This is a genomic window from Achromobacter sp. RTa (assembly GCF_000757485.1).
GTDB lineage: Bacteria > Pseudomonadota > Gammaproteobacteria > Burkholderiales > Burkholderiaceae_B > Achromobacter.
The window spans coordinates 1-111,344 of record NZ_JPYO01000043.1; the positions used below are offsets into that span (position 1 = coordinate 1).

Here is a 111,344-nt window from a genome sequence, read left to right on the forward strand (position 1 = left end):
CGCGGCGCCAGCGCGGCGAGGCCAGGCGCGGCGGCCAGCGACGCCAGCGCGCCCGCCGTTCCGCCCAGCCGGCCCGCCGCGCTGCGCATCAGGCGGCCGGCCGCCAGGGCGGGGCGCAGCAGGGATGGGGTGGTCAGGACGCGCGCCAGCGCCGAGCGCAGCAGGCGTTGAGTCAGCGGGCGCGCCCGGCTCTCTTCGATGTGCTCGCGCGCGCCGTCGATGATGTCGCGATAGGACACGCCGGCCGCGCAGGTGGTTTCGCACGACAGGCATGAGAGGCAGCGGTCGAGATGGCGCACCGCCGCGGGGCTGGGCGCGGCCGTGCCGGCCAGCATCTCGCGGGCCAGCGCGATGCGGCCGCGAGGCGAGTCGAGTTCTTCGCCGTCCAGCACGTAGGTGGGGCAGACCGCCGTACAGAACCCGAAATGCACGCAGCTGTCGGCGGCGGCGCGGGCTTCTTCATGGCGATGGATGGTGATGGTCTTGGACATGGTGCGACAGGAGCTTGCCGGCCAGGGCCGGGATGGAGCTCATTCTGTCGCTTGGGGCGGGCTGGGGCTGTGCCCAGCGCGCCAGCGGACGCCGCCCAGCGCGTCAGGCGCGGGCCTGGCCCTGCCTGAGCAGATTCACGGGCAGGTCGCCGTAGCGTTCGGAGAACCGCCGGGTGAAATGGGAGAGATTGTTGAAGCCGCAGGCGAACGCGGCCTCGCTGACCGTGCGCGCCTTGCCGCCCGCGAGCAGTTCATGCGCGAGCGCCAGGCGGGCCTGCACCACGTAGGCCTCGAACGACAGCTGGGCGTGCCGGGCGAAGAGGCGGTGCAGGGTGCGGACCGATATGCGGCAGGCGGCGGCCACCGACGCGGGCGACAGGCCCGGGTCGGCGATCGCCGTGTCGATGTGGCGCTTCACGCCGACGAAGCTCAGCTCCGTCGATGCCGGGGCGGCCGCGTCCGCCATGGACGAGCAATGCAGCGCGACGATTTCGATCACGGTGTCCAGCAGCGTGTCGACGGTGCGGTCCTGCAGCTTCACCGCGGAATCGGTCAGCAGGCGCATGGTCTCGGCCAGGACAGGCGCGAACGGCATATCGGCCGGCAGGCTGGCAGGCGCCCTCAGCCGGCGCAATCCCGGGGCGCGCGCGCTCAAGGCGTGGCGCGGCAGCAGCACCAGCCGGCGCGCGGTCGTTTCGGGAAACGTGATGTCGAACGCCGAGCCGGTGTCGAGCAGGCCGAATTCTCCCGGCCGCAGGCACAGTTGTTCGTCGCCCTGGGACATCAGCGCGCTGCCCTGCAATTGCAGGCTGAGCATGAGGTGGTCGCCGTTGACGCGGCTGACGTGCCGCTGGGAGCGGCGGATCATATGGGGGGAGCTTGCGAAATTCACCAGGCGGGCTCCCGCCCGGGTCTGGCTGGACATCGTGCCGGCGAAGGCGGCGCCCGGTTCGGCTTGGAATTCGGAATCCAGCACGCCTGCGCAGACCGCGTCGTGCCAGAACGCCAGGGCGTGCTGGCCGTGATCGAGGGTGCTCCAGTTGTGCCATTCAGGTGCCATCTCGGCTCCGGGGACGTCGCGGGTGTCGCTGCCAGCGGCATCGGCTGGCACGTTGGGTCGTGCCCAATGTAGCCACGGGATGCAGAATGGGCCATCCGTGCATTCCCCAGTAACGCAGCACGATGTTCAACGATTGGAGCGTGGCATGAAACGGTATCTCTCTTTGTGGGCGGGCGTGCTGCTCGCCGTGTCGGCCTGTCATGCCGTGGCGCAGGAATACCCGGCGCGGCCTGTGCGCATGATCGTGGGCTTCGCGCCTGGCGGAGGCAACGATATCCTGGCCCGCCTGATGGCCGAGCAATTCCAGCGCCGCCTGGGCCAGCCCTTCATCGTCGAGAACCGGCCGGGCGCCAGCGGCGCCATCGCGATCGGCGCGGTCAAGCGGGCCGAACCGGACGGCTACACCTTGCTGGTCGGGCCGAGCAGCGGCATGACTGTCAACCCCGCCATCTACCGCAACCTGGACTACGATCCCGTGGCCGACTTCGCCCCAATTTCCCTGGTCGGCGACATCCCCATGATCCTGGCCGTCAAGGCGGACAGCCCGGCGCGCTCGGTGCCGGATCTGGTCGGGCAGGGGAAGAAGAGCGGCAAGCCTCTGTTCGCCGGCGCGGGCGCCAATTCGTTCCAGCTGGCCACCGCGGTGTTCGCCGGCCGGGTAGGCCTGGAGACGGAGGTCGTCAATTACAAGGGCAACTCGGCCGTCGTCGCCGCCCTCTTGGCCAACGAGATCGACTTCGCCTTGATCGATACCGCGGCCGTCCTGCCGCAGATCCGCAGCGGCCGGCTGCACGCGCTTGCCGTCACGGGCGCCAAGCGCTTTGGGCTGCTGCCCGACGTGCCCACCGTTGCGGAATCCGGCGCGCCCGGCTTCGCGATGTCGTTCTGGTCGTCTCTGTACGCGCCGGCGGGAACGCCGCCCGCCGTCATCGAGAAGCTGCAATCGACCGTGGCCGCCGCCGTCCGCGAGCCCGCGGTGGCCGAACGCCTGCTTGAACTGGGCATCGAGCCGGTCGGCAGCGCATCGCAGGCGCTGGCCGAAACCATGGCCAAGGAAATCCCGATGTACACGCAGGCCGCCAAGGCGGCGAACCTGTCCCTGGCGCAGTAGGTCCGGGTTCCGCCAGGCCGCCCGTGGCAGCCCGGCGGGCCTGCGGCGTCAAACCATCAATTCGATCAGGAAGGGTGCGTCGGTCCGGAAGCTGCGGGCCATGAGATCGGCGCATTGCTCCATGGTGGTGGCGCGGGCCGCCTCGACGCCCATGCCGTCGGCGATCGACACCCATTTCAGGTCCGGATTGCCCAGGTCCAGCATGCTCATGGCGGTCGGGCCGGGCGTCGCCCCGACTCCCTTGTACTCGCCGATCAGGATGTTGTACCTGCGGTTGTTCAGGATGATGGTGGTCACGGGCAGCCTTTCGCGCCCCTGCGTCCACAACGATTGCAGCGTATACATGGCCGAGCCGTCGGCCTGCAGATTGATGACCCTGCGCTTGCCTCCCGCGCCCAGTGCCGCGCCCGTCGCCACCGGCATGCCGTCCCCGATGGCGCCGCCGGCCAGGTGCAGCCAGTCGTGCCGGGGCGCGGCGTGCGTATGGGGATAGAAACCGCGGCCGTAGGAGATGCTTTCGTCCGAGACGATGCTGTGTTCAGGCATCAGCGCGGCCACGGTCCGGGCCAGGCCTTCGGGCGTGGGGGCGCCGCTGGCCGCCTCGGGACGCGGGCCGGGATCGGGCATCGCGGCCTGCGGCGCGCCCAGGCTTTCCGCCAGCGCGCGCAGCGCGGCTTCCGGGTCCTGGTCGGGGCGCGCCAGCACGTGCAGCTGGGCATGCTCGGGGTATTGCGTGGACGGCTTGCCGGGGTAGGCGAAGAAGCCGACCGGCCCCTTGGCGCAAACCAGGATGATGTGCTCATAGCGGGCCAGGGCCGCGATTGCCTGGTCGGTGCCGTAGGGAACGCGCTCCAACTGCAGGGTGCCCCGGCCGCGCGCGACATGCGCGGTGACGTAGTCGGCGCGGATGTCGGCGCCGCAGGCCTGCGCCACCCGCCAGGCGAGGGCCTGCGATTCGCCCAATACGCCGCGTCCGGCCAGAAGGATCAGGACGTTCTTGCCGCTGCGCAGGACGCGGGCCGCGTTTTCCACTGCGTGGGGATCCAGGGGCGCGGGCCCGATCGCGGGCAGCGCGTCCGCGACGGCGCCGCCGTCGTTCCAGGACGCGTCCGACGGCAGGATCAAGGTGGCGACCTGGCCGGGAAAGGCGCTGGCCGCCTGTACCGCAGCGGCCGCATCGCCGCCTACGTCCTGCGCCCGGGTGCTGGTGCGCACCCAGCTCGATACCGTGCGCGCCATGGCGTCGGTGTCCGCCGTGAGCGGCGCGTCGTAGGGACGGTGGTAGGTGGCCTGGTCTCCGACGATGTTGACGATGCCGCTGCGGGCGCGGCGCGCATTGTGCAGGTTCGCCATGCCGTTGGCCAGCCCGGGCCCGCAATGCAGCAGCGTCGCCGCCGGCTTGCCCGCGATACGGAAATAGCCATCGGCCATGCCGGTGACGATGTTCTCCTGCAGCCCCAGCACGCAGCGCATGCCGGGAACCTCGTCCAGCGCTGCGACGAAGTGCATTTCGCTGGTGCCGGGATTGGCGAAGCAGGTGTCGACCCCTGACTTCAAAAGAGAATTGACGAGGCTTTTGGCGCCGTTCATGGCGGGAACTCCTCCTGAAGGAAAAAATAAATCGTCCTGGCTTGTCGAAGGCAATGGTACCGGCATCCTGCGCCGCGATGGGAATGCGCCTGGACGCGTGCTTGGTAAAAACCCGGGTTACTCCGCTTTTTATGTCGTACTACGATCTATTAAAAAATGGCCTGGACAGAAAAGGAGCGGGGATGGAACTGTTAGACCACCTCATGTTGGGGTTTTCCGTGGCGTTTACCCCGGAAAACCTGTTGTATGCGTTGTTGGGCTGCGTGCTTGGCACGCTCGTGGGCGTGCTGCCCGGACTGGGGCCGGTGCCCACGATCGCCATGTTGCTGCCGATCACCTATGTGCTGCCGCCCGTGGCGGGCCTGATCATGCTGGCGGGCATCTACTACGGCACGCAGTACGGCGGATCCACCACCGCCATTCTGGTCAACCTGCCGGGGGAAACGTCCGCCGTGGTCACGGTGCTGGACGGCCACCAGATGGCGCGCAACGGGCGCGGGGGCGCGGCGTTGTCGTTGGCCGCCATCGGTTCCTTCTTCGCCGGCTCGGTGGCCACGATGCTCATCGCCGCGTTCGCGCCGCCGCTGGCCGAGGTGGCGTTCAAGTTCGGTCCGGCGGAGTACTTTTCGCTGATGACGCTGGGGCTGGTCGGGGCGGTCGTCCTGGCGTCGGGCTCGCTGGTCAAGGCGATCTGCATGATCCTGCTCGGGCTATTGCTGGGCCTGGTCGGCACGGACGTCAATTCCGGCGTCGCCCGCTACGATTTCGGCATCCCGGAATTGCAGGACGGCATCAACTTCGCCATCGTCGCCATGGGCGTCTTCGGCTTTGCCGAGATCATGAGCAACCTGGAACTGAAGGACAAGCGCGTCGAGATCACGGACAAGGTGGGTTCGCTGTATCCGAACAAGACCGAGATGCGCGAGGCGGCGCCGGCCATCGTGCGCGGCACGGCCGTCGGATCGATGCTGGGCATTCTGCCCGGCGGGGGTTCGGTGCTGTCGGCCTTTGCTTCCTATACGCTCGAGAAGAAGCTATCGAGGCAACCCGAGCGCTTCGGCAAGGGCCATCCGGCCGGGCTGGCGGGGCCCGAGTCCGCCAACAACGCGGGCGCCCAGGCTTCCTTCATTCCTTTGCTGACGCTCGGCATCCCGGGCAATGCGGTGATGGCGCTGATGGTGGGCGCGATGACCATCCACAACATCCAGCCCGGCCCGCAAGTCATGACGAGCCATCCGGAGCTGTTCTGGGGCCTGATCGCTTCGATGTGGATCGGCAACCTCATGCTCGTCATCCTCAACCTGCCGCTCGTCGGGCTGTGGGTCAAGCTGCTGAAGGTTCCCTATCGCATCCTGTTTCCGGCGATCCTGGTGTTCTGCACCATCGGCGTGTACTCGCTGAACTACAACACCTTCGATCTCTACATGACCGCCTTCTTCGGCGTCGTCGGCTACATCTGGAGCAAGCTGCGCTGCGAGGGGGCGCCGCTGCTGCTCGGCCTGGTCCTCGGGCCCATGATGGAGGAGAACTTCCGCCGGGCGCTCCTGCTGTCGCGGGGGGACTTCACGACTTTCGTGGAGCGGCCGCTGTCGGCTTCGCTGCTGGGCGCGGCGGTGGTGCTGGTCGTCCTGGTTGCGCTGCCGAACATCCGCAAGAAGCGCGAAGAGGCCTTCGTCGAAGAGGATTGAGCCGGTTCGGCGGGCGGCTTACGGCGCGTCGTGGAAAGATAGCTCCAAGCCGATGCGCGTGCCGCCGAGCACGCGGCTGATGGCATGCTTCAGGTTGACGCGGTAATCGGCGCCGCTGGCTCCCCGGACGGGGCGGTGCGCGGTGGCGATGAGGGCGGCGTCGCCCAGGCGCAGCGGCAGCACGATGGGCCGCGATTGCATGCGGGGACGCTGTTCGGTCATGACGAACTCGCCGCCCGTGAAGTCGAGGCCGGGCTCCGCCAGCAGGGCGACGAGTTGCAGCGCAAACACGTGCGCGCCTTCGTTGCGCTGGTGCAGCGCTACGTAATCGTCCCCGCGCAGTTGGCTCAGGTGCGTGAGCGCATGCGTCTGGCCCGCCTGCCGGCCGCGCCGCAGAAACGGCTCTAGCTCGCCAGGGTAGCGATAACCGGAGCCCAGCCGTTCGCTCCAGCGGTTGGAGATGGGGGCGAGGCGTCGGTAGAGATCGGCGCGCCATGCCGCCAGGGGCGCGGGCAAATCGGCGGGGAAGTAGTGCAGATCGCCCTGGCCCAGCCCGCCACGCGCCAGCGAGGCGCGCTCGAGCGCGGCGGCATGCCGGCCCAGCGCGCGCGCCTGTTCCGGCATCAGCCATTGCGGCAGCAGCGCGTATCCTTCCGCATCGAGCTGCGCGGCGATGCCGGCCCAGTCCAGGCCGTCGATGACGGCATCCATGTCCATCGGGATCCGGTCTGCGTGCCGGGGGGCGGGTTCCTGAAACAGTTCGGCCTGCATGGCTTCAGCGCGCGTCATGGAAGATCACTCCCAGCGTATGCCGCTGCCCGCCCAGCAACCGGCTGACTCCATGCCGCATGGCGGCCTTGCGCATGCCGGCGCGGTTGCTCGGCGCCGGCCGCTGGTTCACCGTAAACACCAGGGCGTCGCCCTGGCGCAGCGGCACTACCTGCGCGACCTGTCCGCCGGACGACGTTTCCGTCATGACGAATTCGCCGCCGGTGAAGTCCCGCCCGGGTTCGGACAGAAGTATCGCGGTCTGCAGCGGGAACACGTGTTCGCCGTAAAGATCCTGGTGCAGGCAGTTGTAATCGCCTTCGCGGTATTCGAGGATGAGCGGCGTGGGCCGGAGCTGGCCGGCGCGGTGGCAGCGCGCGAGGAATTCGTCCAGCGAGTCCGGATACTGCGCGTCCGTGCCCAGCAGGCGGTTCCAGCGGTTGGCCACAGGGGCAAGCCGCGCGTACAGCGCGTGCCGCAAGGAGTCGATCAGCGGAGGCAGGGGATAGGAAAAATACTTGTATTCGCCGCGGCCGAATCCGTGGCGGGCCATGACGATCCGGGAGCGGTAGCAGTCTTCGCGCGGATAGAGGGCCGCCAGCTCCCGGCATTGCGCGGGGCTGAGCAGTCCCGGCAGCACGGCGTTGCCGTGGCGGTCCAGCGATCGGTTGATGGCTTCCCAGTCCAGCGCCTCGATGAGGCCGGGAACTGGCGAACGACCGGTATCCATGGTCTAGCACCGGATAGTTGAGGCACGGCTCCAGTGTAGATCGGGGGCGGGCGGCCGGGACTCCGTTTCTTGCTTCGTGCTTCTCGCTATGCGCGGCGCTTTCGAGAGGCGCCGCGCATGGCCCGGGTGATGCGGCCCGCGCCGGTCCGAGCCGCGCTCAGAAGCCCACGGCCTGGCCGTCCCGCCGCGAATCCGACGCCGCGACATACCCGCCCTGGGGCAGGCGGCAGATCAGCTGCGCCGAGCCGAATTCCAGGCTGTCGGCAGGCGCGACGGCGACGTTGTGGCCGCGCGCGCGCAGCGCATCGACCACGTCCGCGGGCAAGTGCGATTCCACGTTCACCACGGGGCCTTTTTCCACGCGGAAGCGCGGCGCGTCGCTCATGGCCTGGGGGTTCTGGCCGAACGCCGCCAGGCGCGTGACCATCTGCAGGTGCCCCTGCGCCTGCATCGACCCTCCCATGACGCCGAACGACATCACGGGCTGGCCGCCGCGCGTGACGAAGGCGGGAATGATGGTGTGCATCGGCTTCTTGCGCGGCGCGACCTGGTTGGCATGGCCCGGCGTGAGCACAAAGTTCAGGCCGCGGTTGTGCAGGCTGATGCCGGTGTCGGGCACGACGACGCCGGAGCCGAAGCCGTGGTAGTTCGACTGGATGAAGGACACCATGGTGCCGTTGGCGTCGGAGGCGGTCAGGTACACCGTGCCGCCGGTGGCCGGCGTGCCCGCAACCGGCACGCTGGCGCGGTCCATGGAGATCAGGCGCGCGCGTTCGGCCAGGTAGGCGCGGTCCAGCAGCGCGTTCGCGCTGGTGCGCATGTGGCGCGGATCGGCGACGTGCTGGTGCAGGTCCGCGAAGGCCAGCTTCATCGCTTCGATGCTGACGTGGTAGTAGTCCGCGCTGTCGCGGCCCATTGCCTCCAGGTCGAACTGCTCCAGCATGCCCAGGGCCATCAGCGCCGAAATGCCCTGGCCGTTGGGCGGGATTTCGTGCAGCTCGTAGCCGCGGAACGACTGGGAAATGGGGGCGACCCATTCGGGGCGGTGTTCCGCCAGGTCCGTGGCGCTGAGCGCGCCGCCGGTCTGGCTGGCGAAGTCGGCGATCTTGCGGGCGAGTTCGCCGCGGTAAAAGCTCTCGCCGCCGCTTTCGGCGATCTCGCGCAGCGTCTTGCCCTGTGCCGGAAAGCGCCACCATTCGCCGGCTTGGGGCGCGCGGCCCTGCGGCAGGAAGGCGGCGGCAAAGCCCGGTTCCTGCGCCAGCTTGGGCGCTTGCGTGGCCCATTGGCGGGCGATGGTGGGCGAGACTGCGAAGCCTTCTTCGGCATAGGCGATGGCCGGTTCGAACAGCTTGGCGAAGGGCAGCTTGCCAAAGCGCTCGGACAATTCCTTCCAGCCCGCCACCTGGCCCGGCACGGTGACCGTACCCCAGCCAGTGCCAGGCATCGCCTCGCGGCCGGCGAAGTATTCAGGCGTCCACGCCGCGGGCGCGCAGCCGCTGGAATTCAAGCCGTGCAGGCGGCCGTCGTGCCAGACCAGGGCGAACATGTCGCCGCCGATGCCATTCATGACGGGCTCGAGCACCGTCAGCGCGATCGCGGTCGCGATGGCGCTATCGACGGCGTTGCCGCCGGCCAGCAGCATGCGCAGGCCGGCCTGCGCCGCCAGCGGCTGGCTGGTCGCGACCGCGTTGGCGGCCAGGACGGGCATTTTCTTGGAGGCGTAAGGGAAAGACCAATCGAAGGGGGAAGACATGGGTGCTGGAGCTCGTCGTGGAAATTACTGCGGGGTGATGCCGGCCTGGTCGATCAACTGCTTGGTACGGGGGATTTCGGCTTTGATAAAGGCCGCGAATTCCTCGCGGGTGCCGCCTCGGGGCTCGGCGCCGGTTTCCGCCAGCTTACCGCGCAGCGTGGGGTCGGCAAGCACTTTGTTGACGGCGCGGTTGAGTTTGTCGAGCACGGGGGCAGGCGTGCCTTCGGGGGCCACCAGACCGTACCATGGCGCGATGTCGTACCCGGCATAGCCCTGTTCGGCGATGGTGGGGATGTCCGGCGCCAACGCCGAGCGCTTGGAGTTGGACATGCCCAGCGCCAGCAGCGCGCCGCTCTTGGCCTGGGGCAGCCCCGTCATGATGGTGTCGAAATACATCGAGACCTGGCCGCTCAGCAGCGCGGGGATGGCCTCGCCCGCGCCCTTGTAGGGCACGTGCAGGATGTCGATCCCGGCCACCGATTTGAGCATTTCGCCGGCCATGTGCGAGGTCGTGCCGGTGCCGAACGAGGCATAGGTCAGCTTGCCGGGGTTGGCGCGGGCGTAGGCGACCATTTCCGGAAGCGTCTTGAAGGGCTGGGACGGATTGGCCAGCAGGATGTTGGGCGTGTAGGCAACCATCGAGACCAGCTCGAAGGCATCGGGGTCGTAGGCCAGGCGCTTCTGCAGAAACCGGTTGGTCACGATGGCGGCCGGCCCGCCCATCAACAGGGTGTAGCCATCCGGCGCGGAGCGCGCGACCGAGGCGCTGCCGATCGCGGCCGCGGCGCCGGGACGCGCCTCGACGACAAAGGGCTGACCCAATTCCGTCGACAGCGCCGCGCCCAGCTGGCGCGAGATCAGGTCGGTTGCGGAGCCGGCCTGGAAGGGCACGACGATGCGCACGGGATGCTGCGGCCAGTCGGTGGCCTGGGCGCCGGCCTGGGCCGCGAAGGCCAAGGCGGCGGCGCCTGCGAGCGCCTGGATGAAACGGAACTTCATGGATTCCCCTTGATCGCGTTATGGAAAGCGTGGGGACGATTAGACGCAAAGCACGGTCCGGCGACCATTAGTGTTTGCATCCATGGATCATTGGATCCAATTTGTGTTATTTTTGCGTTTATCTATCATGGCGGCTTTCCGAGCCGTGGGACGACAATGCTGCAATTCCAGAAGACAGCGATCAGCGCCGAAGACGAGGCATACCTGCACCTGCAGCAGGAGATCCGGCTTGGGCGCTACGCGCCGGGCCAGCGCCTGGTGCCCGAGGCCGTGGCCGCGGAAATCGGCACCAGCCGCATGCCGGTGCGTGGCGCGTTGCGGCGTCTCGCGTCGGAAGGGCTGGTTGAAATCCGCGCCAACCGCGGCGCGGTGGTGCGCGGCCTGAATCAGCAGGAAATGCTGGAAGTGTTCGAAATGCGCTCCGTGCTCGAAGGGCTGGCCATGCGCAATGCGGTGCTGCACATGAACGCCGAGCACATCCGCCGCCTGTCGAATTCGCTGGAGCTCCTGGAGCAAGGTCCGGGCGAAGACCTGGACTGGACCACCGCCCACCGCGAATTCCACGAGTACCTGTGCAGCTTCTGCCAGCAGCCCCGTCTTCTGCGCCAGATATCCGAGCTGCATTCCGTCGTCGAGCCCTATATGCGCCTGTGGGCGGCCCAGCCCGGGCGAGTCATGCGCGTGCGCGAATCGCACCAGGAGCTGATCGACGCTTTGCGCACGCGCGATCCGGCGCGCTGCGAGGCCGCGATGCGGCAACACGTGCTGAACACCGTGCCAGCCCTGCAGGCATTTCTGGAACAGGCGTCCTAGGACACGGCCAGCCTTGCTTTAGACTGGGGGCCATCGCATCCAGCCGAGCCCCGCCATGACCGAATCCGCCGCCACCCTGATCCGCCGCCTGGGCCTGCTGCCGCATCCCGAAGGCGGCCATTACCGCGAAACCTATCGCGCCGCCGACATGGTTACGCGCGCCGACGGCGCGCGCCGCGCGGCCAGCACCGCTATCTATTACCTGCTGTGCGACGGGGCGTGGTCCACCTGGCATCGCATCCGCGCCGACGAGCTCTGGCATTTCCATGCGGGCTCGCCGCTGCATGTCCATGTGCTGGCGCCGGATGGCGGCTATCGGTGCCTGCGGCTGGGCAACGCGCTGGAGGATCCCGGCGCCGAGTTCCAGGCGGTCGTGCCGGCCGGCAGCTGGTTCGCGGCCGAGCTGGCCGAGCCGGGCGGCCATGCGCTTGCCGGCTGCACCGTGGCGCCGGGATTTGAGTTCAGCGAGTTCGAGCTGGCCGGCGCCGGCGAGCTGTCGCGCCTGTATCCGGCTCAGGCCGACCTGATCGCCCGCCTGACGCGCTGATCAGCCCGCGCCTTTCGCGCCCGGCGCAGGAGCCTGGGGCTTCTTCCTGCGGGGAAGCTTGGCTTCGCTGGCAAGGACGCCGGCGACGATGAGGCCCGCGCCCACCAGCGCCAGCGCCGGCAGGCGGTCGCCCGCCAGGCGGCCCACGATGCCGCCCCACACCGGTTCGCCCGCATAGATGACTGTGGCCCGGGTAGGCGACACGGATTTCTGCGCCCAGTTCATGGTCAGCTGGATGATGGCGCTGGCCAGCCCCAGGCCGATGGCCGCGCCCGCCCACAGCCACGAGAATGCGGGCGCCGTTTCGCCCATGGCCGGCATCAGGGCGAACGAGACCAGGCCTGCCGTGAGCAATTGCACCGCGGTCACGCGGCGGCTGTCCACCGACTTGGCGAACAGGCCGATCAGGATGATTTCGGCGGCGATGGCTGCGGCGCCCGCCAGCGTTGCGGCTTCGCCGGCGTTGAAGCTCAGCGCGCCCGCCTGAGGGCCGGCCAGCAGGATCAGGCCGGTGAAGGCCAGCGCCACGCCCACCCAGCTCATCAGGCCGGGCGGCTTTTTCAGCACGGCCCATTGCAATAGCGGCACGATGGGCACATAGAGAGCCGTTATGAAGGCCGACTGGCTGCTCGTGATGGTCTGCAGGCCGTAGGTTTGCAGGAAGTAGCCCAGGAACAGGGCGGAACCGATGGCGATGCCGGCGCCGATTTCGCGGCGGGTGATCGCCGCCATGCGCCTGCGGAACAGCAGCAAGGACATTCCGCCCGCGATCGTGAAGCGCACGCCCACGAAGAACAGGGGGCCGCTGTGCTGCATGGCGATGTGGATGATGAGGAAGGTGCTGCCCCACAGCATGGTGACCAGCACCAGGGCGATTTCCTGGCGGGACAGGGCGAACATCGAAGTCTTGGGTGTCACGGCTTGTTTCGAGTGCTACGAGTGTGGGCAATATACTGCGCCGCGCCAGCCTGGGTGGCCGTTCACCGAACAGGTTTTGGCGGCTTCCCTCTTTTCCGCATATAGCGGGGAGTAATATGACGCGTCCGGCGGTCGATGGCCGCCGGAAAAAAAAGCCGATTCGCGCCTTGTCCTTCCCGCTTGCCGTCAGCTGCGCCCTTGCGCGCGCTTCCGGCCTCGTTCACGAAGCCGGGCGCGCAAGCGGCCACAAAGAAGACATCGAGGAGAAGCACACGTGGACAAGCAAGAGTCGGGCGGCTGGTATTTCGGCTGGAATATCGTAGGCGCCGCTGCGGTACTCACCCTGTTGACCGTCGGCCTGCGCATGAGCATCGGGCCGTTCTTCCTGCCCATGGCGGAAAGCATGGGCTTCACGCGCAGCACACTGTCCGGCATCGTGGCGGTCGGCATGCTTTGCTATGGCCTGGGCATGCCGGTGGCGGGATACCTGGTCAGCACGCAGGGCACGCGCTTCGTGCTGCTTGCGGGGACGGCCATCGTCGTCGCATCGTCCATTTGGGCCGTATTCGCCAGCGGGCCCATCGAGTTCCTGCTGTCCTTCGGCGTGGCCCTGTCGATCGGCCTGGCATTCACCAGCCCGGTGGCGCTGACGCCGGTGATCAGCCGTTGGTTCACGCGCCAGCGCGGCATGGCGCTGTTCTTCCTGTCCACCGGGTCCATGGCCGGCATCGCGCTGATGACGCCCGCGCTGACCTTCTCCATCTCCGCGGTGGGGTGGAAGGAAACGCTGGTGGGGTTCTCGGTGCTGTTTGCCCTGCTGACGGTGCCGATGGCGCTTTTCATCATGCGCGACGAGGCCCCTGAGCACACGGACCTGCTGCCTCACCAGATCGTGGGCAAGACGCGAGGCGCCAAGCCCGCCTCCAGGCAAGCCGCGCCCAATGTCCGCGCTGCCCTGCGTTCGCTGCCGTTCTGGCAGGTGGCGCTGGGGCTGTTCGCCTGTGGGTTCAGCATGAACCTGCTGGGCACGCATGGGGTGCCCATGCTGATGGACCACGGCTTCGACGCCACCACCAGTTCGCTGGGCATCGGCCTGATCGGCCTGGTGGCGATCTTCAGCACGCTGGTTCTGGGCCGGCTGTCCGACCAGGTCGAGCGCCGCAATATTCTCGCCACCATTTACCTGGTGCGGGGGCTGGGGTTCTTCGCGCTGGTCATGGTGGGCGCGCATTGGGAGCTCTACGCGGCGGCCACCATCGGCGGCGTCGTGTGGGCCGGCAGCATCGCCCTGTCGTCCGCGATCCTGGCCGACGTCTATGGCATCCGTCTGGTGGGGGTGCTGTACGGCCTGGCCTACCTGGGGCACCAGGTGGGCGGCATGATCAGTTCATGGCTGGGCGGATGGGCCTTCGAAGCCTTCGGCACGCATTGGGTCGCCTTCGGTTCGGCCGGGGTGCTGCTGCTGGCGGCGGCGCTGATTTCCCTGCGCCTGCCCGGGCGAGGCCTGCCGCGCGGGCAGGTGGCCGCCGCCGGCGGAAACTGAAACCGGCTAGCGGTCTTTCAGCAGCGACACCAGTTCGGGCACGTAGCGTTCTCCGCCGCCCTGCGTCACGGCCTGGTCGAAGGTGTGCTGCACGGCGGCGCCGATTTCCCTTACCGCGCCCGTTTCCGCGGCCATGGTGTTGTAGTAGGACAGGTCTTTCTGCGCGTTCGACATGAAGAAGCGCAGCGAGGATGGGTCCTGCTCCAGCAGATAGGGCTTGATGCGCTCCAGCGCCACGCCGCCGCCGCCGCCCTTGGCCAGCACGTCCGCGAACACGGCGGGATCGATATCCGAGCGCAGCGCGCAGGCCGCGGCTTCCGATAGCAGCGCGACCACCCCCAGCGACACGTAGTTGTGCAATAGCTTCATTCGGTGGCCGGCGCCGACGGGGCCGGCGTGCGTGATGTTCTCTGCGAAGCAGGCCAGCAGCGGCTTGCATTCTTCGAATAGCGCGGCATCTCCGCCCACCAGCAGGTTGAGCCGGCCTTCGGCGGCCTCTTTCGGGGTGCGCGTCATCGGCGCGTCCAGGAAGCGGCCCCCGGCTTCGGTAACCGCCTGCGCCACTTTTGCGGTGGAGGAGGGGATGGCGGTGGAGCAATCGATGATGACCGTGCCGGGACGGATGCCTTCCAGCACGCCGCCCGGCGACAGCAGCACGGCTTCGACCTGCGGGCTGCCGGTGACGCACAGGATGATTACGTCGGACTGCGCGGCCAGCGTGGCGCCATCGGCGACGCTGGCCGCACCGGCAGCCTTGAGCGCGTCCAGAGGCTGGTTGCCGGGGTGCTCAAGCACCGTCAGCGCGTGACCGTGCTTGACCAGATTGCTTGCAATGCCATGGCCCATGAGGCCGATTCCAACCATGCCGACTTTCGCCATCTTCCAATGCTCCTGCCATGTAATAAGGGGGCTTGTTATCGCGTAAATCTTACTCTGACTTGCGGCGCTTCGAATATGCCGAAAGAAGCCTTCGAATCTTTCGGATGGTAAGGGGTGGGAGCCATTCCTAAAATCGTTCCACTGCCGCAGGCCTTGCCAGGCCCGGATCGAAATACAACGGAGACAGCCGCCCGCAGGGCGGACACATCAGCATGCCCAACACCGCAACAGAGCCGGCGGCCAGCGCCGAGCGCCACTATTTCGAGCAGCTCGCGCAGGGCCGCTTCGTCATTCCGCAATGCCAGGCCTGCGCCAGGCACCATTTTTACCCCAGGGTGGTCTGCCCGCATTGCGGCTCCGACGCCCTGCGCTGGGTCGAGCCCAGCGGCCGGGGAGAGGTCTATTCCACGACCGTCGTGCGCAGCAAGGGCGGCGACTACACCGTATGCCTCGTGGATCTCGACGAAGGCCCGCGCCTGATGAGCCGAATCGTGGATATGCCCGTGGACGACGTGGCCATCGGCCTGCGGGTCCGCGCCCGGATCGACGAAGTGGATGGCGCGCCGCTGCTGGTATTCGTGGAACAGACGGGGGAACGCGCATGAGCCGGAGCTATCGAGGCGCGATCGCCGTCCTGGGAACCGGCATGGCCGGGCTGGGCGATTGCCAGGGCCGCTCGGAACAGGAAATCATCGCGCAGGCCTCTCACCGCGCCGTGGCCGCCAGCGGCCTGAAGATGCAGGATATCGACGGCATCATCACGTCCAGCCTCACCTCGCCCTGGTGGGTGATGCGCATGGCGGAGTACCTGGGGATCCGTCCGCGTTTCTCCGACAGCACGATGTTCGGGGGCTCGTCGTTCATCGCCGATCTGAAGATCGCGGCGATGGCCATCGAGGCCGGCCAGTGCGAGCACGTGCTGGTCTGCTACGGCGCCAACCCGCGCAGCGCGCCCAGCAGCACGCAGATCAACCAGATGCGGGCCGCGCTGGACCCGCAACCCTACGAGCATCCCTACAAGCCGTTCAATCCGGTGTCCAGCTATGCGCTGGCCGCGGCGCGCCACATGCACCAGTACGGCACCACGCGGCGCCAGCTGGCCGAAGTCGCCGTGGCGGCGCGCAAGTGGGCGCAGCTGAATCCGGACGCCTTCCTGCGCTCGCCGCTGACGATCGACGAGGTGCTGGGCGCGAAGATGATCTCCGATCCGCTCACCGTGCGCGATTGCTGCCTGGTGACCGACGGCGCGGGCGCCTTCGTGGTCACGCGGGCCGACCGCGCCCGCGACCTCCATCCGCGTCCGATCTACGTGCTGGGCACGGGCCATGCGCACTGGCACCGCCAGATATCGTGCATGCCAGACATCACCGTTACGCCAGCCGTGGACTCCGGCCGCGCCGCATTCGCCGAGGCCGGCCTGACGCCCGCCGACATCGACCTGGTCGAGCTCTACGACGCATTCACGATCAACCCCATCCTTTTCCTGGAAGACCTGGGCTTCTGCGCCAAGGGCGAGGGCGGCGCGTTCATCGGCGGCGGGCGCATCGAGCCGGGCGGCGACCTGCCGATGAACACCAATGGCGGCGGGCTGTCGTTCACCCATCCCGGCATGTACAGCATTTTCCTCGTGATCGAGGCCGTGGCGCAGCTGCGCCGCGAGGCGGGCGACCGGCAGGTGGGCAAGGCCGACGTTGCGCTGGTGCACGGCAACGGCGGCGTGCTGTCCAGCCAGGCCACCGCCATTCTTTCCCATTCCCTGTGACGTACGCCATGATGAACAAGATTATCGATACCGCCGCGCAGGCGGTGGGAGACATCCCTGACGGCGCCACCGTCCTGGTCAGCGGCTTCGGGCTGTCCGGACAGCCCGTCGAATTGCTGGATGCGCTGGTGGAGCACGGCGCCCGCGACCTGACCGTGGTGTGCAATAACAGCGGCGCCCGCGACAGCGGCCTGGCCCGCCTGATCCGGCTGGGGCGCGTGCGCAAGCTGATCGCCTCGTATCCGCGCGGCGCGGAGTCCCAGGCCTTCGAGTCGGCCTACGCCGATGGGCTGATCGACTACGAATGCGTGCCGCAAGGCACGCTGGCCGAACGCCTGCGCGCGGCGGGCTCGGGGCTGGGCGGTTTCTTCACGCCCACCGGCTACGGCACGCTGCTTGCCGAAGGCAAGGAGACGCGCCTCATCCGCGGCGTGGGCCACGTGTTCGAAGAGCCGCTGCATGCCGACTACGCGCTCGTGAAGGCCTATTGCGCGGATCCCATGGGCAACCTGGTCTACCGCAAGGCGGGCCGCAACTTCGGCCCCCTGATGTGCATGGCCGCGGCCACCGCCGTCGTCCAGGTCCATGCGCTGACGGAAGTGGGCGGCCTGGATCCCGAACATATCGTCACGCCCGGCATCTTCGTGCGGCGCGTGCTGCGCATTCCCGACGCCCAACTGACCGGAGCCCTGCAATGATCCAACGATATACCCGCGAAGACATCGCGCGGCGCGCAGCCGCCGACATCCCTCCCGGTTCCTACGTCAACCTGGGCATCGGCCTGCCGGTCAAGGCGCTGGATTACTGGACGCCGGAGCACGGCGTGGTCGTCCACAGCGAGAACGGCATCCTGGGCATGCGGGCGCGCTCGGATGCCGATCCGGTCGATCCCGACCTGACCAATGCGGCCAAGCAGAACGTCGCCATGGCCGCGGGCGGGAGCTTTTTCAACCATGCGGACTCCTTCGCGATGATGCGAGGCGGCCACCTGGACTATTGCATCCTGGGCGCCTACCAGGTGTCGGAAACCGGCGACCTGGCCAATTGGTCGCTCGGCCAGCCCGGCGTGGCCGCGGCGGTGGGCGGAGCCATGGACCTCGCCGTGGGCGCCAAGCGGGTCCACGTGCTGATGGAGCACCTGACCCGCGACGGCCGGCCGCGGCTGCGCAGGCTATGCGACCTGCCGCTGACGGGCGCGGCCTGCGTCGACCGCGTCTATACCGACTACGCCACGCTCGACGTCACACCCGAGGGCTTCCTGGTGCGCGACATGGCCCCCGGCCTGACTCGCGAGGCCCTGCAGGCGGCGACCGATGCGCCGCTGCGTTTCGCGGAGGACCTGATCGATGCCGCATGACGCCCCCCTCGAAGCCTTCCGCGATGAGGTCCGCGCATTCTTGCGGGAACATCTTCCGGCCGACCTGCGGCGCAAGGTGCTGGATCACCAGCGCCTGGACAAGCAGGATTTCCTGCGCTGGCACCGCATCCTGCACGAGCGCGGCTGGGTGGCGCCCAACTGGCCCGCGGAGCATGGCGGGGCCGGCTGGAGCATCGAGCAGCGCAACGTGTTCGACGAGGAGTGCGCCCTGGAGGGCGCGCCCGAAACCGTGCCCTTCGGCCTGCGCATGGTCGCGCCCGTCATCATGGCCTACGGCTCCGACTGGCAGAAAAGCCATTTCCTGCCGCGCATCCTCAGCGGGCAGGACTGGTGGTGCCAGGGGTATTCCGAACCGGGCGCCGGCTCCGACCTCGCTTCGCTGACCACCCGCGCGCGGCGCGAGGGGGATGCGTTCGTGGTGAACGGCCAGAAAACCTGGACCACCTACGCCCAGTACGCCGACATGATGTTCTGCCTGGCGCGGACCAACCCCGAGGCCAAGGCGCAGGAAGGCATTTCCTTTTTCCTCATCGACATGCGCAGCCCGGGCGTGTCCCTGCGGCCGATCCGCACGCTGGACGGCGGCGAAGAGATCAACGAGGTTTTCCTCGACGAGGTGGTGGTGCCCGCGTCGCACCTGGTCGGCGAGATCGACCGCGGCTGGACCTACGCCAAGTACCTGCTGTCGCATGAACGCTTCGGGGCGGCGCGGGTGGGGCGGGCCAAACGCGAGCTGGGCCACTTGCAGCGCCTGGCGGCCCAGCGCCTGGCCGACGGGCGGCCGCTGGCGGAAGACCCCGTGTTCGCGCAGCGGCTGGCGCAGCTGGAGATCGACACGCTGGCCTTGGAGCACACCAACCTGCGCTTGATCGCGCGCGACCAGCGCGGCGCGGGACATGGCGCGGAAGCCTCGATCCTGAAGTACCTCGGATCCACGCTGGCTCAACGCATCAGCGAGGCGCTGGTCGATACGGCGGGCACGCACGCGCTCGCCTATCGCCCGGAAGCGCTTGAGCGCGATTACGTGCAAGGCGGCCCAACGCCCGAGGACGAACTGGAAGCCATGCCCGGCTTCTATCTCAATCTGCGCAAGATTTCGATCTACGGCGGAACGGACGAGGTCCAGAAGAACATCATTGCCAAGCTCGCGCTGGAAGCGGCCGACGACTATGACGACGACCAGCGCGCGCTCGACGACGCGGTGGGTCGATACCTGCAAGGAGAGTACCCGCCGCCGGCTTCCCGGGCCGTGCAGCCGGCCGACGCGGACCCCGATGCCTCGCCGCATTGGCGCGCCTTCGCCGGGATGGGGCTGCTGGGGCTGGGGCTGCCGGCTTCCGCTGGCGGCATGGGCGGCGGGCTAGGCGAACTGTGCGTGCTGATGCAGCGGTTCGGCCGCCATCTGGTGACCGAACCCTATGACGCCAGCGCGCTGCTCTGCGGCCAGTTGCTATTGGGCCTGCCCGACAGTGAGCAGGCCCAGGCCCTGCTGGCCGGCATCGCCCAGGGGGCGGCGCCGCTGCTCGCCCACGCCGAACCGGATTCGGATTGGCCGCGGGCGGAACTGCGCGCCACGGCAGAGCGCGAAGGCGACGGCTGGCGGCTGAACGGCGTCAAGCGGCGAGTGCCCTATGGCGCTGGCGCTCGCCAGTTGCTGGTCACTGCCCGCGACGCCGAAGGGCCGGCGGTGTTCCTGGTGGAGGCCGGCGCTGCCGGGCTGGAGCGCAAAGGAAACCCCGGCCTGGACGGCCGTCCGTATGCGGACATCGTGCTGAAGGATTGCCGTGCCGGCGCGGCCGCCCGCTTGGGGCCCGCAGGCGCCGCCCTGGAGCAGGCGGCCGACGCAACGCGCATCGCGCTGTGCGCGGAGGCGCTGGGGGCCATGCAGGCGCTGCTCGACGCCACCCGCGAGCACGTCGCCGCGCGGCGCCAGTTCGGCCAGCCGCTGGGCCGCTTCCAGGCCGTGCAGCACCGGCTGGTCGACATGCTGCTGGCGCTGGAGCAGGCGCGCTCGCTGACCTGGCTGGCGGCCGGCGCGAACCCTTCCGACGCGCGCGGGCGCGCCCGCCTGGCCTCGGCCGCCAAGGCCAGCTGCGGCGCGGCCGCCCGCTACATCAGCCAGCAGAGCATCCAGTTGCACGGCGGCATGGGCATGACCGACGAGCTTCCGGTGGGCCACTACGTCAAGCGCCTGCTGGCCATCGAACACACGCTGGGCGATACCCGCCATCATCTCAACCGCTATCAACGGCTGGCGGCGGCCTGAGCCGCGCAGCCGAAAGGGTTCACCATGAACTTGACCGTCACTTCGCCATCGCGCGACCTGTCCAACACCGTCCGCTACGCCCTGCAGGGGCGCGTGGCCGTGATCTTCCTCGATAACCCACCCGTCAACGGCCTGGGCGACACCGTGCGCCGCGGCATCCATGAAGGGCTGTCCCAGGCGCAAGCCGACGACGGGGTGGACGCCGTGGTCATCATCGGCGCCGGCAAGGCCTTTTGCGGGGGCGCGGACATCCGCCAGTTCAACACGCCAGCCGCAACCGCCAAGCCCATGCTGCGCGACGTGATCGCGGCCATCGAAACGTCCGGCAAGCCGGTGGTGGCAGCCATCCATGGTTTCGCGCTGGGCGGCGGGCTGGAGCTTGCCCTGGGATGCCACTACCGCATCGCGCAAGCCGGCGCCAGGCTTGGGCTGCCGGAAGTGAATCTAGGCCTGGTGCCCGGCGGCGGCGGCACGCAGCGCCTGCCGCGGCTGATCGGCGCGATGGCGGCGGTCGAGATGATCCAGTCCGGCAAACCGCTGGACGCGGCGTCCGCCTTGGCCGCCGGGCTGGTGGACGCGGTCGCCGAAGGCGATCTGCTGGAGTTTGCGCTGTCCTACGCCCGCGAACGCGCCAAGCTGGGCACACATCCAGTCGCCTCGCGCCGCGCCCTGAATGGGGACGGAGTGGATTTCGCCGCGGTGCGCGCCCGCCTCAATCCCAAGGCCCGCAATGCGATCGCCCAGCGCGCGGCAATCGATTGCGTCGAGGCCGCGACCCGCCTGCCGATCGAGCCAGGGCTGGACGAAGAGCGGCGCCTGTTCGACGCGCTGGTCGAGGGCGATGCCTCCAAGGCGCTGCGCCATCTGTTCTTCGCCGAAAAGGAAGCGCCGCGCGTTCCGGGCGGCGGCCGCGCGGGCGAGATCGGACGCGTGGGCATCCTGGGCGCGGGCACCATGGGCGGCGGGATCGCCATGGCGTTTTCCAATGCGGGCTACGCCGTAACGCTGTACGAGCGCGATCAGGCTGCGCTGGACCGGGGCATGGCGCTGATCCGCAAGAACTACGACATCACCGCCGCGAAGGGCAAGCTCGACGCCGCCGGGGTCGAGGCCCGGATGGCGCGCATCGCGCCCAGCCTCGACGTGCAGGACCTGGCGCAGGCCGACCTCGTCATCGAGGCCGTGTTCGAGGACATGGCCGTCAAGCAGGCCGTGTTCCGCCAACTGGATGCCGTGTGCAAAGCCGGCGCGATCCTGGCCACGAATACCTCGCGCCTGAACATCGATGAAATCGCGGCCTGCACGGCGCGGCCGGAGGCCGTGATCGGGCTGCATTTCTTCAGCCCGGCCAACGTCATGAAGCTGCTGGAAGTGGTGCGCGGCGCGCGCACCAGCGCGGACGTTATCGCCACTTGCATGGCCGTCGCGCAGAAGATCGGCAAGATCCCGGTGCTGGTGGGGGTATGCGAAGGCTTCGTCGGCAACCGCATGCTGACCGGCTATTGGCGCGAGGCGGGGTTCCTGCTGGAAGAGGGCGCCAGCCCGCAGCAGATCGACGGCGCCCTGACGCGCTTCGGGATGGCCATGGGGCCGTTGGCGATGGCGGACCTGGCGGGCATGGACATCAATTGGGCTACGCGCAAGCGGCTGGCGCCCACGCGGCCCGCGCACCTGCGCTATTCCAAGGTCGCGGACCGCATCTGCGAACTGGGACGTTTCGGCCAGAAGACCCAGGCCGGCTATTACCGGTACGAGCCGGGCAGCCGCCAGCCGCTGCCGGATCCCGTCGTCGACGGCATCATCGAAGACTGCGCGCGCGAGGCCGGGATCGTGCGCAGGCCGGTAAGCGACGAGGAGATCGTCGAGCGCTGCATGCTGGCGCTGGTCAACGAAGGCGCGCTGATCATCGAGGAAGGCATCGCGCAGCGCGCCTCCGACGTGGACGTGGTCTATGTCCATGGCTACGGCTTTCCGGGCGCGCGCGGCGGCCCGATGTTCCATGCGCAGACCCAGGGACTGGCGGCGACGCTGGAGAAAATCCGCGCCCTGCGGCACGAGCACGGCGAGCATTGGAAGCCGGCGCCGCTGCTCGAGCGGCTGGTGGAGCAGGGCGCCACGGCATTCTGACGCGTCCGCGCCATGGCCAAGGCCGCGCCCGGCGACATGCCGGCCGCGGCCTTCTTTGCGATACTGTAATTTCCCTAAACCTTGGCCCCAGCCATGACAGACTCCATTCCTTCCGGTTTTGCGCCCTGGCGCCCGAGCAGTCCCTTCATGACGCACCTGGCCGAGCTCGGCGCGCTCTACAAGCGCGATGCCGACTGCGTGCTCGCCCTGCGCGTGGGGCAGGTCCATACCAATATGCATGCCATCGCCCACGGCGGGCTGCTGGCCACCCTGGCCGACAGCGCGCTGGGCCATACCATCGCGCAGCAGGCGCAGGTGTCCGTCGTGACGGTGCAGATGTCGGTGGAATACCTGAATCCGGTGAAGCCGGGCGACTGGCTCGAGGCGCACGTACGGATCGACAAGCAGGGCAGGCGCCTGATCTACGCCACCTGCCTGCTGCAAGTGGAAGACCGCGTCATGCTCAAGGCCAACGCGGTCTTCGCCGTGCGGGCGGCGCTCACGCCGGCCTCGGACGGCTAGGAGCCCGCGGGGCTCACTCCACCTTGACGCCGGTGGTCTGGACCACGTTGCGCCACTTGGCCGTTTCTCCCGCCACGAAGTCAGCCACCTGCTTCGGCGTCATGGGGCCCAGCGGCTCGCTGTTCTGCCCGGCCAGCCGCTGCACCATTTCGGGCGAGTTCATGATCTCGTTCGTGGCGGCGTTCAGCTTGGCCACGATGGCGGGATCCGTGCCCGCCGGCGCGTAGAAGCCCAGCCAGGTGTAGACGTCCAGGCCCGGCGCTCCCGATTCGGCGAACGTGGGCAGGTCGGGAAACAGCTTGCTGCGTTCGGCGCTTGCGACCCCGATGGGGCGGAGCTGGCCCGATTTGATGAAGGGCGCCACGCTCATCGCATCCTGCACGGCAACCTTGAGTTCGCCGGACACGACCGCGTTGGTGGCCGGCGACGCGCCCTTGTACGGCACATGCTCCATCGGCACGCCCGTGATTTTCTTCAGCCATTCGCCGCCCAGGTGAGTGGAGCCGCCGAAGCCCGCCGAGCCGTAGGGCACGCCGGGCTGCGACTTGCCCCAGCTGAGGAATTCGGGAATGGTCTGGACGGGAAGGCCCGAATTGACCACCAGCAGGTTGGGCGCGCGCGCCAGAATGGAGATGGGCTCGAAGTCCTTGACCGGGTCGTAGCGCACCTTGGCATTGACCGCCGGGCCGATCACGTGGCCGGTGGCGCTGACGAGCAGCGTATAGCCGTCGTTCTTCTGCCGGGCCACCAGTTCGGTGCCGACCTGCCCGGCTGCGCCGGGCTTGTTCTCGACCACGAAAGTCTGGTTGAAGCGCTTGCCCAGTTCGGCCGACAGCAGGCGCGAAACGATGTCGGTCATGCCGCCGGGCGCGAAGGCCACGACGACGGTGACGGGGTGGTCGGGATATTCGGCGTGGGCGGCGCCCGTGGCCAGGCTGCTCGCAAGCAGCGCGCCGAGCGCGCCGCGCCGCAGGATATTGCGGGTCATGGTTGTCTCCAGGAGTCTTATCGTGAGGGCGGCGCGGTTTCCACAGTGCGCCTCCGCGTGGCCAGTATGGCGGCGGCCCGCGCATTACTCCATCCGAAATATTCGAACCCAACGTTCGCGTCTGTCTAAAACACCAGGGCCGCCCGAAGGGCGGGCCCGCCGCTTGAAAGCGGGCGAACGCAGCGTTCGAAACATTCGACTCCTCGCCGCGCAACGCGGCCTGCATAATTTTCCGGATCGTCTGAATCACGGAGTCGCTATGCTTCACAATGCCTTGCGCGGAGTAAAGGTCGTAGACCTGTCGCGCATCCTCGCGGGCCCCTGGTGCACGCAGAACCTGTCGGACCTTGGCGCCCAGGTCGTCAAGGTGGAACATCCCGGGCGCGGCGACGATACGCGCGGCTGGGGGCCGCCCGATTTGCGCTCGGCGGACGGCAGCGCATCCATGTCGGCCTATTTCATGGCCTGCAATCGCGGCAAGCAATCCGTCGCCATCGACTTTTCCACGGAAGAGGGCGCGGCCCGCGTGCGGGAACTGGTCGCCGGTGCCGACGTGCTGGTCGAAAACTACAAGGCCGGCGGCCTGCGCAAGTACGGGCTGGACTACGCCTCGCTTTCGCGTATCAATCCGCGTCTCGTCTACCTGTCGATCACCGGCTACGGCCAGTCCGGCCCGATGGCCGGCAAGCCGGGATACGACTACGTGTTCCAGGGCATGGGCGGCCTGATGAGCTACACCGGGCAGCCCGACGGCACGCCCGGCGCGGGGCCGCTGCGCACCGGCGTCGCGGTGGTGGACCTGATGACCGGCATGTACGCCACGTCCGCCGTGCTGGCGGCCCTGCGGCAGCGCGACCTGACCGGGCAGGGCATGCCGCTGGATATCTGCCTGCTGGACGTGGCGGTGGCGCTGAACGCCAACCAGGGCGCCAATTACCTGGTGTCGGGCGAGGTCCCGAAACGCAGCGGCAACGCGCATCCCAACTGCGCGCCGTACGAGGTTTTCGCCTGCGCCGACGGCCACCTGATCCTGGCCATCGGCAACGACGGCCAGTTCGCGCGTTTCAGCGGCGTGGCGGGCCACCCAGAATGGGCGGCGGATGCGCGCTATGCCACCAACAGTGCGCGCCTGGAGCACATGGACAGCCTGCGGCCGCTGATTGCCGGAACCCTGGCGGGCGCCCCGCGCAAGCGCTGGACGGACGCTTTCGACGCGGCGGGTGTGCCCTGGGGGCCGATACACACGCTGGACGAGGTCTTCACGCATCCGCAAGTTTTGCATCGCGGGCTGCTGCAGACGGCCACGCATCCCACGCTGGGAGAGCTGCGCCTGGTGCGCAATCCCTTGCTGGCTGGCACGCCGCCCGAAGCGCTGGGCTCGGCGCCTCCGCTGCTTGGCGAGCACACGGAAACGGTGCTGGCGAATCCCGCAACCCTGTAATCCACCCAAGGAGACAACAATGAAAATCCTGAGATTCCACCTGGCGGCGGCATGCGCCTGCCTGGCCCTGCCGGCGATAGCCGCCGCCGAGTACCCCGACCGGCCCATCCGGCTGGTCGTTCCCTATGCCGTCGGCGGCACGACGGACATCATCGCCCGCGTGGTCGGCAACAAGCTCGGCGAGCGTCTCGGCCAGTCCGTCGTCATCGAAAACCGGCCCGGCGCAGGCGGCAGCATCGGCTCGGCCTATGCCGCCAAGCAGCCAGCCGACGGCTATACGCTGGTAATGGCCGTGGAAAGCTCGCACGCGGTCAATCCGAACGTCTACGCCAGGAGCGCCTACGATCCCGTAAAGGATTTCGCGCCCATCAGCAACCTGGCCGACGTGCCCAACGTGCTGGTGGTGAACCCTGCGCTGCCTGCGCAGGACCTGGCCGGGTTCCTGCAGCTGCTGAAAGCCAACCCGGACAAGTACGCCTTCGGCTCGTCCGGCAACGGCGGCCTGAGCCACATGAACGGCGAACTGTTCCTGAAGACCACCGGCACCCGCATGCTGCACGTTCCCTACAAAGGATTGGGGCCGGCGCTGAACGATCTGGTGGCGGGGCAGGTGCAGGTCGTGTTCGACAACATCCCTTCTTCCAATCCCCTGATCCAGGGCCAGCGCATACGCCCGCTCGCCGTGGCCGCGAAGCAGCGGCTCAAAGTGTTGCCCGACGTTCCGACCTACGCCGAGGCCGGCCTGCCGGCGATGAACAATCCGTCGTGGTTCGGCCTGGCCGCGCCGGCCGGAACGCCGGCGCCCGTGCTGGACAAGCTGAATGCCGCCGTGCGCGAAGCGTTGGCGGATCCCGCCACCGCGGCGGCCATCGAGAAGCAGGGCGCCGTGCCCAGCCCGATGTCGCGCGACGAGTTCGGCGCGCTGATCGCGCAGTCCTACGGCCACTGGAAGACCGTGGTCGAGGAAATCAAGTTCGAGAAAATGCAGTAACAAGGAGCCCTCATGAGCACCAAGACCTTTATCGTTCCCCATGCCCACGCCGACATCGACGCGTCCGGCATCGCCACCCTGACCATGCAGGACGCAGGTGTGCTGAATATCCTGAGCACGCCCGTCATCGACGGCCTCCGGGAGGCGCTGGCCAGGTTGAGTGAAGACGAGTCGGTGCGCGTGCTGGTGTTGCGCGGCGCCAGCGACCGCGCGTTCGTGGCCGGAGCCGACATCGCGGAAATGGCCGCGCTGGACGAGCCCAAGGCGCAACGCTTCATTTCTAACCTGCGCGACCTCTGCAATGCGGTCCGTCATTTTCCGGTGCCCGTCATCGCGCGCATTCCGGGCTGGTGCCTGGGGGGAGGGCTGGAGTTCGCCCTGGCCTGCGACCTGCGCGTCAGCGCCGACGATGCGCAATTCGGCATGCCGGAGGTGAAGGTGGGTATTCCGTCGGTGATTCACGCCGCTCTCATGCCCCAGTTGATCGGCGCTGCCAACAGCGCCTGGATGCTACTCACCGGCGAACTGATCGGCGCCCGCCGCGCCCAGGACTGGGGGCTGGTGAACGCGGCGGTGCCGCGGGCCGAACTGGACGGGGCCATTCGCAAGCTGGCCGAGGGTTTCGCCGCGCTCGGTCCGGCCGCGCTGCGTCAGCAGAAGAAGCTGTTGCGCCGCTGGGAGACGATGTCGGTGGACGAGGCGATCGAGGACAGCGTGGCGGAATTCGGGGCCGCATTCAATACCGGCGAGCCCCAGAAATTCATGAACGAGTTCCTGGAGAGCAAGCGCCGCGCAAAAGCTTGAGCGATTTCCCTTGGGGCGCCTGCCCCGGGGGCGTTCCCCTAGGGGGGGCGGGGCAGGAAGGCGCGGCGGATCCGGCCGAACCGCCGTTGGAACTTTCCTCGCCTTGCCGTTACTCAGACCATGAGCTTGGCGGGCCGGTCCGCGCCCGTCGCCCCTTCGACTTATCGATTCACGGGAACGCCATGGTCACGCAAGTGCAGGGAACATCGGGCCAATTCCAGACGAATTTGCTCGCCGGCATCGGAAATCAGTTCCAGAATTTCGCCTCGGCGATCGGGCAGGGGCTGAGCCGCGTCCTGGCCCGGGTGCAGGGCGACCCGGTGCCTCAGTTCGGCCAACGCTATGCCCCGGTCAATGGAAACAACTTCCAGGGCAACGTCGCCGGATACCGGGTCATGGGCGACAAGGCGAAGGGCGTCGAACCGGGTTTCATCGCCAAGCGCGACTGGACGCCCGGCGATTCCGCCAAGCTGCAGGATCCGCAACACAAATTCCATCTCCATGCGCTGCGGCTGGCGGCAGGCTGGCTGGCCGCGCAGCCTCCGCAGGGCGGGCCAAGCGATCAGGCGCTGGACGCGATGATGCAGCGGGTGCTGGCGTCCATCGCCGGGTCCGGATCGCCTCATGCCGAGCTGGCCGACGAGCTGCTGCAGGCAGCCAAGGAAGAGGGCGCGCCCAGCGTGCTGGAGGGCTTGCGGGCAAATGCCGGCCTGGAAGACGACTTCAAGAGCGCATTGGTTTCAACCCTGATGCAGGAGGCCTTCTCCGGCAGCGCGCAGACGGTCGACCAGACGCGAGCCGGGCAGGCCAACGAAACCCTGGACCGGTTGCGCCAGGGCATCATGGAGACCCAGCCGAAATTCAACAAAAACCACTACATCAAGCTGGATTACTACGAATCCGATAAGTCCGGCGACCGCTACCACATCCCCAGCGACAAGGCGAAGAACGCGCTGCATCGCTGGTACACCGGCGCCACGGCAAAGGACCGCAACGAAGGGGCCGTGCGCGAGGCGCTGGCCAACGACCTGATGCGCGGGCTGGGCATCCAGAGTCAGAAGCTCAAGATCGTGGAAGGGGAGTACGCCGACGGCACTCCCAAGCTCATGCTGGACGGCACCCACGTGGACAGCGTGGATGGAAACTCGTTCAGCGACTTCGACGGCAAGCCCCTGCGCGGCGAGCGCTATCTGAAGGATGGCATGCTGGTGCGCAACACCCAGGCGCAGGGCGATGCCCAGGGCGTGTACAGCGGGCCGCCGGAGCTGGATTCCAGCATGAACGAACTGGGCCGCAACAAGATCCTGCTGTTGCTGATGGCGGATCGCGACGCGCTGGGCTCCAAGGGCGGCAACAAGGGCTACGTGGGCAATACCTTCGTGGGCATCGACCCCGGCCACGCGCTTGAAGGAGGCTTGTTGAGCCGGCGCGGCGACATCAATTCGGATTTCTCGTTCAAGCAGCCCGGCGTGTTCGCGTCCCAGGGCTACAAGAATTTCTCCATGTTCGACCAAAGCCCGCTTTCCGAGAAGATGGAGGGCGTGCGGCAGATCGCCAGGTTGAAGGAATCCGGCGCCGACGGCCGGCTGTTCGACCTGTATGCGCAGCAATTCGGCAACGGGCGGCCCGACGCCGCCAATTTCGGCCAGCACATCCAGGACATCAAGGCGCAATATGAAGGACGGCGCGACGACATTCTGCAGATTTTCCAGGAGCGGCTCGCCGTGGACGATTTCGATTTCGGCGTGCCGCGCAACGATATTACCCACGTGAACCTGCGCGACATATCCCTCAACATGCTTGACGGACTGGAGAAGCTGACCTCCCCGACCATCGCGAAGACCGGCAGCGGCATTCGGCTGCAACACCCGCAGATCAGCGACCCCGACAAACGCAAGGAGTGGCACATCAGCCAGGACCCCGCCAACAACAAACTGTTGTTCACCTGCTCCGGCTCGAAGAGCGATGTGGCCAAGATGAACAAGGCGCTTCAAAGCTATCTGGGCGGCCACGCCGCGCAGTTCGGGGCGGCTCTCGATATCTCCCCGAACGGCAACGAGGTCACGCTGCGCGTTCCCGCCAATATGGTGGCGCAGCTTGGCGCGTTGTTCAGCCCCACGGCCATCCTCAGTTACAAGCATTGAGCCCTTCCGCCCAGGCTCCTTCTGCTTTCAAAGGAAATCCGCAATGTCCATTTCTCTGCCCGCCAAACTGACCACCGTGGCCCAGGCCCTGGGCCGGGACGGCACGCTTTTCGATGAACAGGGCGCGGGCGCGCTGCTCGTCGATGGCACGACCCTGCTCTTGCAGTATTTCGTCGAAGGCGACACACAGGTATTGGTGTTGGCCGCCGACCTGGGCGCAGTCGCGCCGGAGGCGCGCGCTCGCATCTACCCCATGATGCTGGCGGGGAACACCTCCTGGAGTTCGGTCGCGGGAGGCGCGCTGGCCCTGGACGATACCCGGCATCACGCGATGCTGATGCTGCGCCTGGACCTGGCCGAGCTGGGCAGCGAGGCCCTGGAGGGAAGGATCCACGCCTTCGGCGACGCCGCGGTCAACTGGCGCGCCCGGCTGGAGCTGCCGCGCGATGACGGCGCGGCGCCGCCCGCCGCGCAGCCGGAACAGGCTGCTTTCACGCCGGCCAATTTCGCCTGATCTTCCCTCCCGACCCTTACGCCGAACGCGCCGCCCTATGAACATCGACACTTTCCTCGCGCTGGTCAACGCCTACTGCTCGCGGGCCGGCCTGCCTCCCGCCTCCCTCGAAAACGAACACTGTGTGCTTCTGCCGCAGCCTGGGCAAGCGGTGATACTGGCCTGGGACGCCGCGGAAGAAGAGGTGCTGGTGCTGGCTCCCGTAGGGTCGGAACCGGTGGAGCTGGACGGGGAATCCGCCGTCCAGCTGCTGGGCGACGCCTATCTCGGCCAGAACCTGGCGGGCGCCGCCGCCGGCATCGATCCGCAGACGGGCGGCCTGGTCCTGTGGCGGCGCCTGCCCGCCTATGGCCTCACGGCCGACCGGCTGGAGCGCGGCATCCAGCGCACCGTCGTCGCGGCGCAGGCCTGCCTGGGCAATTGAGGTTCAGGCGCGGGCGGGGGATCAATCCTGTTCGCGCGTGGCCGCCACGATAGGGTCGTCGAGCAGGTATTCGGCAACCTGTTCGACGAAGGGCGAGGGCGGGACGCCGGCCTGGGTGACGAGCGTCAGCTCGCGCAGCGCCCAGGGCTCGCGCAGGGCCACCGCCGCGATCCGCTCTTCGCGCAGCGCGCTGGCCGCCACGCTGCGCGGCACCAGCGATACGCCCACGCCGGCTTCCACCATGGACAGCACCGCGTCGAAGGTGTGCACGTGGATGCGCACCTTGGGCACCTTGCCCGCCAGCTTCGCCATGTCGTGCAGGAAAATATAGTTGCTGCTGGAGCGGCTCATGCACACGAAATCCAGGTCCAGCACCGCCGGGAACCGCACCGGCGAGCTCTCCACCACGGGGTGGTTCAAGGGCGCCGCGATGATCAGTTCATCGACGGCATAGCGCGTTGCGTTGACGCCGGCGGACTTGGCGCGGCCGGCGAAGATGCCGATGTCGGCCTCCTGGCCGGCGATGGCCGCTTCGATGGTATTGCTGGAACGCTCTTCGAGCAGGATGTTGACGTTGGGGTTGGCCGACAGGAAGCGGCTCAGGCTGGGCACGATGAAGCCGTTGAGCGAACTGCTGTTGGCGAACAGCTTGACGCTGCCCTTCAGGCCGCTGGCGAAGCCGCTGACCTCGCCGTGCATGCGCTCGACTCCGGCCAATAGCGAGCGCACGTGCTTGAGCACGAACGTGCCTTCAGGCGTCAGTTCCATGCCGCGCGCTTCCCGCTTGAACAGCGGCACGCCCATGGCGAACTCCAGGTTCTTCAGGCGATAGCTGGCCGACGAGGCGGTCAGGTGCACCGCGTTGGCGCCGCCGGACAGGCTCTTCGCCTCGGCGATCGCGAGAAACAGGCGGAGATCGGTAAGTTCATAGCGCATCGCGCAAGATTACCGTAGTTGGGCGGCGGGCGTCACAGGTAGGGCGTCGCCAGCCAGATCACCTTGTTGCGCAGGCGCTTGACGAAAGGCGCCCGCTGCAGCCCTTCCAGCGTTTCGCGCTTGGCCTGGCCGATCAGCTCGTCCACCCGCGCGGCGATCCAGCGCGCCACGCCCGGGTCGTAGATCTCCGTGTCCAGTTCGAAGTTCAAGCGCAGGCTGCGGGGGTCCAGGTTGGACGACCCTACATACGCCCAGGCGTCGTCCACGGTCATCAGCTTGGAGTGGTCGAATGCGCCGCGCGAACGCCAGACCCGGCAGCCGGTGCGCACCACCTGGTCCAGTTGCGCCGTCATCGCGTAGTCGACCAGCCGAAGGTTGTTCTTGCCCGGGATGACGATATCCACCACCACCCCACGGCGCGCCGCGGTGGCCAGCGCCCCGATCAAAGTCTGGTCCGGCAGGAAATAGGGAGACTGGATGCGGACATGGCGCTGCGCCACCGCCAGCGCGCCCAGCAATATATTGTGCGAACTGCCCAGCGCGCGGTCGGGGCCGGACGGCACGCAGCGCATAGGCACGCGGCCGGTGAGCGGCATGGCGCTGGGGTCGAACCAGGGCTTGGCCGGCAAGGATTCGTGCGTGGTGAAATTCCAGTCGTGCGCGAACACGGACATCAGCTGCGTAACGATGGGCCCTTCCACGCGGAAGTGCGTGTCGCGATTGGTCGCGGGCCCGGCCAGGGCGCTCACGAAGGCGGCGCGCACGTTCATGCCGCCCGTGAAGCCGACCCGCCCGTCGATGACCAGCACCTTGCGGTGGCTGCGCAGATTGGCGTAGGGCATGCGCAGCACGCCCAGCGGATTGGTCATGAAGCGCGCCACCGGCACGCCGCCCCGCGACAGCATGCGCACGATGGGAGGGCGGGAGTACTTGGAACCGATGGCGTCGATCAGCACACGCACTTCCACGCCGCGCGCCCGCGCCTCGATCAGGGCCTGCGCCATTTCGCGGCCGATCGGATCGTTGTCGAAGATATAGCTCTGCATCGCCACGGCGTGGCGCGCCTCGCGGATCGCCTGCAGCATGGCCGGATAGGCTTCGTCGCCGCCGGCCAGGGGCTGCACCGCATTGCCGCCCAGCAGGCGGAACCGGCTGACCCGGTCGCCCAGCACCTTCAGCGAGGCGAATTGCGGGCCGGAAATCGGCGCCACGTCCACCGGCGCGGTCTCGACCTGCTCGGCGTCCACCACCATCGCCTCGTCGCGCTGCTGCGACAGCCGCGTCTTGCGGATCCGGTTGATGCCGGCCACGAAATACACCAGCGCCCCGAACAACGGCGAAAACAGCGCCACCCCCACCCAGCCGATGGCTGCCCGCACGTCCTGTTTGGTCATCGCGGCATGCACCGCGGCGCCGGTCCCCGCCACGATGCTGATGGCAAATACCAGATGGGGCCAGTAATCGATCAAAATAGCGTGTATGCGGTCCATGGCGATGGCGTGGGAAACAGCCTCCAGACGGAATCAATGCGCAAGGATATCAAGGCGGCGGAGCCTGGCAAGTAGGCCGGCTGCGCCCGCTTTCACACCGTCTTGAAAAACGTGCTAGAATTCGGCCTCTTCGTTGATGAGCTTCTCTTTTCAGAGAGCCAGCGCGAAGAAAGCAGTACCAGTGGTGGCTGTAGCTCAGTTGGTAGAGTCCCGGATTGTGATTCCGGTTGTCGTGGGTTCGAGTCCCATCAGCCACCCCACAGAATTTGAGTGAAATCAAGCATGAAATCAGGCACTTACGCGAAAGCGAAGTGCCTTTTTTCTTTTCGGCCTGGGCTACTGAATGGCTGCCCATGGAGGAATCATGCACATCACCTATAGGCCCGCGATCCCGCAGGACGCCGATGCCTGCATCACGCTGCGCGCCATGACCCGCGAAAATGCGGTGTCCGAAGCCGAGCTGGCCGAGGCGGGAATTACCGCCGAAACATGGGCGGCGGGAATTGCCGAGGGCCTGTACCCCGGTTTTGTCGCGTTGGACGGCGCCAAGCTCGCCGGATATTGCTTCGGCCACCGGGATACCGGTGAAATCGTCGTGCTGGCGCTGCTGCCCGAGTACGAGGGGCAGGGCGTGGGCAAGACGGTCCTGGACATGGCGGCCAGCTTTTTGAAGGCGCTTGGCCACACCCGCTTGTTCCTGGGCTGCGCAACCGATCCGGCCGTGCGCTCGTATGGCTTTTATCGCCATCTGGGCTGGCGTTCGACCGGCGCGCTTAATGACGCGGGCGACGAGGTGCTGGAATACCGTTACTAGCAGACGCGCCCGGTCCTGGCTTCAAGCGAACCTTTTAACGATATCGGCCAGGCGGTCGCAGGATCTCGCGAGTTCCCGGGTGGGCGACGTGGCCACCCCCAGCAAGAGTCCGGATCGGCGTCCCTGCGGCGATGCGTACCAGACCGAAAGCGGGGTGGGGAACATGCCGAACGCCAGCGCCTCGCGCGCAATGGCGAGGTCCGGCGCGCTATCGGGCAATCGCAGCAGGACGGCCAGGCCCGTCGCGATCATGTGGTTGGCGTCGAAATGCCGGCGCAGCTGCGCCAGCAGGTCTTCCATCCTGGCGGCATAGGCGCGTTTCGTGCGGCGGAGGTGCCGCAGATAGTGGCCTTCCTGCATGAACCTGGCGATTGCAAGCTGCACGGCGGGCCCCGGGGGCGGAGCAAGACAGGCCGCGGCCTCGGCGAACGTGGCCATGAGGCCGGCGGGCACGACGATGAATCCCAGGCGCAGCGCGGGCGTGATCGTTTTGCTGAACGATCCGATGTGGATGACGCGGCCCGCGCGGTCGAGCGATGCCAGCGCCGGAGCGGCGCGTCCGGTCAGCTGCAGTTCGCTGAGGTAGTCGTCCTCGATGATCCAGGCCCCGCTCGCCGCGGCCCAATCGAGCAGCTTCAGGCGTCGCTCCAGCGTCAGGGTCGGCCCCAGCGGCGCCTGCTGGCCGGGCGTCACGACCGCGAGCTTGGCGTCGGGAGCCCGGCGCAGCCCTTGGTCGATATCGATGCCGCCGGCATCGACGGGAATGGGCGCCACGGACATCCGTGCGAGCTCGAGGCCCTTGCGCGCGAAGGGAAAGCCCGGATCTTCGATCCAGGCTTTCTTTCCTTCGACGCCGAGGACGCGAAGCGCCAGCCCCAGTCCGGCGCCATACCCGCCGGTGACGATGATTTGCGATGGCGAGCAGTCGATGCCGCGGGCGACGGCGAGGTAGCCCGCGATCTCCTGCCGCAGCCCCGGTTCGCCGCGTGGATCCGGATAGATGGGCGCGGCGCCGATTTCCGCGCGGATGGCATGGGATCGGATGCGGGCCAGCAGCGTCTTGGGAAGGGTCTCGGCGGCCGGTACGCCCATTTGGAAGAAGGCGGGGCCTTGGGTCATTTCCTGGTAGGTTTCCAGGAAGGACCCGGGATCCGCCCGCTGCTCTTTCCTTGCCCTGGCCCGTGGGCGCTGGGCCACGAGCGTTCCGGTCGCGCGGGACGCCACGATCAGCTGCGCGGCGTCGAGCCGTTCGTAGGCGGTCCGGACTGTCCCGCGGGCAACGCCGAGCTGGGCGGCCAGGTCCTGCCAGGAGGGCAGGCGCGCGCTTGGCTCGAGGGCGCCGCTTTCGATCGCGGCGGCGATTCTTTGTCGGATTTGCTCGGCAAGCGGGGTCTTGGCCGAACGGTCGATACTGAGGTCCATGGGCGGCGGTTTCGTTCGTGGTACACGATTATTTTATATTTTTGGTTCTTTTTATTGGCCTTGTCAGGGAATAAATTGGAAGGACTTTCCCTATGCAAGGAGCAAGTCCCATGAAGATCAAATCCCTGGCCACGGCTGCATGGGCCTGCCTCGCGGTTGTGACCGCGTCCCCCGTTCTGGCCCACGGCGAAGCGGCGGAAACCGTCAGCAAGGTTTTCGACCAGCCCATCACCAATATCCCCGGCAAATCCATGGTCACAGTGGAAGTCGACTATGCGCCCGGCGCCGCGTCGGTGCCGCATTCCCACGCGAAATCCGCATTCATCTACGCCTACGTGCTCTCCGGCGCGATCGAGTCGAAGGTGAATGATGGCGAGACGCGCACCTACCGCGCCGGCGAAAGCTGGTTCGAACCGCCCAATGCCGTCCATTCCGTCAGCCGCAACGCAAGCAAGACCGAGCCGGCGAAGTTGCTCGCGGTCTTTGTGGTCGACACTGGCGACAAGGTCCTGACCACCCCGATCAAATAACCCTGGAGGATGAATACCATGAGCAAGCGAATCGACTACAACCAGGTTGCGCCGAACGGCGCCAAGGCCCTGGGCGGCGTCTATGGCTACGTCACGCAGAGCGGCCTGCCTGCCGATCTGGTGGCGCTGGTCTATCTGCGCATCTCGCAGATCAACAACTGCGCCTATTGCCTGGACATGCACACGCGCGATCTTGTGAAGCTGGGCGTGCCCATCGAGAAGCTCGCCCTGGTCCAGGCATGGCCGGAAGGCGGCGGCCTGTTCAGTGAGGCCGAGCGCGCCGCTCTGGCCTGGGCCGAAACGGTGACGTTGGTGGACCGGACCGGGGTGCCCGATGCCGCTTATGAAGCCGCGCGGAAGGTGTTCGCCGAGAAGGAGCTGGTCGACCTCACCATCGCGATCAGCCTGATGAATGCCTACAACCGGATGGCGATCAGTTTCCGGAATACGCCCCAGGCGGTTTTGAACAGCCCCGCAGGCTTGCTATAAAGACGGCTGCAGCTTTTTTGTAGGGGTAGGGCAATGTCGATTCAATTCTTCGGCCGCTATGGCGCGGTACTGTGTCTGGCCGCGCTGGTTTCCGCGTGTTCGTCGACCGGTTCCGGCAAGCCCGAACGGCAGGCATCCAGTCCCTCCCGGGTCAGCGCCGAGTGCAAGCCGAGCCGCAGCAAATGCCTCTACGAAGGAGCCTATGAGTCGGGAGAGCGGGACTACGCCGAAGAAGAAGCGAAGCGCCTGAACCTGGCCGAGGTCGAGCGGTTGCGCCGCAGCATGGGCCGCTAGGCGTCTCGCGCAATCATCAAAAAGCCCGCTGCTTGCGTCAGCGGGCTTTTGCTTTCATGCTTCGTCGCTGCTTTTCTTCCTGCGCCGGTCTATTGCCCGGACTATTTCCCCTGATTCGAGCCGGTACACGCCGTCCCCCTCCCTGATCACAGTGCCGCCGGTGGAAAGGCGGCAGGTCAACACAGTGCATGCATCAACATTCGGATCCGTCGTGGGTTGCTGAACGAGATGTCTCTCGATTCGGTACTGGACTCCCGCTGCGGAGACCGCGATCACATCCTCCAATCGTCTACACGATATTGACATGATGAACCTCCCGTACTCGCGCCACGTTGAAACCTGTGGCACCGGGGTCATCGTCACAACTGGGTTTGGCTCTGTCAATGCCGCAATCCCGCACTTTCAGCGGGCTTGCGGGCGGCCTCCCAGGGAGGCTCGTGCATACGCATGAGGCGATGCATGCGTCTGATCTACGGCGTTTTTCGCCGTGATTCGGGGCTTGATAATCCGTGGGGCCTATTCAAGCTTCACATTGGCCGCCTGAATGACCGAGCGCCATTTCTTGTGGTCGGCCGCGATGGTCTGCGAAAACTGCGCGGGCGTGGTCGGCATGGCGGTGGCGCCTTGCGCGGCCAGGGCTTCCTGCACGTCCTTCAGCGCCAGGATGTTGTTCAATTCCTTGTTCAGGGTCTGGATGATGGGCTTGGGCGTTTTCGCGGGAGCGAGCAGGCCGTACCAGACGCGCACGTCGAAGTCCGGATATCCCAGTTCCGCGATGGTGGGCACGTCGGGCATGGCGGGGCTGCGCTTGAGCGACGTTACCGCCAGAGGAACGGCGCTGCCCGCCTTGATCTGCGGAGCGGCGGAAGGAATGGATGTGAAGATCACCGGCACCTGGCCGCCCAGCAGGTCGGCCATCGCCGGGCCAGAACCCTTGTAGGGCACGTGGACGAGCTTGATGCCGGCCTGCAGTTGCAGCAATTCGGCGGCGAGGTGGGTGATGGTGCCGGCTCCCGGCGAACCATAGTTGATCGTGCCGGGCGCCTTCTTGGCGGCCTCGATCAGATCCTTCAAGGACTTATAGGGTCCGTTCTTGCCCGCGACCACGACCAGGGGAGCCTCGCCGACGATGCCGATGGGCTCGAAGTCCTTGATGGGATCGTAGGACAGCTTGCTGTACAGGGACGGAGCCACCGCCAGGTTGTCGACCTGGCCCATGACGATCTCGTAGCCGTCTGGCTTGGCGCGCGCCGCGGTGCCGATGCCTATGGTGCCGCCGGCGCCCGGACGGTTCTCCGCGACGACGTTCCACTTGACCGAATCCGACAGTTTGGCGGCCACGGTGCGCGACAGGAAGTCGGTGCCGCCGCCGGGGGTGAACGGCACGATGACGCGTATGGGCTGGTTGGGATAGGGATCGGCTGCCGCGGCGGGGGCGCAGGCGGCGAGCGCGCAGGCCGAGAACATCAAGGCACGTAGCATCATGGTTGTCGTCTCCATTACTTTGTGGGGCGCGTCCGGTCTTGTTGCCGGACGTTGTTGACTGCGGGCTGATTCCTGGCGTGCGCTGCCGTTCATGGGCCGCGCCGGGCCTGTCTAGGGGGAGTTTTTCGCAAGCAACTCCTGTATCCGGGGTTCGGGCAGGCCCAGTTCGCGGAGCACCGCTACGGTGTCTCCGCCCAGGGACGGCGCGGGGGTGCGCGCCCGGCAAGGCGATTCGGCGAACTTGATCGGGAACCCGAGCATGCGCACCTGCTGCCCGTCCGGATGCGGGACGTCGATCGCCATTTCCTGGTCGGCCACCTGCGGATCGTCGAACACTTCGCGCAGATTCAACACCTGCCCGCAGGGCACGCCGTACTGGTTGAGGCGCTCTATCCAATAGCGGCTGCTTTCCTGCCGGGTGCGGGCCTCGATGACGGCCTTGATCGATTCGCGGTTCAGCATGCGGTCGGCATTGGCCTGGAAATCGGGATGCGAGCGCAGCGACTGCAGTTCCAGCGCATCCAGGAATTTCTCGTACATGGCGTCGTTGGACGGCGCGATCGCGACCTGGCCGTCCGCCGTTTCGAACAGCCCGTAGGGCGCGACGATCCCGTGGTCGTTGCCGGTGCGCGGCGGCAGCTCGCCGCTGGCGAAGTAGTTGGCCGCCTGGAAACTGAGCAGGCCTATCATGCTGGACATCAGGCTGACGCTGATCGAATCCCCGCGGCCCGTGCGCTCGCGCCGCAGCAGCGCCGCCAGCACGCCCAGCGCGCCGTTCATGCCCGCGACCAGGTCGCTGATGGGCGGGCCCGCGCGCATGGGCGGATCGTTCTCGCCGCCGTTCAGGCTCATGAACCCGCTCATCGCCTGGGCGATGAAATCGAAGGCGGGCCGGTCGCGATACGGGCCGGACGTGCCGAATCCGTTGATGCTGCAATGGATGATGTCGGGGCGCAGCGCCTTCAGGGCTTCATCGCCGAAACCCATTTTCTCCATGATGCCGGGGCGGTAATTCTCGATCACGACGTCGCAGCTCGGTATCAGCTGGCGCAGGATGTCCTTGCCTTCCTCGCTGTAGAGGTCCAGCGCAACCGATTTCTTGTTGCGGTTGTAGTTCGCGAAGTACCAGCTCAGGCCATTCCTGATCACGCCCTGGCGGCGCACGGGATCACCTTCGCCGGGCGTCTCTATCTTGATGACTTCGGCCCCCATGTCGGCAAGGATGGAGGTGCAATAAGGCCCCGAAATGATGCGGGTCAGGTCCAGGATGCGGATTCCGGAAAGTGGCATGTCGTAGGTCTGTGTAGTTATCGGATAGGGTCTGGCTCGCGCCCGTCCTAGCCGCCCAGGCCGGGCAGCCACAGGGTGAGGGGCGGGAAGGCGCAGATCAGCGCGAGCACGATCAGCGACCAGATGAAGAAGGGAATGATTTCGCGCACGATGGGGCCGATCGGCGTGCGGCCCACGGCGGAGGTGACGAACAGCAAGATCCCGACCGGCGGCGTCAGCATGCCCGTCATCAGGTTCAGGATCAGGATCATCGCGTATTGGATGGGGTCCAGGCCCAACTGGGCGCCGATCGGCAGCAGCGCGGGCAGCGTGATGATCATGGCCGGAAGCGGCTCCAGTATCTTTCCGACCAGGATGAGGAATACGTTCACCGTGAGCAGCACGACCCAGTGCTCGTCGGAGATGCTCAGTATGCCCTTGGCGATCGTGGCCGCGATGCGCGATTCGCTGATCAGCCAGCTGAACGGGCCCGCGGCGGCCAGCAGGAACAGGACTACGGCCATGGTGCGTCCGGCGGCATAGAAGGCCGAGCCCAGTTCGCCCAGTTTCAGCTCCCGGTACACGGCCAGCCCGACGAGCAGCGCGTACACCGCCACGAAGGCAGCGGCCTCGGTGTCGGTCAGTAGGCCGAAGCGTATGCCGACGATGATCAGGACCGGCATCATCAGCGCCCAGATGGACGCGCGCGTCACTTTCGCGCGCTCGGGCCAGCTTGCCCTCGGACGCGATTTGTAGCCGTGGCGGCGCGCCTGCCAGGCGCAGATGGCCATGTAGCCGGCCAGCAGCATGAAGCCCGGAATGATGCCCGCCAGGAACAGGCGGATGATCGAAAGGTTGGCCAGCACCGCATAGACGATCATGGGGATCGACGGGGGCAGGATGGGGCCCAGCATGGCGCCGCAGGCGATGACCGCCTCGGGGTAGCCGCGGCGATAGCTCTCGTTTTTCATGGAGGGGATCATCGCGGTGCCGATGGCGCTCGCGTCCGCCACGGCGGAGCCGCTGATGCCCGCCATGACGAGGTTGGTGGTCAGGGACACTTGCGACAGGCTGCCGCGCATGTGGCCGACCATGGCCATGGACCAGTTGATGAGCCGCAGCGTGACGCCGCCCCCGGTTCATCAATTCGCCGGCCAGGATGAACAGCGGAATCGCGACCAGCGCCGTCTCGTCTATGCCTCCCAGCATCGAGAGCGGCGCCTGCACGATGTCGACCCCGCCGCCGCCCTTGAACAGCATGCCTATCATGGCCGCGGTGATCATGGCGAAGCCGATGTCCAGCCCCACCAGGATAAGCACGATGAACAGAACCACCGAGAATAGGATCATGGATGCGTCCCCGGCATATCGTCTTCACCTTCGCCGCTCGCGAAGGCATCGCGCGGAACCGGCGCGTTCGGGATCAGCAGGCGCAAGGCCAGGAACAGCATGAAGAACGCCATGCCCGCCGTCAGCGCGGCATAACTGACGGCATAGGTGAAGGGCGTGCCCACGATGTCCTGGAAGTTTCCCACCTCGACCACGTCCAGGCCCTTGTAGAAGAGGGTCGCGGCCAGCGCCAGCAGCATGGCGTCGAACAGCCGGTCGCGCACGCGCCGCGCGCGCTCGGAAAGATGGCTGTCGATGATGTCTATCACCACGTTGCGGCGTTCGCGCAGCGCCATGGCCGCGCCCAGGAAGGCGCACCACAGCATGCCGATGCGGGCGATCTGGTCCCAGGCGTCGAACTGCGTCTTCAGCACATAGCGGTCCAGCACCTGCGCGAAGCAGAAGACGAGGACCATGGCCAGCGTGAGCGCGACGGCCAATCGGCCGATCCAGCAGACGGCGCGGTCCGCGCGCAGGACCGCGGCGCGCCAGGCGGAACCCTCGGACGCCGTGCCGCGGGTCCGGGCCGGTGCGGGCATGGGGGCGTTCATGGCCTACTCTTGCATCTTCTGGATGCGTTCCACCATGCCCGCGGGCCAGTCCTTGCCCTCGTACTGCTGGTAGACGGTGGAGAGGGCGGCCTTGAACGCAGCCTTGTCCGGCTGCGTGTAGGTCACGCCGGCATCCTTCAGGAGCTTGACCGCGTTGTCGTCGAGTTCCTTGTCCAGCTTGGTGGCGACCTTGCCCCCGGCCTTGGCCGCGTCGATCAGCGCCTGCCTCTGTTTGTCGTCCAGGCCCTGCCAGACGCGTTCAGAGATGAACCAGCCGGTCAGTTCGTATGCGTGGTCGGTGGCGGCCCAGAATTTGGCTTCCTCGTGGAAGCGCAGCGGAATCGACAGATCGAAGCCATTGTCCTGCCCGTCGATCATCCCGCGGCCCAGCGCCGTATAGATTTCGGTCATACCCAGGGGAACGACCTGCGCGCCCAGCTTTTCGAAGGTGCTTTTCAGGATGGGGATGGAGGGGACGCGCAACTTCAGGCCCTTGACGTCCTCGGGCTTGTTGATCGCGCGCGATACGGTCTGCAGCGCCCGAGGCGAGCGGATGCCGAATGCCGCAAACACGCGCACGCCGGATTTCTTGGCGACGTCGTCGAAGATCCTGGCGAATTCTTCGCTATTGATGACGCGTTCGGCCTGCTCGCCGCTCTTGAAGAGATAGGGCGCATACAGGATGTTCAGCGGCTGGGCGCCGCGCAGCAGCACCACGGATCCCAGCCCGAAGTACCCCATGTCCAGCGTGCCCAGCTGCATGGACGACAGGATCTTGCTGATGTCGCCGAGCTGCCCGTCCGTGTAGACGTGGACTTGCAGGTCGTTGTTGGTCTGCTTGGCGGCTTCGTCGGCAAAGGCGCGCATGGCGTGGTCCCATGGGCTGTTGGAGGCCGCGATGGTTGCGATTTTCATCTCGCGGGCCTGAGCGTCCCGCGCCGGCAGGAACGTGCCGGCCAGGGAGGCCGACAGCGCCAGCATGACGGCCGCGCCACGGACCAGAAACGGCGATAGCTTCTTGTGCATGATGTCTCCCCCGGAGTTTTTATGGTGTCCGGTCATGTGGATCCGCCGTACCTGGAAGGACGGCGGGGTTCGCGGCCGAGGCGGGCTGCGGGTTACCAGTTCCAGTGCACGGGTTTGAGGCCCGCCACGGGTGAATCGAATACCGCCAGGCTGGACCCGTTGATGCAGCCCATGAAGGCGGTCTTGCGGTCGGGGCCGCCGAACGCGATGCTGGTGATGTTCTGCAGCTTCTTGCTGTGGTTGTCGTAGAGCAGCGGCCGGCTGAGCCGGTTGGCCATATACTCGGTTTCCAGCTTCTCGATATGGGCGGCATCGCTGTCTTCGAGCACGATCTGCTGTTCCCCCTTGGGGCTGACGCGTATTACCCGGTTGGACACGACGCTGATCACCCAGATGTGGCCCGTTTCGTCTACCGCCATGCCGTCGGGATAGGTGCCCTTGCCGAATTCCGTGATCACCGACCGCTCGCTCAGATCGCCGTTGGGCGCCACGCGAAAGCGCAGCAATCGCCGGCCGAAGGTTTCGTTCACGTACAGATAGGTGCCGGTGGGATCCATGCGGCACTCGTTCGTCCAGTGCACGTCCTGCGCGACCACGCGGGTCCCGTTGCGGTCATGCACGGCGATGAAGCCGTCGGCGATGTCGCGGCGGAATTGGTGATCGCCCTTGCGCACCGTGCTTACGCAGATCCACAGCCGCTCATGGTCGTCCAGCCAGACGAAGTTGACGCTGGGCAGACCGACGCCGTCGATCTCCATGATGTGGGGAGCGGCCGCGCCATCGCGTCGCAGGCGCCAGATTCCGCCGTTATCGGCCAGGTTCGCGATAGCGAACGAACCGTCGCGCAGCAGCGCGAAGCCGTTGGGGATCAGCCCGGCCTGGGCGCCGATCAGGCGGGCGCTGCCGCCGGGCTGGATGTGGCGGATGCCGCCGGCCTTGTCGGACACGTACAGATCGCCGGCCGCCGTGCCGAGCACGCATTCCGGCCGGTTCAGGTTGACGCCGGTTTCGCGCACAGCGCTCAGGGGGAGCTGGGCGATCACGGGGTTCGATTCCTTGTCCATGCGGAACTCCTCAGCCGATCGCGCCCGCGGCGCCGCCATAATCATGCAGATTCAGCCGGGGGCCGGCCTTCATGAGCTGGCCGGGCAGGTTCCGGCCGATCACGTTCTCCAGCCGCTGCGCCACCTTGATCAGCGCGCGCAGGTCGATGCCGCTGTCCACGCCCATTTCGTCGAGCAGGTAGACGAGATCCTCGGTGCAGATGTTGCCGGTGGCGCCAGGCGCGAAGGGGCAACCGCCCAGGCCCGCCAGCGACGACTCATAGGAGGTGACGCCCGCGCGCAGGCCCTCGACGACGTTCACCAGGCCGATGCCGCGCGTATTGTGGAAGTGCAGCGAGATCTTCGTGTCGGGATGGTCCGCGCGCAGCGCCTCGACCGTGCGGCGCACCAGCCCGGGCGTGGCCATGCCGGTGGTGTCGCCCAGCGTGACCGCGTCGAATCCCAGGCGCACGAAGTGGCCGAAGATGGTGCGGATCCGCTCCAGGTCCACGTCGCCCTCGAACGGGCAGCCGAAAGCGACGGCGATGGCGCCCTTGCGCCTCATCGGGTGGCCTTTCAACAGTTCAGCGATCTCTTCGATGTCGCGCAGCGACTGTTCGACGGGGCGATTCAGGTTCTTGGTGTTGTGGCTTTCCGTGGCGGACAGGAAAACGACGATCTCGTCCGCCTTCGAGCGCAACGCGTTTTCCACGCCCTTGCGGTTGGGCGCCAGGGCCCCGAGCACCACGCCGGGACGCTTGCGCACCCGCTCCAGCACTTCCTGGGCGTCGCGCAGCTGCGGGACCGCGCGCGGCGAAACGAAGGAGGTTGCTTCGAAGTGCCTGACGCCCGCGTCGATCAATGCGTTCAGGATGTCGACTTTGGTGTCGGTGGGCACGAATTCGGACTCGATCTGCAGTCCGTCGCGCATGCCGACTTCGACGATTTCAACCCGGTCTGGAAGGCTCACGGCGCTTGTCTCCTGTTGCCCGGTTGCCGCATCCGCAAGGGCTTGCGGAGCGAGGTCCGGGACGGCGTTGTCGGTCACTATCTTCAGTGATCGATCCAGGCGGGACAATTCGTGAATGTTCGGCGGGGTATCGCGAAATGCGATGCCTCAAGCGGCGGGCAGCGGCGCCGGGGAAAACCGGAATCTCATTGCTGCGTCGCGGCTTCGGCGATCAGATGGTCCAGCAGCAGGCGGGCGGCGCCGGACAGCGATTCATTGCTGCGCACGCACAATTTCAATTGCCGCCTGGCCCAGGGGTCGGTCAGCGGAATGATGCGGAGTTCGTCGCAGGCATACACGGAAAGGGCCTTCGCGGGAACGATGCCGATCCCGAGATCGGCGCGCACCATGGATACCAGCGCATCGTAGGACGTGACCTGGAAGCGCAGCCGCAGCGAGCGGTTCATGGACGCGGCTTCGCGCGTGAACAGGTAGTTCGCCGCGCTGCCGCGATGCATGCCGACGTGGTCGTAGTCCAGGGTATCGGCGAACGCGACCTCGTCGCGCTGCGACAGCGGATGCCCGGCGGGCGCGACCAAGGCCATGACGTCGCGGTGATAGGGAAAGATGTCCAGGCCGTTCTCGTCGTCGGACTGCGTGTAGACGCCGATGTCGGCTGCATTGTCCGCCACCGCGCGGGTGACGCCGGAGCTGACTGATTCCTCCAGGTCGATCTGCACGTGAGGGTGCCGTTCCAGGAAGCGGCGCAGTTCCATCGGCAGGAATTGCGCGATCGAAGACAGGTTGGCCGCCACGCGCACCCGCCCGCGCAAGCCTGCCGAGTAGTCGCGGATTTCATCGGCGAGGTCCTGCGTCTGGTGCAGCAGCGTGCGGGCGCGCCGGGCCAGCGCGCGAGCGGCGCTGGTGGGTTCCACGCCGCGCGCGTGGCGCTGGAACAGGGGCACGTCCAGCACGCGCTCGAGTTCGGACAGGCGCTTGGACAGGGCGGAGGGCGCGATATGCTCGCGGGTCGCGGCCGCCGTGATGCTGCCTTCTTCCAGCACCGCCAGGAAGACTTGCAGGGTGTAGAGATCAAGACGAAGGTTCATGCCGGCTTCCGGGACATATCTGCCCGCGAGGATAGCGGGTGTCCAGCAAGGCATGGCTAGGGGATTACACGTAGGGCCAGCGGCCCCTGGACGCAAGCTTCAGGCCTCGTTGTCCGTTTCCCAGGCCGGGTTCCAGACGGCTTCCCAGACGTGGCCGTCCGGATCCTGGAAGTAGCCGGCGTAGCCGCCCCAGAAGGTGTCCTGGGCGGGCTTCAGGATGCGGGCGCCGGCGGATTCCGCCCGGGCCATGACGCGGTCCACTTCCTCGCGAGAGCCGACATTGTGGCCCAGCGTGAGATTGGTCGGCGACGCCGCGCCCTGGGGCAGGCCGGTGTCGTGCGCGATGCTGGCGCGCGGCCACAAGGCCAGCCGCAGGCCGGGCTGCATATCGATGAACACCACCGAGCCATGCTCGAACTCCTGACCGATGATGCCCGGCGTGGACAGGCCCAGGCCGTCGCGGTAAAAGCGCAGCGCTTTGTCCAGGTCGTCGACGCCGAGAGTGATGACACTGATGCGGGGATGCATGGCGCTCTCCCAGGAGGGCAAAAAATCCAGTGTATATGGAGAGTGCCGCTGGCGCGGGACTCAGCCGATTTCCGCTCACTCCCGCGCCGCGTCCGAAAGCGTGGCCATGATTGATGTTTTCCCTGGGCTTGCCGTCAGTGTTCGCCGATGGTCTGCAACAGCGCCGAATCGAACATGGCCGCCGGCGAGATGATGGGCTCGTCCCAGGGGACGTCCGCGCCGTAGCGCTCCTGCATCTTGGCGCGCACGGCGGGCGAGCTCAGGTCGAACTGCTTGAGCGGAGCGAGCGCGCCGATTTCGATCCCCAGCGTGCGCTGGTAGATCTTCCAGACCAGTTCGGAGCAGTAGATTTTCTCGTCCGACCATGCAAACACCAGGTCGTACGGTTTGCCCACGAACCCGGCGCCAGCGGCGGCAAGCCGCTCGCGCGCGGACGGCGCGAGCCGGCTGGCGTCGCGCAGGCGCTTGACCACATAGTGCCCGCGTTCGCCTTGGGCCGCCCATTGGTCCAGCGGCGTGTAGCCGACCCGGGCAGCGGCCTCCAGCACGTAGGGGCGTCCCTCGCGCATGACGATCATGCCCATGTGGCTATAGGGTGAACGCGTGGCTTGCTGGATGGCAAGGCTTTGCGCCGAACGGGATTGCTGGAATATGAGATCGCCTGTCTGGACGGCGGGCGCCGCAGCGGCGGCGAGGGATAGCGCGGACAACGCTGCCGCCGCGGCGGCGCGGGCCCGCGCATGCAACGTCATGAGCGGGCTCGGCCGGCTGCCGGCGCCTCTTTCTTGCCGCGCGGTTTGGGCGCGGTTTTCTTGTCTTGCGCGGGAGCGTCGAACTCCTGCTTGTTGCGTTCGCCCCGCGGGGTGTTTTCCGGATGGGGTTTGGGAAAAGCCCAGGGCTTGGTTTTCTGATCCATTGCATGTACTCCTTGCACAGGCGGAACAGTAGCATTAGCCGGGGTCATGGGTAAGTGAGGGTTGACGTCAATATTCATCACATCGTGATATTGGAAGGAAAAACGAGATCGCTTCGACCCGGAGCGGCTCGCGATTGTTCCCGGCAAGCAGGCGTCTCATCGATGTTGGCATCGCGGGGCGCGGCCCGGACCGGCGCGCGCGCCGATGAGTCCGCGGCCGATCGCGCGCCTCATCGGATACGTTCCATGGCCCGCTTCAAGTGGCCCCATGAAATCAATTATCGCTGGCCCTGGCAATGGGGCCACGGTGGCGGTATGTTGTGGTTTTCCGCTACCGCGCATCCCGCCATGTACCTGCCGTCCGCCTTTCGCGAAGATTCCCTGGAAGTCCAGCACGATTTCATCCGCGCGCACCCTCTGGGCGTGCTCACGACCGCCGGAGAGGGCGGGCTGATGGCGAATCACATCCCCTGTCTGCTCTATCCCGAGGGGCCTTGCGGCGTGCTGCGCCTGCACGTGGCGCGCGCCAATCCGCAACTGGCCGAACTGGCGTCGGGACGGGAATGCCTGGTCGTGTTCCATGGGCCGCAGGCCTATGTTTCCCCATCGTGGTATCCGACCAAGGCCGAGACGCACAAGGTGGTGCCGACCTGGAACTTCGTTGCGGTGCATGCCTGGGGCGCGCCCGTGATCCAGGACGATCCGGCCTGGCTGCGCGCGCAGCTCGACGCGCTGACCGACAGCCAGGAGAAGGGCCGCGCGCAACCCTGGCGCGTGGATGAGGCGCCGGCGGATTTCATCGCGGCGCAGATGCGCGCGATCATCGGCGTGGAGATCCGGCTTGCGCGCATCGAGGGCAAGTGGAAGGTCAGCCAGAATCGCCCGGTCGCCGATCGGCGCGGTGTGGCGGAAGGGCTGGCGAACGAGCGCGGCGATGCCGTCATGGCCGGGCTGGTCGCGCGGCGCGGCGGGCTGGAGTGAGACGCCCGAGCGCGAAGCTCGCGATCGCGGCGGCCTGCAGGCCGGCGGCGGCGGCCAGGAACCAGAACAGCGGATGCCCCGCTTGTTCCGACAGCACGCGCAATACGCCGAACAAGGCGGGAGCAAACGCATAGGCGCCTTGCGACATGGCGACGATCAGCGGCACGACACGCTGCGCATCTTCGCGCGCGAAATCGGCCTGGGCGATCAGGGGCGGCAGCGAGGTCGCGTTGCCGATGCCCGAACCGAACAGCAGGATGCCCAGCCACACAGCCCAGGCATGCTCGGCGGCCAGCATCAGGACCAGCGAACCGCAGATCTGGACGGCATACGCCAGGCAGGCCACGGCGCGCCGGTCGGCGCCGGCTGGCATCAGCCAACCCACTAGCGAGCGCCCCGCGATGGCGCTGGCCGTCGCCAGCCCCATCGCAAGCCCGGCGGTCTGCGCGCCCAGCAGTGGCGCCAGCAACGATAGCAAGTGCGCGATCAATCCGATCTGCGCGAACAGGCCCAGCGCCATGCCCGCGGCCAGGCTCAGGAAGGCCCGGTCTCGCCACAGGTCGGGCACGGGCGGCGGCGAGGGCGCCGCGGCGGGCGCCTGGCCTTGCGATGCGGCGCCGTCGGGTTCCTGTCCCAGCTGTTGAGGCGTAACGGCGAACACCTTGAGCGACAGCGCCGCGATCACCGCCACCATCGTCATTCCCACCCACAGGGCGGCTTGCGCGAAACCCGCCGCGCCGATCAGATAGACCCACAAGGGCGAGAACACGATGCCGCCGACGCTGGCGCCGTTGTAGGCCATGCCCAGCGCGGCGGGCCGGCGTCGGACGAACCATGGCGAGATCAGCGCGTTGACCGCGGCGGCGCCCAGCGTCACCCACCCCATGCCGCTGAAAAGCGCCGAGGCGTAAAGCTGCCAGGGCTCGGCGGCCCTGGCCCAGCCGCTAGCGCCCAGCGCCAGCAGCACGGCGCCGCCGAGCGTCACGGCGGGCACGCCAAAGCGGCGGTACAGGCGGGGCAGGTTGGCGACCACGAGCGTGCCGCACAGGAAGTGCAGGGTGACGGCGCCCGACACAAGCGCGACGCCCCAGCCGGTGCGCTGCGCCACGGCATGCAGGAAAACCGGGGGGCCGTAGAAGCCGACCCCCCAACCGAAGACCGCCAGGACGAAAGTGGCGTACAGGACCGTCCAGCCGAAGAATGCCTTGGATTTGCGCATGGATGTCCGGCGGGGCCGGCTGTCTTGTTTGGATGACTCGCAGTATGCTTGAGCTTGTACTCGATACTTTGGCCTCCAGCGAATCATGGAATCCACTTTCGCCGACATCAATCTATCCGCCGTGGCGAGCGCCATCGCCGATCCGGCGCGCGCGCGCATGCTGTGCGTGCTGCTCGACGGCCGCGCCCGCACTGCGACGGAACTGGCCGCGGTGGCCGACATCGGCGCCTCCACGGCCAGCGGCCATTTCCAGCGCCTGCGCGAGCAGGGGCTGGTGGAAATGGCCGTGCAGGGAAAGCACCGCTATTACCGGCTCGCCAGCGGCGAGGTCGGGCATGCGCTGGAGGCCCTGCTGGTGGTGGCGGGCGCCGAGCGCACCCCGTTCAAGCCCAGTACGCCTTCCGCGCTGCGCGAGGCGCGCACCTGCTATGACCACATGGCGGGCACGCTGGCCGTGCGCATTCACGACGCCATGGTGGCTCGGCGCTGGCTGGAGGCCGACGGACGCGACTACCTGCTGACGCCTCTCGGAGAGGCGGCGCTGGCGCAGGTTGGCGTGGACGTCGCGCAGGCAAGGCAGCGCCGCCGGCGTTTCGCCTGCGCGTGCCTGGATTGGAGCGAGCGGCGTTCGCACCTGGGCGGCGCGCTGGGCGCGGCTTTGCTGGATGCGCTGCTGCGGCGGGGCTGGATCACCAAGGACCTGGATTCGCGCGCGCTCGGCGTCACGAAAAAGGGCGAGCGGCAGTTTCCCGCGTTCTTCGGCAAGGAGGAAGAACCGTCCGCCGGGTTTGAGGGGAATGAATCCGTCCGAAAGTGTGGATACGCAACAGCGCTAGGGTAATCCCCGTGAATTGGCGCGCCAAAGCGCGGCGGGCGTCCGGTGCATTCGCGCGCAGGCCGCGTCAGGCTTGGTCATGCGCCGGGTGCGTGTTTTGCGCCCCCCGCGGCCGAGAAACGGGGACACAACTCCTGCGATGCAACAATGTTTCTAGCTTCTGCCTGCGTTACAAAACATATCTGAACTGTCATGTATAGCCGGAGTATGCTGGATCGTAGACAGAGGGCATCCGAAGTGCATCAGAACAACTTGATCTACAAGGGATACCGGCTTACTGCCAAAGTGTCCCGGGGCGCCGGCGCCGAGGTTGAAGCGCCATCCAGCGGCCCCGTATTCATTGCGTCGATTATGGTGGTCCAGGCGGGCGCCGTTCTTGAAGGCGGCGACGAGTACCCCGTTCCGTGCTTTGCCGATGGCGGTTTCGTGTTCAGTCCGCGCGAAGCGGTGCATGCGGCCATCCTGCATGGGCGGGAGATCGTCGACGGCCTGACCAACGTGCCGTCCTGACGCGGCCGTCAGCCGGAAAAGACTGCGCTCCAGTCGCGGGTCTTGGCCAGCGTCTGCACGCTGGCGGATTGTTCGAGTATGGTCACGGCCTTCTTGAACTCGTCGGCCGAGGCGCCGTCTTCCAGAATGACCATGCGCGAGTTGCGCGCGTCGGCCATCTTCACGTCCGACATCTTGCCGTGAGTCTGGTAGACCTGCGTCCAATCCATCTTCTTGCCAGCCTTCAGGGCGATCGGCTCGATATAGGTCAGCGCCGTGCTGCCGGATGCGCGCACCGCGAAAGCGAAATCCGCGGCGTGGCCGCTGCTGCCCTTGGCGCGGGCGCCCTTGACCACGCGGTTCGCGCCGACGCCCTCGGCCAGGGCGCGGCCCACCTGCGCGCGGAAGCGCAGCTGGCTGAACCTCGGCATCCACTTGGCGCACTGGAACGACAGCGCCATCGCCAGCTTTACCGCGTCCCACAAGGCCTCTTGCAGCTGCTCGTTGGGGCCGGACGCAACGATCGCGCCGCTGCGGTCGAAGTGCGCCAGGCTCACGCCGGGCGTCTCGTTCAGCAGATCGATGCGCTTGGCCGGCAGCTCGATGCCGTAGCTGGACGCGTGCATCGCGGTTTCACAGGCATCGGTCAGGTAGAACGACGAGTCGTCGGGATGCGCGATGAAGAACGCCGCATGCTGTCCGTCCAGGCCCAACGTCATGGGCGATATGGCGCGGATGGCGTGCTCGCCCGCCGGCAGGACGGTCCAGCCGGAGGCTTCCAGGAAATTGCTCATAGGATCAGTTCGATTTGGCGGCCTTTGAGGGGATGCGCGAAACCGCCGGTCAGCGTCAGGTTCGCCCGCGGCAGGAAGTACTGCATCAGCGCGCCGATGGTGTGCAGGGTGGGCACCACAGGCTCGGCATAGCCTTCGCCGTCGTCCACCCAGATATGTTCATGGCTGCGGTCCGCAAGCGGCTTGCGGAATTGCGGCCGGCCTTCGCCCACCAGGCTGGTGTGGAAGGAATCGTCGGTGTCCACGCCGTACACGCGGTGCGGGCCCACGAAGAGGCTGGCGCAAAAGGCCTCGGCCAGGAAAATGGTGGCCTGGCCATGCACCGCGGTGCGGGCGCCGCGGTAGGTCGCGCGGAAGATCACGTCGTCGCGGACTTCCCCCTTGATCCGGCATGGGCTCGCGAACTCCATCCATTGGAAGTCGGCGGCGGCGGGCTTCGGAATCCAGGCGATCGGTCTTGCGGTTTCCTTGGGCTCGCCAAGGATCTCTTGCACCTCATCAACGGTGATTAACGGTTCGAACTTCTTGGCCATGGAACTGATCTAGGGTCTGGAAAATGCGCGCCGGCGAATTGCGCCTGGCGCATGCCGCGCCGCTCGGCCGAGGCGCGGGTAAACGCGCGCGCAACACGGCGAGGGGGCGTAATCTTACAAGATGGAGACGCCGCCCTGCCGCGAGCTGTATGGATATACAGGCACGGCGGAGCGGCCTCGGCCTACAGGGAACTGGCCGAGAAGGTGTCGCATTGCTTGATGCTGCCGCTTTCCAGGCCGCGCTTGAACCAGCGCACCCGCTGCGCCGACGAGCCATGCGTGAACGCGTCGGGAACCACATAGCCCTGGCTCTGCTTCTGCAGGCGGTCGTCGCCGATCGCGGTGGCCGCGCCCAGCGCTTCTTCGACGTCGCCGCCTTCGAGGATGTTGCGCGCCGCATCGGCGCGTTGCGCCCACAGGCCCGCGAAGCAGTCCGCCTGCAGCTCCATGCGCACCGACAGCGCGTTGGCCTGCGAAGGATTGCGCCGCCGCAGATTGTCCACCTGGTCCGAGATGCCGAGCAGATGCTGGACGTGGTGGCCGACCTCATGCGCGATCACGTAGGCCTGGGCGAAATCGCCCGGCGCCTTGAAGCGGTTCTGCAATTCATCGAAGAAGGCCAGGTCGATGTAGACCTTGCTGTCTCCGGGGCAGTAGAACGGCCCCATTGCCGACTGCCCCGTGCCGCAGGCCGTGGGCGTGGCGCCGCGGAACAGCACCAGCTTGGGCGGCACGTACTGGCGGTTCAGGTCCTTCTGGAATATGGCGGCCCAGGTGTCTTCGGTTTCGCCTAGCACCTTCGAGACGAAGATGGCCTGGGGATCGTTGGCGGGCGGACGCGAGGCCGGCGCCTCCTGTTGCACCGGCGGGCCTTCGGCCATCTGCAGGACCACGCTGGGGTCCACGCCGAAGTACATGGCGACCAGGGCCAGTACTATCGTTCCGATGCCGATCGTGCCCCGTCCGCCGATACGCGGACCGCTGGCTCGGCGGTCTTCCACATTGTCGCTTTGGCGCGAGTTATCAAGGCGCATTCTGTTTCTCCGGGCGGGTCGGCGTTCCCGCCATTTTGCATCGCCGCCGTTCACTGGGCGGCCTTCAAGAGTGTTAGGATAAACCCATGGCTCTGTATTTCTCCATTCACCCCGCGAATCCGCAACCCCGCCTGCTGAAGCAGGCCGCCCAATGGCTCACCGACGGTGGCCTCGTGGCCGTTCCCACGGACTCCAGCTATGCGGTCGTTGCCCGCCTGGACGACAAGAACGCCGCGGACGGATTGCGCCGGCTGAGGGGCCTGGACGAACGCCACCATCTCACGCTGCTGTGCCGCGACCTGGCCGAAATCGGCCATTTCGCCAGGGTGGACAATCGCCAATACCGCCTGCTGAAGGCCGCGACGCCCGGGCCCTGGACGTTCATCCTGGAAGCCACCAAGGAAGTGCCGCGGCGCGTGTCGCATCCGTCGCGCAAGACCATCGGCATCCGCGTGCCCGACCATCCGGTCATGCTGGGCCTGCTGGAACAGGTGGGGGCGCCCTTGCTGTCCACCACGCTCATCCCCAAGGACGAGTCCGAAGCGCTGAACGACGCGGAAGATATCCGCGAACGCTACGAACACTCCCTGGCGGCCATCATCGACGCGGGCGCCTGCCCGCAATCGCCGACCACCGTGATCGACCTCACCGCCGAAGAGCCGGTGGTCGTGCGCGTCGGGCGCGGCGACCCGGCGACGCTGGGCCTTGCCTGAGCGCGCCAGCCGCAACGCCAGGCGAGTGGGCCCGCGCCGGTCCGCGGCTCATCTACAATCCGGTTCGCCATGAATGACATCATCCAAACCATTGCGGTCTACGCGATACCGGTTATTTTCGCCATCACCCTGCACGAGGCCGCGCACGGCTTCGTCGCGCGCATGTTCGGCGACCCGACGGCCCACCAGGCCGGCCGCATCAGCCTGAACCCGGCAAGGCACATCGATCCGGTCGGCACGCTGCTGGTACCGGTCGCGATCCTGCTGGCGTCCAAGCTGCTGGGCAGCCCAGGCCTGCTGTTCGGCTGGGCCAAGCCGGTGCCGGTGGACTTCGGCCGCCTGCGCAGGCCCAAGCAGGACATGCTCTGGGTGGCGCTGGCCGGCCCCGCCGCCAACCTGCTCATGGCGATCCTGTGGGCGTTTTCCCTGCGGCTGCTGCTCGAATCCGGCCTGCAGGAATCGTTCTGGTTCGAAATGGCCGTTGCGGGCGTGAACGTCAACCTGGTCCTGATGGCCCTGAACCTGCTGCCCATTCTTCCGCTGGACGGGGGACGCATCCTGTTCAGCCTGCTGCCCAATCGCCTGGCCTGGCAGTACTCGAAAATCGAGCCATATGGCCTGGTGATCGTCGTCGTGCTGCTGGTGACGGATGTGCTCTGGCTTTTGATGCGGCCGGTGCTCGGGTTGGGAACGACAATCGTTCAGTGGTTCTTATAAGATTCTGGCCAATATCCGTTAAACTCAGCAGTTTCACTGATTCTGGCCTTGAGGCATCCTGCCACGGGGCCTTGGAGCCCTACATTTATGGCATCCCCTGCAACCGCCGCAGGCGTTAATTTCCAGGGCAGCATGGTGGCCCTGGTCACCCCAATGCAGCCCGACGGCAGCCTCGATTACGCTGCCTACCGGTCGTTGATCGACTGGCACGTCCAGGAAGGAACCGACGCGCTGGTGGTGGTGGGCACCACCGGGGAATCGCCCACGGTCTCCATGGAAGAACATGCGGAACTGATCCGTGTCGCCGTCGAGCACGCCGCGGGCCGCATCCCGGTCATCGCGGGCGTGGGCGCCAACTCCACCGACGAAGCCATCCACCTGACGCGCCATGCCAAGGCCGTCGGCGCGCACGCCGGCCTGTCGGTCGTTCCGTACTACAACAAGCCTTCCCAGGAAGGCCTGTACCGCCATTTCCGCGCCGTCGCGGAGGCGGTCGACCTGCCCACCATCCTGTACAACGTGCCGGGCCGCACCGTTGCCGACATGAGCAACGACACGATCCTGCGCCTGGCGCAGGTGCCGGGCATCATCGGCATCAAGGACGCCACCGGCGACATCGCGCGCGGCGGCCTGCTGCTGCGCGAAGCGCCTGCCACCTTCCAGGTATTCAGCGGCGACGACCCCACGGCCGCCGCCCTGATCCTGCTGGGCGCGCGCGGCAATATTTCCGTGACGGCCAATGTGGCCCCGAAACTCATGCGTGACCTCTGTGCCGCCGCCCTGGCCGGCAATGTGCCCAAGGTGCGTGAACTTAATGCACGCCTGGCGCGTCTGAACAAGGCTTTGTTCGTTGAGGCCAATCCCATTCCCGTCAAGTGGGCGTTGGCCGAGATGGGCCACGGCGCACTGGGCTACCGGCTGCCGCTGGTGGAACTGGGGGCGCAGCACCATGCGACGGTGCGCGACGCGCTTCAGGATGCGGGCCTGCTCTAATTATCGTGAGGATACGTATGAACAAACGTCATGCCGGTCTGTCGGCATTGATGTCTCTGGTGTTGTTGGCCGGCTGCAGCGAGGTCAACCAACTCCTGGGCAATGAAGAGTCCGTCAATTACAAGAGCGCCGTCACGCAGCGCGGAGAGCCCCTGAGCATTCCGCCCGACCTGACCCAGGCCAACAGCGATCCGCGTTATCGCGCTCCCGCTTCGGGATCGACGACGTACTCGCAGTTCCAGCAGCAGGGCGAGGCGCAAGCCACCGCGCCCAAGAACAGCAATGTTCTGCCCGCCCGCACCGACATGCGCGTCGAGCGCGACGGCGATCTGCGCTGGCTCGTCGTGGACCGTCCGCCCGAGGACGTATTCCCGCGCCTTGTCGATTTCTGGACCGAAACCGGCTTCACCGTGGCCAGCAACAATCCGAGCGCCGGTCTGATCGAGACCGACTGGGCGGAAAACCGCGCCAAGATTCCGGAAAGCTGGCTGCGCCAGGCCCTGGGCATGATCCTGGAATCGGCCTGGGATAGCGGCGAACGCGAGAAATTCCGCACGCGCGTCGAACGCGTCAACGGCCACACCGAAATCTATGTCAGCCATCGCCAGATGCTCGAAAAGCGTGTCGGCGCCGATGGCGGCCAGGTTCAATGGCAGAACGGCAAGGAAGATCCGGGCCTGAACGCCGCCATGCTGGCCCGCATGATGGTCTACCTGGGTTCCGACGTGGACAACGCCCGCAAGCTGGTGCAGCAGGCCGAAGCCGCGCCGCAGAAGCCCACGGTGCAGCAGGATGTCCGCGCGCAGGGCACGTCGCTGGTCGTCAGCGAATCGTTCGACCGCGCATGGCGCCGCGTCGGCGTGGCGCTGGATGGCGGCGGTTTCGCCGTCGATGACCGCGACCGTTCCGCCGGCGACTATTTCGTCCGCTACGTCGATACCGACACGGGCGAGAAGATCGAGCAGCCGGGCTTCTTCAGCCGCATGTTCTCGGGCGACAAGAAGGCCGAGGCGCCGCAGTACCGCATCCACCTGGCCGCCAGCGGCGACCAGACCCTGGTGACGGTCCTGGATGCCAATGGCACCCGCGACAACAGCGCCACCGCCCAGCGCCTGCTGAGCGTGTTGAAGGACAAGATGTAAGACCGGACCGCCTGGCGCCGTGGCGCCGGCTGGTTGAAGAGGCCCCGCGAGGGGCCTCTTTTTTAGCGCAAGGAAAGCGTCGAGGCGACCGGTCCGGCGAATGCAAGAAGGCCCCGGCAGGTGGACTGCCGGGGCCTTCTTGTTTCCTGTCTGAGCGGGGGTTCGCTCAGAGTGGATCAGGATGCGGGTTGGCTCGACCCGCCCGGCGCGGGGGCCGGAGCCGGAGCCGGCGAAGTGGCCGGAGGCGTGGTGGGGGCAGGCGTGCTGGCGCCCGGAGCGGGGTTGGTCGCGGGCGCCGAAGCATCTTCCTTCTTGTTGCAGGCGCTGAGCGCGACGGCCAGCACCGAGGCAATAATCAAGGTTTTGCTCATCATTTTTAGACTCCTGTAGATGACGACTCTTGAAACCCCGTTAGGGGAAACCAGAATCCAGGCTACAGGATCACGCACGCCTATCCCGTGTGAAAGTTAAAAAGGTGGCTTCCCAACGGCAACAAACCTTTCAGCTTCGTGTTATGTCTTTCTTGATGTGACCGGTCGAATAGACCTGATTTCGTTCTGTGCAAGACAGATACGCGCCCGTTTCCAGATACTACGCCGCCCGGTAGTGGATCCAGCCCGAATCCAGCCAATCCGCCAGGCAGGAGCGCGCCTCGTCCGACAGGCGCGAGCAGGACGGATCGGAGCAGTCCAGGCTGCGCGCGTCGGCCAGTTTGCGCAGGGCCGGGTCGGCCGGCGTCATTGCCGTTTCGCCGTTGATGAACAGCTGCTTGCCCCGGTACAGCATGCGGCTGCGCCGATCCAGCACAAGCTTGCCCGCGGCGGGCCAGTCTTCTTCCAGATCGACGTCCATGCCTTCGGGCGCGTCGAACACGCTGAGGTTGCTGGGCTCGGTCAGCCAGCAGCCCAGGAAGCGCGAGGCCAGCGCGTCGTCGAACCGCAGCTTTTCCACGGTCTCCAGGGTGGCGGCGACCAGTCCGTCCGGCAGCGCGGCGGGTGTGTCGACGGCGGACTGGCCGGGATCGCGGTAGACCGAAGACAGCTTGGGGCCCGGCAAGGCCGGTTCGCCATAGGGGCCGCCTAGCAGGCCCACACGCGCCATGACCTGGTCTGCGGCGGCCTCGAGCAGGCCGCGGGCCAGCGTCGCTTGCGTGGGGGCGCGAAAGCCGATCGAGATGGTCATGCAGCCATCGCCCGCCGCGACGCCGTCATGGGCGGCCTGGGGCGGCAGGTAGAGCATGTCGCCGGGAACCAGCACGGCGGTTTCCTCGGGCTCGAAGCGGCTCAGTATCTTGAGCGGCAGGCCGGGTTCCAGCGACAGGTCCTTCTGGCGGCCGTAGCGCCATTCCCGCTCGCCCGCCGCTTGCAGCAGGAACACGTCGTAGCTGTCGAAATGAGGGCCCACGCCGCCGCCATGGCTGGCGATGCTGATCATCACGTCATCCAGCCGGGCATCGGGGATGAAGCGGAACAGCTGCATCAGCTCAGCCGCGGCATCGCTGTGGAGATCCACGCTTTGCACCAGCAGGGTCCAGTCGCCCTCGTCGTCCTTGGGCAGGCGCGCAAAGGGGCCGCTTTCCATCTGCCATTCGCCGTTCTCGCGCCAGATGAGGCGCGACTCCACGTCGTCGCGGCGCGCGAGCTTCTTGATGGCGGCGATGGTGACGGGCGGCTTGAAGGCCGGGATGGCCTGGCGGATCAGGAGCGGCTTGCGCTGCCAATAGCGGCGCATGAAGTCGTTGGGACTCTGGTTGCCCAGCAGCGGCAAGGGGTGGTCGAGATTCATTGGAGGTGCTTCTTCAAGCGGTAAAGGGCGTCCAGCGCTTCGCGCGGGGTCAGGCTGTCGGGGTCGATGGAGGCAAGCTCCTCGCGCAGGGTGTCCAGGGCTTCGAGCGCGTCCGAACGTTCCGCCGCGGCCTCCGCCTGGGCGTCGGCCTCGGCCGCGGCCGAGAACAGGCCAAGTTGGGGCGTGGGGGCGCCCTGGGCCTCAAGGCGTTCCAGTTCGCGCGAGGCCTGGCGGATCACCGCGGGGGGGACGCCGGCGCGCTGCGCAACCTGGATCCCGTAGCTGCGGCTGGCGGGGCCTTCGCGCACTTCGTGCAGGAACACGATGCCGCCCGCGGATTCCGCGGCGGCCAGGTGCACGTTCGCCGAGGCCGGCTGTTCGGCCGGCAGGCGGGTCAGTTCGAAATAGTGCGTGGCGAACAGCGTCAGCGCGCGGTTGTGCGCCAGCAGGCGGCAGGCGATGGCCCAGGCCAGCGCCAGGCCGTCGTAGGTGGAGGTGCCGCGGCCGATCTCGTCCATCAGCACCAGGCTGTTGGGCGTGCTGGCGGACAGGATCGCGGCGGCCTCGGTCATTTCCATCATGAACGTCGAACGGCCGCCGGCCAGGTCGTCGGCCGCGCCGATGCGGGTGAAAATGCGGTCGATCCTGCCGATGCGGGCGCGCGCTGCGGGCACGAAGCTGCCGATGCGAGCCAGCAGCACGATGAGCGCCACCTGCCGCATGTAGGTCGATTTACCGCCCATGTTGGGGCCGGTGATCAGCAGCATGCGGCGGGCCGGCTCCAGCCGGCAGCCGTTGGGCGTGAAGCGCTCGATCGCATGCTCCACCACGGGATGGCGGCCGGCCTCGATGTCGATGTCGGCCTGTTCGGACAGCTCGGGCGCGACCCAGTCGTGGCGGCGCGCATGTTCGGCCAGGGCGGCCAGCGCGTCCAGCTCGGCGAGCGCGGCGGCGCAGTCCGATAGCGGGCGCACGTGCTCGGCCAGCACGTCCAGCAACTGTTCGAACAGCCATTTTTCGCGGGCGAGCGAGCGGTCCTGCGCAGACAGCACCTTGTCTTCCCAGGTCTTGAGTTCGGGCGTGATGTAGCGCTCGGCGTTCTTCAGCGTCTGGCGGCGGCGGTAGTCTTCCGGCACCTTCGCCGTCTGCCCCTTCGTGACTTCGATATAGAAGCCATGCACGCGGTTGAATTCCACGCGCAGGTTGCTGATGCCGGTGCGCTCGCGTTCACGGGCTTCGAGCTGCACCAGGAAGTCGCCGCCGTCGACGGCGAGCGCGCGCAATTCGTCCAGCTCCGCATCGAATCCCGCGGCCAGCACGCCGCCGTCGCGGATGGCGACCGCGGGCTCGGCCGCGATGGCCCGTTGCAGCAGGGCGGACAGCGCGGGATCGACCGACAGGTGGGAAGCCAGTTCGCCCAGCCGGGGCGAATCCGACATCGGATCGAGCTGATCGCGCAGCGCGGGCAAGGCCTGGAGCGCATCGCGCAGGCTGGCGAGTTCGCGCGGGCGCACTGAACGCAGCGCCAGGCGCGTGGCGATGCGTTCGATGTCGGGGAACGCGTTCAGCGCGCTGCGCAGGGATTCCAGCAGGCCCGCCGCGCCGAAGCCGGCTGCGCCGAAGGTCTGCTCCACGTCCATACGCCCGGCGAGCAGCGCAGAGATGGCTTGCTGGCGGGCCTGCGCCTGTTCATTCTCGCGCAGCGGATGATGCAGCCAGCGGCGCAGCAGCCGGCTGCCCATGGGCGTGCGGCAGCCGTCCAGCAGCGAGAAAAGCGTGGGCGAGTCCTCGCCGGACAAGGTCTGCGTCAGTTCCAGGTTGCGGCGGGTGACCGGGTCCAGCAGCACATACTGGCCGGGCCGTTCCGCCGACAGGCTCTGCACGTGGGCCAGGGCCTGCGACTGCGTGCGGGCCGCGTAGCGCAGCAAGGCGCCCGCGGCGCAGACGCCCGCCGGCATGTCTTCGACGTCGAAGCCCGCCAACGTGTCGGTCTTGAAATGGGTCAGTAGGTGGGCGCGGGCGCTGTCGGCCTCGAAGTGCCAGTCGGGCACGCGTGTGCGGGCGCTTTCGAACGGAAAGTCGAATTCCGCGCTGTCCGCGCAGATGACCTCGGCCGGCGCGACGCGGTGCAGTTCCGATTCCAGCTGGGCTGGCGCGCATTCGGTCACGCGGAACTCGCCGCTGGCGAGGTTCAGCCATGCCAGCCCTGCGCGCGGCGCCCGGGCGGGACCGGTGATGAATGCGGCGGCGAGCGCGCGGTCGGCCTTGGCCGGCAGCAGCGCGTCGTCCGTCAGGGTGCCCGGCGTCACGATGCGCACGATGCGGCGTTCGACGGGGCCCTTGGAGGCGGCCGGATCGCCGATCTGCTCGCAGATCGCGACGGACTCGCCCATCGCGACCAGGCGGGCGAGGTATTGCTCCATGGCGTGCACGGGCAGGCCGGCCATCGGGATGGGCGTGCCGTTGGAGGAACCGCGCTTGGTGAGCGTCAGGCTGAGCAGGCGCGCGCCGCGCTCCGCGTCTTCGTAGAACATTTCGTAGAAGTCGCCCATGCGGTAGAACAGCAGCAAGGGACCCGCCTCCGCCTTCAGGCGGAGGTATTGCTGCATCATGGGGGTGTGGCCCGCAAGGGCGTCGGCGGCGGAGTGTGGCGTTGCTGAATTCATGCCCGTGATTGTATCGGGCGGGCGAGGGGCTGCGGGCGGCGTCGCCGGGCGCAGCCGGTTTTTTTCGGGGCCGGGGCGAAGTCTGGAACCGCCCGCGGCGCGATGCGCCTGGAAGGCTTGCGGCCGCTTGATGCCGGCGGCACAATCGCAGCGCGCGGCCCTGTTCTTGCCGCCGGAGCCGTATAGAAATGCAGGACTTACCCGTACCCGCGGAGCTGGACGCCAGCGTGCGCGTCACCATCGCCGGCGGAGCCCACCAGGCGGAGTTCGCGCCGGATGGCGGCGGCAGGCTGACGCGCCTGTCCACGGGCGGGCACGATTGGATCGTGCCGCTGGCCGACACGGAATGGCCGGCCGCGAAATGGCCGCGCGCGGGTTCCTATCCGCTCGCGCCGTACGCCAACCGGATCCGCGATGGGGTATTCACCTTCGACGGCGCCCGGCACGTTCTGCAATCCCTGCCTGGCCGCCCGCATGCGATCCACGGCGCGGCCTTGTACCAGGCCTGGCGGGTGCGCAACCACACCGAAGACAGCATCGACCTTGTGCTGGAGCAGCCGGCCGGCGTGCTGGGCTGGCCGTGGCCGTTCGAGTGCGTGCAGCGCTACCGGCTGGATGCCCGTGGCCTGAGCGTTGCGCTGGCCATCACCAACCGCGGCGACACGCCAATGCCTTTCGGGTTGGGGCTGCACCCGTATTTCACGGCGCAGCGGGTCACGCTGCATGCGCGGCGCCTGTGGCCCGCGGATGCGGACGGCATGCCATCGGGCAGCCAGACGGGCCACGTGCGCGAGCTGTGCCGCTCGGCCGAGGGCTGCGATACCTATCTATCGCAATGGGAGGGGCGCGCGACCCTGCATTGGCCGGATGGGCACGAACTGGTGCTGCATGCCGATCCGGCCTTCGCGCACCTGGTGGTGTACACGGCCCCGGGCTCGGATTTTCTCTGCGTCGAGCCGGTGACCAATGTGGCGGATGCGTTCAACCTGGCGGCTGGCGGCGACAAGCGCACCGGCATGCGGGTGCTCGAACCTGGCGCGCGTTTCAGCGCGACCGCCTTGATGGGCCTGGCCGCGCCGCGAACATGAGCGGCGGCGCCGGCGCCCATGCAGCGCTTTGAAAGCGCCGCCGCCTGCGGCGATAATCCGGGCAATCCAAGTCTAGGGAGTCCTCAAGTGAAAAAGCTCAGCACCGAACAATTGCAGGCCGCGGCCGAGACGCTGCGCCGGGTGCAGGCAAGGCTGGCGCGCGCCGGCAACCTGCCGCTTGAGCCCACCATCTACGCCTGCGCGAAGGGATTTCGCCGCAACGTGCCCGACTACGTGTGGTCTTGGCTGTCCGGCCTGCTGGCGCCGCACAAGAGCCTGTCTGCCTGGATGGATGCGCACCAGCCGGGCTGGCGAGAAGGCAAGACGCCGGCGGCCGCGGTCTACGCGCGCAGCGAGAACGGCTGGTTCGAATGGCTGATCGCCGAATTGGAAACCGAGATCAACGACCCGCATGCCCGCGCCCGGCGGGAAGGGCAGCGCTAGGCAGGAAGCGGCGCCCGCTCAGGCGCGTTCGGCGCGCGAGCGGCGCAGCAGGTGGAACAGCAGTTCCAGCGTGGCGGCGGTGAGCAGGGCGGCCAGCACCGAACCCAGCACCATCGAGTCCCACATGCGGGGAGGCCCGACGCGGAACTGGATGGTGTCGAAGACCAGGCCGGCCGTGATGCCGGCGACGACGGCCGCCTTCCAGCCTTGCAGCGGGGCAAGCCTGAGCATCAGCAAGGTGAAGGCCACCATTGCCCAAAGTATGGGCTCAAGCATCTGGCCAAAAAGGTGATCAAGCAGAGGAAACTCCCTGTGGCATTGCGCGCAGACGAGTTTTTACTGCTTTCTTCCGGCAATTGCGAGACGCCCCGCTCACCCGCGGGCGGGGCATGGCCCATGCCGGGGCTAGAACCCCTCCAGTACCACCTTGCCCCGTGCCTTGCCGCTTTCGATGAAGGCGTGGGCGCGGCGCAGGTTCTCCGCGTTGATACGGCCATAATGCTCGCCCAGCGTGGTGCGCAACGTTCCCGCGTCGATCAGCCGGGCCGCCTGGTTGAGCAACTCGTGCTGGGCGATCATGTCTGGCGTATCGTGCAGAGGGCGCGCGAACATGAATTCCCAGTGCAGCGACGCCGATTTGGACTTGAGCAGGCGCACGTCGATGGCGGCGGGGTCGTCGATCAGCGCGACCTTGCCTTGCGGCGCGATCGCTTCGGCGATCTGCGGGAAGTGCGCGTCGGTGTGGGTCAGCGCGGCGATGTCGCTGACATGATCGAAGCCGATGCGCTTGAGCTCGCCGGCCAATGGCTTGGCGTGGTCGATGACGTGATGCGCGCCCAGTTCGCGCACCCAGGCTTGCGTCTCCGGACGGGACGCGGTGCCGATCACCGTCAAGCCCGTCAGTTGGCGGGCCAGTTGCACAAGAATGGAACCCACGCCGCCGGCCGCGCCGATGACGAGCAGGCTGCGTTGGCTGGGGGCGCGGTTGTCCAGCACCCGCAGCCGGTCGAAGAGCAATTCCCAGGCGGTGATGGTGGTCAGAGGCAGCGCGGCGGCCTGGGCGAAGTCCAGGCTGGCGGGCATCCTGCCCACGATGCGTTCGTCGACGGCATGCAGTTCGCTGTTGGCGCCCGGGCGATTCAGCGCGCCCGCGTACCAGACCCGGTCGCCGGGCTTGAACAGGCTGGTCTTGGCGCCCACGGCGCGCACGACGCCGGCGGCGTCCCAGCCGATGATCTCCGGCTGGCCGTCCTTGGGCTTGCGGTTGGCGCGGATCTTCACGTCCACGGGATTGACGGAGATGGCGCGGACTTCGACCAGCAGGTCGCGCTCGCCCGGCACGGGGTCGGCGGCGGTTATGTCCTGCAGGGCCTCGGGGTGTTCGGCGGGCAGGTTCTTGAAATAGGCGATGGCTTTCATGGATGGTGCTCGGATCGGGATCAGATGATGGAGCGGACGACACCGCCGTCCACGCGCAACGCGGCGCCGTTGGTGGCGGAGGCCTGCGTCGAACTGGCGTAGACGACCATGTTGGCCACTTCCTCCACAGTGGCCAGGCGGCGCAGCAGCGAAGTGGGGCGGTGCTGGGCGATGAAGTCGCGTTCCATGTCGTCCTGCGTGACTCCCTGTTCCTTCGCCATTTCGGCAAAGAAATCCGCAACGCCCTCGGAGCGCGTGGGCCCGGGCAGCACGGCGTTGACCGTGACGCCCGTGCCGGCGGTCAGTTCCGCCAGCCCGCGCGACACGCCCAGCATTGCCGTCTTGCTGACACCGTAATGGATCATTTCGGCGGGAATCTGCACAGCCGATTCACTGGAAATGAACACGATGCGGCCCCAGCCTGCGGCCAGCATGCGCGGCAGGTAATAGCGCGACAGACGCACGCCGCTCATGAGATTCACGTCCAGCATGTACTGCCAGTCGTCGTCGGTGATTTCCGTGAAGGACTTGGGCGCGAAGTAGCCGGCGTTGTTGATCAGGATGTCCACGTCGGGATGCGCGGCCGAGATCGAGGCCGCGCCGTCGGCGGTGGCGAGGTCGGCCTGGACGGTGCCCAGCTGGGCCGAGGGTAGCCGCTTGGCGATGGTCTCCGCGGCCTGCGCGAGCTTGTCGCCGTTGCGGCCGTGCAGGACGACCTGCGCGCCGGCCTGGGCCAGGCCAAAGGCGATCGCCAGTCCGATGCCGCCGGACGATCCGGTGACCAAGGCTTTCTTGCCGTTGAGTTCGATGTTCATGGATAGACTCCTTGTATGTCGGGAACAAGAGCATGATTACCCAGTCCGTGGCGATGAAAAACCGGCTAGCATCGCAGTCAGTTTCAAACATTCGTTGAAAATGAGGGCGGCCATGGTGCGCTTCGAGGACCTCAGGATCTTTCTGGCCGCGGCGGACCAGGGAAGTTTTTCAGCCGCTGCGCGCGAACTGGACCTGACGCCGGCGGCAGCCAGCGCGGCGCTCAAGCGACTGGAGCTGGCCCTGGAAGCCCGCTTGTTCGTGCGGTCGACCCGCAGCCTGAGGCTGACGGGCGATGGCGAGCGCTACCTCGAGTACGCCCGCACGGCCATTTCGACGCTGGAAGCGGGCAAGAACGCCGTGGCGCGCAGCAAGACGGATATCTCGGGCACCCTGTCCGTGTCGATTCCGTCGGACCTGGGCAGGCACGTGCTGCTGCCCTGGCTCGATGAGTTCCAGCAACAGCATCCGCGCGTCAGTTTCCAGGTGCGCATCAGCGACCGCCTCGCCGATCTGTACCGCCAGCCGGTCGACCTGGCGGTGCGCTACGGCACGCCGACGGACTCGGGGCTGGTTGCCCTGCCGCTGGCCGAACGGAACCGCCGCGTGGTCTGCGCCTCGCCGGCGTACTTCGCACGGCATGGCATGCCGCAGGCGCCCGCCGACCTGCGCCGCCACAACTGCCTGTCGTTCGTGCTGGGCGAAACGCTGCACGACCGCTGGACTTTTCTGCGAGCCGACGGCTCCACGCTGACGGTGCCGGTCAAGGGCGACCGCGTGGGCGACGACGGCGAGATCGTCCGGCGCTGGGCGCTGGCCGGCCACGGCGTGGCCTACAAGTCGCGCTATGACGTGCTGTCCGACCTGCGGGCAGGGCGGCTCGTCGAGGCCCTGGGCGATTACGACAGCGAACCGTCGCCGCTGTACCTGCTTTGCGTGCACCGCATGCTGTTGTCGCCGGCGGTCCGGCGCCTGCGCGAATTCCTGCAGGAGCGCTTCAGGCAGTTCGAGGCGGGCTAGGACCGGCCGGGTATGGGCTCAGTGGTGCGCATGGCTGGCCCGGTTGGCCGCGCGCGTGCGGGCCGCTTTTTTGGCGGCGGCGGAACGGCCGGCCGCGCCCTTGGTGGCGGCGCCCTTCTTGGCCGCGGCCGAGCGGGCCGCCGCGCTGCGCTTGGCTGCGGACGAGCTGGCGTGGCGCGACAGCGCGGAGCGCGACGCGGGCTTGGCGCTTTCGCGCTTCAGCGCAGTGGTGGTGGAGCGGGCGCGAGTGGTGGACTTCGCATGTCCATCGCCAGCCGCGCGGCTGTCCTGCGCGGCCTTGCGCTTGGTGGCCGCGCTTGCCTTCTTGGGAGCGGGCAGCGCGACGCCGGCGCGGCGGGCCTTGGACAGGCCTATCGCAATGGCCTGCTTGGTGGACCGCACGCCGTGCTTGCCTTCGCGCACGTGTTCGATTTCCTCTCGCACGAACTCTCCGGCCTGCGTGGACGCGGATTTTCCTTTACGTTTATCGCGCGCCGCTCTTTCCAGGGTTTTTCGTTCAGGCATGACGACACCTCCTTGCTTGCGTTGCGGAAACCAGTGCCGCTCGCGCCGAGCCCGGCGCGACGGAACTCGTAACACCACTCTAGCGCCGTGAGCGTATGCTGTGTGTTCGAATGGATTGCCGGTCGTAAGCGCCGGAACATCGCCGCCAGGCCGCCGATTCACGACTCACCCCCCTTTGCGGAGACGAGCTATGTCGAATCATGTCTACAAGCAAATCGACTTGGTGGGCTCATCCACCAAATCCACCGATGACGCCATCTCGCAAGCCATCGAGCGAGCATCCGAAACGCTGCGCAACCTGGATTGGTTCGAGGTCACGGAAGTGCGTGGCCATATCAAGGACGGCAAGGTGGCGTACTGGCAGGTCGGCTTGAAAATCGGCATGCGCCTGGAGGGAAACAGCTGATTGCGCTGCTTCTTTCTTGAGCACGGCTTCCAAGTGATTGTCGGATAAGGGCTTTTTCAGCTTGTTATCGGACTGTTCATAGGTTTGTCCACACTCGATGGGGACAAGCGGGGTCCGGTGTCGGCTCCCATCAGGCAGCGCCGCGCGCCGTGGGTCCGGCGGGCGGCGCTGCGCGTTTCTTGCCCGCCGCCTTCAAGCCCTTGGTCCATAAGGATTTTTGCGGACTTCCCGCAGGCTGTCCTCAGGCTTATCCACATTTCCCGGGGACAACCGGCATGCCGTCTCGCGGTATTTGAGCCTTTCTTGACCACCCCTTGCAGGCCCTTGATACGCAAGGGGAATCCCGACCTGCCCTCATACTGTCCTCATGCTTTTCCACAGAACGCGGGGACAAATCCACACAGGCGCCGAAGGCGCGGCAAGCCGCCAGGGATTGAGTGGATAAGTTAGCTAAAAATCATCCAAAAGCAGGATTGCGCATTTTTTGAGCGGTTCATGCAAGTGCTTGGCTGGGCAGGGAATTTTGCTTCTGCCCCAAGGCTGTCCTCAGCGTTCTCCACAGTTGAAGGGGATAAGTGTGGGCCCCCACGCTGCGCCCGCTTCGCGGGCTTGCTGCCCCCCGCGGGGGCTGGCCCGCCTTGGGGCGGCCCGGCGGCGGGCCGGCTATTTTTTTGGAGCGTATGGGTTTCTGGGGTTCCACGCTGCGCCCGCTTCGCGGGCTTGCTGCCCCCCGCGGGGGCTGGCCCGTCTTGGGGCGGCCCGGCGGCGGGCCGGCTATTTTTTGGAGGTTGCCCTGAGCCAATGGCGTGCCGCGAGTGTGCACGCCGCAGGTCGGTGCCCGCCCGCCGCGGTAAAAAAAGCCCCCCGAACGTATCGGGGGGCTGGATCGCCTGGAGGTAGGGCAGGCGATCTCTGCCGGCCGGAGCGGGGCTCCTGGACGGCAGCGGCGGCGATCAGGTGTTGAACTTCTTGATCCAATCCACGTAGCGGTCGACCCAGCCTTGCAGGAACTTGCGCGTGCCTTCGTTGGTGATGTTGTACTGGTCGTCGATGAGGCCTTCGGTGAACTGCAGGAACACTTCCGGCGTGGTCAGGACGTTGGCCCCTTCCGCGGCCAGGATGTTGCGCAGATGCTGCTGCATCATCGCGGTGCCCGCGGCGCTGGGCGAGGTGCCGACGATGCCGGCCGTCTTGCCCGTCCAGGAGTTCTGGCCCCACGGGCGCGAGCCCCAGTCGATGGCGTTCTTGAGCGCGGCAGGCAGGGAGCGGTTGTGCTCGGGCGACACGAACAGGATGCCCTGGGCGTCCGCGATCTGCTGCTTGAGCTTGGCGGCAGGAGCAGGCAGGTTGTTTTCGTTGTCCTGGTTGTACAGCGGCACGTCGCCCAGGCTGACATACTCGAACTTGAATTCCGCGGGCACCAGTTTTTCCAGTGCGCGGGCCAGCCGCAGATTGAATGAGGCGGCGCGCAGGCTTCCGACGAAAACAGCGATCTTGTAGGTGCTCATGAGGCGCATGCTCCAAGCGGGAATGGGAACGCCCAGTGTAGACCTGTCCGCACGCGGGCTCAATGCGGATCGCGCATATGGTTATTCAGCCAAATGACGAGCAGATGTCCGCGCCGTGCGGGTCCATCCGTTGCACCGCGGCGGTGCCTGGCGCAGGCGGCCTTCACCATGTTGGGGCGCAATGCCGCGCCGCCGGCGCCGCGCCGCGCCGGGCGGCGCGGCTGGCACGCCGCTTGCTTTCCGGGTAGGGCATAACACGCTGCACGCTGCCCAGGAGTACGCCATGTCCAGTTCTTCCGTTTCCGCCCCGGTCACCATGTTGGTCACTCGGCATATCGCGCCCGAGCGCTATGGCGATTTCCTGTCGTGGATGCGCCAGGGAGAGATTCTTGCCGCCGGATTTCCCGGCTTTCTCGGGTCGGGCGTGCTGCAGCCGCCGGAAGGCGGGGATCAATACCAGATCGTGCTGCGCTTCGCCGACGAGCCCAGCCTGGGGCGCTGGGAGAACTCGCTGCCGCGCCGCATGTGGCTGGAGCGCGGCGCCGCGCTTGTGCGCGCCAGCCATGCCCGCCGCGCCAGCGGCACCGATGGTTGGTTCGCGCCCGCCTCCAGCGCGCCTCCGCGTTGGAAGCAGGCGATCGCCATCTGGCTGGCCTATTTCCCGGTGCTGCTCGTATTCTCCATCCTTGCGAGCGAACACCTGAGCGTCCTGCCCGTGTTCTGGCGCGTCCTCGTCACCAGCCTGGCCCTGACGCCGGTCATGGTGTTTGTCTGCATTCCCACCGTTTCGCGCGTCTTGCGGCGCTGGCTGCACGCGGCGGCCTGAACGGGCGCGGGCACCGGGGGAAAGCGGAAGCCAGGCTGGCCCAGCTTCTGCGTCAGGACGCGGGTGACGCTGCAGATGAGGGTGTGGACGACGCCCGAGGGCGCGCACCAGCAGTCGGCGCGTCCTTATCGGACCTTGGGGTAAACCGGTCTGAACATTCAAAAAAATGTCAGGTATCTGACTTAATTCTGAACACCAAACGAAAATTGTTTACACTCTCATCCTCAAAATTCAAGGATGAGCGGGCCGCCGCGGGGGCGGGCCCCGTTCCTGTTACGGGAGAAAGTCGATGCGCAAGTTGCTATTGGGAGCGGCGCTGGCCGCCGCGGTGTTCGGAGGGACGGCCCAGGCCGCCGTCGAACCCAAGGCCGTGGTCGCCACGTATTCGGATCTGGCGCTGGCCGGCTACGAAGATTCGCTGGCTTCCGCCAAGGCGCTGCGCAACGCCATCGACGCGCTGATCGCCAAGCCCAGCGCCGACACGCTGAAGGCCGCGCGCGAGGCCTGGCTGGCCGCTCGCGTGCCGTACCAGCAGACGGAAGCCTATCGCTTCGGCAACCCCATCGTCGACGATTGGGAAGGCCGCGTGAACGCATGGCCGCTGGACGAGGGCCTGATCGACTACGTGGACGCCTCCTACGGCACCGAGAACGACGAAAACGCCTATTACGCGGTCAACGTCATCGCCAACTCCAAGATTTCGGTCGGCGGCAAGACGGTCGATGTCAGCAAGATCACCCCGCAGCTGCTGTCCGAAGTGCTGCACGAGGCCGACGGCAACGAGGCCAACGTGGCCACGGGCTACCACGCCATCGAATTCCTGCTGTGGGGCCAGGACCTGAACGGCACCGGCGCCGCGCCGGCCGACCGCAAGGGCTCGCCGCAAGAGCGCCACTCGGGCAACCGCCCGCACACGGACTTCGACCCCAAGCAGTGCACGGGCGGCCATTGCGAGCGCCGCGTGGAATTCCTGAAGGCCGTGACCGACCTTCTGGTGGCGGACCTGGAAGAAATGGTCGGCAACTGGAAAAAGGAAGGCGCTGCGCGCAAGGCCGTCGAGGAAGATCCCAAGGCGGGCCTGATCGCGATGCTGACGGGGCTGGGCAGCCTGTCGTACGGCGAGCTGGCCGGCGAGCGCATGAAGCTGGGCCTGATGCTGCACGACCCCGAGGAAGAGCACGACTGCTTCTCCGACAACACGCACAACTCGCACTACTACGACCAGATCGGCATCCGCAACGTCTACCTGGGCTCCTACACCCGCATCGACGGCAAGACGGTCTCGGGCGCCAGCCTGTCTGAACTGGTCAAGGCCAAGGACGCCAAGCTCGACGCCGAAGTGCGCGCCAAGCTGGACGCCACGGTCGCCGCCATGCAGGCCATGAAGACGCGCGCCGAAACGGTGGAAACCTACGACCAGATGATTGCGGACGGCAACAAGGAAGGCAATGCGGTGGTGCAGGCCGCCATCGACCGCCTGGTCGACCAGACGCGCAGCCTGGAGCGCGTGATCGCGCTGCTGGAACTGGGCAAGGTCGCCATCGAAGGTTCCGACAGCCTGGACAAACCCGACGCCGTATTCAAGTGAAATTTGCATTAGCCGCCGTATTGGCGGCGTCGGCGCATGCCGTCGCCGCCGCAGCACCCGCCGCGCCCGCCGGGCGCGACGATCTGACGCCCGAAGACCAGAAGCGCGTGACCGCGATCACCGCGCCCACGCGCGATTTTTCGAAGGTGGAAACCTTCGAGACCATGCAGGCCGGGGCGGCCACCACCAACAAGCTCATCAACGCCGACATCTTTTCCCAGCCTTCGGCGAACATGAGCTTCGAGGGGCGCCAGGAGTTCCAGGTGGGCAACGGCCTGTTCCGCAAGGACTGGGTGTCGGCGCCCGCGTCCACGCAGGCATCCGACGGCCTGGGGCCGCTCTTCAACGCGCGTTCCTGCCAGGCCTGTCATACCAAGGACGGGCGCGGCACCGTGCCCGGATTCGATCCGCTTGAGCGCACGGATGCCGTGGCGCTGCTGCTGCGCCTGGCGGTGCCGCAGGGGCCCGACCGCGGTCATCCCAAGCTGGCAGCAGGCGAGATCGCATCGCTGCCGGAGCCCGTCTACGGCGTGCAGCTGCAGAACTTCGCGGTGGCGGGCCTGCCCGCCGAAGGCCGCATGGAGATCGAGTACGAACCGGTCTCCGTGGCGCTCAACGGCGGAGAGACGGCGACCTTGATGAAGCCGACCTACCGCATCGAGAACCTGGGCTATGGCCCCATGCGCGCCGACACGCAGATATCGCCGCGCCTGGCGCCGCCCATGATCGGCCTGGGCCTGCTCGAATCCATCCACGAGGCCGATATCCTGGCCAACGTGGGCGCTGACAAGCGGGACGGCATCGTCGGCAAGGCCAATTGGGTAACCGACGCGCGCACGGGCGCCCGCGTGCTGGGCCGCTTCAACCTGAAGGCCGGGCAGCCGACGGTGGAGCAGCAGAGCGCCGCCGCCTTCTCGAACGATATGGGCCTGTCGACCCCGCTGTTTCCCAAGCACTCCGGCGACTGCACGGCCGCGCAGCAGCCATGCCTGGACATGCCGCACGGCGCGCAGCCGCGCTTCGGCGCGGAAGAGGTGCCGGGCAAGCTCATGGACTTCGTCACCGTCTATTCCACCAACCTTGCCGTGCCGCAACGCCGCGATGCGGGCGATGCGCGCGTGCTGGCGGGCAAGAAGCTGTTCTACGAGGCCAACTGCGTCGCCTGCCACGTGCCGAAGTACGTCACCAGCCGCAACGCCAAGCAGCCCGAGCACCGCTTCCAGCTGATCTGGCCCTACACCGACATGCTGGTGCACGACATGGGCGAAGACCTCGCGGACGGCGTGTCCGACGGCGAGGCCAACGGCCGCGAGTGGCGCACCCCGCCGCTGTGGGGCATCGGCCTGACCAAAACCGTGAATCCCAATGCCACCTGGCTGCATGACGGGCGCGCCCGCAGCCTGTTGGAAGCGATACTGTGGCATGGCGGCACCGCCAAGCCCGCGCGCGACCGCGTGGTGGCGATGACCCCCGAAGAACGCGCCGATCTGATCCGTTTCCTGGAGTCGCTGTGATGGCCGGACTTGCCAAGCATGTATTGAAGCTGGCCGTGGCGGCCGCGCTGGCCGGGGCGGCGCCCTGGGCCGCGGGCGCCGGGCTGCCCGCCGACCTCGGCGAGCGGCTGGCAAGCGGCTATGCGCGCCCCGCGGTCGCGAAGATGGTGGACGCCGCCAAGGCGCTCGACGGCGCGCTGGACGGCTGGTGCGCCCAGCCCGGCGCGGCAGGCGCCGCCCGGGTCGGCGAGGCCTTCGAGAAGCTGGCGCTGGCCTGGTCCGGCGTTGAAATCCTCCGATTCGGGCCGCTGGTCCAGGCCAACCGCTACGAGCGCCTGGCCTTCTGGCCGGACACCCGCGGCGTGATGCCCAGGCAGGTGCAGGCGCTGATCGCCGCCAAGGACGAGGCGTTGCTCGCGCCGGGCGCCTTGTCGGGGCGCAGTGTCGCGGTGCAGGGGCTGCCCGCGCTGGAGTACGTGCTTTATGGCGAGCCGGGGCTGCTCGAGCAGAGCGGCGCGCCGGGCTTCGCCTATGCCTGCGGCTACGCCCGCGCGGTCGCCGCCAACGTCACCGCGATCTCCCGCGACGTGGCCCAGGCCTGGAGCGCCGAAGGCGACTTCGGCCGCCAGTTCGCGCATCCGCAGGCTGGCAACGACCTCTACCGCGATCCGCAGGAAGTGGCGTCCGAGGCCATGAAGGCTTTGTCCACCGGCCTGCAGTTCGCGCGCGACGTGAAGATCGTGCCGGTGCTGGGCGAGACCGCGGCGGCGGCGCGCCCCAAGCGCGCGGCATTCTGGCGCAGCAAGCTGTCCACGCGCCTGCTGGCGGCCAATGTGGATGGCTTGAACGCCTTTTACCAGGCGGGCGCGTATCCCTTGCCGGAGGGCGATGGCTGGATGGACGCATCGGTCCGCGGCGAGCTGGCCAGCGCCGCGCAAACGCTGCGGGCGGTGCCCGCGCTTGAGCAGGCGGTGGCGGACGAGGACGGGCGCCGGCAGCTGACGCTGGCATCCCTCACGCTCAAGAACGCCAAGGCCATCGTCGACCAGGACCTGGCGCCCGCCCTGGGCGTCATGATCGGATTCAATGCGCTCGATGGCGATTGACCGGCGCGGTTTTCTCTCGCTGGCGGCGGCGCTGGGCCTGGCGCCTGGCGCGGCATGGGCCGCTGCGCCCGAGGACGGAGCTGCGCTGTACCTGAGCGCGCGCAAGCGCGGCGGCCGCGACGAAGCGGTGCTGCTGGACGGCGCGGGCAACGACCGCCTGGTGGTGCCGATGCCCGCGCGCGGCCATAGCTTCGCCATCGATCCCGCCGGCCGGCGCGCCGTCGTGTTCGGACGGCAGCCGGGCTTCTTCGCCCTGGCGTTCTCGCTGGGGGGCGAGGGCGGTCCCCAGGAATTGCCCTTGAACGATGAACGCCACTTCTTCGGTCATGGCGCCTTCCTGGACGGAGGGCGGCTGCTGGCCGCCACCGAAAACGACTTCGAGGCGGGGCGCGGCGTGCTGGGGCTCTACGACGCATCGCCGGGCGGCAACTACCGGCGGGTCGGCGAGTTCGATACCGGCGGCATCGGTCCGCACGAGGTCGTGCTGATGCCCGACGGCAAGACGCTCTGCGTCGCCAATGGCGGCATCCTGACGCATCCGGACTACGGCAAGCTGGAACTCAATCTGGACACGATGCGGCCGTCGCTGGCCTACATCGACGCCGCCAGCGGCGCGTTGCTGGAGAAAGAGGAACTCGCGCCCGAACTGCACCGCCTGTCCATCCGCCATCTTGCGCTGGCGGCCGATGGCTGCGTCTGGTTCGGTTGCCAATACATGGGACCCGCGGCCGACCGTCCGGCGCTGGTGGGCCGGCACCGGCGCGGCGGCCGGCTGGAGCTGTTCGAGGGCCCGGCGCAGACGCTGCGCCAGATGCGCAACTACGTGGGCTCGGTGGCGGTGGATGCCGCAGGCGCCGTCGTCGCCACGTCCAGCCCCGTGGGCGGCCAGGTGATCTACTGGGACGCGGCCAGCGGCCGCTGCCTGGGCACGACGGAACTGGCGGACGGCTGCGGCGTGGCACCCGCGGCGGACGAGGGCTTTCTGCTCAGCAGCGGGCTGGGCGCGATGTTGCGCGTCGAGGCCGCGGGCACGGAACAGAAGCCGGTGCTGGCGCCATCGCGCGAGCTGTCCTGGGACAATCATTTCCGCAAGGTCGCGGCCAGGGCCTGAGCCGTCTTCTTACAAACCCTGACATAACAGGGCCGCATCGCGGCCCTTCGCGCTGGCCGCATCTGATAAAGTTTTCGGTCGTTTTTTTCGGGCCTTTCGCCGCCGGGCCGTCCCAAGGCGAAAATGCCCTGCGTTCGCAACCTTTTGGCAGGAGATTCCATGGAAGAAGCCTTGAAAGAATTTAGCGCCTGGGCTCCCAGGCTGGTGGACCTGGGCATCAATCTGCTCGTCGCCTTGCTGATCCTCATCATCGGCTGGTGGGTGTCTTCCCTGCTCGGGAGCTGGGTGCGCCGGGCCGCGTCGCGGTCCAGCAAGATCGATCCCACGATCATTCCCATGTTCTACAGCACCGTGGTCTGGACGGTGCGCATCTTCACCGTGATCGCCGTGCTGGCGCGCTTTGGCGTCCAGACGGCCAGCCTGATTGCCGTGCTGGGCGCCGCCGGCCTGGCCGTGGGCCTCGCCTTGCAGGGCACGCTGCAGAACATCGCGGCGGGCATCATGCTGCTGATACTGCGCCCCATCCGCGCGGGCGAATACATTGCGTTGAGCTCCGGCTCGGACGGCACGGTGGAAGAAGTGGGGCTGTTCCTCACACGCCTGGTCCAGGTCGACGGCATCCACCTGACCTTGCCCAACAGCACGGTCTGGAATGCCACCATCACCAATTACAGCCGCAACAAGACGCGCCGCCTGGACATTCCGGTTCCCGTTCGTTACGGCGACGACCTGGAAGTGGTGCTGGCCAAGCTGAAGGCGCTGGTGGACGCCCGTCAGGACGCGCTGAAGGACCCCGAGCCCCAGGTGAAGGTGTTCGACTACAAGGAGAACGGCGTCATCGTCAACGTACGCGTATGGGCCGAAGCCAGCAAGTACTGGGACCTGCGCTGGGGCCTCTACCAGCAGATCCGCAGCTCGCTGGAGGAAGCCGGCTTTCAGCCGCCCATCCCGCTGCGCGAAATCCAGAATCCGAAGACGGGCGCCGCCGCCTGAGCGGCGTTCAACCCGCCAAAGAAACGGGCGCCCTGGGCGCCCGTTTTTTCATCTCGGGGATATCTCACGCCTGGACGGCCAGGCGCGCCAGCTCGGCCTTGATCCAGCCGGCGATTTCGCGCTGGCGCTGGGCCGGCATGCGGTCGATGATGGCGGTGACGCTGACGGCGAGCAGCGGCGCGCCCTGGGCATCCAGCAGGGCGCAGCCCACGCCCAGCGCGCCGCGCACCGCATGGTTGCCGACGACCGAGTAGCCGCGGGCGCGGGTGTTGTCGATGAGGCGGTACATTTCCTGCGGCGTCATACCGCCGTACTCGTCCAGGCGGCCGGAGTTGCGCTCGACGATGCCGCGCGCGACGTCATCGGGCAGCGCGGCCAGCAGGGCCATGCCGCCGGAACCTACGCCCAGCGGCTGCCGCTTGCCGGCATAAGTGGCCAGGATCTGCACGGGGTAGCTGCCTATCTCGCGATGCAGGCTGATCGAGTCGTCATCGTCGCGCACCACCAGGAACACGGCGTCGCCCGTGCGGTCGGCCAGGCGGCGCAGCACGGGCAGCAGCTGGCGAACGCGCGGATCGCGCGAGCGCGTATCCGGGTCCACCGCCAGCTGGGCGCGATATTTCTTGGTGCCGGCCACGGGCAGCACCAGGCCGGCATCGAGCAGGGCCGCCAGCAGGCGATAGATGGTGGGACGCTGTATGCCCGTCAGGCGCGCGATATCGGTCACGCTGAGACCATCGGGACCTTGGTCCCGCAGGGCGGCCAGGACGGCCAGCCCGCGCCGCAATGTGCGTGGGCCTGCGGCCGCGGCATCGCTGTCTTGCATGCAAATCTCTGAAAATCTAGGGGTTATCACGGAACGTTCAAGGGAAAACCATTGTCCGTACCGTGGACTCTACCTTGATGCGGCGCCCGTGTATAGCTCAGAATGCGTCATCCAATAATTCGAATCGTCCATTTCATGGACAGTACCTGCACGGAGACACTATGACTACAGGTCAAAAGCCTGGACTGCGGCGCCTCGCCGCCACTCTTCTGGCTACCGCCGCAAGCGCATTCGCCATGGGTTCCGCCCATGCCGCCTATCCCGACAAGCCCGTACGCATCGTGGTCGGCTTTTCCGCCGGCGGCACCACCGACGTGATCGCCCGCATCATGGCCAAGGAACTGACCGAAAGCCTCGGCCAGTCGTTCGTGGTCGAGAACAAGCCGGGCGCCGGCAGCAACATCGCCACCGACATGGTGCAGCGCGCCGCGCCCGACGGCTATACGCTGCTGTTCGTGGCGGTCACCAGCGCCATCAACCAGACGCTGTACAAGAACGTCAACTTCGACCTGACCAAGGATTTCACGCCAGTGGCGCTGGGCGCCAAGGTGCCGAACATCCTGGTGGTCAATCCCCAGGTGCCGGTCAAGTCGGTGCAGGAACTGGTGGACTACGCGAAGAAGAACCCGGGCAAGCTGGCATTCGCCTCCTCGGGCAGCGGCACCTCCATCCACATGGCGGGCGAGCTGTTCAAGATGAAGACCGGCATCGACGTGCTGCACGTTCCGTACAAGGGCAGCGCGCCGGCCGTGACCGACCTGATCGGCGGCCAGGTGCAATTCATGTTCGACAACATGCCCTCGTCGTGGCCGCACGTGCAGTCGGGCAAGCTGCGCGCCCTGGCCGTGACGACCAAGGAACGCTCCAAGAGCGCGCCGGACCTGCCCACGATGCAGGAATCGGGTTATGAGAACTTCGACGTGTCGTCCTGGTTCGGCCTGATCGCGCCGGCCGGCACGCCGCCCGAAGTCGTGAACAAGCTCAATGCCGTGATGGTCAAGGCGCTGGACAAGCCCGAAGTGCAGAAGAGCTTCGAGAGCCTGGGCGCGGTGGGCGTGAAGACGACGCCGGCCGAATTCGGCCAGTTCATCAAGTCGGAAGTGGAAGGCTGGGCTCCGGTGGTCAAGGCCTCGGGCGCCAAAGTGGATTGATCTTCGCGTCCCGGGCGGCATGCCGCCCGGCGACCGATGCGTGGGGACGGGCTGATGCCCGTCCCTATTTTTTTGGCAAAGGCTGGCGGCACTCCGGCGCTTGCCCGGCGTCCCCGGCCTGCGGCGCGCAGCCTATTTCTTTCTGGCGGCCGACAGCATCGCGGTGCAGACGCCGCGCATCATGTCCACTTCGTCGCGGCTCAGGCCCAGCCGCGAGAACAGATGCCGCATGCGGGGCATGAGCTTCTTGGGATGGGCGGGGTCGAGGAACTGCACCCCGATCAGCGCCTCTTCCCAGTGCGCCAGGAAGGCCTGGACCGCTTCTCCCGAGGCCGGGGCGGCGCCGCGCGCGGGCTCCTGCGCGGTCGACGCGGGCAGGAGCGGGGCGCCTTGGGCCACCAGCAGCGCGTAGCGCAGTTCCCAGGCGGCCAGTTGCAGCGCCTGGGCCACGTTCAGCGAGCTGTATTCCGGGTTGGCGGGAATGTGGCAGATGCGGTGGCACAACGCGATCTGGGCATTGGTCAGCCCGGCGCGTTCGGTGCCCAGCACGACGGCGGCCACGCCCTCAGCCGTGTCCGCCAGGTGGCCGCGGGCAAGTTCGGCGGCCTGCCTGATGTCGCAGGGCGGGGGGCCCAGGTCGCGGACCCGGGCGGTGAGCGCGAAAGCCAGCGTAACGGGCCCCAGCGCCTCTTCGAGCGAGCCATACACCCGGGCGCCTTCCAGCACGTCCAGCGCGCCGCTGGCCAACGCGATGGCCTCGGGCTGGCTGGTTACATCCGGAAATTTCGGCTCTACCAGCACCAGCTCGGAAAAGCCCATCGTCTTGATCGCGCGGGCCGCCGAACCGACGTTTCCGGGGTGGCTGGGGTTCACCATGATGAACCGAACACGTGAAAATGCTTGAGTCATTTAAAATGGCACGTTTGGCTTAGTGCCTTCCTGGTTTTTTGGGTCGATTTCCCCGTTGGGGCAAGCGCGGCCCCAGGGGGCGGCAAGCGGCCTACCATCAAGCCAACTCATCGCATTCGTACGGAATTTTATGCACCCGATGCTCAACATCGCCATCAAGGCGGCCCGGCGTGCCGGCACCATTATCAACCGTGCCAGCATGGATTTGGAACGACTCAGCGTGGCTCGCAAGGGGCCGCGCGATTATGTCACGGAAGTCGACCGTGCCGCCGAGGAGTCCATTGTCGAGACGCTGCGCGCCGCCTACCCGGACCATGCCGTCCTGGGCGAGGAATTCGGCCTGCAGGGTCCCGACCAGGCCGAGTTCCAGTGGATCATCGATCCCCTGGACGGCACCACCAACTTCATCCATGGCCTGCCCAACTACGCTGTGTCCATCGCGCTGACGCAGCGCGGCCAGGTCACGCAGGCAGTCATCTACGACCCGTCGCGCAATGAATTGTTCACGGCGAGCCGCGGCAGCGGCACGTTCCTGAACGACCGCCGCGTGCGCGTCTCGGGCCGCACTCGCTACCATGACGCGCTGCTGGGCGCGCACTGGCCGAATTCCGGCGACCTGGAACAGGGCTCCGTGCGTTTTCGCCAGATGGCCGAAGGCAGCACGGGCGTGCGCCGCCTGGGCGCCACGGTGCTGGACCTGGCCTATGTGGCCTGCGGCCGCCTGGACGGTTTCTGCGGCGTCGGCCTGAAGCCCTGGGACCTTGCCGCGGGCAGCCTGATGGTTCTCGAAGCCGGCGGGCTGGTCTCGGACTTCGACGGCGAGCAGGGCTGGATGGATACCGGCAACGTGCTGGCCGCCAGCCCCAAGATCTTCACGCAGATGCTGTCCGCCCTGAATCCGCAGCCGGCGGCCTGAGGCGGGCGCTTGCGCCTGCCAGTGAGAACGCCCCCGATCGGGGGCGTTTTTCATGCGCGGCCGGCGTTCTTCAGGCGGCCGCGCCCCGCACTTCCAGTCCACCGTCGCGCAGCGCGAACCAGACGCGCAGTCCGTGCTCGCGGATGATGGCGTCGGCCGCCTCCAGCGGCATGTAGGAGAAGGCGGTGGACAGGGCGTCCGCCATGGTGGCGTTGGGCGCCATGACCGATACGCTGCGGTACAGCGGGCGGGCGAGTCCCGTGCGCGGATCGAAAAGGTGGGTGAACCTGCCCGCGCCGTCGATGGCCGTGCCGTAGCCGCCGGAGGTGGCCAGGGCGTGGTTGCGGATGCTTGCGGTGGCGAGCATGCGGCCCGGGTCCTGTGGATCCGTCAGCCCGACCTTCCAGTCCCCGGGCGCGCTCCGGGTGTCCATGCCCTGTATTTCGCCCATGTCCACGAGTGCCCGTTCCAGGCCGCCCTGCTTGAGCAGTTCGGTGATCCGGTCCGTGATGTAGCCCTGCGCGATGCCGTTGAGAGTGATGCCCATGCCGGACCGGCGCAACACGATGCGGTCGCTTTGCAGCGCCACGTCGTCGCGCGACACCCGCGCCAGCGCCTGCTTTACGGCAAGCGCGGCCGGGCCCTCGGGGCTTGCGCCGGGCTGCGCGAAATGTTCGGCATACAGCTTCCACAACGGCTGCACGGTGGGGTCGAAGGCGCCGCCGGTGAGCCTGCCGTACCGCAGGCTCACGCTGAGCAGTTGCAGCAGGTCGCTGGGCGGGTTGTCCAGACGGCCATCGCGATTCAGGCGCGAGAGGGCGCTGTCGTCGCGGTACAGGCTGAAGACGGCTTCCAGCCGCCGCAATTCCTGCAACGACTGCGCGATCAGCCGCTGCGCCGCCTGCGGATCAGGATGGTAGAGGCGCAGTTCCGCGTCGGCGCCCAGGGCGACGCCTTGCCAGACGGTCGGCGGGATCGACGCCGCTGCGCGGCGCGCGGACAGGGGGGCGAGCGCCAGCGCGGAAGCGGCGGCGGCGATGCCGATAAAGCGGCGGCGGGTAGGATTCATGGCGATAGGCCTGCAAAGGTAGCGGGATCCGCGTGGCGCCAGGTCATTGGGCGAAGACATAGGCCTCCGGCACGTCGGCGAAATTCACGACCCGGCCCCCGTGGGCCTGGGCGAAGGATTCGGCATGGGCGCGCTGCGAGAACGGCATGGCGTCTTCGGCGCCCATGCCGCCGATGAAGCCGCCTTCGATGACGTAGAAGGCCTGGCGCGCGTCGATCCAGGCTCCCGGGTCGGGCACGCCGTCAGGGCCGGCCGTGGACATGTCGTTGACATAGATTGCGCTGATGGTCTTGGGCTCCTCGGGCAGCAGCGTGTAGGCGAAGACCTGCTTGATCGACGAGAACCAGACCGGCGCCGCGCGTCCCTTGAGGAAGATCTGGCCCTTGGGGCCATTGTGTTCGTTCAGCGCCATGCCGCAGTAGTGGCCAACGGATTCCAGCGTCACGGAGGCGGGCGGCGGCGGAGGGGCCTCGGGATCGGAGCCGTTACCGCAGGCGGCGGCAGTGAGCAAAGCGGCGAGGGCCAGGGCAAGCCGGAGGCGTCTCATAGCTGTTTGCTCCTGAAGGCCGCCGTCGCCAGCAGGAAGGGAACTGCGATCCACAGCAGCAGCGCGGTGATCAGCGTGGGCAGCGGCAGGCTGGCCTGATCGCTCAGCCCCGCCATGCCGGCGTACAGCGAAATATTCTCGAAGCCCGTCAGGTTCAGAAGCCGGTATACATCCGAGGGGTTGAGCAGCAGCAGCGCGTTGAGCAGGCCGGGGCTGACGTGCCGCCCCTGGTCCGCCGCCAGCACGCCCAGCAGCGCCATGTCGTAGATCACGACGAAGAACAGCCAGACGCCCAGCGCGATCCCGGCGGCCGTGGCGCGCTCGCGCACCAGTGTGCTGATGAGGTAGCCCATGGCGAGAAAGCTGGCGCCCAGCAGCACGCTGGCGCCGATCAGCAGCGCGAACGGCTGCCAGGCGCCGGCGTCCAGGTCGCCGTAGGCCCACTGCAGCGCCAGCCCGGCGCAACCGTAGCCCGCGCCGGTGGCCAGCGCCAGGATGGCCAGGTGGCCGATGAACTTGCCCACCAGCACCTGCCAGCGCGAGACGGGATAGCTGAGCAGCAGCGCCATGGTGCCGCGGTCGACCTCGCCGACCACTGCGTCATAGGCGAGCAGCATGGCGATGAGCGGAACCAGGAAGATCGACAGGCTCGACAGGCTGACCACGGTGACGGTCAGCGGTTCGGCCTTGACCGTGCCGGTCGGCGAGCTGCCCAGCAGGCCCAGGGCCAGCGCCAGCGCGCCCAGCAGCAGGGCGGTCGCCAGGACCCAGCGGTTGCGCAGCCCGTCGCGGATTTCCTTGCCGATGATGGTGCCTACCGCGTTCATACGTCTTCCCGTTCAAGCAGATGTGCATAGATGTCGTCCAGCCCCGGCACCTGGATGTCCAGGTCGTGGATGGCGGACGATATGGCGCCGATGCTGCGGATCGCCGCGATCTTGTCGTGTTCCTGGCAGGCCAGTTCATAGCGGCCCGGCTCGATGCGGCGCCAGGCGCCGGGCGGCTGGGCATGGGCGTCCGCCAGGGTCAGGCGGATGCGGATGGGCAGCCCGGTCGAGCGCCGCAGCGCCGACATGGCTCCGTCCGCAATCTTCCTGCCGGCCTTCATCACCACGATGCGGTCGGCGTGGCCGGCCAGTTCGGACAGGGCATGGGTGCTCAGCAGGATGGTGGCGCCGGACGAGCGCAGCTCGTGCACCACGTCGTAGAACATCAGGCGCGAGGCCGGATCCAGCCCCGTCGTGGGTTCGTCGAACAGCAGGACGCGAGGCTGGCCGAGCAAGGCCTGGGCCAGCGCCAGGCGCTGGCGCATGCCCTTGGAATAGCCTCCCACGCGCCGGCGGGCGGCGCCGGAAATGCCCACCTTTTCAAGCAGCGCCGCGTTGCCCGACAGGGGCTGGCGCTTGAGCCGGGCATAGAACGCCAGCGTTTCCTCGCCGGTCATGGACGGATGCAGCGCGACGGTTTCGGGCAGGTAGCCGATCCGGTTGCGCAACCGCGCCGCCGCCGGGCTGTGAGCGTCATGCCCGAACAGGGCGACGCGTCCGCGAGTGGGGCGGACCAGGCCCAGGATGAGTTTGATCAGCGTGCTCTTGCCGGCGCCGTTATGGCCGGCCAGCGCGACGCATTCGCCCTCGCGCAGCCGCAGTTCCAGGCCGTCGATGGCATGGTGCGCGCCATAGTGCTTGCTGACGCCGGACAGCGTCACAAGGTCGGTATTCATGGGGACTCCTTGGAGCGGTCGGCGGGCCGTGGCGGCGGCTTCATCAGCGGGGCGCTGTCCAGCACGCCGCCGGGCAGGATGGCGGGAAACTGCGATTGCGCCCAGCGCACGATGGTGATCGAAGGACTGTTGAGCAGGATGCGCGCGGCGGGCGCGCGCCACAGCAGCTGGTCGACCACGTCGTTCGGCCGGTAGGCGGTATCGGCGATGCCGTCGCCGTCCAGGTCGAAGGCGGTGTTGTCGCTCCAGTAGTTGCCGCGGCCGTCGACCGACCAGTCCAGCGTCCGGGTGCCGACGTACTTCACCTGGTTGCGGTTGTTGACGAAGGCGTTGCCTGAAATCCGGTTGCCTTCCGACCCGGCGGTGAAGTGCACGCCGATATCGCAGTTGGAAAACTGGTTGTCCTGGAAGACGTTCCGGTTGGCGTTGTAGATGAACACGCATTTGGCCGCGCGGTCCACCGAGTTGTTCGTGATCCGGGAGTGGTTGGCGTAGTTCAGCATCAGCCCTTGCTCGCGGCTGTCCTGCGCCACGTTGTCGCGCACGATCAGCCGGTGCGAATACATGATGGCGTAGGCCACGTCGGTGCCGGTCGAGACGTTGCCGCTGATTTCGCTGTCGTTCGTGTACATGTAGTGCACGGCGTAGCGCAGGTCGTGGAAGCGATTGCCGCTGAATGTGTTCTGCTTGCTGGTATTGACGAAGATGCCGTCGCGGCCGGCCGAGATGTCGTTGTCCAGGATGCGCGTGCCCGGAGTGTTCCAGAGCGTGACCCCGTTGCCCCGTTCGGCGACGCGCAGCTCCTTGTTGCCCACGATGCGGTTGCCGCGCACCATGGCGTCCGTCGGGCCCCACACGTGGACGCCCACGAGGTTGTCGAGGATGTCGTTGCTTTCCACCCGGGCGCGATGCGCCGTGCGGTCCAGGAAAATGCCCGCGTCCATGTCGGACAGGCTCAGGCCCGAGCGGGTAACGGTCAGGTTGCGCAGGGACACGTCCTGGGCCTTGACCCACAGGGTGCGGCCCTGGCGCGTGCCGGCGATGATGGCCGAGCGGTCGCCGGGGCCTTCCAGGGTCAGCGGTTTGTCGATGACGATGCCGCCGGCATATGTGCCCGGGGCCAGCCGCAGCACGTCCCCGGCCTCGGCGGCCGCAATGGCCTGCGCGAGGTCGGCGCCGGGGGCGAGCGCGTGGACGGCCGCCGCCGCGGCGCCGGGCAGCGCCAGGGCGAGGGCCGCCAGCGCGGCGCGGGCGGCCCTCCCAGCGCCGCTCGTCAGCATTGCGATGAAGGTCATGGATGCTACGCGGTCTTCTTGGGATGCACGATCATCTGGCCGGACATTTCCATGTGCAGCGCGTGGCAGAACCATTGGCAGTAGTACCAGTACACGCCCGGACGGTCCGCCGTGAACGTGACGGACGAGGTGGCCTGGGGCCCGATCTCCATGGCGATGCCGTGGCCTTCGAGCGTGAAGCCATGCGTCAGGTCCTCGATGACCTCCATGTTCGTCACCACCACGGTGACCTCGTCGCCCTGGTTCACCTCGAATTTCTTCAGGCTGAACATCGGCGCGACCGCCATCATGTACACGCGCACCTTGTTGCCTTCGCGCACGACCTTGGCGGCGTCGTCGAGCGACACCCCGTCCTTCTTGGCCATCTGGCGGGCGTCTTCCCACATGGGGTCGTCGCGCTTCCAGACGCTGAGCGGGTGGACCTTGGAGCGGTGGACCAGGCACATGTCGTGCGGCTCGGCGAAGCTGGGGCCGTCGTGCACCAGCTTCATCTCGTCGCCCGAAATGTCGATGAGCTGATCGTTCTCGGGCTTCAGGGGGCCGACGTTGAGGAAGCGGTCCTTGGAGAATTTGTTCAGCGACACCAGCCACTTGCCGTCGGCCTCGCGGGTTTCACCCATGGTGGTGTGGTTGTGGCCGGGCTGGTAGTGCACGTCCAGCTTCTGGATGATCGGGTCGACCTTCTCGCCCTTGTAGGCGCGCTTGGCGAGGTCGATGTTCCACTTGACCATCTGGCTGTCGATGAACAGCGTGGTGTAGGCGTTGCCGCGGCCGTCGAACGCCGTGTGCAGCGGGCCCAGGCCGAGCTGGGGTTCGGCCACCACGCAATCGCGCGGCTTGATCTTGTCGTCGAACAGGTCGTCCAGCGTGCGCACGTCGAGCACCGTCACGGTGGGCGACAGCTTGCCGTTGAGCACCACGTGGATGCCGTCGGGCGCGGCGTTGCAGCCGTGCGGCGAGTTCGGCACGGGGATGTAGCGGGTGTATTTGGAGCCATGGCGGCCATCGATCACCGGCACGCCGCCCATCATCTTGTAGTCGCCCTTCTTGACGGCTTCCTCGATGCGCTTGATGTTGAACACAACGACCCAGTCCTGCTCGTTGGCCGACATCTCTTCCACCGTGACGCCCTTCTCCGAGTTGTAGCAGGTGGAGAACGAGTACTTGCCCTGGTAGTCGGCGTCGCCGTTGTCCAGGTTGCCGTCGACCAGCACCTGCCAGGCGACCTTCATGGTGTCGCCATCCAGGGCGGTGTAGACGGCGAAGAAGTTCTTCTTGGGATCGTCGAGCACCTTGCCGTCGTTGGGCAGCGGCGAGATGTGCTCGCCGTTGGCGAAGACGTAGCCGGTGCGCGGATAGCGCTGGGGCCGCAGGCCGTGCACGCCCGATACATTGGGCAGCTCCGTGATCTTGTCCGTCTTCATCACGTCGAGGCGGATGCGGGCGACGCGGTTGTTGGCCTTGTCGTTGATGAACAGGTAGCGGCCGTCGTAGGTGCGGTCGGTGAACGACAGGTGGGGATGGTGGGCGTCGCCGTTCAGGAAGACGCCGCCCTTGTCCTTGAGGTATTCGCGGGTTTCGGGGGTCAGGCCCTCGGTGAGGACCTTGCGGCTTTCGTTCGTGCGGCCCCAGCCGGTGGCGCTGCAGTGGTTGAAGACCGGGATGCGGACCAGTTCGCGCATGGACGGCAGGCCCAGCACGCGGACTTCGCCCGACTGGCCGCTGGAGTTGAAGGCATAGTATTCGTCCAGCTCGCCGGGCCCGACGTGGCCCAGCACGCCGTTGGCGCCGGCCTTCGCGTCCTTGCCGTGGGCGGTGGGGATATGCGCGCCCGCCACCAGGCCAGCGGCGCCCGTGAAGGCGGCGGTTCCGAGGAAGCTGCGGCGGGTGAGGCCGGCCTTTTCGGGGTTTTTGTCGGACATGGATAACTCCTTGGTAGGGACGGCGCAGGGCGCCGTGATGTGAAAGCGGGCCCCGTCGCCGCGCCCGCTTTGCGGGCTTGCCGCCTCCGGATGGTCCGGAGGCGACGACGGGGGATCAGGCTTCGGGTTGAGTGTTCGGGTTCGGGGCGCGGTGAATGACGATCGGTTGCTCGGCGGATTCCGCCGGCGGACGGCGGCGTTCCCGCTTGGCCTTCTTCTGGATCAGGTGCGGGCACTTCTGGTCGTGGTGGTAGAGCATCTGGCAGTGCAGGCACTGGATGCACTCGTTCGGGTTGATTTCGCCGGTGGGGTCGATGGCCTGCACCGGACATTCGAGATTGCAGCGCTGACAGGGATTGCCGCAATCGCGGTAGCGCCGCAGCCAATTGAAGATGCGCAGCCGGGCGGGGATGGCCAGGGCGGCCCCGAGTGGACAGAGGTAGCGGCAGAAGAAGCGTTCCACGAACAGGCCGGCCGCCAGCACCGCCAGGGCGAACACCACGAACGGCCAGTAGCGGACGAAGCGCAGGATGATCGCCGTCTTGAAAGGCTCGATCTCCGAAAGTTGCTCTGCCAGCGCCAGGTCGTACAGCGAGAAGCCGAAGAGCAGGAGAAAGATGACGTACTTCAGCGTCGACAGGCGCTGGTTCACGCCATGGCTGATCTTGACCTGGCGCACACCCAGGCGTTTGGCGACGCGGTTGGCCAGTTCCTGCAGCGCGCCGAACGGGCACAGCCAGCCGCAGAATGCGCCGCGGTTCCAGAACACCATCGAGATCGCCGTGGCGCACCACAGGATGAACACCAGCGGATCCATCAGGAAGTATTCCCAGCGGAAGTCGGTGCGCAGCGCGGAGAAGAAGGTCAGCACGTTCACGATGGACAGCTGGGCCTGGCCGTACCAGCCGATCCAGAACAGCGCGAAGGCCAGGAACGCCAGGCGCAGGCGGTCGTGCAGCAGCGGACGGCTGGTGAGCTGGTCCTGGAAGAAGAAGATGCCCACCAGCACCAGCAGCGCCACGGTCAGGACGGCGACTTGTCCGGCCTTGCCGCGCCAGATCTGCTTCCACAGCGCGGGCGCGGGCTCCTCCGCGGGGGCGGCCTGGGCTTGCGCGGCGGCTGCGGGGCTTGCGGATGCGGCGGCAGGCTGCGCGCCCTCGGCGGGCCGGGTGTAGGCCGCCGGCAGTTCATAGCCGAGATCGAACGTGACGAAGGCCTTGTCCTTGACGCTGAGCACGCGCTGCACCATCAGCTGCAGGCGCCAGGGAGCGACGGGGTCGAGCTTGGCGTCGTCGGGGACGACGAACAGCGCGACCTCGCGGAACGCCGGAGCTCCCTCCGCGGCGACGTCGGCCAGGCGCTGGTGGTTGCGGTCCCGGAAGCGGAAGCTGCTTTCGTCCTGGATGACTTCGATACGGTCGAAGATGCCGCCGCGCACGTAGCCCGAGCCCTTGAAGGAGTAGGCGCCGTTGCCGGCCACCAGCACGGCCTGCTGGCCGGGCTTGAGCCTTTCCTTCAGGCGTTGCCATTCCGTGTCGCCCAGCAGGCTGCGGCCGATGGCGGGCACGCTCACGAGCGCGGCGTAGAGATCGATGAAGGTATCCGAGCCCGACGCGCCCTCGGCGCTTGCGGCGGCGTCGCTTCTGCCGGACTCCCGGAACGCCTTGTCGACGTCCTCGGGCAGCAGGCGCAGATTGCGCACCGCGCCGGCGTCCAGCAGCGCCTGCCACGATTGCGGGGTGTCCCGTGTGTCGTCCACGACGCGAGCCGCTGCCGGCGCCGCCTGCTGCGAGGGCGGCGCGGTCTTGTCGATGCCGTAGGCGCGGGCGACGGCGATGGCCGAACGGGTGATGCTGTCGCCGATCACCATCAGCGTGACGGTTGCGCCGCTGATGATGTCCACTGGCGGCGGAGCGCCGTGGCGGGGAGGGGATTCGACGAAATTGAGGCCGACATACCCGCCGATGAAGTGGTCCACCTTCGCCTGCGGAATGCCGATGAGCACGATGGGCTCATGGTGTTCGACGAGCTTGGCGCCGACGATGCGGCCGTCATTGGCCAGGGCGACCAGCACGTCGATGGGCTTGCTGGAATAGCCGCGCGTGTTGACGACGTCGGAGGTCAGGTAGACCACGCCCAGCTGGCGTCCGCCCGCGTAGGCTTTCGCGGCCATCGGTTTGCCGGCGGGGGCGTCGACGCGGTCCGCGCCGGGAAAGAGTTCGCCTATCGGCGTCTTGGCCAGGAAGTCGGGGAGCCGCTGCGCCTGCGCGATGCCGACGCTCAGTGCGCATAGCAACAGGGCAAGAAATACCGCCTGGATGAATCGAGTGAACCTTGGCCCCGCCGCTGTGCTGCCTTGCATGCTCGAACTCTTTTTGTGTGCAATTGTTTGCAGGCATCCTACGAAGTTGGCGAACCTTCCGTATTGCGGTTTGTCAATGGGCGCGATTTCGGCGGCTGCATAACGCCAATATCCCCACGCGGCATGGGGATTTCCCGATTTCACGGGGTTTGAAAGAGACCGTATTGATGTCCGTCAATAGTGCGGTTTGCGCGGCGTCCTAGACTTATGCGTGGCGGCAGCGACGCAGGCAGGTGCCTCGCGCGAGTCGAATGGCCGCCTTGATTACGGAGAGTCTCCATGCTGGCAAAAGCCACTCTAGCCATCGTTCTGTCCGCAGCCAGCCTGCCCGTGCTGGCCGCTCAATGCGAAGCAACCATCGAAAGCAACGACGCCATGCAGTACAACCTGAAGGAAATGGTCGTCGACAAAAGCTGCAAGCAATTCACCGTGCACCTCAAGCATGTCGGCAAGATGGCCAAGGTCGCCATGGGCCACAACTGGGTGCTCTCGAAAGAGGCCGACAAGCAGGGCGTGGCCACGGACGGCATGAACGCCGGGCTGGCGCAGGACTACGTGAAGGCGGGCGACACCCGCGTCATCGCGCATACCAAGGTCATCGGCGGCGGCGAATCGGATTCGGTGACGTTCGACGTGTCCAAGCTGACCCCGGGCGAAGCCTATGCGTACTTCTGCTCGTTCCCCGGTCACTGGGCCATGATGAAGGGCACGCTCAAGCTGAGCGACTGATCGGTCCCCAGATAGCGGATACCGGCCCCCTGGCCGGTTTTTTTTCGCCTTTCGGCGCGGGCGGGCTGCGGAAAAAACCCTGGTTCCTACGGCCTAAACCGCCTGCTCGTCAGGCATACGGAGGGGGCGCGTCACCGGCGTGTCATGGATTTTCCATGTACGATTACCGGTCGTGTAACTTCTGGAGCTCCTGATGGAGTGGCTGCTGGACCCCACCGCGTGGGTCGGCTTGCTTACCCTGGTCGTCCTTGAGATCGTCCTGGGAATCGATAACCTGATTTTCATCGCCATCCTGGCGGACAAGCTGCCCCCTGCGCAACGCGACCGCGCGCGCATCATGGGCCTGAGCCTGGCGCTCATCATGCGCTTGGGCCTCTTGTCGGTCATGTCATGGCTGGTCACGCTGACCGCCCCCCTGTTTTCCATCGGCCCGCTGTCCTTCTCGGGGCGCGACCTGATCCTGATGATCGGCGGCCTGTTCCTGCTGTTCAAGGGCACCATGGAGCTCCATGAGCGCCTGGAGGGCAGCCAGCACGGCGGCTCCTCGGGGCCGCGCGTATACGCCAGCTTCTGGGTGATCGTCACGCAGATCGTGGTGCTGGACGCGGTGTTCTCGCTGGATTCGGTGATCACGGCCGTCGGCATGGTGGATCACCTGGCCATCATGATGATCGCGGTCGTCATTGCGATCGGCATCATGCTGCTGGCGTCCAAGCCGCTGACGCGCTTCGTCAACGCCCACCCGACGGTGGTGGTGCTGTGCCTGGGTTTCCTGCTGATGATCGGCTTCTCGCTGCTGGCGGAGGCGTTTGGCTTCAAGGTGCCCAAGGGCTACCTGTATGCGGCGATCGGCTTCTCGGTCGCGATCGAGGCGCTTAACCAGGTGGCGCGGCGCAACCTGCTCAAGCTGGACGCGCGCCGTCCCATGCGCGAACGCACCGCCTCGGCGGTGCTGCGTATGCTGGGCAAGCGCCCGCCGGCCGACGAACCCGACCTGCCCAGCGCCGACGGCCCGGCCGTGCCGGCCTTCGGCGTCGAGGAGCGCAACATGGTCAGCGGCGTGCTCACGCTGGCCGAGCGTTCGATCCGTTCCATCATGACGCCCCGGACGGACGTTTCCTGGATCAATATCGATGACGACCCGGAAACCATCCGCGGCCAGCTGACCGAGGCGCCGCACAGCTTCTTCCCGGTCTGCCGCGGCTCGCTGGACGAGGTGCTGGGCATCGCCCGCGCCAAGGACCTGGTGGCCGACCTGATCACCGAAGGCCGGGTGCGCCGCAACCGCCTGCGCGATCCCATCATCGTGCATGAATCCATCGGCATCCTCCGCCTGATGGATACCCTCAAGCGCTCGCGCGGCCAACTCGTGCTGGTGGCCGACGAGTTCGGGGCGATCGAGGGGCTGGTGACGCCCATCGACGTGTTCGAGGCTATCGCTGGCGAATTCCCCGACGAGGACGAACTGCCCGACATCGTTGCGGATGGCGAAAATACCTGGAAAATCGACGGCGCCGCCGACTTGCACCACGTCGAGCAGGTGCTCGAAACCGAGGGCCTGGTCGATGACGCCCAGGATTTCTCCACCCTGGCGGGCTACCTGCTGTCGCGTTTCGGGCATCTGCCCAAACCCGGCGATGTCTGCGAATACGAAGTCCATCACGACCATTTCCGCTTCGAAGTCCTGGAGATGGACGGCCGCCGCATCGCCCTGGTGCGCGTGGAGAAGCGGCCCCACGAGCTGCATGCCGACGACGCCTCCCTTGCCAACGACTAACTGGACCGACCCCGCACCGTGACCGAAAACGCGCTATATCTGATCAAAGCTTTCGTCCTGGGCATCATTGAGGGCCTGACGGAATTCATCCCGGTGTCCAGCACCGGCCACCTCATCCTGGTGGGCGACTGGATCAATTTCCAGTCCAGCCAGGGCAAGGTCTTCGAGGTGGTGATCCAGCTGGGCTCCATCCTGGCGGTGATGTGGGTTTTCCGCTCGCGCCTGCTGCGGCTGGTCCGCGGCACGCTGACCGGTGTGCCCAGCGAGGTGGCCTTCACCCGCAACCTGATCATCGCGTTCCTGCCGGCCGCGGTGGTTGGCGCGATCTTCATCAAGTCCATCAAGAGCATCTTCTACCATCCCAGCGTGGTGGTCGTGACCCTGGTGCTGGGCGGCCTCATCATGCTGTACGTGGAGCGCAAGACGCACCATACGCCGGGAGACCAGCCGGGCGCAGCCGACGACACGGCCTCCGACGAGCGCGCCACGGCCCGCACGCTGGAGCAGATCTCCTGGAAGCAGGCGCTGGGCGTGGGCGTGGCGCAATGCCTGGCCATGATCCCGGGCACCTCGCGGTCGGGGGCCACCATCATCGGCGGCATGATCGCCGGCATCCAGCGCAAGACGGCGACGGAGTTCTCGTTCTTCCTCGCCATGCCCACGATGCTGGGCGCCGCCGTCTACGACATGTACAAGAATATCGACCTGCTTACCCAGCACGATCTGTCGGGCATCGCGGTGGGCTTCGTCGCCGCCTTCCTGAGCGCCATGGTGGTGGTGCGGGCCGTGCTGCGTTTCGTCGCCAACCACACGTACCGCGTCTTCGCCTGGTACCGGATCGTTTTCGGGGCCGTGGTGGCGGCCTGGATCTTCACCCGCTGACGGCCTTCGCCGCGGCGAAAAAAAAGCCCCGCGAGGGGCCTGTAGGATGGGTGGAGCGCGAGAGTTCTTAACGAAGAACTCAAGTATTCAGCGCGCGAAACCCATGCGGCCGTGGGCAAACTGTTTTTCGGCCTACACAGGGGCATTGTCTGCCCCATGGCCGCATGGGTTTCGCGCGTTGAGCACCGAGGTTCTTGCCTAGGAACTGCCGCGCTCCGCCCATCCTACGCTTCCAAATCGTAGAACTGCAGGCCGTCGCGGTCGATGACCAGCCAGCCGCCGCGCGGCGGGGTGGCGTGGTCGCAGTCCCAGTCGGGCAGCACCCAGCGTTCGCACTTCTTGCCGTCGACTTCCAGCACGTGGCGGGCGGGGCGGTGCGTATGGCCGTGCACCAGCACGCGCACGCCCGTGTCGCGGAAGATCCCTTCGATGGCTCCGGCGTTGACGTCCATGATCTCCATGGACTTCGTCTGGTTGGCCGCCTGGCTTTCGCCGCGGGCCTGCTGGGCCATGGCCAGCCGTTCGGGGATGGTCTTGGCCAGGAATTCCGCCTGCCATTGGGGATTGCGGACCATCTGGCGGAACTGCTGGTACGCGGCGTCGTCGGTACAGAACTCGTCGCCGTGCGTCAGCAGGACCGGACCGAAATCCGTTTCCAGCAGCGCGGGCTCGGGCAGCAGCCGGGCGCCCAGGGCGCGGGCGAGCTCCTCGCCGATGAGGAAGTCGCGGTTGCCGCGGCCGAGCCACACGGGGATGCGCGCGGCGGTTTCCCGCAGCGCCGTCAGCGCCGTGGCGAGCCACGGCGGCGCGGCGCGGATCACATCGTCGCCGATCCAGGCATCGAAGATGTCGCCCGGCAGCAGCAGGGCGGCGGCTTCTTCCCGCGCGGCCTCCAGGAAGGCCAGGAAGGCCTCCGAGGTGGCCGGCGTGGCCGGCCCCAGGTGCAGGTCGGACGCCAGCCAGATGGGGCCGGGCAGGCTGATCTTATTCAAGAACTTCGGCCTTCTCGATGATGACGTCCTCGTTCGGGACGTTCTGGTGGAAGCCCTTGTTGCCGGTCTTCACGCCCTTGATCTTGTCGACCACGTCCGTGCCTTCGGTCACGGTGCCGAATACGGCGTAGCCCCAGCCGTTGGGCGTGGGTGCCGTGAAATTCAGGAAATCGTTGTTGGACACGTTGATGAAGAACTGCGCCGTGGCCGAGTGCGGATCGCTGGTGCGGGCCATGGCCAGGGTGTACTTGTCGTTCTTCAGGCCGTTGTTGGCTTCGTTCTCGATGGGGGCATGGGTCTGCTTCTGCTTCATGCCGGGTTCGAAGCCGCCGCCCTGGATCATGAAGCCATCGATCACGCGGTGGAACACCGTGCCGTTGTAGAAGCCTTCCTTGACGTAGGTCAGGAAGTTCTCGACGGTCTTGGGAGCCTTGGCGGCATCCAGGGTGATGACCATGTCGCCTTGGTTCGTTTGAAGCTTGACGCGGGGATTGGTGCTCATGGCTTTTGTGCCTTCAGAGGTGGAGGTGGAAGAGGATGCCGCCGGGGCGGCGCTGACGAGCGCCGGCGCGAATGCGGCCAGCGCGAACGAGCACGCCGTCAGGCGCAGCAGGTGGAGAGGAGAAAATCGGGACATCATTTGCCTTGTTTATCCTTCAACATGGTTTCGACTTCGCGGGCCTTGTCCTGCATGCCGGGCACGCCATCCTTGGCGGCCTTCTTGTAGGTGCGCAGGGCCTGCAGGAGCTGCAGGTCGCCCAGGTTGGCGCGCGCGGCGGCGTAGCCCGGATCGGCGCGCAAGGCCATTTGCAGGGCATCCTGCGCCTTTTCGAGCTCGCCGCGGCCCGCATATAGGGCAGCCAGATTGTTCCAAGGTTCCGGAAGCTCCGGGAACCGGTTGGTCATTTCGGTGTAGACGTCGATGGCCTCGTTCGTGCGTTGCAGGGCGGCCAGCGCGCGGGCGTGCTGGAACATCAGCTGCACGTCGGTGCCGCGCTGGTCCTTGGTTTCCGCCATGCGCTTTTCGATCAGGGCGAGCGCTTCTTCGTTGTCGCCGTGGTTCAGCAGGCGTTCGATATGCGTCGTGATCTGCGAAGGCGAGGGCGTCAGCCGCGTGTCGACGCCGGGCTTGATGGCTTCCAGCAGATTGGCCAGGCCTTCCCAGCCGCCCTCGGGCGGGATGGGATCCAGGGTGGTGCGGCTGGCGTTGGGATTTTCACCCGCGCCGCCGGCCATGGACTGGGCAAGAGGGGCTCCAACCGGCGCGCTCGCCAGGGCCAGAGCGAGCAGGGCGACGCGAAAGCGCGGCTTGATAGTCACGTGGTCATCCGTTAAAAGTCGTGGCGGGTCATCGCTTACGCGTGCGACCGGGCCGCTTGCTATACTTGACGACCACCATTTTAGCCTCGGTTGGGTTTTGGCTCGACATTGGGTGAGGGGTCCGGCAAGTATCGCCGGAAATGCGGTCCCGGAAAGACGATTGGAAGAACGATTGGAAGTGCGATCGGAAAAGAAGTGCGATCGGAAAAGAAGTGCGATCGGAAAACGATGCCGGGGCTGGGGACGGAGTTTGAGTGCGGATTCTGGATGCGGGGTCCGCATGCGGGTCTGATCCGGCCCGGCGGCACGCGTCGAGGGTATTTTCCTTCGACGGCAACTTTCCGCAACCGCCACGGAAAATTTAGACAAAGCCGAAATAAAGCGCCATGCTGCAAATCTACAACACGTTATCGCGTACCAAAGAACCGTTCAAGCCGGCCCAGCCTGGCCAGGTGCGCATGTACGTGTGCGGCATGACCGTCTACGATTTCTGCCATCTGGGCCATGCCCGCATGCTGGTGTCCTTCGACGTGGTGCAGCGCTGGCTGCGCGCCAGCGGCCTGGCGGTCGATTACGTGCGCAACATCACCGACATCGACGACAAGATCATCCGCCGCGCCGTCGAAACCGGCCGCCGCATCGGCGAGGTCACCGAGTTCTACATCGACGCCATGCACGCCGACGAGCGCGCGCTGGGTGTCGAGACGCCGGACCGCGAACCCCGCGCCACCCAGTACGTGGGCGAGATGCTGGACATCATCGGCAAGCTGGAGCAGAACGGCCTGGCCTACCAGGCCGACGACGGGGACGTGAACTACGCCGTCCGCGGCTTCGCGGGCTACGGCAAGCTTTCCGGCAAGACGCTGGACGACCTGCGCGCCGGCGAGCGGGTGGCCGTGGGTTCGGCCAAGCGCGATCCGCTGGATTTCGTGCTGTGGAAGTCGGCCAAGGCCGAGGAGCCCGCCGACACCAAGTGGGAGTCGCCCTATGGCCTGGGCCGTCCGGGCTGGCACATCGAGTGCTCGGCCATGAGCAAGGCCCTGCTGGGGCTGCCGCTGGACATCCATGGAGGCGGCCCGGACCTGAAGTTCCCGCACCACGAAAACGAAATCGCCCAGACCGAAGGCGCCTTCGGCGGCGCGCTGGCCAATATCTGGATGCATTGCGGCCCGCTCATGGTCGATTCGGACAAGATGTCCAAGTCCCTGGGTAATTTCCGCACCATCCGCCAGACCGTCGCGCTGGAAGAGCCGGCGGCCGACCAGGCCACGTACCGCGTCAACCCGCGCGAAGCCGAAATGGTGCGCTTCTTCATCGTGCGCAACCACTACCGCAGCCCGCAGAACTACACGCCGGACAACCTGGTCGACGCGCAGAACGCGCTGGACCGCCTGTACCAGGCGCTGCAGAACGTGCCCGCCGACGACCAGGGCATCGACTGGAACGAGCCCCAGGCCCAGGCCTTCAAGGCGGCCATGGACGATGACTTCAACACCTCGGGCGCCGTGGCGGCCCTGTTCGAACTGGCCTCCGAGGCCAACCGCGGCAAGAGCGCGCGCAGCGCCGGCCAGTTGAAGGCGCTGGCGGCCCTGCTCGGCCTGCTGCAGCAGCAGCCCGCGGCCTATTTCCAGTCGCCCACCCGCTATTCGGCTGCCGCGATGGAGCAGGGCGGACGCCGCGCGCTGGACGCCGAGGCCATCCAGTCCCTGATCGACGCGCGCGCGGCGGCCAAGGCCGCCCGCAACTTCGCGGAAGCCGACCGGATCCGGACGGAATTGCGCGAGGCCGGCATCGAGCTGGACGACAAACCCGGCGGCCTGACGCAATGGCGTCGCGCTTGAGCCGCCAGGATACGCCCGCCATGTCCACCGCCGATCTCGACATTCCCAAGCCTGAGTATTGGGAAACCGCCATAGCCCACCTGATGCGGCGCGACCGCATCCTGAAGAAGATCATTCCCCAGCACCCGGAGGTCTGGCTGACCTCCCGCGGCACGCCTTTCGTGACGCTGGCGCGGGCGATCATCGGGCAGCAAGTCTCCCCCAAGGCGGCCGATGCCGCCTGGACCAAGTTCATCGACGCCGTGGGCAAGCGCCCTACGCCCGTCGCCGTGCTGCGCGTTGGCCTCGAAGGCCTGCGCGCGGCTGGCCTGTCCCAGCGCAAGGCCGAGTACGTGCTCGACCTTGCCGTGCATTTCGGCGAACGGCGGGTGCATCCGGAGAAATGGGCGGCCATGGACGACGAAGCCGTCATTTCGGAGCTGGTTGCCATCCGCGGCATCGGACGCTGGACGGCGGAGATGTTTTTGATTTTCAATCTGCAGCGGCCTGACGTCTTGCCGCTGGATGATCCTGGGTTGCTCAAGGCAATCTCGCTACACTATTTCAGCGGCGAGCCTGTCTCTCGCTTCGAGGCTCGCGAAGTCTCGTTGGCGTGGCAACCCTGGCGTACCGTGGCGACCTGGTATCTGTGGCGCAGCCTGGACCCGACTCCGGTCCAGTACTGACGCACCCCGGGCAGCCCATCTACGGAACCACACTACATGCGCAATACATTCCTGGAATTCGAACAACCGCTCGCCGAGCTTGAGAACAAGATCGAGCAGCTGCGCTACGTGCAGGCCGATTCGGCGGTAGACATCTCCGACGAAATCGGACGTCTGCAGCAGAAGAGCCAGACCCTGGCCAAGGAAATCTACGCCAAGCTCACGCCTTGGCAGACCGCCTTGGTCGCCCGCCACCCGCAGCGCCCCTACACGCTGGACTACGTGCGCGAGATGTTCACCGACTTCCATGAACTGCACGGCGACCGCATGTACGCCGACGACCAGTCCATCGTCGGCGGCCTGGCGCGCTTCAACGGCACGCCCTGCATGGTCATCGGCCACCAGAAAGGCCGCGACACCAAGGAACGCGCCGCGCGCAATTTCGGCATGCCGCGTCCGGAAGGCTATCGCAAGGCCCTGCGCCTGATGCGCCTGGCCGAGAAATTCGGCATCCCCGTGTTCACCTTCGTCGACACCCCGGGCGCCTATCCGGGCATCGGCGCGGAAGAGCGCGGCCAGTCGGAAGCCATCGGCCACAACCTCTACGCCATGGCCGAGCTGAAGGTGCCGGTCATCGTCACGATCATCGGCGAAGGCGGCTCGGGCGGCGCCCTGGCCATCGCCGTGGGCAACGCCGTGCTGATGCTGCAGTACGCGACCTACGCCGTCATTTCGCCCGAAGGCTGCGCGTCCATCCTGTGGCGCAGCGCAGAAAAGGCGCCTGAAGCCGCTGAAGCGCTGGCCATCATTGCGCCCCGCCTGAAGGACCTGGGCCTGGTGGACCGCGTCGTCAACGAGCCCGTCGGCGGCGCGCATCGCGATCCGCGCGTCATGGCCCGCCTGCTGCGCCGCGCCCTGGGCGACGCCCTGCGCCAGCTTCAGGGCATGACGCCCGAAGAGCTCGTGGAGCAGCGCGTCCAGCGCCTGCTGTCCTACGGCGCCTTCCAGGAAGTGCGCGCCTGAAGCGGCCCCAGGCGCCGGCTCCGTGCCGGCGCATCGGCCACGCGCCACGCGCCATCCCATCATGACCGCCCGCCAAGCGCCCGATGCCCCCGATCGGGCCGCGGCGGGCGCATTTCATCCGCTTCCCCTGTCTCCCGATCTCGCCGGCGCCTTGCGCCGCGCGCTGCTTGCCTTGCCCGAACGCCCCGAGCGCGTGGGCGTGGCGGTGAGCGGCGGGGCGGATTCGGCGATGCTCGCCGTGCATGCGGCCGCGGTGGGGCGCGAGCTCGGCATCGGCATCGCGCTTTTCCACGTCCATCACGGCCTGATGGCCGATGCCGACGAGTGGGGGCGGCAGGTGCGCGCCCTGGCGGGCCTGCTGGCGCTGCCCGTGTTCGAGGCCCGCGTCCAGGTCGAACTGGCGGGAGGCAAGGGCATCGAGGCGGCCGCCCGCGACGCCCGCTACGCCGCGCTGGCGCAACTGGCGCGCGGCCAGGGAACGAGCCACGTGCTCCTGGCCCATCACCGCAACGACCAGGCGGAAACCGTGATCCTGCGCCTGCTGCGCGGCACGGGGCTGTCGGGCATGGCGGCCATGGCGCCCGTTTCGCGGCGCGACGGCGTGGCCTATGTGCGGCCTTGGCTGGACATCGGCCGCGAAGCCATCCTGCGGGCGGCGGAGGCCGTCGAGACGGCCTGCGGCTGGCGCCCGGTGCAGGACCCCACCAACGCCGACCCCCGCTACACGCGGGCGGCCCTGCGCCAGTTGCTGGCCCCGGTGCTGGATGCCCGTTGGCCGGGCTGGCGAGCCATCGTGGCCAGGCATGCGCGCCACATGGCGGATGCGGCCGAGATCCTGGATGAGGTGGCGCGCGAGGATTTCGCGGCGCTCGAGCCGAGCCCGGACGGGGCCAGCTTCTCGCTGCGGGCGTGGCGCGGCTTGTCCGAGGCGCGGCAGGCGCACGTCCTGCGCCATTGGCTGGAGCGCAACGGCGCCCGCATGCCTACCGACGCCCGGATGCGGGACCTGCTGCGCCAGCTGCGCGGCTTGCACAGCCTGGGCCATGACCGCCAGCTGCGGGTGGAGCAGGCCGGCCACGTCATCCGCTGCCACCGGGGCAGGGTCTGGGTGGAGCCTCGGGAGCCCGGTGCCGCGGCGCATGCGCCGGGAAATTCTCCAGATTAGCCGCTGCATGGACAGAAAATTGCGCAAACTGCGCAAAATTTTACCGTCGCGCTAGAATATACGGCTTTGCCCGTCAACCTTTTGCGGCGGGTCTCCAGCCAGAGTACGAGATGTCCCTGATCGTTCACAAATATGGCGGTACTTCGATGGGCTCGGTCGAGCGCATCAAGAACGTGGCGCGTCGCGTCGCGAAGTGGCATGCCGCCGGCCACCAGGTTGTCGTTGTTCCGTCGGCGATGGCGGGCGAAACCAATCGCCTGCTCGGCCTGGCGCGCGAGATTTCGCCCCAGCCCGACTCCCGCGAGCTCGACATGATCGCCGCCACTGGCGAGCAGGCCAGCAGCGGCCTCCTGGCCATTGCCCTGCAGGCCGAAGGCGTGCCGGCGCGCAGCTATGCCGGCTGGCAGGTGCCCGTGCGCACGGATTCGTCGTACACGAAGGCCCGCATCAGCTCCATCGACGACGCCCGCATCCGCGGCGACCTCGATGCCGGCCGCGTCGTCATCGTGACGGGCTTCCAGGGCGTCGATCCCGAAGGCCACATCACCACGCTGGGCCGCGGCGGTTCCGACACCTCGGCCGTGGCCGTGGCGGCCGCCATCAAGGCCGACGAATGCCTGATCTACACCGACGTGGACGGCGTCTACACGACCGATCCGCGCGTGGTGCCCGAAGCGCGCCGCATGGCCGTCGTTTCCTTCGAGGAAATGCTGGAAATGGCGTCGCTGGGCTCCAAGGTCCTGCAGATCCGCTCGGTTGAATTCGCCGGCAAATACCGTGTGCCGGTCCGGGTCCTGTCCTCGCTGACCGACCCGCTTATCCCGCTCGAAGAAGAAATGGTTTCGGGCACGCTGATTACTTTTGAGGAAGACGAAAAAATGGAAGCCGCCGTTGTCTCCGGCATCGCCTTCAGCCGCGACGAAGCCAAAATCACCCTGCTGGCCGTTCCGGACAAGCCCGGTATCGCCTTCTCCATCCTGGGCCCGGTCGCCGCCGCCAACATCGACGTCGACATGATCGTGCAGAACCAGTCCGTGGCCGGCACGACCGACTTCTCGTTCACCGTGAATCGCAACGAGTTCGCGCGCGCCGTGGACCTGCTCAAGCGCGAAGTCATCCCCGCCGTGGGCGCGCGCGAGCTGTCCACCGACGAGAAGGTCGCCAAGGTTTCCATCGTCGGCATCGGCATGCGCTCGCACGTGGGCGTGGCCAGCCTGATGTTCCAGACGCTTTCGCAGGAAGGCATCAACATCCAGATGATCAGCACCAGCGAAATCAAGACCTCGGTGATCATCGACGACAAGTACATGGAGCTGGGCGTGCGCGCGCTGCACAAGGCCTTCGGCCTGGACCAGGCGCCGGCCGAAAAGGCCTGAGGAACAAGGCTGCGGCACGATTTTTTTTGCGATGACGACCCGCGGGCGGGCAAGAGTGAAAAAAGTCGTGCTAGAATCTCGTTCTCTTCGGAGATGTGCCCGAGAGGCTGAAGGGGCTCCCCTGCTAAGGGAGTATGTGGCTAAAAACTGCATCGTGGGTTCGAATCCCACCATCTCCGCCAGATTCTCTCCAAGCCGGTTCCGGCCGGCCTCGGAGATAAAAAGCCCGCAATCGCGAAAGTGATTGCGGGTTTTTTCATTGCGGCCGAAGGCGGGCGGGTTCGGCCCGGCATGAGAGAATTCCGCTTTCTCCTCTTTGCGCCGCCGCCTTGAAACACCTGCTCGCCACCCTCGACCAGCTGGATGATTTCGATGAAATCATCGACGTGCGCACGCCCCTCGAATTCGCCGACGACCACATCCCCGGGGCGATCAATGCGCCGGTGCTGAGCAACGAAGAGCGCGTCGTGGTCGGCACGCTGTACAAGCAGGTGTCGCCGTTCGAGGCCTCGCGGGTGGGCGCCGCGCTGGTGGCGCGCAACATCGCCGCGCATCTGGACACCACCTTCTCGGAGCGGCGCCAGGGCTGGCGGCCGCTGATCTATTGCTGGCGGGGCGGCACGCGCTCGGGCTCCATGACGACCATGTTCAACATGATCGGCTGGCGCGCCCGGCAGCTCGACGGCGGCTACAAGGCGTATCGCCAGGGGACGCTGAAGGCCTTGGACAAGCTGCCCGCGACCTTGCAATACATCGTGCTGGCGGGGCCGACCGGCAGCGGCAAGACGCGCCTGCTGAACGCGCTGGCACGGGCGGGCGCGCAGACGCTGGACCTGGAGCGCCTGGCCTCGCACCGGGGCTCCCTGCTCGGGGCGTGGGCGGGCGTGCCGCAGCCCACGCAAAAGGGTTTCGATACGCTGCTTGCGCAGGACCTGCGCGCGTTCGATCCGTCGCAGCCCGTGTTCGTCGAAGCCGAAAGCCGCAAGATCGGAGCGGTCGCCTTGCCGGCGGCGCTGCTGGCCGCCATGCACGCCAGCCCGTGCGTCGAGGTCAGGTCCAGCCGCGAGGACAGGGCAGCCTTTCTGCTGCAGGACTACGCGCACCTGTTCGACGACCCGCATTCCCTCAAGGCCCAGCTGCAGCGCATGATCGGCCTGCACAGCCGCGAACGGGTGGGGGGCTGGCAGGCCCTGGTCGACCAGGGCGAGCGCGTGGAGCTGGCGCGCGAACTGATAGACCTGCACTACGACCCGGCCTACGCCCGCAGCTGCCACGCGCATTTCGCGCGGCTGCCGCAGGCGCTGCGCCTGGATTTCCGCCCCAACGATGCGGACGTGGTCGAGCAGGCGAGGGTGCTGCTGGCCAGGCTGGATGCGGCGGGCGCTGCGTTCTGAGCCGGGCCCGTATTGGCAATGTATTGGGTGCCACGTGGGGGGGCTCGCTTAATCGATCGCCCTCAAGGCTACATTCCCTTTCCCGTCTTTGAACAGGCGGTACTGCGCTTCGGTTCCAAAGAACACTTCGCCGGTGGTTTTGGGGCCTACGCCCTTGACATTGAGCGTGCCGGAGTATTGCCAAAGCGTCCAGGGATTTCGGCCGCTCAACTTTACTCCCGTCGCTCCATAGCTACCCAGCCAAATCATGAACTCGTTGGAACGATCATCCAGGAACGTCGCCAGGTTGTAGCGATTCCCGTAGAGCAGCGGGGTTTTTTTATAGTGGTCGCGAATCCTGGATGCCAGATCGAGGATGCCTGTCTTGGCCTGGTTCGTTCCGATGGTCTGCAGGCAATCCAGCTGTCGCTTGCTTTCGCCTTTGGGATGTACGATTTCTATTGCAACGGGCAAGGAGTCGGGCTCGAAGGGTACGATATGGGCCATACGTTTCATCTGATCGGCGGGTGATAGGCAGTAGTCGTACTTCAGGTAGGCTCCCCGATCTATCTGCAGGGCTTTGGCGTTCGACCAACGGTTTTTGAAGGTCTGATCAGGACCTGCCCAGCCTGCGGCCCGGGCGTAGATGAAGCGAGGGAAGTTCTCGCGTGAAAATGTCTTCCAATCGATCTCTCCGTCGGCCGATGACAGATCGAAGCCTTTGATCGGGTAAATATCCGGCGGCTTGAAGATCTTTATTTCAGGTCTGCCGGGAATGCCGCTGACAGGTCCTGGCGGCACAACTATCCCTTCAGTAGTTCGCGATTTACTTGGCGGCTGGGGGAGATTGACGGGCGTGGCGGTGGCCGTGACTACAGCGTCAGGAACGCCGAACTTATCGGGCTTCGAAGGTGGTGGAGATATGCCGTAGGCATTGGCGGCTGTCATGGTGCCGCCGTTGCCGCGGTCAGACAAGAAGAAAAAGCCGCCGAAGGCAATGCCTTGTTGCGCTGGACCTATCCAAGGCGCGCTAAGGTTGAACTTGGAATCCGCTTTGGAGTTAAGACGCACAATCTTGGCGTAGCTGCTGGAAAGGTAGGTCGTCAACGCAAGCGTGCGCGTGAGGCCTTTCTGCTGAACCCTTTCTCCGTCGTCGCCAATGACGCTATAGGCCTCCCAATACAGCGGATCCGCCTCACCGGTGGAAACGCCCTCGATGATCAAATCGAAGAAGATACTGCCTCGTTTAGGAATCAGTGAGAGTACAAAGTCGTCGCTGGATCCCGCTGTGAGCGCGTAGGAGCCTCGTTGCACGAATGTGTCTGGATTTCCGCCTGGCTTGCCACTGGTAAAGAAATTCCCGCCGTAGCACGCGTTGACGAGAGTAAGGACGTGGAAATAGCGCGCTGCGAGCGCTTCCACTGCCGAGGCGAATTCTTGCATGCGATACATGTTTTCGAATCCGCCTGGGTCTTTGGCCGCGCTCAATACAAACGCGGCAGGTACGTCGGTCTGTCCGTCTGATGTTCCATATCGACCGTGGCCAGAGTAGGCGATCAGGAGTCTAGCCATCTTATTAAATTCTGTTGCGCGATTTGGCAGGTACTTGTGCAGAAAGTAGTTGATGTTGTCGGCCGATGCGTTCTCGTTTCGCAGCACAATAACTTCATCAAATTTCTGATTCTCGATGAGAAACCGTACAAGACGGTCACCGTCCACCTTGGCTGCGGGCAGGTTGCCGTTCGGCATGTTCGGATACGAGTCGATGGCGATCACCAACCCTATGGCTCGCGTGGCGCTGCTATCGGAGACGCGCAATGCATCTTTTATGCGGATGTCTAACTGGCGGCTCCCAGGCGTGGCGTCAAAATGCTCGAAATATGGGCAATATTTGGCTTCATGAGCGGGGGCGCCGTTCGCGCATGTTCCGGAATAGGGTTCTGGCTCCGCTCCGAAGGCGGCTGCGGTCAACGAGACGGCAATGCACCCGAATTTCAGCGTTGCTGGATGTTTCATTGGAACGCCTTGACGCTAAGGATGGTATAGAACGAGGCAGGCTCGCCCTTGAAAATATTGGCATCGAAAGCTTCGTTGAAGCCGATGGCCATCTTGGCCGAGTCCGTGTATTGCCACAGCGCCCATTTAGTGCCATTGATGGTCCTGGGCGTTTCATTCGCCTGGGATGTCTTGGAGTAGTCCGCTATCCATAGCGGATACCGTGAAAGGGACTCCATCTTTTTTTCGGAGCCTATCCGCTCGTTCCACCATGACCGGGCCGTGTAGATCATCGGTCTGCGACCGAGTTCTGTTTCGACGACTGACAGAAAAGCGACGAGTATTTCGATAATTTCGTCGGGCTTGCGTTCCGTCCAGCGATCTTTAGATGCCGAACTGGCCTTGTCCCACTCCAAGTCCACGACAGGGGGCATGTCTGTTTCGAGCAGCCCTCCGTTTGCTTTGATGACCTTGACGAATGTTCTGCCTTGGGCCTTTCCCCATTCCGCCGGAGGGATTGTGCCGTCGCCGCTGGAGAGAAAGTGGTAGGCGCCGCGATGAACTTCGCTGCCCTTCGGCAACTTTCCCGTTCGGCTCCAAAAGGTTGAGAACTTTGGGTCGAGAAACTTGGCGCCCTGCGTGGCCTTCATGTAGATGAAGTGAACTTCCCTTTTGCGCAGTTGTTCAATGGGAAATGCTGGGTGGGTGTGATGGCTGATATCCACGCCGAACAACGAGTTTGTGCGTGGAGTCTTGAGAACCGCATCTACTTTGACATCGTCGGGGAAGCGGAAGGCATTGTAAAGATTGAAATACTGGGAGGGGTCTGTGGATCCTGCCGCCGCGTCTATTTTCAGGATTTCGTTGAACAGGTCCTTACGAGAAAGATCGTTGGTCAGATCGACCAGTCCAAGGGCTGCGGCGCTCGTGGTGGTGGCCGCTTCGGCGGGTGTCGTAACCTGAGCGTAGGCGGATTGCTGCGCAATTACCGTAGCGAGAGCGGCCAGGGGGAGCTTCAAGTGACGAAGATGGGAGAGCATAGAAACGCACCTCTTCAAAAGAAGTAGCCGGCCACTTATTGAGATGTTCCTCACTCATCTTTGAGCGATTGTTTGAGGCGGGTAGGTGGCAGGTTCGGATAGGCACGAGATACGCACGTTTTTTACTGCTGAGCCGGGCCGCGCGACAATGATGAGAATGCACCCCTTCCTGTGCATCGGCCGCCTCGGCAGTCCCCACCACCCAGGTCTCTAGGACGGGGCTTGCGCAGTCTATGAAATAACGCTATCATGCAAGGCTTGCTTTGAAACGCGCCCGTAGCTCAGCTGGATAGAGTACCTGGCTACGAACCAGGGGGTCGTAGGTTCGAATCCTGCCGGGCGCGCCAAAAAACAAGCAAGAACTAAGCAATACAGAAGTAGAAGGGCAAGATTTTTCTGATATAATTTTGCCTCTTTGCCGGAGCGCCCGTAGCTCAGCTGGATAGAGTACCTGGCTACGAACCAGGGGGTCGTAGGTTCGAATCCTGCCGGGCGCGCCAAGTTTCACGCAAACTTGGCCAATACAGCAAAGAAAATGGAAAGGCCTTTGATCTCGCATCGAAGGCCTTTTTGTTTTGTGCCGCGTTTCGCGGTTTGCTTGCGCCGCCTGCCGCCGGAGATGCACGCCAGTGCAGCCCTGGATGCCGGCGTGGCAGCTCCTAGAAGCGGATCGTCAAGCCGGCCATCGGGCCTTGCAGCACGGTGTCGAATTTGAAGTTCCCTTTGCTGTAGTCCACGCCCACGGCGCGGTAGCCCAGGGCGGCCGAGACGTTCTTGCTGATGTTGTAGCCGACGCCTAGCCCCAGATCCCAATCCGCTTCTGCTCCGCCCGCGCCGATCAGCCCCCAGCCGGTGAGGTAGAACTTGGGGCTCAGAACGTAGTTTCCACGCACGCCCACCAAGCCGTCCACCCACGTGGCCCCGTCGCTGCGCGTCCGGCCATTCAGGTGCGCGCCCTTCAGGGTGATGTCGGTGTCGACCGACCACACCCGCAGCCCAGCGACGACATCCAGCCGGTGCGGCGAGTTCTCGAGGACGTTATAGCCCACGCCCAGCAACCCGGCGAAGGTCGACGTCTTTACGTCGGCGCTGGTCGCCAGGATGCCGCGAGGGGTATCTCCCTGCGCGCCGATCTTGGTATAGATCAGATCGCCGAAAATGCTGTAGCGGCCTTTGCGCGCATCGCCGATCAGCATCGCGCCGAAGTCGAGGTTATCGAACAGTTTGTCGAAACCCGCGTTCAGATCGATTACCGGCAAGCGGGGTTGGGATACCTTTCCGGAAAGCCCCGCCGCCCAGAAATAGGGAGTTATTGCAAACTCCCATTCATCCGAGCGCTGCGCGTCCGTGGCCGCAACGGCACCCGGTTCGGCGCCAAAGCCGGATCCGGCGTAGAGCAGGCCGCAGACCAGGCAGCCGGTGATTTTCTTTTTCATCGCAAACCCTCCCCAGGGGGAGGCGCGATGGATCGAATCCAGCGCGCCTCCATGAGCGCAAATCCAGCCAGGCGCCGTCGGCGCAATCCCGGTGTCAGCTCACCCTTCTTACGGGGGGGATGCTCCATGAGCCATTGATGATCGACGGATCGCTCTCGTTGGGCCAATAGAGGCGCATCATCAGGATGAACGGCCCCTTGGGCGCGGGCAGCCAATTCGATTCCAGCTCGGGGCCGGGGGATTCATGCTGTATGAGCAGATCGATCGAACCGTCCGGTTTCGCCTTCAATGGCTGGCGGGCGCTGATGGAGTAGCGGTTCAGCGGGTTGTCGACGAAGAAGTAGGCCGCGTCGTACATGGTCAGGGACCAGAACCCCGAAACGGGAGGCGTGAGCCCCTTCTTGAAGGTCAGCACGTATTTCTCGGATCCGTTGTAGGCGCGCTTGATGGCGCCGCTATCCGACTTCAGCGACGTGGGATAGATGGCGTCCTGCGGGCGGTTGGCGCCCAGGCCGATCGCTGTGATCAGGGCGCGCTGGATATAGTTGGTGCCGTAGATTCCGGTCTTCGTCGTGAACCCCCAGCCGTCGATGTCCTGGATGTCGCCGTCGCTGTCCTTGAAGTGCGTCATGATCCTGCCGAAGCCCACTTGCGGGATGCGTTTTGCAAGGGCAGGGTCGAGCTTGGTCTTGTCGAAATCCCGGCCCGGCACGATGCCTATCGAAGCAAGCTTCTCCACCATGGGCGCGTCGGCGGCGTTCGGCGGATTTCTCTTCAGCAGCTCTGAAAACAGCGTGAAGTACTCAACCGCGTCCATATCGTTGACCTGGTCGCGCACGGACTTTTTCATGTCTATGCCTGGATCGACCTTGCCCTGGGGAGGCGTCCATTCCTTGCCCCACGCGCTCAGCGGACAGAGCTTCACCTCGTCCTGGAGCTTGTGGACTGCGGCATAGTCTTCCGGCGTGCCGGCGCAGTAAATGCGGCCCAGCAGCCAGACGATGCTGGTGGGCGATTTGTATTGGACCATGCCTTGGGGGATCGATCCTTCCCACTTCGGCCCGGTCACCACGAAGGTCTGCTGGCCCGTGCCGGTCGTGCGTTTTCCGGGCACGTCGAACACCGTCGTCCAGCCGTCCAGCATCGGGAACAGAGCGTAGCGGTCGTGCAGATCGGGCAGGCTCACCACCCAGGGTTCGTCACCCACATCGAAGAAGGCCGTGGTGTAAAGAGTATCGGCATTGGGCGCCGTCACGTCGCGGAACTTGGCATCCGGATAGTGGCGCAATTTGATGAGCTGCCCCATCGGCGCCCGTGTTCCCTTCGGTTCGGCGACATTGGTTATGACCCTTCTGGTCATTTCCATCGTCACGAGGGGGTAGGCATAAATATAGGCGTCGGTCGCCAGCGCGAACTGTTCATTGCCTTCCGGCAAGTCCGCCACCAAGCCGTCGGCGGCATGGGCGCGCGCTCCCAGGGCGCTGGTAGCGAGCAGGCCAAGGCTGGCTGCGTTGAATTTGCGACGTGTTAGCTTCATTTTTATCGCTCCAATATGATATGTGCTGAAGTTCACGAGAGGCTTCAAACAAAACGATTTTTTTCGAGCTAATTGAACCGCGGTAATCTGGATGGGCTGGTTTTTCCGTGGCGCGTGCCGAGGCGCGGGCCCCGCCGCATTATCTTTACTGGACGTATTTCCGGATTTCCTGGGCGGCTCCCGTCGTCCATTCGTCGATCAGCGGCTGCAGCTTGGATAATTGGACGCCGCCACTGCCTTGCGTGGCGTTCGCGACCCGTTCGCCAGTGCCTCCCCGGACGGACGCGTACAACAGGTCGCCCGACATGCTGTCCGTGACCCTGGATTCGATGGCGACCGTCGCGTCGCGCGGCATGCCTCCTTCCAGAGCAGCCTTGGCGCCGGTCATGACCAGGGCGATGGGAATGTACTGGTAGGCCTCCAACGACTGCGTCCGGGTTCCGACCGCAGTGATCGCGATCCGCACATGGGCCACGCCGGGCCCGGCCCGATCGACCAGCCTTACCTGCTCGCCGATTTTGCGCCGCAGCGTGTCGTTGACCGCATTGCGGATCTGCACCAAGGTTTCCATCGATACGTCCGCGGAGGGTTTGGGCTCCGGGTAATAGACGATGGGGTCGAGCCAGACTGCGTGATAGCGCGCTGGGGTGAAGGCGGAGTTCAAGTAAACCAGGCGAGTGCCGCCGCCAGGAGCGGGGGCCTGGCGCAGCATCGAGTAGTCCGAAAGGAATCCTGATTCCTGCGCCGGCGGGGCGGTGGAGCATCCGGCGGCCAGGGCTGCAGTTGAGATACCCAGGAAAAATGTGCGCAACAAGTTTTTGATCTTCATGCGACTTCCTTTGGATGGAAATAGGGACAAGTAATCCCGGCGGCGGGCGCGGCGCCGAGGGCATTTCGTGTGGAAGGAATCCCCGCTTGTGAAAGGCATAATCTGTCCGGTTTGCACAAAAATCCAATTATTTTTTTGATGTTTAAGTTTTGCGGCGGCGGATGCGTGAACTAGGTTTTTCGGACTATTTCTTCAGCTCCTTCATGGTTTGATCGCGCGCGGAATATCTTTCCCGATCTGAAAATTCGCGCGGCGAAAACATGGAGTTTCCGATCGGCGGCAGGGAAAACGTAGGCTAGAGGCAAGCGCAGCGGGCCACCACTCATTTCACGCCAACACCCGAATGGCGGCGCGCGATGGGGCCCGCCTGTGCATGGCGAGCGATAGCGGCAAGGAGAAGAGGGGGCGGCGTGTCCGTGGAAGGCGCGCGGCGGCCCGGGGGATCAGGACGCCGGCTGCGGCTTCGCGCCGCCATCCTGGGGCTGTGCTTCGTCGTCGTCGAAGCCCCAATCGCCCACCGTGTACCAATCCTCGCCCAGCAGTTCGGCGGGGTGCATGGTGCGGCCCGAACCGTTGCCGCAGGCTAGCGAATCGGTGGAGCAGTAGCGGTCGCAGCCCCAGCAAATGCGCTCGGGGTGCTTGGGGTGCAGGGGAAACTTCTTGGCCATGCCGAATGCCTGATGTCTGGTCCGCGCCGGGGAGGATCCGTCGCGTACATATCCAGCGTACTGCGCAGGCCGGCCGCCTATCTTGATCTGGCGCAAACTAGGCGCCGGCGATGGCGGATGGCGCGTCTGGGGGGGCATCCGATTTGCGCGCCACGCTTTTTCCATGGTATAAACACGCCTCTTTCGGGGCGCCCGTAGCTCAGCTGGATAGAGTACCTGGCTACGAACCAGGGGGTCGTAGGTTCGAATCCTGCCGGGCGCGCCAACCCAATTTGGAATTGCGGAATTGCCGCGGTTCCCCGCGAAAGAAAAAGCGGCTTGATGACCTGTCATCAAGCCGCTTTTGTTTTGGATGCCATTTATTGCCGGCGTCGGTCCACCGCCGTCAATGCCGTGCCGCTCTTTAGCAGCTGATAGGCCTGCCCGCCCAGCCATGCGACCTTGTCGCCTGCGCTGGTACGGCACACGCAGTGGGTTTTGGGGTCGAAGCGGGACGTTCCCAGCGCGGAGTAGGCGTCGGGATCCGAGACAAAGCGTTCAATGCGATACAGCGTGCCATCCGGGGCGGTGGCGAGGACGTCGGTAAGTCGTCTTGCTGTGCCGAGCATATTCATACCTCCATGCGCGGGTCATTATGTATGCGGCGCCAAAGTCATTGGAGCATTTCAGAGCGCCAGGCGGGAAGTTTGATGTTCCGGCGCTGGGTCAATGAAAATGTCCTCCTAACAATGAATCATCGAGCTGTTCCGGAGATACGCCCAGGGCTTCCGACACGCGGTCCAGGATGGCCTGCCGGGGCCGCGGGCGCGGCCGTTCCAGTTCGATATAGATGGAGTGGTCGACGCCTAGCCGGGCAGCCATGTCAGCGGTGCTGATCTTGAGATGCTCGCGCCATGCGCGTATCAGGCTCCAGTCGTTGCCGGTTTTCAAATTGACGACAGCTAATGGTACGTGGCCTTGGCCCGCGGCAAGTTTCTTGCGCTGGACAGGTTTTCTGCGCGCATCGCGCACGCCTGCTTTCGGGGTGCCGCTTTTGCGGGATTCGCCGCGAGGCGTGGTGACGACGGATTCGGCGGTGAAGATCGCGCCGCCATTCAACTGGCGGTATTGGTCGTTGCCGATCCAGGAGAGCGTCTCGCCATTGTCGAGCATGCATTCGCAATCCAGATGGTAATTGCTGGGCATGCTTTCGAGCTTGGCGATGGTTTCCGTGGTCGTGGCGTGACGCACCACACGATGCAGAACACCGTCTGGCGAGCGTACGAACACGTCGGGAAGTCTCCAGGAAAACGGAATGATGGTCTCCACGGCCAAACCTATTCCGTCACTGTATCCCGCAGCGCGGAAGGAGGGATTTGGGGTTTCCCCTGGCACCGCGGACGGCGTGGATCCCGCGCGACATAGGCGCTCCACATCCTCACGAATCTTCACTCCGCGAGACGCGCGGGCAGCGTTGTGCTAGGGCGTTTGCGGCGGTTCGAATCCCGCGCTGGCGAGCAGCCCGGGCATGATCTCGGCGGCGGCGCCGCGCAGGTTGTGATGGGCGCGCGCATCCAGCGGCGTGGCGGCGGGATTGATCTGCGCCACCATCGCGCCCGCGGCCAGCGCGCGCTGCGGAAGCTCGGCCGCCGGATAGACCAGCGCAGAGGTTCCGATGCTCAACAGCAGGTCGCAGTGCTCCGCGGCATGGATGGCGGCATTCCAGGCATCGCCGGGCAGGCTTTCGCCGAACCACACGACGCCCGGCCGGACCGCCGAGCCGCAGCGTGTACATGCGGGCGGGGCGATGCGCCGCCCTTCCTCCGGTTCGGAGGGGATGCCGTCGGCAAAGATTTGCGGCGCTTCGCAAGCGGAGCAGCGCGGCGCATGCAGACTTCCATGCAGGTGCGCGACACCGGTGCTGCCAGCCCGCTCGTGCAGGTCGTCCACGTTCTGCGTGACGACGGTGAGCCCGGGCACGTGCCGCGCCAGCTGCGAAATGGCGCGATGCGCGGCGTTCGGCTCGGCGCGCAGCACCTGGGCGCGCCGCCATTCGTACCAGCCCCAGACGATGTCGGGATGGGAGCGAAACGCCTCGGGCGTGGCGAGCGCCTGCGCGTCGAAGCGGGACCACAGGCCCGTCAGGGCATCCCGGAAAGTGGCGATACCGCTTTCGGCGGAGACGCCCGCGCCGGTGAATACGACAACGCGGCGCGCCTCTTGCAACGCGCGCGCCAGCGTGGCGGGAATGTCTTGATGCGGATTCTTCATGATCTATCCTGAACGCAGTCCGATACGCTGCACGGCCCGGCTCGGGCCTGTCAAGAATAGCCTGCGACGATGGCCGTGCCCGCCGCAGGGGCATGGATGCGCATCCGTCCCGAATGGTGGATACTGCTTTTTCAATCTGGGATTTCGATCCGTCTTGGAGAAACGCAATGCCTGAATCACCCGCCGGCCTGGACCGGCTGCGCCGTTTCATCGCCACCGCGACGCGGCTGGCGTCCCCGAACGCGCTGGAGCAGAGCGCGGAGCTCGAAGCCGCATTCGCCGATCTGGTGCGCCACGATGACTGGCTGCCCGAGTCCTGTACCGCGCCGCATCCGCAGTACTACCAGCAATATTTGCTGCACTGCGACCCGCTTGAGCGGTTTTCGCTGGTGAGCTTCGTGTGGGGGCCGGGGCAGTCCACGCCGGTGCATGATCACGAGGTCTGGGGCTATGTGGGGATGCTGCGCGGTGCTGAAGTGAACCAGCGCTACGTCCGCGACACGGCGGGCCGCATCGCGCCCGAGGGCGCCGCCACCACGCTTCAGGCGGGCGACGTGGAGCGCCTGTCGCCGGCCGAAGGGGACATCCACCGCGTCTCCAATGCGCACGCGGACCGCGTGTCCATCAGCGTGCACATGTACGGCGGCAATATCGGTGCGGTGTCGCGCCATGTCTACGACCCCGCCACCGGGCAGGCCAAGCCGTTCGTATCGGGCTATTCCTCGGCAAGCGTGCCGAATCTGTGGGACCGTTCGGAAGCCGTGCGGGCCGCCATCGCCTAGCGCGACGCGAAAGCCTGTTCCCGCACGGCGTCTCGTGCTATGTTTCCGTCCTAAATATTAGGAAAAACCATGGACAAGACGCTGCTCAAAGGCCTCATGGTGTTGGAGGCGGTGACCGACGTGGACAATCCGCCGCGCACCATCGACGCGCTGGCGGCCCGGGTGGGGCTGACCCGCAGCAACACCCACCGCACCCTGCAGACGCTGATACACGCCGGCTACGTGATCAAGGA

General features: G+C 66.5%; 108 protein-coding genes, 5 tRNA genes and 3 pseudogenes (1 of these 116 running past the window's edge). 58 read left to right on the plus strand and 58 right to left on the minus strand.

The annotated features are described in order from the left end of the window. Together JL37_RS22960 and JL37_RS22965 are read right to left on the minus strand one after the other, a co-directional pair. On the minus strand, positions 1-491 hold a 491-nt coding region (locus JL37_RS22960), incomplete at its 3' end, for a 4Fe-4S dicluster domain-containing protein (RefSeq protein WP_043547221.1). A gap of 103 nt (positions 492-594) precedes the next feature. Next, complete coding sequence (locus tag JL37_RS22965; RefSeq protein ID WP_043547222.1) at positions 595-1,551, minus strand: helix-turn-helix domain-containing protein; 957 nt, start codon at positions 1,549-1,551, stop codon at positions 595-597. Between the two features lie 145 nt (positions 1,552-1,696). Here JL37_RS22965 and JL37_RS22970 point away from each other — a divergent pair, with 145 nt between their 5' ends. After that, positions 1,697-2,662, plus strand: a complete 966-nt coding sequence (locus tag JL37_RS22970) for a tripartite tricarboxylate transporter substrate binding protein (RefSeq protein ID WP_043547223.1) — start codon at positions 1,697-1,699, stop codon at positions 2,660-2,662. A gap of 48 nt (positions 2,663-2,710) precedes the next feature. Here the strand turns inward: JL37_RS22970 and JL37_RS22975 are convergent, their stop codons facing one another. Further along, entirely contained in the window at positions 2,711-4,252 is a 1,542-nt protein-coding gene (locus tag JL37_RS22975; protein WP_043547224.1) for an acetolactate synthase large subunit, read from the minus strand. Positions 4,253-4,434: 182 nt separating this feature from the next. On the opposite strand from JL37_RS22975, the gene JL37_RS22980 reads away from it, so the two are divergent. Further along, positions 4,435-5,940: a tripartite tricarboxylate transporter permease gene (locus JL37_RS22980; RefSeq protein ID WP_043547225.1), complete on the plus strand. Its 1,506-nt coding sequence runs from the start codon at positions 4,435-4,437 to the stop codon at positions 5,938-5,940. A gap of 18 nt (positions 5,941-5,958) precedes the next feature. Here JL37_RS22980 and JL37_RS22985 read toward each other — a convergent pair whose 3' ends face one another. The 4 genes from JL37_RS22985 to JL37_RS23000 all read right to left on the minus strand — a co-directional run bounded on the left by JL37_RS22985 (position 5,959) and on the right by JL37_RS23000 (position 10,190). Further along, positions 5,959-6,657 (minus strand): 2OG-Fe(II) oxygenase, encoded by a 699-nt coding sequence (locus JL37_RS22985; RefSeq protein WP_043547517.1) that lies wholly within the window; start codon positions 6,655-6,657, stop codon positions 5,959-5,961. 58 nt (positions 6,658-6,715) lie between these two features. After that, a complete protein-coding gene (locus tag JL37_RS22990) occupies positions 6,716-7,438 on the minus strand; it encodes a 2OG-Fe(II) oxygenase (RefSeq protein ID WP_043547226.1) in 723 nt (240 codons plus the stop codon). Between the two features lie 157 nt (positions 7,439-7,595). Beyond that, positions 7,596-9,191, minus strand: coding sequence for a gamma-glutamyltransferase (gene ggt, locus JL37_RS22995; RefSeq protein WP_043547227.1), 1,596 nt, complete (start codon positions 9,189-9,191; stop codon positions 7,596-7,598). 24 nt (positions 9,192-9,215) lie between these two features. Next, positions 9,216-10,190 (minus strand): tripartite tricarboxylate transporter substrate binding protein, encoded by a 975-nt coding sequence (locus JL37_RS23000; protein WP_043547231.1) that lies wholly within the window; start codon positions 10,188-10,190, stop codon positions 9,216-9,218. Between the two features lie 156 nt (positions 10,191-10,346). Between JL37_RS23000 and JL37_RS23005 the strand changes: the two genes are divergently transcribed. Both JL37_RS23005 and JL37_RS23010 read left to right on the plus strand, forming a co-directional pair. Then, positions 10,347-11,003: a GntR family transcriptional regulator gene (locus JL37_RS23005; RefSeq protein WP_043547233.1), complete on the plus strand. Its 657-nt coding sequence runs from the start codon at positions 10,347-10,349 to the stop codon at positions 11,001-11,003. A 55-nt stretch (positions 11,004-11,058) separates the two neighbouring features. Further along, entirely contained in the window at positions 11,059-11,550 is a 492-nt protein-coding gene (locus JL37_RS23010) for a cupin domain-containing protein (RefSeq protein WP_043547234.1), read from the plus strand. On the opposite strand, the gene JL37_RS23015 is transcribed toward JL37_RS23010, so the two are convergent. Continuing rightward, positions 11,551-12,450, minus strand: a complete 900-nt coding sequence (locus JL37_RS23015) for a DMT family transporter (RefSeq protein ID WP_052097564.1) — start codon at positions 12,448-12,450, stop codon at positions 11,551-11,553. Between the two features lie 292 nt (positions 12,451-12,742). Between JL37_RS23015 and JL37_RS23020 the strand changes: the two genes are divergently transcribed. Continuing rightward, positions 12,743-14,011 (plus strand): MFS transporter, encoded by a 1,269-nt coding sequence (locus JL37_RS23020; RefSeq protein WP_043547238.1) that lies wholly within the window; start codon positions 12,743-12,745, stop codon positions 14,009-14,011. Positions 14,012-14,017: 6 nt separating this feature from the next. Here the strand turns inward: JL37_RS23020 and JL37_RS23025 are convergent, their stop codons facing one another. Beyond that, entirely contained in the window at positions 14,018-14,890 is an 873-nt protein-coding gene (locus JL37_RS23025; RefSeq protein WP_043547239.1) for an NAD(P)-dependent oxidoreductase, read from the minus strand. 212 nt (positions 14,891-15,102) lie between these two features. Here JL37_RS23025 and JL37_RS23030 point away from each other — a divergent pair, with 212 nt between their 5' ends. The 8 genes and pseudogenes from JL37_RS23030 (at position 15,103) to JL37_RS23060 (ending at position 22,945) form a co-directional block, all read left to right on the plus strand. Next, the gene (locus JL37_RS23030; protein ID WP_043547240.1) at positions 15,103-15,495 is read left to right on the plus strand and encodes a Zn-ribbon domain-containing OB-fold protein; all 393 of its coding nucleotides are present in this window, start codon (positions 15,103-15,105) and stop codon (positions 15,493-15,495) included. Next, on the plus strand, positions 15,492-16,652 hold the full coding sequence (locus tag JL37_RS23035) for a thiolase (RefSeq protein WP_043547241.1): 1,161 nt from the start codon (positions 15,492-15,494) through the stop codon (positions 16,650-16,652). Before JL37_RS23030 ends, JL37_RS23035 begins: the two co-directional genes overlap by 4 nt. An 8-nt stretch (positions 16,653-16,660) precedes the next feature. Then, positions 16,661-17,350 (plus strand): 3-oxoacid CoA-transferase subunit A, encoded by a 690-nt coding sequence (locus JL37_RS23040; RefSeq protein ID WP_043547243.1) that lies wholly within the window; start codon positions 16,661-16,663, stop codon positions 17,348-17,350. Continuing rightward, positions 17,347-18,009: a 3-oxoacid CoA-transferase subunit B gene (locus tag JL37_RS23045; protein ID WP_043547244.1), complete on the plus strand. Its 663-nt coding sequence runs from the start codon at positions 17,347-17,349 to the stop codon at positions 18,007-18,009. Before JL37_RS23040 ends, JL37_RS23045 begins: the two co-directional genes overlap by 4 nt. Further along, positions 17,999-19,183 (plus strand): annotated as a pseudogene (locus JL37_RS30940) (acyl-CoA dehydrogenase family protein); the annotation flags it as partial. The gene JL37_RS23045 and the pseudogene JL37_RS30940, both read left to right, overlap by 11 nt. A 33-nt stretch (positions 19,184-19,216) precedes the next feature. Further along, positions 19,217-20,296, plus strand: a pseudogene (locus JL37_RS30945) (acyl-CoA dehydrogenase family protein); the annotation flags it as partial. A gap of 24 nt (positions 20,297-20,320) precedes the next feature. After that, positions 20,321-22,423 carry a 3-hydroxyacyl-CoA dehydrogenase NAD-binding domain-containing protein gene (locus JL37_RS23055; RefSeq protein WP_052097565.1) on the plus strand — a complete coding sequence of 701 codons (2,103 nt, stop codon included), beginning with the start codon at positions 20,321-20,323 and terminating at the stop codon, positions 22,421-22,423. A 93-nt stretch (positions 22,424-22,516) separates the two neighbouring features. After that, positions 22,517-22,945, plus strand: coding sequence for a PaaI family thioesterase (locus tag JL37_RS23060; RefSeq protein WP_043547246.1), 429 nt, complete (start codon positions 22,517-22,519; stop codon positions 22,943-22,945). Between the two features lie 13 nt (positions 22,946-22,958). On the opposite strand, the gene JL37_RS23065 is transcribed toward JL37_RS23060, so the two are convergent. Further along, entirely contained in the window at positions 22,959-23,933 is a 975-nt protein-coding gene (locus tag JL37_RS23065) for a tripartite tricarboxylate transporter substrate binding protein (protein ID WP_156124380.1), read from the minus strand. A 259-nt stretch (positions 23,934-24,192) separates the two neighbouring features. Here JL37_RS23065 and JL37_RS23070 point away from each other — a divergent pair, with 259 nt between their 5' ends. The 6 genes from JL37_RS23070 (at position 24,193) to JL37_RS23095 (ending at position 30,251) form a co-directional block, all read left to right on the plus strand. Continuing rightward, entirely contained in the window at positions 24,193-25,374 is a 1,182-nt protein-coding gene (locus JL37_RS23070) for a CaiB/BaiF CoA-transferase family protein (protein ID WP_043547249.1), read from the plus strand. A 19-nt stretch (positions 25,375-25,393) separates the two neighbouring features. After that, positions 25,394-26,365: a tripartite tricarboxylate transporter substrate binding protein gene (locus JL37_RS23075; RefSeq protein ID WP_043547250.1), complete on the plus strand. Its 972-nt coding sequence runs from the start codon at positions 25,394-25,396 to the stop codon at positions 26,363-26,365. Between the two features lie 12 nt (positions 26,366-26,377). Further along, positions 26,378-27,169 carry an enoyl-CoA hydratase gene (locus JL37_RS23080; RefSeq protein ID WP_043547251.1) on the plus strand — a complete coding sequence of 264 codons (792 nt, stop codon included), beginning with the start codon at positions 26,378-26,380 and terminating at the stop codon, positions 27,167-27,169. 182 nt (positions 27,170-27,351) lie between these two features. Then, positions 27,352-29,313 carry a hypothetical protein gene (locus tag JL37_RS23085; protein WP_043547252.1) on the plus strand — a complete coding sequence of 654 codons (1,962 nt, stop codon included), beginning with the start codon at positions 27,352-27,354 and terminating at the stop codon, positions 29,311-29,313. A 43-nt stretch (positions 29,314-29,356) separates the two neighbouring features. Beyond that, positions 29,357-29,827, plus strand: a complete 471-nt coding sequence (locus JL37_RS23090) for a type III secretion system chaperone (RefSeq protein WP_043547253.1) — start codon at positions 29,357-29,359, stop codon at positions 29,825-29,827. 37 nt (positions 29,828-29,864) lie between these two features. Next, positions 29,865-30,251, plus strand: a complete 387-nt coding sequence (locus JL37_RS23095) for a type III secretion system chaperone (protein ID WP_043547254.1) — start codon at positions 29,865-29,867, stop codon at positions 30,249-30,251. Positions 30,252-30,272: 21 nt separating this feature from the next. Here the strand turns inward: JL37_RS23095 and JL37_RS23100 are convergent, their stop codons facing one another. Next, positions 30,273-31,187, minus strand: coding sequence for a LysR family transcriptional regulator (locus JL37_RS23100; RefSeq protein ID WP_043547255.1), 915 nt, complete (start codon positions 31,185-31,187; stop codon positions 30,273-30,275). A gap of 32 nt (positions 31,188-31,219) precedes the next feature. After that, complete coding sequence (gene cls / locus JL37_RS23105; RefSeq protein WP_043547256.1) at positions 31,220-32,677, minus strand: cardiolipin synthase; 1,458 nt, start codon at positions 32,675-32,677, stop codon at positions 31,220-31,222. A 184-nt stretch (positions 32,678-32,861) separates the two neighbouring features. On the opposite strand from cls, the gene JL37_RS23110 reads away from it, so the two are divergent. Together JL37_RS23110 and JL37_RS23115 are read left to right on the plus strand one after the other, a co-directional pair. Beyond that, a tRNA-His gene (locus JL37_RS23110) sits at positions 32,862-32,937 on the plus strand. Between the two features lie 104 nt (positions 32,938-33,041). Further along, entirely contained in the window at positions 33,042-33,491 is a 450-nt protein-coding gene (locus tag JL37_RS23115; protein ID WP_043547257.1) for a GNAT family N-acetyltransferase, read from the plus strand. Between the two features lie 21 nt (positions 33,492-33,512). On the opposite strand, the gene JL37_RS23120 is transcribed toward JL37_RS23115, so the two are convergent. After that, positions 33,513-34,913 (minus strand): PLP-dependent aminotransferase family protein, encoded by a 1,401-nt coding sequence (locus JL37_RS23120; RefSeq protein WP_043547258.1) that lies wholly within the window; start codon positions 34,911-34,913, stop codon positions 33,513-33,515. A 110-nt stretch (positions 34,914-35,023) separates the two neighbouring features. Here JL37_RS23120 and JL37_RS23125 point away from each other — a divergent pair, with 110 nt between their 5' ends. The 3 genes from JL37_RS23125 to JL37_RS23135 are packed head-to-tail and all read left to right on the plus strand — an operon-like array spanning position 35,024 to position 36,226. Then, positions 35,024-35,443 carry a cupin domain-containing protein gene (locus JL37_RS23125; protein ID WP_043547259.1) on the plus strand — a complete coding sequence of 140 codons (420 nt, stop codon included), beginning with the start codon at positions 35,024-35,026 and terminating at the stop codon, positions 35,441-35,443. An 18-nt stretch (positions 35,444-35,461) separates the two neighbouring features. Beyond that, entirely contained in the window at positions 35,462-35,932 is a 471-nt protein-coding gene (locus tag JL37_RS23130) for a carboxymuconolactone decarboxylase family protein (protein WP_043547260.1), read from the plus strand. Positions 35,933-35,965: 33 nt separating this feature from the next. Continuing rightward, positions 35,966-36,226 carry a hypothetical protein gene (locus tag JL37_RS23135; RefSeq protein WP_043547261.1) on the plus strand — a complete coding sequence of 87 codons (261 nt, stop codon included), beginning with the start codon at positions 35,966-35,968 and terminating at the stop codon, positions 36,224-36,226. A 516-nt stretch (positions 36,227-36,742) separates the two neighbouring features. Here the strand turns inward: JL37_RS23135 and JL37_RS23140 are convergent. From JL37_RS23140 to JL37_RS30755, 12 genes and pseudogenes are all read right to left on the minus strand, one after another. Further along, positions 36,743-37,708, minus strand: a complete 966-nt coding sequence (locus JL37_RS23140) for a tripartite tricarboxylate transporter substrate binding protein (protein WP_043547520.1) — start codon at positions 37,706-37,708, stop codon at positions 36,743-36,745. Positions 37,709-37,822: 114 nt separating this feature from the next. Beyond that, positions 37,823-39,001 carry a CaiB/BaiF CoA-transferase family protein gene (locus JL37_RS23145; protein ID WP_043547262.1) on the minus strand — a complete coding sequence of 393 codons (1,179 nt, stop codon included), beginning with the start codon at positions 38,999-39,001 and terminating at the stop codon, positions 37,823-37,825. A 47-nt stretch (positions 39,002-39,048) separates the two neighbouring features. Then, entirely contained in the window at positions 39,049-40,080 is a 1,032-nt protein-coding gene (locus tag JL37_RS23150; RefSeq protein WP_052097566.1) for a TRAP transporter large permease, read from the minus strand. Positions 40,081-40,171: 91 nt separating this feature from the next. Then, positions 40,172-40,330 (minus strand): annotated as a pseudogene (locus JL37_RS31080) (hypothetical protein); the annotation flags it as partial. Next, positions 40,327-40,920, minus strand: coding sequence for a TRAP transporter small permease (locus tag JL37_RS23155; RefSeq protein ID WP_043547264.1), 594 nt, complete (start codon positions 40,918-40,920; stop codon positions 40,327-40,329). The gene JL37_RS23155 and the pseudogene JL37_RS31080, both read right to left, overlap by 4 nt. Positions 40,921-40,923: 3 nt before the next feature. After that, a complete protein-coding gene (locus JL37_RS23160) occupies positions 40,924-41,946 on the minus strand; it encodes a TRAP transporter substrate-binding protein (protein WP_043547265.1) in 1,023 nt (340 codons plus the stop codon). Between the two features lie 92 nt (positions 41,947-42,038). Then, on the minus strand, positions 42,039-43,010 hold the full coding sequence (locus JL37_RS23165) for an SMP-30/gluconolactonase/LRE family protein (protein ID WP_081955179.1): 972 nt from the start codon (positions 43,008-43,010) through the stop codon (positions 42,039-42,041). A gap of 10 nt (positions 43,011-43,020) precedes the next feature. Further along, on the minus strand, positions 43,021-43,959 hold the full coding sequence (locus JL37_RS23170) for a hydroxymethylglutaryl-CoA lyase (RefSeq protein ID WP_043547267.1): 939 nt from the start codon (positions 43,957-43,959) through the stop codon (positions 43,021-43,023). A 185-nt stretch (positions 43,960-44,144) separates the two neighbouring features. Further along, complete coding sequence (locus JL37_RS23175; RefSeq protein WP_043547269.1) at positions 44,145-45,047, minus strand: LysR family transcriptional regulator; 903 nt, start codon at positions 45,045-45,047, stop codon at positions 44,145-44,147. Between the two features lie 99 nt (positions 45,048-45,146). Next, positions 45,147-45,575, minus strand: a complete 429-nt coding sequence (locus tag JL37_RS23180; RefSeq protein ID WP_043547270.1) for a VOC family protein — start codon at positions 45,573-45,575, stop codon at positions 45,147-45,149. 134 nt (positions 45,576-45,709) lie between these two features. Next, positions 45,710-46,327, minus strand: coding sequence for a YiiX family permuted papain-like enzyme (locus JL37_RS23185; RefSeq protein WP_043547271.1), 618 nt, complete (start codon positions 46,325-46,327; stop codon positions 45,710-45,712). Beyond that, positions 46,324-46,491: a hypothetical protein gene (locus JL37_RS30755; protein WP_197064647.1), complete on the minus strand. Its 168-nt coding sequence runs from the start codon at positions 46,489-46,491 to the stop codon at positions 46,324-46,326. The genes JL37_RS23185 and JL37_RS30755 overlap by 4 nt, the downstream gene beginning before the upstream one ends. Positions 46,492-46,839: 348 nt before the next feature. Here JL37_RS30755 and JL37_RS23190 point away from each other — a divergent pair, with 348 nt between their 5' ends. Continuing rightward, entirely contained in the window at positions 46,840-47,472 is a 633-nt protein-coding gene (locus tag JL37_RS23190) for an FMN-binding negative transcriptional regulator (RefSeq protein ID WP_043547522.1), read from the plus strand. Here JL37_RS23190 and JL37_RS23195 read toward each other — a convergent pair. Further along, positions 47,432-48,691 carry an MFS transporter gene (locus tag JL37_RS23195; protein WP_043547272.1) on the minus strand — a complete coding sequence of 420 codons (1,260 nt, stop codon included), beginning with the start codon at positions 48,689-48,691 and terminating at the stop codon, positions 47,432-47,434. The genes JL37_RS23190 and JL37_RS23195 overlap by 41 nt on opposite strands. A gap of 85 nt (positions 48,692-48,776) precedes the next feature. On the opposite strand from JL37_RS23195, the gene JL37_RS23200 reads away from it, so the two are divergent. Both JL37_RS23200 and JL37_RS23205 read left to right on the plus strand, forming a co-directional pair. Continuing rightward, entirely contained in the window at positions 48,777-49,532 is a 756-nt protein-coding gene (locus JL37_RS23200; RefSeq protein ID WP_043547273.1) for a helix-turn-helix transcriptional regulator, read from the plus strand. Between the two features lie 231 nt (positions 49,533-49,763). Next, positions 49,764-50,036, plus strand: a complete 273-nt coding sequence (locus JL37_RS23205; RefSeq protein WP_081955180.1) for a hypothetical protein — start codon at positions 49,764-49,766, stop codon at positions 50,034-50,036. An 8-nt stretch (positions 50,037-50,044) separates the two neighbouring features. On the opposite strand, the gene JL37_RS23210 is transcribed toward JL37_RS23205, so the two are convergent. The 3 genes from JL37_RS23210 to JL37_RS23220 all read right to left on the minus strand — a co-directional run bounded on the left by JL37_RS23210 (position 50,045) and on the right by JL37_RS23220 (position 52,376). Continuing rightward, entirely contained in the window at positions 50,045-50,809 is a 765-nt protein-coding gene (locus JL37_RS23210; RefSeq protein ID WP_043547276.1) for a DUF1828 domain-containing protein, read from the minus strand. Then, positions 50,806-51,342 (minus strand): hypothetical protein, encoded by a 537-nt coding sequence (locus tag JL37_RS23215; protein WP_043547277.1) that lies wholly within the window; start codon positions 51,340-51,342, stop codon positions 50,806-50,808. Before JL37_RS23215 ends, JL37_RS23210 begins: the two co-directional genes overlap by 4 nt. A 182-nt stretch (positions 51,343-51,524) precedes the next feature. Then, positions 51,525-52,376, minus strand: coding sequence for a neutral zinc metallopeptidase (locus tag JL37_RS23220; protein WP_043547278.1), 852 nt, complete (start codon positions 52,374-52,376; stop codon positions 51,525-51,527). Positions 52,377-52,462: 86 nt separating this feature from the next. Here JL37_RS23220 and JL37_RS23225 point away from each other — a divergent pair, with 86 nt between their 5' ends. The 4 genes from JL37_RS23225 to bamC all read left to right on the plus strand — a co-directional run bounded on the left by JL37_RS23225 (position 52,463) and on the right by bamC (position 55,941). Further along, positions 52,463-53,089, plus strand: a complete 627-nt coding sequence (locus tag JL37_RS23225) for an L-threonylcarbamoyladenylate synthase (protein WP_043547280.1) — start codon at positions 52,463-52,465, stop codon at positions 53,087-53,089. 69 nt (positions 53,090-53,158) lie between these two features. Then, positions 53,159-53,806: a site-2 protease family protein gene (locus tag JL37_RS23230; protein ID WP_043547282.1), complete on the plus strand. Its 648-nt coding sequence runs from the start codon at positions 53,159-53,161 to the stop codon at positions 53,804-53,806. Positions 53,807-53,893: 87 nt separating this feature from the next. Then, positions 53,894-54,799, plus strand: a complete 906-nt coding sequence (gene dapA, locus JL37_RS23235; protein WP_043547283.1) for a 4-hydroxy-tetrahydrodipicolinate synthase — start codon at positions 53,894-53,896, stop codon at positions 54,797-54,799. 17 nt (positions 54,800-54,816) lie between these two features. After that, positions 54,817-55,941 (plus strand): outer membrane protein assembly factor BamC, encoded by a 1,125-nt coding sequence (gene bamC / locus JL37_RS23240; RefSeq protein WP_043547284.1) that lies wholly within the window; start codon positions 54,817-54,819, stop codon positions 55,939-55,941. A gap of 176 nt (positions 55,942-56,117) precedes the next feature. Here bamC and JL37_RS23245 read toward each other — a convergent pair whose 3' ends face one another. From JL37_RS23245 to mutS, 3 genes are all read right to left on the minus strand, one after another. Continuing rightward, positions 56,118-56,315: a hypothetical protein gene (locus JL37_RS23245; RefSeq protein WP_043547285.1), complete on the minus strand. Its 198-nt coding sequence runs from the start codon at positions 56,313-56,315 to the stop codon at positions 56,118-56,120. Positions 56,316-56,532: 217 nt separating this feature from the next. Continuing rightward, the gene (locus tag JL37_RS23250) at positions 56,533-57,726 is read right to left on the minus strand and encodes a cupin domain-containing protein (RefSeq protein WP_043547286.1); all 1,194 of its coding nucleotides are present in this window, start codon (positions 57,724-57,726) and stop codon (positions 56,533-56,535) included. Continuing rightward, complete coding sequence (gene mutS / locus JL37_RS23255) at positions 57,723-60,392, minus strand: DNA mismatch repair protein MutS (protein ID WP_081955181.1); 2,670 nt, start codon at positions 60,390-60,392, stop codon at positions 57,723-57,725. Before mutS ends, JL37_RS23250 begins: the two co-directional genes overlap by 4 nt. A gap of 188 nt (positions 60,393-60,580) precedes the next feature. Between mutS and JL37_RS23260 the strand changes: the two genes are divergently transcribed. Together JL37_RS23260 and JL37_RS23265 are read left to right on the plus strand one after the other, a co-directional pair. Then, complete coding sequence (locus tag JL37_RS23260; RefSeq protein ID WP_043547288.1) at positions 60,581-61,480, plus strand: aldose epimerase; 900 nt, start codon at positions 60,581-60,583, stop codon at positions 61,478-61,480. Positions 61,481-61,567: 87 nt separating this feature from the next. Beyond that, complete coding sequence (locus JL37_RS23265; protein ID WP_043547290.1) at positions 61,568-61,924, plus strand: hypothetical protein; 357 nt, start codon at positions 61,568-61,570, stop codon at positions 61,922-61,924. An 18-nt stretch (positions 61,925-61,942) separates the two neighbouring features. On the opposite strand, the gene JL37_RS23270 is transcribed toward JL37_RS23265, so the two are convergent. The 3 genes from JL37_RS23270 to JL37_RS23280 form a co-directional block, all read right to left on the minus strand. Continuing rightward, complete coding sequence (locus JL37_RS23270) at positions 61,943-62,200, minus strand: hypothetical protein (protein WP_231570416.1); 258 nt, start codon at positions 62,198-62,200, stop codon at positions 61,943-61,945. A 129-nt stretch (positions 62,201-62,329) separates the two neighbouring features. After that, positions 62,330-63,343 carry a zinc-binding alcohol dehydrogenase family protein gene (locus JL37_RS23275; protein WP_043547292.1) on the minus strand — a complete coding sequence of 338 codons (1,014 nt, stop codon included), beginning with the start codon at positions 63,341-63,343 and terminating at the stop codon, positions 62,330-62,332. A 20-nt stretch (positions 63,344-63,363) separates the two neighbouring features. Further along, on the minus strand, positions 63,364-64,158 hold the full coding sequence (locus tag JL37_RS23280) for an SDR family NAD(P)-dependent oxidoreductase (protein WP_043547293.1): 795 nt from the start codon (positions 64,156-64,158) through the stop codon (positions 63,364-63,366). A 112-nt stretch (positions 64,159-64,270) separates the two neighbouring features. On the opposite strand from JL37_RS23280, the gene JL37_RS23285 reads away from it, so the two are divergent. Next, positions 64,271-65,176, plus strand: coding sequence for a LysR family transcriptional regulator (locus JL37_RS23285; protein WP_043547294.1), 906 nt, complete (start codon positions 64,271-64,273; stop codon positions 65,174-65,176). A gap of 18 nt (positions 65,177-65,194) precedes the next feature. Here the strand turns inward: JL37_RS23285 and JL37_RS23290 are convergent, their stop codons facing one another. After that, positions 65,195-65,701 carry a DUF6496 domain-containing protein gene (locus JL37_RS23290; RefSeq protein WP_043547295.1) on the minus strand — a complete coding sequence of 169 codons (507 nt, stop codon included), beginning with the start codon at positions 65,699-65,701 and terminating at the stop codon, positions 65,195-65,197. 190 nt (positions 65,702-65,891) lie between these two features. Here JL37_RS23290 and JL37_RS23295 point away from each other — a divergent pair, with 190 nt between their 5' ends. After that, the gene (locus JL37_RS23295; RefSeq protein ID WP_043547296.1) at positions 65,892-66,107 is read left to right on the plus strand and encodes a dodecin; all 216 of its coding nucleotides are present in this window, start codon (positions 65,892-65,894) and stop codon (positions 66,105-66,107) included. A gap of 953 nt (positions 66,108-67,060) precedes the next feature. On the opposite strand, the gene JL37_RS23305 is transcribed toward JL37_RS23295, so the two are convergent. Further along, the gene (locus JL37_RS23305; RefSeq protein ID WP_043547299.1) at positions 67,061-67,615 is read right to left on the minus strand and encodes an NADPH-dependent FMN reductase; all 555 of its coding nucleotides are present in this window, start codon (positions 67,613-67,615) and stop codon (positions 67,061-67,063) included. A gap of 283 nt (positions 67,616-67,898) precedes the next feature. On the opposite strand from JL37_RS23305, the gene JL37_RS23310 reads away from it, so the two are divergent. From JL37_RS23310 to JL37_RS23335, 6 genes are all read left to right on the plus strand, one after another. Then, on the plus strand, positions 67,899-68,441 hold the full coding sequence (locus JL37_RS23310; protein ID WP_043547300.1) for an antibiotic biosynthesis monooxygenase: 543 nt from the start codon (positions 67,899-67,901) through the stop codon (positions 68,439-68,441). Between the two features lie 289 nt (positions 68,442-68,730). Continuing rightward, positions 68,731-70,029: an imelysin family protein gene (locus JL37_RS23315; RefSeq protein WP_043547302.1), complete on the plus strand. Its 1,299-nt coding sequence runs from the start codon at positions 68,731-68,733 to the stop codon at positions 70,027-70,029. After that, positions 70,026-71,543 carry a di-heme oxidoredictase family protein gene (locus tag JL37_RS23320; RefSeq protein ID WP_043547304.1) on the plus strand — a complete coding sequence of 506 codons (1,518 nt, stop codon included), beginning with the start codon at positions 70,026-70,028 and terminating at the stop codon, positions 71,541-71,543. The genes JL37_RS23315 and JL37_RS23320 overlap by 4 nt, the downstream gene beginning before the upstream one ends. Further along, positions 71,543-72,628 carry an imelysin family protein gene (locus JL37_RS23325; RefSeq protein ID WP_081955182.1) on the plus strand — a complete coding sequence of 362 codons (1,086 nt, stop codon included), beginning with the start codon at positions 71,543-71,545 and terminating at the stop codon, positions 72,626-72,628. The genes JL37_RS23320 and JL37_RS23325 overlap by 1 nt, the downstream gene beginning before the upstream one ends. Then, positions 72,618-73,739 carry a DUF1513 domain-containing protein gene (locus JL37_RS23330; protein WP_043547523.1) on the plus strand — a complete coding sequence of 374 codons (1,122 nt, stop codon included), beginning with the start codon at positions 72,618-72,620 and terminating at the stop codon, positions 73,737-73,739. Before JL37_RS23325 ends, JL37_RS23330 begins: the two co-directional genes overlap by 11 nt. A gap of 159 nt (positions 73,740-73,898) precedes the next feature. Then, positions 73,899-74,732 carry a mechanosensitive ion channel family protein gene (locus JL37_RS23335; RefSeq protein WP_043547309.1) on the plus strand — a complete coding sequence of 278 codons (834 nt, stop codon included), beginning with the start codon at positions 73,899-73,901 and terminating at the stop codon, positions 74,730-74,732. Between the two features lie 64 nt (positions 74,733-74,796). On the opposite strand, the gene JL37_RS23340 is transcribed toward JL37_RS23335, so the two are convergent. Next, positions 74,797-75,558 carry an IclR family transcriptional regulator gene (locus tag JL37_RS23340; RefSeq protein ID WP_043547310.1) on the minus strand — a complete coding sequence of 254 codons (762 nt, stop codon included), beginning with the start codon at positions 75,556-75,558 and terminating at the stop codon, positions 74,797-74,799. A gap of 161 nt (positions 75,559-75,719) precedes the next feature. Here JL37_RS23340 and JL37_RS23345 point away from each other — a divergent pair, with 161 nt between their 5' ends. Then, positions 75,720-76,709 (plus strand): tripartite tricarboxylate transporter substrate binding protein, encoded by a 990-nt coding sequence (locus JL37_RS23345; RefSeq protein WP_043547312.1) that lies wholly within the window; start codon positions 75,720-75,722, stop codon positions 76,707-76,709. Positions 76,710-76,841: 132 nt separating this feature from the next. On the opposite strand, the gene JL37_RS23350 is transcribed toward JL37_RS23345, so the two are convergent. After that, complete coding sequence (locus JL37_RS23350) at positions 76,842-77,618, minus strand: RNA methyltransferase (RefSeq protein WP_156124383.1); 777 nt, start codon at positions 77,616-77,618, stop codon at positions 76,842-76,844. Between the two features lie 130 nt (positions 77,619-77,748). Here JL37_RS23350 and JL37_RS23355 point away from each other — a divergent pair, with 130 nt between their 5' ends. After that, positions 77,749-78,534, plus strand: a complete 786-nt coding sequence (locus tag JL37_RS23355; RefSeq protein WP_043547315.1) for an inositol monophosphatase family protein — start codon at positions 77,749-77,751, stop codon at positions 78,532-78,534. 70 nt (positions 78,535-78,604) lie between these two features. Here the strand turns inward: JL37_RS23355 and JL37_RS23360 are convergent, their stop codons facing one another. From JL37_RS23360 to JL37_RS23390, 7 genes are all read right to left on the minus strand, one after another. Next, on the minus strand, positions 78,605-79,603 hold the full coding sequence (locus JL37_RS23360) for an FAD:protein FMN transferase (protein WP_043547316.1): 999 nt from the start codon (positions 79,601-79,603) through the stop codon (positions 78,605-78,607). Positions 79,604-79,646: 43 nt separating this feature from the next. After that, positions 79,647-80,150 (minus strand): nitrous oxide reductase accessory protein NosL, encoded by a 504-nt coding sequence (locus tag JL37_RS23365; protein WP_043547317.1) that lies wholly within the window; start codon positions 80,148-80,150, stop codon positions 79,647-79,649. Next, entirely contained in the window at positions 80,147-80,977 is an 831-nt protein-coding gene (locus tag JL37_RS23370) for an ABC transporter permease (RefSeq protein ID WP_043547318.1), read from the minus strand. Before JL37_RS23370 ends, JL37_RS23365 begins: the two co-directional genes overlap by 4 nt. Continuing rightward, a complete protein-coding gene (locus tag JL37_RS23375; protein ID WP_043547319.1) occupies positions 80,974-81,873 on the minus strand; it encodes an ABC transporter ATP-binding protein in 900 nt (299 codons plus the stop codon). The genes JL37_RS23370 and JL37_RS23375 overlap by 4 nt, the downstream gene beginning before the upstream one ends. After that, positions 81,870-83,168 carry a nitrous oxide reductase family maturation protein NosD gene (locus tag JL37_RS23380; protein WP_043547320.1) on the minus strand — a complete coding sequence of 433 codons (1,299 nt, stop codon included), beginning with the start codon at positions 83,166-83,168 and terminating at the stop codon, positions 81,870-81,872. Before JL37_RS23380 ends, JL37_RS23375 begins: the two co-directional genes overlap by 4 nt. Positions 83,169-83,173: 5 nt before the next feature. Then, positions 83,174-85,090 carry a TAT-dependent nitrous-oxide reductase gene (gene nosZ / locus JL37_RS23385; RefSeq protein WP_043547322.1) on the minus strand — a complete coding sequence of 639 codons (1,917 nt, stop codon included), beginning with the start codon at positions 85,088-85,090 and terminating at the stop codon, positions 83,174-83,176. Between the two features lie 115 nt (positions 85,091-85,205). Beyond that, entirely contained in the window at positions 85,206-87,452 is a 2,247-nt protein-coding gene (locus JL37_RS23390; RefSeq protein WP_231570417.1) for a NosR/NirI family protein, read from the minus strand. A gap of 279 nt (positions 87,453-87,731) precedes the next feature. Here JL37_RS23390 and azu point away from each other — a divergent pair, with 279 nt between their 5' ends. From azu to JL37_RS23405, 3 genes are all read left to right on the plus strand, one after another. Further along, positions 87,732-88,181, plus strand: coding sequence for an azurin (azu, locus tag JL37_RS23395; RefSeq protein WP_043547323.1), 450 nt, complete (start codon positions 87,732-87,734; stop codon positions 88,179-88,181). Between the two features lie 193 nt (positions 88,182-88,374). Then, positions 88,375-89,958, plus strand: coding sequence for a TerC family protein (locus tag JL37_RS23400; protein WP_043547324.1), 1,584 nt, complete (start codon positions 88,375-88,377; stop codon positions 89,956-89,958). 18 nt (positions 89,959-89,976) lie between these two features. Further along, positions 89,977-90,840 (plus strand): undecaprenyl-diphosphate phosphatase, encoded by an 864-nt coding sequence (locus tag JL37_RS23405; RefSeq protein ID WP_043547326.1) that lies wholly within the window; start codon positions 89,977-89,979, stop codon positions 90,838-90,840. A 224-nt stretch (positions 90,841-91,064) separates the two neighbouring features. On the opposite strand, the gene JL37_RS23410 is transcribed toward JL37_RS23405, so the two are convergent. The 3 genes from JL37_RS23410 to JL37_RS23420 form a co-directional block, all read right to left on the minus strand. Further along, positions 91,065-91,832, minus strand: a complete 768-nt coding sequence (locus JL37_RS23410) for a UDP-2,3-diacylglucosamine diphosphatase (protein ID WP_043547327.1) — start codon at positions 91,830-91,832, stop codon at positions 91,065-91,067. Next, a complete protein-coding gene (locus tag JL37_RS23415; RefSeq protein ID WP_042794482.1) occupies positions 91,825-92,334 on the minus strand; it encodes a peptidylprolyl isomerase in 510 nt (169 codons plus the stop codon). Before JL37_RS23415 ends, JL37_RS23410 begins: the two co-directional genes overlap by 8 nt. A 134-nt stretch (positions 92,335-92,468) precedes the next feature. Continuing rightward, positions 92,469-93,152: a tetratricopeptide repeat protein gene (locus JL37_RS23420; protein WP_043547330.1), complete on the minus strand. Its 684-nt coding sequence runs from the start codon at positions 93,150-93,152 to the stop codon at positions 92,469-92,471. A 386-nt stretch (positions 93,153-93,538) separates the two neighbouring features. On the opposite strand from JL37_RS23420, the gene cysS reads away from it, so the two are divergent. From cysS to mnmH, 7 genes are all read left to right on the plus strand, one after another. After that, positions 93,539-94,993: a cysteine--tRNA ligase gene (gene cysS, locus JL37_RS23425; protein WP_043547333.1), complete on the plus strand. Its 1,455-nt coding sequence runs from the start codon at positions 93,539-93,541 to the stop codon at positions 94,991-94,993. 20 nt (positions 94,994-95,013) lie between these two features. Beyond that, the gene (locus JL37_RS23430) at positions 95,014-95,658 is read left to right on the plus strand and encodes a DNA-3-methyladenine glycosylase (protein WP_043547525.1); all 645 of its coding nucleotides are present in this window, start codon (positions 95,014-95,016) and stop codon (positions 95,656-95,658) included. 36 nt (positions 95,659-95,694) lie between these two features. After that, the gene (locus tag JL37_RS23435) at positions 95,695-96,660 is read left to right on the plus strand and encodes an acetyl-CoA carboxylase carboxyltransferase subunit alpha (protein ID WP_043547334.1); all 966 of its coding nucleotides are present in this window, start codon (positions 95,695-95,697) and stop codon (positions 96,658-96,660) included. A gap of 151 nt (positions 96,661-96,811) precedes the next feature. Then, positions 96,812-97,825 (plus strand): tRNA lysidine(34) synthetase TilS, encoded by a 1,014-nt coding sequence (gene tilS, locus JL37_RS23440; RefSeq protein ID WP_231570424.1) that lies wholly within the window; start codon positions 96,812-96,814, stop codon positions 97,823-97,825. Between the two features lie 110 nt (positions 97,826-97,935). Next, positions 97,936-99,201 carry an aspartate kinase gene (locus tag JL37_RS23445; protein WP_043547335.1) on the plus strand — a complete coding sequence of 422 codons (1,266 nt, stop codon included), beginning with the start codon at positions 97,936-97,938 and terminating at the stop codon, positions 99,199-99,201. 89 nt (positions 99,202-99,290) lie between these two features. Further along, positions 99,291-99,383: transfer RNA gene (locus tag JL37_RS23450), tRNA-Ser, on the plus strand. Between the two features lie 147 nt (positions 99,384-99,530). After that, complete coding sequence (mnmH, locus tag JL37_RS23455) at positions 99,531-100,595, plus strand: tRNA 2-selenouridine(34) synthase MnmH (protein WP_043547336.1); 1,065 nt, start codon at positions 99,531-99,533, stop codon at positions 100,593-100,595. A 48-nt stretch (positions 100,596-100,643) separates the two neighbouring features. Here mnmH and JL37_RS23460 read toward each other — a convergent pair whose 3' ends face one another. Both JL37_RS23460 and JL37_RS23465 read right to left on the minus strand, forming a co-directional pair. Then, positions 100,644-102,590 (minus strand): GH25 family lysozyme, encoded by a 1,947-nt coding sequence (locus tag JL37_RS23460; protein WP_081955183.1) that lies wholly within the window; start codon positions 102,588-102,590, stop codon positions 100,644-100,646. Continuing rightward, on the minus strand, positions 102,587-103,609 hold the full coding sequence (locus JL37_RS23465; protein ID WP_043547338.1) for a GH25 family lysozyme: 1,023 nt from the start codon (positions 103,607-103,609) through the stop codon (positions 102,587-102,589). Before JL37_RS23465 ends, JL37_RS23460 begins: the two co-directional genes overlap by 4 nt. A 270-nt stretch (positions 103,610-103,879) precedes the next feature. Between JL37_RS23465 and JL37_RS23470 the strand changes: the two genes are divergently transcribed. After that, positions 103,880-103,956 (plus strand) — tRNA-Arg (locus JL37_RS23470). 76 nt (positions 103,957-104,032) lie between these two features. Further along, positions 104,033-104,109, plus strand: a tRNA-Arg gene (locus tag JL37_RS23475). A gap of 159 nt (positions 104,110-104,268) precedes the next feature. On the opposite strand, the gene JL37_RS23480 is transcribed toward JL37_RS23475, so the two are convergent. The 4 genes from JL37_RS23480 to JL37_RS30760 form a co-directional block, all read right to left on the minus strand. Beyond that, positions 104,269-105,045: a hypothetical protein gene (locus JL37_RS23480; RefSeq protein WP_043547339.1), complete on the minus strand. Its 777-nt coding sequence runs from the start codon at positions 105,043-105,045 to the stop codon at positions 104,269-104,271. 94 nt (positions 105,046-105,139) lie between these two features. Then, on the minus strand, positions 105,140-106,582 hold the full coding sequence (locus tag JL37_RS23485) for a DUF1254 domain-containing protein (protein WP_043547340.1): 1,443 nt from the start codon (positions 106,580-106,582) through the stop codon (positions 105,140-105,142). A gap of 145 nt (positions 106,583-106,727) precedes the next feature. Then, entirely contained in the window at positions 106,728-107,411 is a 684-nt protein-coding gene (locus JL37_RS23490; RefSeq protein WP_052097570.1) for a DUF3313 domain-containing protein, read from the minus strand. A gap of 443 nt (positions 107,412-107,854) precedes the next feature. Beyond that, positions 107,855-108,079 carry a DUF3079 domain-containing protein gene (locus JL37_RS30760; protein ID WP_043547341.1) on the minus strand — a complete coding sequence of 75 codons (225 nt, stop codon included), beginning with the start codon at positions 108,077-108,079 and terminating at the stop codon, positions 107,855-107,857. Positions 108,080-108,267: 188 nt separating this feature from the next. Between JL37_RS30760 and JL37_RS23500 the strand changes: the two genes are divergently transcribed. Next, positions 108,268-108,344 (plus strand) — tRNA-Arg (locus tag JL37_RS23500). Positions 108,345-108,438: 94 nt separating this feature from the next. On the opposite strand, the gene JL37_RS23505 is transcribed toward JL37_RS23500, so the two are convergent. The 3 genes from JL37_RS23505 to JL37_RS23515 form a co-directional block, all read right to left on the minus strand. Next, the gene (locus JL37_RS23505) at positions 108,439-108,687 is read right to left on the minus strand and encodes a hypothetical protein (RefSeq protein WP_043547343.1); all 249 of its coding nucleotides are present in this window, start codon (positions 108,685-108,687) and stop codon (positions 108,439-108,441) included. Positions 108,688-108,784: 97 nt separating this feature from the next. Further along, positions 108,785-109,387, minus strand: a complete 603-nt coding sequence (locus JL37_RS23510; RefSeq protein ID WP_043547529.1) for a helix-turn-helix domain-containing protein — start codon at positions 109,385-109,387, stop codon at positions 108,785-108,787. Positions 109,388-109,537: 150 nt separating this feature from the next. Beyond that, entirely contained in the window at positions 109,538-110,329 is a 792-nt protein-coding gene (locus JL37_RS23515) for an NAD-dependent deacylase (protein ID WP_043547344.1), read from the minus strand. 167 nt (positions 110,330-110,496) lie between these two features. Between JL37_RS23515 and JL37_RS23520 the strand changes: the two genes are divergently transcribed. Further along, the gene (locus JL37_RS23520; protein ID WP_043547345.1) at positions 110,497-111,111 is read left to right on the plus strand and encodes a cysteine dioxygenase; all 615 of its coding nucleotides are present in this window, start codon (positions 110,497-110,499) and stop codon (positions 111,109-111,111) included. A 69-nt stretch (positions 111,112-111,180) separates the two neighbouring features. Then, positions 111,181-111,344: the 5' portion of an IclR family transcriptional regulator gene (locus JL37_RS23525; protein ID WP_043547346.1), read on the plus strand. It continues 598 nt past the right edge of the window; 164 of the gene's 762 nt are visible here — the first part of the coding sequence; it begins with the start codon at positions 111,181-111,183; its stop codon lies beyond the right edge, outside the window.

Coding starts and splice junctions, on each gene's coding strand:
- JL37_RS22970 (WP_043547223.1), top strand. CDS start 1,697: ATGAAACGGTATCTCTCTTTGTGGGCGGGCGTGCTGCTCGCCGTGTCG.
- JL37_RS23505 (WP_043547343.1), bottom strand. CDS start 108,687: ATGCTCGGCACAGCAAGACGACTTACCGACGTCCTCGCCACCGCCCCG.
- JL37_RS23195 (WP_043547272.1), bottom strand. CDS start 48,691: ATGCGCAAATCCAAGGCATTCTTCGGCTGGACGGTCCTGTACGCCACT.
- JL37_RS23360 (WP_043547316.1), bottom strand. CDS start 79,603: ATGAATCCTACCCGCCGCCGCTTTATCGGCATCGCCGCCGCCGCTTCC.
- JL37_RS23295 (WP_043547296.1), top strand. CDS start 65,892: ATGTCGAATCATGTCTACAAGCAAATCGACTTGGTGGGCTCATCCACC.
- JL37_RS23380 (WP_043547320.1), bottom strand. CDS start 83,168: ATGACCTTCATCGCAATGCTGACGAGCGGCGCTGGGAGGGCCGCCCGC.
- JL37_RS23480 (WP_043547339.1), bottom strand. CDS start 105,045: ATGAAAAAGAAAATCACCGGCTGCCTGGTCTGCGGCCTGCTCTACGCC.
- JL37_RS23005 (WP_043547233.1), top strand. CDS start 10,347: ATGCTGCAATTCCAGAAGACAGCGATCAGCGCCGAAGACGAGGCATAC.
- JL37_RS23305 (WP_043547299.1), bottom strand. CDS start 67,615: ATGAGCACCTACAAGATCGCTGTTTTCGTCGGAAGCCTGCGCGCCGCC.
- JL37_RS23490 (WP_052097570.1), bottom strand. CDS start 107,411: ATGAAGATCAAAAACTTGTTGCGCACATTTTTCCTGGGTATCTCAACT.
- JL37_RS23430 (WP_043547525.1), top strand. CDS start 95,014: ATGTCCACCGCCGATCTCGACATTCCCAAGCCTGAGTATTGGGAAACC.
- nosZ (WP_043547322.1), bottom strand. CDS start 85,090: ATGTCCGACAAAAACCCCGAAAAGGCCGGCCTCACCCGCCGCAGCTTC.
- ggt (WP_043547227.1), bottom strand. CDS start 9,191: ATGTCTTCCCCCTTCGATTGGTCTTTCCCTTACGCCTCCAAGAAAATG.
- JL37_RS23415 (WP_042794482.1), bottom strand. CDS start 92,334: ATGAGCACCAATCCCCGCGTCAAGCTTCAAACGAACCAAGGCGACATG.
- JL37_RS23145 (WP_043547262.1), bottom strand. CDS start 39,001: ATGCCACTTTCCGGAATCCGCATCCTGGACCTGACCCGCATCATTTCG.
- JL37_RS23515 (WP_043547344.1), bottom strand. CDS start 110,329: ATGAAGAATCCGCATCAAGACATTCCCGCCACGCTGGCGCGCGCGTTG.
- JL37_RS30755 (WP_197064647.1), bottom strand. CDS start 46,491: ATGGATCAGAAAACCAAGCCCTGGGCTTTTCCCAAACCCCATCCGGAA.
- JL37_RS23135 (WP_043547261.1), top strand. CDS start 35,966: ATGTCGATTCAATTCTTCGGCCGCTATGGCGCGGTACTGTGTCTGGCC.
- JL37_RS23485 (WP_043547340.1), bottom strand. CDS start 106,582: ATGAAGCTAACACGTCGCAAATTCAACGCAGCCAGCCTTGGCCTGCTC.
- JL37_RS23335 (WP_043547309.1), top strand. CDS start 73,899: ATGGAAGAAGCCTTGAAAGAATTTAGCGCCTGGGCTCCCAGGCTGGTG.
- JL37_RS23325 (WP_081955182.1), top strand. CDS start 71,543: ATGGCCGGACTTGCCAAGCATGTATTGAAGCTGGCCGTGGCGGCCGCG.
- JL37_RS23080 (WP_043547251.1), top strand. CDS start 26,378: ATGAGCACCAAGACCTTTATCGTTCCCCATGCCCACGCCGACATCGAC.
- JL37_RS23090 (WP_043547253.1), top strand. CDS start 29,357: ATGTCCATTTCTCTGCCCGCCAAACTGACCACCGTGGCCCAGGCCCTG.
- JL37_RS23060 (WP_043547246.1), top strand. CDS start 22,517: ATGACAGACTCCATTCCTTCCGGTTTTGCGCCCTGGCGCCCGAGCAGT.
- JL37_RS22985 (WP_043547517.1), bottom strand. CDS start 6,657: ATGGACATGGATGCCGTCATCGACGGCCTGGACTGGGCCGGCATCGCC.
- JL37_RS23000 (WP_043547231.1), bottom strand. CDS start 10,190: ATGAAGTTCCGTTTCATCCAGGCGCTCGCAGGCGCCGCCGCCTTGGCC.
- JL37_RS23340 (WP_043547310.1), bottom strand. CDS start 75,558: ATGCAAGACAGCGATGCCGCGGCCGCAGGCCCACGCACATTGCGGCGC.
- JL37_RS23230 (WP_043547282.1), top strand. CDS start 53,159: ATGAATGACATCATCCAAACCATTGCGGTCTACGCGATACCGGTTATT.
- JL37_RS30760 (WP_043547341.1), bottom strand. CDS start 108,079: ATGGCCAAGAAGTTTCCCCTGCACCCCAAGCACCCCGAGCGCATTTGC.
- JL37_RS23460 (WP_081955183.1), bottom strand. CDS start 102,590: ATGAAACATCCAGCAACGCTGAAATTCGGGTGCATTGCCGTCTCGTTG.
- JL37_RS23250 (WP_043547286.1), bottom strand. CDS start 57,726: ATGAATCTCGACCACCCCTTGCCGCTGCTGGGCAACCAGAGTCCCAAC.
- JL37_RS22965 (WP_043547222.1), bottom strand. CDS start 1,551: ATGGCACCTGAATGGCACAACTGGAGCACCCTCGATCACGGCCAGCAC.
- JL37_RS23245 (WP_043547285.1), bottom strand. CDS start 56,315: ATGATGAGCAAAACCTTGATTATTGCCTCGGTGCTGGCCGTCGCGCTC.
- JL37_RS23215 (WP_043547277.1), bottom strand. CDS start 51,342: ATGGCCAAGAAGTTCGAACCGTTAATCACCGTTGATGAGGTGCAAGAG.
- JL37_RS23095 (WP_043547254.1), top strand. CDS start 29,865: ATGAACATCGACACTTTCCTCGCGCTGGTCAACGCCTACTGCTCGCGG.
- JL37_RS23045 (WP_043547244.1), top strand. CDS start 17,347: ATGATCCAACGATATACCCGCGAAGACATCGCGCGGCGCGCAGCCGCC.
- JL37_RS23260 (WP_043547288.1), top strand. CDS start 60,581: ATGCAGGACTTACCCGTACCCGCGGAGCTGGACGCCAGCGTGCGCGTC.
- JL37_RS23400 (WP_043547324.1), top strand. CDS start 88,375: ATGGAGTGGCTGCTGGACCCCACCGCGTGGGTCGGCTTGCTTACCCTG.
- JL37_RS23130 (WP_043547260.1), top strand. CDS start 35,462: ATGAGCAAGCGAATCGACTACAACCAGGTTGCGCCGAACGGCGCCAAG.
- JL37_RS23155 (WP_043547264.1), bottom strand. CDS start 40,920: ATGAACGCCCCCATGCCCGCACCGGCCCGGACCCGCGGCACGGCGTCC.
- cls (WP_043547256.1), bottom strand. CDS start 32,677: ATGGACCGCATACACGCTATTTTGATCGATTACTGGCCCCATCTGGTA.
- JL37_RS23225 (WP_043547280.1), top strand. CDS start 52,463: ATGGCTCTGTATTTCTCCATTCACCCCGCGAATCCGCAACCCCGCCTG.
- JL37_RS23220 (WP_043547278.1), bottom strand. CDS start 52,376: ATGCGCCTTGATAACTCGCGCCAAAGCGACAATGTGGAAGACCGCCGA.
- JL37_RS23355 (WP_043547315.1), top strand. CDS start 77,749: ATGCACCCGATGCTCAACATCGCCATCAAGGCGGCCCGGCGTGCCGGC.
- JL37_RS23365 (WP_043547317.1), bottom strand. CDS start 80,150: ATGAGACGCCTCCGGCTTGCCCTGGCCCTCGCCGCTTTGCTCACTGCC.
- JL37_RS23390 (WP_231570417.1), bottom strand. CDS start 87,452: ATGCAAGGCAGCACAGCGGCGGGGCCAAGGTTCACTCGATTCATCCAG.
- JL37_RS23330 (WP_043547523.1), top strand. CDS start 72,618: ATGGCGATTGACCGGCGCGGTTTTCTCTCGCTGGCGGCGGCGCTGGGC.
- JL37_RS23065 (WP_156124380.1), bottom strand. CDS start 23,933: ATGACCCGCAATATCCTGCGGCGCGGCGCGCTCGGCGCGCTGCTTGCG.
- JL37_RS23070 (WP_043547249.1), top strand. CDS start 24,193: ATGCTTCACAATGCCTTGCGCGGAGTAAAGGTCGTAGACCTGTCGCGC.
- JL37_RS23125 (WP_043547259.1), top strand. CDS start 35,024: ATGAAGATCAAATCCCTGGCCACGGCTGCATGGGCCTGCCTCGCGGTT.
- JL37_RS23010 (WP_043547234.1), top strand. CDS start 11,059: ATGACCGAATCCGCCGCCACCCTGATCCGCCGCCTGGGCCTGCTGCCG.
- JL37_RS23165 (WP_081955179.1), bottom strand. CDS start 43,010: ATGGACAAGGAATCGAACCCCGTGATCGCCCAGCTCCCCCTGAGCGCT.
- JL37_RS23370 (WP_043547318.1), bottom strand. CDS start 80,977: ATGAACGCGGTAGGCACCATCATCGGCAAGGAAATCCGCGACGGGCTG.
- JL37_RS23520 (WP_043547345.1), top strand. CDS start 110,497: ATGCCTGAATCACCCGCCGGCCTGGACCGGCTGCGCCGTTTCATCGCC.
- JL37_RS23310 (WP_043547300.1), top strand. CDS start 67,899: ATGTCCAGTTCTTCCGTTTCCGCCCCGGTCACCATGTTGGTCACTCGG.
- JL37_RS23375 (WP_043547319.1), bottom strand. CDS start 81,873: ATGAATACCGACCTTGTGACGCTGTCCGGCGTCAGCAAGCACTATGGC.
- JL37_RS22980 (WP_043547225.1), top strand. CDS start 4,435: ATGGAACTGTTAGACCACCTCATGTTGGGGTTTTCCGTGGCGTTTACC.
- bamC (WP_043547284.1), top strand. CDS start 54,817: ATGAACAAACGTCATGCCGGTCTGTCGGCATTGATGTCTCTGGTGTTG.
- dapA (WP_043547283.1), top strand. CDS start 53,894: ATGGCATCCCCTGCAACCGCCGCAGGCGTTAATTTCCAGGGCAGCATG.
- JL37_RS23015 (WP_052097564.1), bottom strand. CDS start 12,450: ATGTTCGCCCTGTCCCGCCAGGAAATCGCCCTGGTGCTGGTCACCATG.
- JL37_RS23210 (WP_043547276.1), bottom strand. CDS start 50,809: ATGAGCAATTTCCTGGAAGCCTCCGGCTGGACCGTCCTGCCGGCGGGC.
- JL37_RS23435 (WP_043547334.1), top strand. CDS start 95,695: ATGCGCAATACATTCCTGGAATTCGAACAACCGCTCGCCGAGCTTGAG.
- JL37_RS23120 (WP_043547258.1), bottom strand. CDS start 34,913: ATGGACCTCAGTATCGACCGTTCGGCCAAGACCCCGCTTGCCGAGCAA.
- JL37_RS23275 (WP_043547292.1), bottom strand. CDS start 63,343: ATGAAAGCCATCGCCTATTTCAAGAACCTGCCCGCCGAACACCCCGAG.
- JL37_RS23115 (WP_043547257.1), top strand. CDS start 33,042: ATGCACATCACCTATAGGCCCGCGATCCCGCAGGACGCCGATGCCTGC.
- azu (WP_043547323.1), top strand. CDS start 87,732: ATGCTGGCAAAAGCCACTCTAGCCATCGTTCTGTCCGCAGCCAGCCTG.
- JL37_RS22975 (WP_043547224.1), bottom strand. CDS start 4,252: ATGAACGGCGCCAAAAGCCTCGTCAATTCTCTTTTGAAGTCAGGGGTC.
- mutS (WP_081955181.1), bottom strand. CDS start 60,392: ATGAATTCAGCAACGCCACACTCCGCCGCCGACGCCCTTGCGGGCCAC.
- JL37_RS23285 (WP_043547294.1), top strand. CDS start 64,271: ATGGTGCGCTTCGAGGACCTCAGGATCTTTCTGGCCGCGGCGGACCAG.
- cysS (WP_043547333.1), top strand. CDS start 93,539: ATGCTGCAAATCTACAACACGTTATCGCGTACCAAAGAACCGTTCAAG.
- JL37_RS23190 (WP_043547522.1), top strand. CDS start 46,840: ATGTACCTGCCGTCCGCCTTTCGCGAAGATTCCCTGGAAGTCCAGCAC.
- JL37_RS23025 (WP_043547239.1), bottom strand. CDS start 14,890: ATGGCGAAAGTCGGCATGGTTGGAATCGGCCTCATGGGCCATGGCATT.
- JL37_RS23345 (WP_043547312.1), top strand. CDS start 75,720: ATGACTACAGGTCAAAAGCCTGGACTGCGGCGCCTCGCCGCCACTCTT.
- JL37_RS23040 (WP_043547243.1), top strand. CDS start 16,661: ATGATGAACAAGATTATCGATACCGCCGCGCAGGCGGTGGGAGACATC.
- JL37_RS23185 (WP_043547271.1), bottom strand. CDS start 46,327: ATGACGTTGCATGCGCGGGCCCGCGCCGCCGCGGCGGCAGCGTTGTCC.
- JL37_RS23030 (WP_043547240.1), top strand. CDS start 15,103: ATGCCCAACACCGCAACAGAGCCGGCGGCCAGCGCCGAGCGCCACTAT.
- JL37_RS23200 (WP_043547273.1), top strand. CDS start 48,777: ATGGAATCCACTTTCGCCGACATCAATCTATCCGCCGTGGCGAGCGCC.
- JL37_RS23175 (WP_043547269.1), bottom strand. CDS start 45,047: ATGAACCTTCGTCTTGATCTCTACACCCTGCAAGTCTTCCTGGCGGTG.
- JL37_RS23140 (WP_043547520.1), bottom strand. CDS start 37,708: ATGCTACGTGCCTTGATGTTCTCGGCCTGCGCGCTCGCCGCCTGCGCC.
- JL37_RS23035 (WP_043547241.1), top strand. CDS start 15,492: ATGAGCCGGAGCTATCGAGGCGCGATCGCCGTCCTGGGAACCGGCATG.
- JL37_RS22990 (WP_043547226.1), bottom strand. CDS start 7,438: ATGGATACCGGTCGTTCGCCAGTTCCCGGCCTCATCGAGGCGCTGGAC.
- JL37_RS23055 (WP_052097565.1), top strand. CDS start 20,321: ATGAACTTGACCGTCACTTCGCCATCGCGCGACCTGTCCAACACCGTC.
- JL37_RS23350 (WP_156124383.1), bottom strand. CDS start 77,618: ATGACTCAAGCATTTTCACGTGTTCGGTTCATCATGGTGAACCCCAGC.
- JL37_RS23280 (WP_043547293.1), bottom strand. CDS start 64,158: ATGAACATCGAACTCAACGGCAAGAAAGCCTTGGTCACCGGATCGTCC.
- JL37_RS23180 (WP_043547270.1), bottom strand. CDS start 45,575: ATGCATCCCCGCATCAGTGTCATCACTCTCGGCGTCGACGACCTGGAC.
- JL37_RS23270 (WP_231570416.1), bottom strand. CDS start 62,200: ATGCTTGAGCCCATACTTTGGGCAATGGTGGCCTTCACCTTGCTGATG.
- JL37_RS23465 (WP_043547338.1), bottom strand. CDS start 103,609: ATGCTCTCCCATCTTCGTCACTTGAAGCTCCCCCTGGCCGCTCTCGCT.
- JL37_RS23445 (WP_043547335.1), top strand. CDS start 97,936: ATGTCCCTGATCGTTCACAAATATGGCGGTACTTCGATGGGCTCGGTC.
- JL37_RS23100 (WP_043547255.1), bottom strand. CDS start 31,187: ATGCGCTATGAACTTACCGATCTCCGCCTGTTTCTCGCGATCGCCGAG.
- JL37_RS23075 (WP_043547250.1), top strand. CDS start 25,394: ATGAAAATCCTGAGATTCCACCTGGCGGCGGCATGCGCCTGCCTGGCC.
- JL37_RS23290 (WP_043547295.1), bottom strand. CDS start 65,701: ATGCCTGAACGAAAAACCCTGGAAAGAGCGGCGCGCGATAAACGTAAA.
- JL37_RS23150 (WP_052097566.1), bottom strand. CDS start 40,080: ATGGCCATGGTCGGCCACATGCGCGGCAGCCTGTCGCAAGTGTCCCTG.
- JL37_RS23160 (WP_043547265.1), bottom strand. CDS start 41,946: ATGCACAAGAAGCTATCGCCGTTTCTGGTCCGTGGCGCGGCCGTCATG.
- JL37_RS23085 (WP_043547252.1), top strand. CDS start 27,352: ATGGTCACGCAAGTGCAGGGAACATCGGGCCAATTCCAGACGAATTTG.
- JL37_RS23315 (WP_043547302.1), top strand. CDS start 68,731: ATGCGCAAGTTGCTATTGGGAGCGGCGCTGGCCGCCGCGGTGTTCGGA.